This is a genomic window from Paramicrobacterium fandaimingii, assembly GCF_011751745.2.
In the GTDB taxonomy this organism is placed as follows: domain Bacteria; phylum Actinomycetota; class Actinomycetes; order Actinomycetales; family Microbacteriaceae; genus Paramicrobacterium; species Paramicrobacterium fandaimingii.
In genome coordinates this window covers 2,622,836-2,735,771 of record NZ_CP061170.1, presented here as the reverse complement: position 1 = coordinate 2,735,771, position 112,936 = coordinate 2,622,836, and the positions used below count along the sequence as shown (strand labels likewise).

At 63.9% G+C, this 112,936-nt stretch carries 109 protein-coding genes and 4 tRNA genes (1 of these 113 only partly in view); 63 read left to right on the top strand and 50 right to left on the bottom strand.

The genetic code is table 11. The annotated features are described in order from the left end of the window. The 4 genes from HCR84_RS13225 to HCR84_RS17840 all read right to left on the bottom strand — a co-directional run. Positions 1-916, bottom strand: the 5' portion of a protein-coding gene (locus tag HCR84_RS13225) for a hypothetical protein (protein ID WP_166980301.1). Its footprint begins 14 nt before the window's first position; the window shows 916 of its 930 coding nt (coding positions 1-916); its start codon is at positions 914-916; its stop codon lies off the left edge, out of view. Beyond that, positions 913-1,371 carry a lasso peptide biosynthesis B2 protein gene (locus HCR84_RS13220; protein ID WP_166980303.1) on the bottom strand — a complete coding sequence of 153 codons (459 nt, stop codon included), beginning with the start codon at positions 1,369-1,371 and terminating at the stop codon, positions 913-915. The genes HCR84_RS13225 and HCR84_RS13220 overlap by 4 nt, the downstream gene beginning before the upstream one ends. After that, positions 1,361-2,476, bottom strand: a complete 1,116-nt coding sequence (locus HCR84_RS13215; protein WP_166980304.1) for an asparagine synthase-related protein — start codon at positions 2,474-2,476, stop codon at positions 1,361-1,363. The genes HCR84_RS13220 and HCR84_RS13215 overlap by 11 nt, the downstream gene beginning before the upstream one ends. Positions 2,477-2,581: 105 nt before the next feature. Further along, positions 2,582-2,719 carry a lasso RiPP family leader peptide-containing protein gene (locus HCR84_RS17840; RefSeq protein WP_350339522.1) on the bottom strand — a complete coding sequence of 46 codons (138 nt, stop codon included), beginning with the start codon at positions 2,717-2,719 and terminating at the stop codon, positions 2,582-2,584. Between the two features lie 296 nt (positions 2,720-3,015). Between HCR84_RS17840 and HCR84_RS13205 the strand changes: the two genes are divergently transcribed. Next, positions 3,016-4,740 (top strand): ABC transporter ATP-binding protein, encoded by a 1,725-nt coding sequence (locus HCR84_RS13205; protein ID WP_244972486.1) that lies wholly within the window; start codon positions 3,016-3,018, stop codon positions 4,738-4,740. Here the strand turns inward: HCR84_RS13205 and HCR84_RS13200 are convergent. The 4 genes from HCR84_RS13200 to HCR84_RS13185 all read right to left on the bottom strand — a co-directional run bounded on the left by HCR84_RS13200 (position 4,694) and on the right by HCR84_RS13185 (position 8,947). After that, positions 4,694-5,533 carry a phosphatase PAP2 family protein gene (locus HCR84_RS13200; RefSeq protein WP_166980308.1) on the bottom strand — a complete coding sequence of 280 codons (840 nt, stop codon included), beginning with the start codon at positions 5,531-5,533 and terminating at the stop codon, positions 4,694-4,696. The genes HCR84_RS13205 and HCR84_RS13200 overlap by 47 nt on opposite strands. Then, on the bottom strand, positions 5,520-6,638 hold the full coding sequence (locus HCR84_RS13195; protein WP_166980310.1) for a glycosyltransferase: 1,119 nt from the start codon (positions 6,636-6,638) through the stop codon (positions 5,520-5,522). The genes HCR84_RS13200 and HCR84_RS13195 overlap by 14 nt, the downstream gene beginning before the upstream one ends. A gap of 189 nt (positions 6,639-6,827) precedes the next feature. After that, on the bottom strand, positions 6,828-7,727 hold the full coding sequence (locus HCR84_RS13190) for a glycosyltransferase family 2 protein (protein ID WP_166980312.1): 900 nt from the start codon (positions 7,725-7,727) through the stop codon (positions 6,828-6,830). Further along, complete coding sequence (locus HCR84_RS13185; protein WP_166980314.1) at positions 7,724-8,947, bottom strand: polysaccharide pyruvyl transferase family protein; 1,224 nt, start codon at positions 8,945-8,947, stop codon at positions 7,724-7,726. The genes HCR84_RS13190 and HCR84_RS13185 overlap by 4 nt, the downstream gene beginning before the upstream one ends. A 350-nt stretch (positions 8,948-9,297) precedes the next feature. On the opposite strand from HCR84_RS13185, the gene rfbG reads away from it, so the two are divergent. Both rfbG and rfbC read left to right on the top strand, forming a co-directional pair. After that, positions 9,298-10,362 carry a CDP-glucose 4,6-dehydratase gene (gene rfbG, locus HCR84_RS13180; protein WP_166980316.1) on the top strand — a complete coding sequence of 355 codons (1,065 nt, stop codon included), beginning with the start codon at positions 9,298-9,300 and terminating at the stop codon, positions 10,360-10,362. Between the two features lie 20 nt (positions 10,363-10,382). Then, positions 10,383-10,952, top strand: coding sequence for a dTDP-4-dehydrorhamnose 3,5-epimerase (gene rfbC, locus HCR84_RS13175; RefSeq protein ID WP_244972485.1), 570 nt, complete (start codon positions 10,383-10,385; stop codon positions 10,950-10,952). 19 nt (positions 10,953-10,971) lie between these two features. On the opposite strand, the gene HCR84_RS13170 is transcribed toward rfbC, so the two are convergent. Beyond that, the gene (locus tag HCR84_RS13170; RefSeq protein WP_166980318.1) at positions 10,972-12,132 is read right to left on the bottom strand and encodes a class I SAM-dependent methyltransferase; all 1,161 of its coding nucleotides are present in this window, start codon (positions 12,130-12,132) and stop codon (positions 10,972-10,974) included. Positions 12,133-12,310: 178 nt separating this feature from the next. Beyond that, positions 12,311-13,186: an SDR family oxidoreductase gene (locus tag HCR84_RS13165; RefSeq protein ID WP_166980320.1), complete on the bottom strand. Its 876-nt coding sequence runs from the start codon at positions 13,184-13,186 to the stop codon at positions 12,311-12,313. 63 nt (positions 13,187-13,249) lie between these two features. Between HCR84_RS13165 and HCR84_RS13160 the strand changes: the two genes are divergently transcribed. The 3 genes from HCR84_RS13160 to HCR84_RS13150 all read left to right on the top strand — a co-directional run bounded on the left by HCR84_RS13160 (position 13,250) and on the right by HCR84_RS13150 (position 15,616). Beyond that, on the top strand, positions 13,250-13,489 hold the full coding sequence (locus tag HCR84_RS13160; RefSeq protein WP_166980322.1) for a hypothetical protein: 240 nt from the start codon (positions 13,250-13,252) through the stop codon (positions 13,487-13,489). Between the two features lie 93 nt (positions 13,490-13,582). Then, positions 13,583-14,020: a hypothetical protein gene (locus HCR84_RS13155; protein ID WP_166980324.1), complete on the top strand. Its 438-nt coding sequence runs from the start codon at positions 13,583-13,585 to the stop codon at positions 14,018-14,020. A gap of 132 nt (positions 14,021-14,152) precedes the next feature. Continuing rightward, positions 14,153-15,616 (top strand): MFS transporter, encoded by a 1,464-nt coding sequence (locus HCR84_RS13150; RefSeq protein WP_166980326.1) that lies wholly within the window; start codon positions 14,153-14,155, stop codon positions 15,614-15,616. Here the strand turns inward: HCR84_RS13150 and HCR84_RS13145 are convergent, their stop codons facing one another. The 4 genes from HCR84_RS13145 to HCR84_RS13130 all read right to left on the bottom strand — a co-directional run bounded on the left by HCR84_RS13145 (position 15,617) and on the right by HCR84_RS13130 (position 16,856). Further along, positions 15,617-16,408 (bottom strand): phosphotransferase, encoded by a 792-nt coding sequence (locus HCR84_RS13145; RefSeq protein WP_166980328.1) that lies wholly within the window; start codon positions 16,406-16,408, stop codon positions 15,617-15,619. A 118-nt stretch (positions 16,409-16,526) separates the two neighbouring features. Next, a tRNA-Phe gene (locus HCR84_RS13140) sits at positions 16,527-16,599 on the bottom strand. Between the two features lie 63 nt (positions 16,600-16,662). After that, positions 16,663-16,736 (bottom strand) — tRNA-Asp (locus tag HCR84_RS13135). Between the two features lie 47 nt (positions 16,737-16,783). Beyond that, positions 16,784-16,856 (bottom strand) — tRNA-Glu (locus HCR84_RS13130). Positions 16,857-17,117: 261 nt separating this feature from the next. On the opposite strand from HCR84_RS13130, the gene HCR84_RS13125 reads away from it, so the two are divergent. Then, entirely contained in the window at positions 17,118-18,467 is a 1,350-nt protein-coding gene (locus tag HCR84_RS13125; protein ID WP_195706645.1) for a M23 family metallopeptidase, read from the top strand. A gap of 67 nt (positions 18,468-18,534) precedes the next feature. Here the strand turns inward: HCR84_RS13125 and ppa are convergent, their stop codons facing one another. Continuing rightward, positions 18,535-19,029: an inorganic diphosphatase gene (gene ppa, locus HCR84_RS13120; RefSeq protein WP_166980330.1), complete on the bottom strand. Its 495-nt coding sequence runs from the start codon at positions 19,027-19,029 to the stop codon at positions 18,535-18,537. A gap of 53 nt (positions 19,030-19,082) precedes the next feature. Here ppa and tilS point away from each other — a divergent pair, with 53 nt between their 5' ends. The 18 genes from tilS (at position 19,083) to cls (ending at position 34,241) form a co-directional block, all read left to right on the top strand. Next, positions 19,083-20,099: a tRNA lysidine(34) synthetase TilS gene (gene tilS, locus HCR84_RS13115; protein WP_235940687.1), complete on the top strand. Its 1,017-nt coding sequence runs from the start codon at positions 19,083-19,085 to the stop codon at positions 20,097-20,099. A 27-nt stretch (positions 20,100-20,126) separates the two neighbouring features. Then, positions 20,127-20,684 (top strand): hypoxanthine phosphoribosyltransferase, encoded by a 558-nt coding sequence (gene hpt, locus HCR84_RS13110; protein ID WP_166980332.1) that lies wholly within the window; start codon positions 20,127-20,129, stop codon positions 20,682-20,684. Positions 20,685-20,825: 141 nt separating this feature from the next. Continuing rightward, positions 20,826-22,949: an ATP-dependent zinc metalloprotease FtsH gene (gene ftsH / locus HCR84_RS13105; protein ID WP_166980334.1), complete on the top strand. Its 2,124-nt coding sequence runs from the start codon at positions 20,826-20,828 to the stop codon at positions 22,947-22,949. A 3-nt stretch (positions 22,950-22,952) separates the two neighbouring features. Next, complete coding sequence (gene folE, locus HCR84_RS13100) at positions 22,953-23,534, top strand: GTP cyclohydrolase I FolE (RefSeq protein WP_166980336.1); 582 nt, start codon at positions 22,953-22,955, stop codon at positions 23,532-23,534. Beyond that, positions 23,531-24,337: a dihydropteroate synthase gene (gene folP, locus HCR84_RS13095; RefSeq protein WP_166980338.1), complete on the top strand. Its 807-nt coding sequence runs from the start codon at positions 23,531-23,533 to the stop codon at positions 24,335-24,337. The genes folE and folP overlap by 4 nt, the downstream gene beginning before the upstream one ends. Positions 24,338-24,455: 118 nt before the next feature. Beyond that, on the top strand, positions 24,456-25,055 hold the full coding sequence (locus HCR84_RS13090; RefSeq protein ID WP_235940686.1) for a biotin transporter BioY: 600 nt from the start codon (positions 24,456-24,458) through the stop codon (positions 25,053-25,055). A gap of 4 nt (positions 25,056-25,059) precedes the next feature. Further along, positions 25,060-25,785: an energy-coupling factor ABC transporter ATP-binding protein gene (locus HCR84_RS13085; protein WP_166980340.1), complete on the top strand. Its 726-nt coding sequence runs from the start codon at positions 25,060-25,062 to the stop codon at positions 25,783-25,785. Next, a complete protein-coding gene (locus HCR84_RS13080) occupies positions 25,782-26,384 on the top strand; it encodes an energy-coupling factor transporter transmembrane component T family protein (protein ID WP_235940685.1) in 603 nt (200 codons plus the stop codon). The genes HCR84_RS13085 and HCR84_RS13080 overlap by 4 nt, the downstream gene beginning before the upstream one ends. A 28-nt stretch (positions 26,385-26,412) precedes the next feature. Beyond that, positions 26,413-26,793: a dihydroneopterin aldolase gene (gene folB, locus HCR84_RS13075; protein ID WP_235940684.1), complete on the top strand. Its 381-nt coding sequence runs from the start codon at positions 26,413-26,415 to the stop codon at positions 26,791-26,793. Further along, positions 26,790-27,302, top strand: a complete 513-nt coding sequence (gene folK / locus HCR84_RS13070; protein WP_166980344.1) for a 2-amino-4-hydroxy-6-hydroxymethyldihydropteridine diphosphokinase — start codon at positions 26,790-26,792, stop codon at positions 27,300-27,302. The genes folB and folK overlap by 4 nt, the downstream gene beginning before the upstream one ends. Continuing rightward, positions 27,299-27,766 carry a DUF3180 domain-containing protein gene (locus tag HCR84_RS13065; protein WP_166980346.1) on the top strand — a complete coding sequence of 156 codons (468 nt, stop codon included), beginning with the start codon at positions 27,299-27,301 and terminating at the stop codon, positions 27,764-27,766. The genes folK and HCR84_RS13065 overlap by 4 nt, the downstream gene beginning before the upstream one ends. Next, positions 27,741-28,301: a PH domain-containing protein gene (locus tag HCR84_RS13060; protein WP_166980348.1), complete on the top strand. Its 561-nt coding sequence runs from the start codon at positions 27,741-27,743 to the stop codon at positions 28,299-28,301. Before HCR84_RS13065 ends, HCR84_RS13060 begins: the two co-directional genes overlap by 26 nt. After that, the gene (locus HCR84_RS13055) at positions 28,298-29,914 is read left to right on the top strand and encodes a PH domain-containing protein (RefSeq protein ID WP_166980350.1); all 1,617 of its coding nucleotides are present in this window, start codon (positions 28,298-28,300) and stop codon (positions 29,912-29,914) included. The genes HCR84_RS13060 and HCR84_RS13055 overlap by 4 nt, the downstream gene beginning before the upstream one ends. Further along, a complete protein-coding gene (locus HCR84_RS13050; RefSeq protein WP_166980352.1) occupies positions 29,911-30,597 on the top strand; it encodes a Rossmann-like and DUF2520 domain-containing protein in 687 nt (228 codons plus the stop codon). The genes HCR84_RS13055 and HCR84_RS13050 overlap by 4 nt, the downstream gene beginning before the upstream one ends. Positions 30,598-30,685: 88 nt before the next feature. Further along, positions 30,686-32,206, top strand: a complete 1,521-nt coding sequence (gene lysS, locus HCR84_RS13045) for a lysine--tRNA ligase (RefSeq protein WP_166980354.1) — start codon at positions 30,686-30,688, stop codon at positions 32,204-32,206. Positions 32,207-32,211: 5 nt separating this feature from the next. Further along, entirely contained in the window at positions 32,212-32,358 is a 147-nt protein-coding gene (locus HCR84_RS13040) for a hypothetical protein (RefSeq protein WP_166980356.1), read from the top strand. 47 nt (positions 32,359-32,405) lie between these two features. Beyond that, on the top strand, positions 32,406-32,609 hold the full coding sequence (locus HCR84_RS13035; RefSeq protein ID WP_166980359.1) for a hypothetical protein: 204 nt from the start codon (positions 32,406-32,408) through the stop codon (positions 32,607-32,609). Between the two features lie 132 nt (positions 32,610-32,741). Beyond that, on the top strand, positions 32,742-34,241 hold the full coding sequence (gene cls, locus HCR84_RS13030) for a cardiolipin synthase (protein ID WP_166980361.1): 1,500 nt from the start codon (positions 32,742-32,744) through the stop codon (positions 34,239-34,241). A gap of 146 nt (positions 34,242-34,387) precedes the next feature. Here the strand turns inward: cls and HCR84_RS13025 are convergent, their stop codons facing one another. Beyond that, on the bottom strand, positions 34,388-34,618 hold the full coding sequence (locus HCR84_RS13025; RefSeq protein ID WP_166980363.1) for a helix-turn-helix domain-containing protein: 231 nt from the start codon (positions 34,616-34,618) through the stop codon (positions 34,388-34,390). Further along, the gene (locus HCR84_RS13020) at positions 34,618-35,280 is read right to left on the bottom strand and encodes a hypothetical protein (RefSeq protein ID WP_166980365.1); all 663 of its coding nucleotides are present in this window, start codon (positions 35,278-35,280) and stop codon (positions 34,618-34,620) included. Before HCR84_RS13020 ends, HCR84_RS13025 begins: the two co-directional genes overlap by 1 nt. A 239-nt stretch (positions 35,281-35,519) precedes the next feature. Between HCR84_RS13020 and HCR84_RS13015 the strand changes: the two genes are divergently transcribed. The 3 genes from HCR84_RS13015 to HCR84_RS13005 all read left to right on the top strand — a co-directional run bounded on the left by HCR84_RS13015 (position 35,520) and on the right by HCR84_RS13005 (position 39,419). Continuing rightward, the gene (locus tag HCR84_RS13015) at positions 35,520-38,057 is read left to right on the top strand and encodes an ATP-dependent Clp protease ATP-binding subunit (protein ID WP_166980367.1); all 2,538 of its coding nucleotides are present in this window, start codon (positions 35,520-35,522) and stop codon (positions 38,055-38,057) included. 149 nt (positions 38,058-38,206) lie between these two features. After that, a complete protein-coding gene (locus tag HCR84_RS13010; protein WP_166980369.1) occupies positions 38,207-38,821 on the top strand; it encodes a VOC family protein in 615 nt (204 codons plus the stop codon). A 145-nt stretch (positions 38,822-38,966) separates the two neighbouring features. Beyond that, a complete protein-coding gene (locus HCR84_RS13005) occupies positions 38,967-39,419 on the top strand; it encodes an iron chaperone (RefSeq protein ID WP_166980371.1) in 453 nt (150 codons plus the stop codon). A 66-nt stretch (positions 39,420-39,485) separates the two neighbouring features. Here the strand turns inward: HCR84_RS13005 and HCR84_RS13000 are convergent, their stop codons facing one another. Together HCR84_RS13000 and HCR84_RS12995 are read right to left on the bottom strand one after the other, a co-directional pair. Continuing rightward, positions 39,486-40,439: a DUF559 domain-containing protein gene (locus tag HCR84_RS13000; protein WP_166980373.1), complete on the bottom strand. Its 954-nt coding sequence runs from the start codon at positions 40,437-40,439 to the stop codon at positions 39,486-39,488. Between the two features lie 144 nt (positions 40,440-40,583). Continuing rightward, on the bottom strand, positions 40,584-41,510 hold the full coding sequence (locus HCR84_RS12995; protein ID WP_166980375.1) for a Ppx/GppA family phosphatase: 927 nt from the start codon (positions 41,508-41,510) through the stop codon (positions 40,584-40,586). 120 nt (positions 41,511-41,630) lie between these two features. On the opposite strand from HCR84_RS12995, the gene HCR84_RS12990 reads away from it, so the two are divergent. The 5 genes from HCR84_RS12990 to HCR84_RS12970 all read left to right on the top strand — a co-directional run bounded on the left by HCR84_RS12990 (position 41,631) and on the right by HCR84_RS12970 (position 49,287). Then, positions 41,631-42,134: an amino-acid N-acetyltransferase gene (locus HCR84_RS12990; RefSeq protein WP_166980377.1), complete on the top strand. Its 504-nt coding sequence runs from the start codon at positions 41,631-41,633 to the stop codon at positions 42,132-42,134. A 286-nt stretch (positions 42,135-42,420) separates the two neighbouring features. Further along, on the top strand, positions 42,421-45,477 hold the full coding sequence (locus tag HCR84_RS12985; protein WP_166980379.1) for an ExeM/NucH family extracellular endonuclease: 3,057 nt from the start codon (positions 42,421-42,423) through the stop codon (positions 45,475-45,477). 71 nt (positions 45,478-45,548) lie between these two features. Continuing rightward, complete coding sequence (locus tag HCR84_RS12980) at positions 45,549-48,044, top strand: bifunctional metallophosphatase/5'-nucleotidase (RefSeq protein WP_166980381.1); 2,496 nt, start codon at positions 45,549-45,551, stop codon at positions 48,042-48,044. 126 nt (positions 48,045-48,170) lie between these two features. After that, entirely contained in the window at positions 48,171-48,809 is a 639-nt protein-coding gene (locus tag HCR84_RS12975) for a hypothetical protein (protein WP_166980383.1), read from the top strand. 67 nt (positions 48,810-48,876) lie between these two features. Next, a complete protein-coding gene (locus tag HCR84_RS12970; RefSeq protein ID WP_166980385.1) occupies positions 48,877-49,287 on the top strand; it encodes an SseB family protein in 411 nt (136 codons plus the stop codon). A gap of 7 nt (positions 49,288-49,294) precedes the next feature. Here HCR84_RS12970 and radA read toward each other — a convergent pair whose 3' ends face one another. Continuing rightward, positions 49,295-50,653: a DNA repair protein RadA gene (gene radA, locus HCR84_RS12965; protein WP_244972484.1), complete on the bottom strand. Its 1,359-nt coding sequence runs from the start codon at positions 50,651-50,653 to the stop codon at positions 49,295-49,297. A gap of 118 nt (positions 50,654-50,771) precedes the next feature. Here radA and HCR84_RS12960 point away from each other — a divergent pair, with 118 nt between their 5' ends. From HCR84_RS12960 to HCR84_RS12945, 4 genes are all read left to right on the top strand, one after another. Beyond that, on the top strand, positions 50,772-52,019 hold the full coding sequence (locus tag HCR84_RS12960; protein ID WP_166980389.1) for an aspartate aminotransferase family protein: 1,248 nt from the start codon (positions 50,772-50,774) through the stop codon (positions 52,017-52,019). 89 nt (positions 52,020-52,108) lie between these two features. Further along, complete coding sequence (doeA, locus tag HCR84_RS12955) at positions 52,109-53,350, top strand: ectoine hydrolase (RefSeq protein WP_166980391.1); 1,242 nt, start codon at positions 52,109-52,111, stop codon at positions 53,348-53,350. 10 nt (positions 53,351-53,360) lie between these two features. Continuing rightward, positions 53,361-54,731 (top strand): NAD-dependent succinate-semialdehyde dehydrogenase, encoded by a 1,371-nt coding sequence (locus tag HCR84_RS12950; RefSeq protein ID WP_166980393.1) that lies wholly within the window; start codon positions 53,361-53,363, stop codon positions 54,729-54,731. Between the two features lie 114 nt (positions 54,732-54,845). Next, positions 54,846-54,936: transfer RNA gene (locus HCR84_RS12945), tRNA-Ser, on the top strand. Positions 54,937-55,043: 107 nt separating this feature from the next. On the opposite strand, the gene HCR84_RS12940 is transcribed toward HCR84_RS12945, so the two are convergent. Further along, the gene (locus HCR84_RS12940) at positions 55,044-55,466 is read right to left on the bottom strand and encodes a GIY-YIG nuclease family protein (protein WP_244972483.1); all 423 of its coding nucleotides are present in this window, start codon (positions 55,464-55,466) and stop codon (positions 55,044-55,046) included. Between the two features lie 18 nt (positions 55,467-55,484). On the opposite strand from HCR84_RS12940, the gene HCR84_RS12935 reads away from it, so the two are divergent. From HCR84_RS12935 to HCR84_RS12925, 3 genes are all read left to right on the top strand, one after another. Further along, positions 55,485-55,952, top strand: coding sequence for a hypothetical protein (locus HCR84_RS12935; protein WP_166980395.1), 468 nt, complete (start codon positions 55,485-55,487; stop codon positions 55,950-55,952). Positions 55,953-56,083: 131 nt separating this feature from the next. After that, positions 56,084-56,326 carry a helix-turn-helix transcriptional regulator gene (locus HCR84_RS12930; protein ID WP_166980398.1) on the top strand — a complete coding sequence of 81 codons (243 nt, stop codon included), beginning with the start codon at positions 56,084-56,086 and terminating at the stop codon, positions 56,324-56,326. Between the two features lie 102 nt (positions 56,327-56,428). Next, positions 56,429-57,346, top strand: a complete 918-nt coding sequence (locus HCR84_RS12925; protein WP_218043576.1) for an alpha/beta hydrolase — start codon at positions 56,429-56,431, stop codon at positions 57,344-57,346. A 287-nt stretch (positions 57,347-57,633) separates the two neighbouring features. On the opposite strand, the gene HCR84_RS12920 is transcribed toward HCR84_RS12925, so the two are convergent. The 3 genes from HCR84_RS12920 to HCR84_RS12910 all read right to left on the bottom strand — a co-directional run bounded on the left by HCR84_RS12920 (position 57,634) and on the right by HCR84_RS12910 (position 58,950). Then, on the bottom strand, positions 57,634-58,116 hold the full coding sequence (locus HCR84_RS12920) for a hypothetical protein (RefSeq protein WP_166980400.1): 483 nt from the start codon (positions 58,114-58,116) through the stop codon (positions 57,634-57,636). Positions 58,117-58,128: 12 nt separating this feature from the next. Next, a complete protein-coding gene (locus tag HCR84_RS12915; RefSeq protein WP_166980402.1) occupies positions 58,129-58,452 on the bottom strand; it encodes a DUF2249 domain-containing protein in 324 nt (107 codons plus the stop codon). 72 nt (positions 58,453-58,524) lie between these two features. Next, positions 58,525-58,950 carry a DUF1801 domain-containing protein gene (locus tag HCR84_RS12910; protein ID WP_166980404.1) on the bottom strand — a complete coding sequence of 142 codons (426 nt, stop codon included), beginning with the start codon at positions 58,948-58,950 and terminating at the stop codon, positions 58,525-58,527. Positions 58,951-59,002: 52 nt separating this feature from the next. Between HCR84_RS12910 and HCR84_RS12905 the strand changes: the two genes are divergently transcribed. Continuing rightward, positions 59,003-59,938: a hypothetical protein gene (locus HCR84_RS12905; RefSeq protein ID WP_166980406.1), complete on the top strand. Its 936-nt coding sequence runs from the start codon at positions 59,003-59,005 to the stop codon at positions 59,936-59,938. A gap of 13 nt (positions 59,939-59,951) precedes the next feature. Here the strand turns inward: HCR84_RS12905 and HCR84_RS12900 are convergent, their stop codons facing one another. Together HCR84_RS12900 and HCR84_RS12895 are read right to left on the bottom strand one after the other, a co-directional pair. Further along, positions 59,952-60,923, bottom strand: a complete 972-nt coding sequence (locus HCR84_RS12900; protein WP_244972482.1) for a nucleoside hydrolase — start codon at positions 60,921-60,923, stop codon at positions 59,952-59,954. 34 nt (positions 60,924-60,957) lie between these two features. Then, positions 60,958-62,175 carry an MFS transporter gene (locus tag HCR84_RS12895; protein ID WP_166980410.1) on the bottom strand — a complete coding sequence of 406 codons (1,218 nt, stop codon included), beginning with the start codon at positions 62,173-62,175 and terminating at the stop codon, positions 60,958-60,960. A 79-nt stretch (positions 62,176-62,254) separates the two neighbouring features. On the opposite strand from HCR84_RS12895, the gene HCR84_RS12890 reads away from it, so the two are divergent. Together HCR84_RS12890 and HCR84_RS12885 are read left to right on the top strand one after the other, a co-directional pair. After that, complete coding sequence (locus HCR84_RS12890) at positions 62,255-62,560, top strand: ArsR/SmtB family transcription factor (protein WP_166980412.1); 306 nt, start codon at positions 62,255-62,257, stop codon at positions 62,558-62,560. A 32-nt stretch (positions 62,561-62,592) separates the two neighbouring features. After that, entirely contained in the window at positions 62,593-63,333 is a 741-nt protein-coding gene (locus tag HCR84_RS12885) for a siderophore-interacting protein (protein WP_166980413.1), read from the top strand. Between the two features lie 97 nt (positions 63,334-63,430). Here HCR84_RS12885 and HCR84_RS12880 read toward each other — a convergent pair whose 3' ends face one another. After that, complete coding sequence (locus HCR84_RS12880; protein WP_166980415.1) at positions 63,431-64,204, bottom strand: DNA-formamidopyrimidine glycosylase family protein; 774 nt, start codon at positions 64,202-64,204, stop codon at positions 63,431-63,433. Between the two features lie 18 nt (positions 64,205-64,222). Further along, positions 64,223-69,070 (bottom strand): Lhr family ATP-dependent helicase, encoded by a 4,848-nt coding sequence (locus HCR84_RS12875; RefSeq protein ID WP_166980418.1) that lies wholly within the window; start codon positions 69,068-69,070, stop codon positions 64,223-64,225. Between the two features lie 117 nt (positions 69,071-69,187). Between HCR84_RS12875 and HCR84_RS12870 the strand changes: the two genes are divergently transcribed. Continuing rightward, positions 69,188-69,421 (top strand): FitA-like ribbon-helix-helix domain-containing protein, encoded by a 234-nt coding sequence (locus tag HCR84_RS12870; protein ID WP_166980420.1) that lies wholly within the window; start codon positions 69,188-69,190, stop codon positions 69,419-69,421. Then, positions 69,421-69,816 carry a type II toxin-antitoxin system VapC family toxin gene (locus HCR84_RS12865; RefSeq protein WP_195706644.1) on the top strand — a complete coding sequence of 132 codons (396 nt, stop codon included), beginning with the start codon at positions 69,421-69,423 and terminating at the stop codon, positions 69,814-69,816. Before HCR84_RS12870 ends, HCR84_RS12865 begins: the two co-directional genes overlap by 1 nt. A 52-nt stretch (positions 69,817-69,868) precedes the next feature. On the opposite strand, the gene HCR84_RS12860 is transcribed toward HCR84_RS12865, so the two are convergent. From HCR84_RS12860 to HCR84_RS12835, 6 genes are all read right to left on the bottom strand, one after another. Then, positions 69,869-70,873: a D-alanine--D-alanine ligase family protein gene (locus tag HCR84_RS12860; RefSeq protein ID WP_166980422.1), complete on the bottom strand. Its 1,005-nt coding sequence runs from the start codon at positions 70,871-70,873 to the stop codon at positions 69,869-69,871. A 116-nt stretch (positions 70,874-70,989) separates the two neighbouring features. Further along, entirely contained in the window at positions 70,990-71,415 is a 426-nt protein-coding gene (locus tag HCR84_RS12855) for a GIY-YIG nuclease family protein (RefSeq protein ID WP_244972481.1), read from the bottom strand. A 181-nt stretch (positions 71,416-71,596) separates the two neighbouring features. Then, the gene (locus HCR84_RS12850) at positions 71,597-73,216 is read right to left on the bottom strand and encodes a molybdopterin-dependent oxidoreductase (RefSeq protein ID WP_166980424.1); all 1,620 of its coding nucleotides are present in this window, start codon (positions 73,214-73,216) and stop codon (positions 71,597-71,599) included. Between the two features lie 620 nt (positions 73,217-73,836). Continuing rightward, a complete protein-coding gene (locus HCR84_RS12845; protein WP_166980426.1) occupies positions 73,837-75,210 on the bottom strand; it encodes an HNH endonuclease signature motif containing protein in 1,374 nt (457 codons plus the stop codon). 169 nt (positions 75,211-75,379) lie between these two features. After that, positions 75,380-75,817 carry an arsenate reductase ArsC gene (locus HCR84_RS12840; RefSeq protein WP_434063541.1) on the bottom strand — a complete coding sequence of 146 codons (438 nt, stop codon included), beginning with the start codon at positions 75,815-75,817 and terminating at the stop codon, positions 75,380-75,382. Between the two features lie 9 nt (positions 75,818-75,826). After that, positions 75,827-76,480, bottom strand: coding sequence for an alpha/beta hydrolase (locus tag HCR84_RS12835; RefSeq protein WP_166980428.1), 654 nt, complete (start codon positions 76,478-76,480; stop codon positions 75,827-75,829). 87 nt (positions 76,481-76,567) lie between these two features. Between HCR84_RS12835 and HCR84_RS12830 the strand changes: the two genes are divergently transcribed. Together HCR84_RS12830 and HCR84_RS12825 are read left to right on the top strand one after the other, a co-directional pair. Beyond that, entirely contained in the window at positions 76,568-77,146 is a 579-nt protein-coding gene (locus tag HCR84_RS12830; protein ID WP_166980430.1) for an NUDIX hydrolase family protein, read from the top strand. A gap of 38 nt (positions 77,147-77,184) precedes the next feature. Then, entirely contained in the window at positions 77,185-78,480 is a 1,296-nt protein-coding gene (locus HCR84_RS12825) for a DUF998 domain-containing protein (RefSeq protein ID WP_244972614.1), read from the top strand. A 28-nt stretch (positions 78,481-78,508) separates the two neighbouring features. Here the strand turns inward: HCR84_RS12825 and HCR84_RS12820 are convergent, their stop codons facing one another. Both HCR84_RS12820 and HCR84_RS12815 read right to left on the bottom strand, forming a co-directional pair. Next, complete coding sequence (locus tag HCR84_RS12820) at positions 78,509-81,532, bottom strand: alpha-mannosidase (protein WP_166980434.1); 3,024 nt, start codon at positions 81,530-81,532, stop codon at positions 78,509-78,511. A gap of 35 nt (positions 81,533-81,567) precedes the next feature. Next, on the bottom strand, positions 81,568-82,083 hold the full coding sequence (locus HCR84_RS12815) for a GNAT family N-acetyltransferase (protein ID WP_166980436.1): 516 nt from the start codon (positions 82,081-82,083) through the stop codon (positions 81,568-81,570). 94 nt (positions 82,084-82,177) lie between these two features. Here HCR84_RS12815 and HCR84_RS12810 point away from each other — a divergent pair, with 94 nt between their 5' ends. Continuing rightward, positions 82,178-82,705 (top strand): GNAT family N-acetyltransferase, encoded by a 528-nt coding sequence (locus tag HCR84_RS12810; RefSeq protein ID WP_166980438.1) that lies wholly within the window; start codon positions 82,178-82,180, stop codon positions 82,703-82,705. Between the two features lie 147 nt (positions 82,706-82,852). Here HCR84_RS12810 and HCR84_RS12805 read toward each other — a convergent pair whose 3' ends face one another. Then, positions 82,853-84,400, bottom strand: coding sequence for a DEAD/DEAH box helicase (locus HCR84_RS12805; protein ID WP_166980440.1), 1,548 nt, complete (start codon positions 84,398-84,400; stop codon positions 82,853-82,855). 169 nt (positions 84,401-84,569) lie between these two features. Continuing rightward, a complete protein-coding gene (locus tag HCR84_RS12800; RefSeq protein WP_166980442.1) occupies positions 84,570-85,082 on the bottom strand; it encodes a hypothetical protein in 513 nt (170 codons plus the stop codon). Between the two features lie 45 nt (positions 85,083-85,127). Here HCR84_RS12800 and HCR84_RS12795 point away from each other — a divergent pair, with 45 nt between their 5' ends. Continuing rightward, positions 85,128-85,634, top strand: a complete 507-nt coding sequence (locus HCR84_RS12795) for an EVE domain-containing protein (protein ID WP_166980444.1) — start codon at positions 85,128-85,130, stop codon at positions 85,632-85,634. 67 nt (positions 85,635-85,701) lie between these two features. Beyond that, complete coding sequence (locus tag HCR84_RS12790) at positions 85,702-86,307, top strand: 2-phosphosulfolactate phosphatase (RefSeq protein ID WP_244972480.1); 606 nt, start codon at positions 85,702-85,704, stop codon at positions 86,305-86,307. Here the strand turns inward: HCR84_RS12790 and HCR84_RS12785 are convergent. From HCR84_RS12785 to HCR84_RS12760, 6 genes are all read right to left on the bottom strand, one after another. Next, positions 86,289-86,936 carry a CGNR zinc finger domain-containing protein gene (locus tag HCR84_RS12785; protein ID WP_235940679.1) on the bottom strand — a complete coding sequence of 216 codons (648 nt, stop codon included), beginning with the start codon at positions 86,934-86,936 and terminating at the stop codon, positions 86,289-86,291. The genes HCR84_RS12790 and HCR84_RS12785 overlap by 19 nt on opposite strands. A gap of 87 nt (positions 86,937-87,023) precedes the next feature. Then, positions 87,024-88,529 (bottom strand): arabinosylfuranosidase ArfA, encoded by a 1,506-nt coding sequence (gene arfA / locus HCR84_RS12780; RefSeq protein ID WP_166980448.1) that lies wholly within the window; start codon positions 88,527-88,529, stop codon positions 87,024-87,026. Between the two features lie 55 nt (positions 88,530-88,584). Continuing rightward, positions 88,585-89,538: a carbohydrate ABC transporter permease gene (locus HCR84_RS12775; RefSeq protein WP_166980450.1), complete on the bottom strand. Its 954-nt coding sequence runs from the start codon at positions 89,536-89,538 to the stop codon at positions 88,585-88,587. Further along, positions 89,535-90,377, bottom strand: coding sequence for a carbohydrate ABC transporter permease (locus tag HCR84_RS12770; RefSeq protein WP_338040097.1), 843 nt, complete (start codon positions 90,375-90,377; stop codon positions 89,535-89,537). The genes HCR84_RS12775 and HCR84_RS12770 overlap by 4 nt, the downstream gene beginning before the upstream one ends. A gap of 160 nt (positions 90,378-90,537) precedes the next feature. Next, complete coding sequence (locus HCR84_RS12765; protein ID WP_166980454.1) at positions 90,538-91,830, bottom strand: ABC transporter substrate-binding protein; 1,293 nt, start codon at positions 91,828-91,830, stop codon at positions 90,538-90,540. Between the two features lie 305 nt (positions 91,831-92,135). After that, positions 92,136-93,155 carry a LacI family DNA-binding transcriptional regulator gene (locus HCR84_RS12760; RefSeq protein ID WP_166980456.1) on the bottom strand — a complete coding sequence of 340 codons (1,020 nt, stop codon included), beginning with the start codon at positions 93,153-93,155 and terminating at the stop codon, positions 92,136-92,138. Positions 93,156-93,297: 142 nt separating this feature from the next. Here HCR84_RS12760 and HCR84_RS12755 point away from each other — a divergent pair, with 142 nt between their 5' ends. The 4 genes from HCR84_RS12755 to HCR84_RS12740 are packed head-to-tail and all read left to right on the top strand — an operon-like array spanning position 93,298 to position 97,387. Then, positions 93,298-94,512 (top strand): Gfo/Idh/MocA family protein, encoded by a 1,215-nt coding sequence (locus HCR84_RS12755; RefSeq protein ID WP_166980458.1) that lies wholly within the window; start codon positions 93,298-93,300, stop codon positions 94,510-94,512. Positions 94,513-94,555: 43 nt separating this feature from the next. Beyond that, positions 94,556-95,566, top strand: a complete 1,011-nt coding sequence (locus HCR84_RS12750; RefSeq protein ID WP_166980460.1) for a sugar phosphate isomerase/epimerase family protein — start codon at positions 94,556-94,558, stop codon at positions 95,564-95,566. A gap of 52 nt (positions 95,567-95,618) precedes the next feature. Next, a complete protein-coding gene (locus HCR84_RS12745) occupies positions 95,619-96,323 on the top strand; it encodes a ThuA domain-containing protein (RefSeq protein ID WP_166980462.1) in 705 nt (234 codons plus the stop codon). Beyond that, positions 96,308-97,387, top strand: a complete 1,080-nt coding sequence (locus HCR84_RS12740) for a Gfo/Idh/MocA family protein (protein WP_166980464.1) — start codon at positions 96,308-96,310, stop codon at positions 97,385-97,387. Before HCR84_RS12745 ends, HCR84_RS12740 begins: the two co-directional genes overlap by 16 nt. Before the next feature lie 10 nt (positions 97,388-97,397). Here the strand turns inward: HCR84_RS12740 and HCR84_RS12735 are convergent, their stop codons facing one another. Then, positions 97,398-97,658, bottom strand: a complete 261-nt coding sequence (locus HCR84_RS12735) for a hypothetical protein (protein ID WP_166980466.1) — start codon at positions 97,656-97,658, stop codon at positions 97,398-97,400. Positions 97,659-97,864: 206 nt separating this feature from the next. Between HCR84_RS12735 and HCR84_RS12730 the strand changes: the two genes are divergently transcribed. Then, on the top strand, positions 97,865-98,146 hold the full coding sequence (locus HCR84_RS12730) for a hypothetical protein (RefSeq protein ID WP_235940678.1): 282 nt from the start codon (positions 97,865-97,867) through the stop codon (positions 98,144-98,146). Here HCR84_RS12730 and HCR84_RS12725 read toward each other — a convergent pair. Then, positions 98,127-99,179, bottom strand: a complete 1,053-nt coding sequence (locus tag HCR84_RS12725; RefSeq protein WP_166980468.1) for a cation diffusion facilitator family transporter — start codon at positions 99,177-99,179, stop codon at positions 98,127-98,129. The genes HCR84_RS12730 and HCR84_RS12725 overlap by 20 nt on opposite strands. After that, positions 99,176-99,547 (bottom strand): ArsR/SmtB family transcription factor, encoded by a 372-nt coding sequence (locus HCR84_RS12720; protein ID WP_166980470.1) that lies wholly within the window; start codon positions 99,545-99,547, stop codon positions 99,176-99,178. Before HCR84_RS12720 ends, HCR84_RS12725 begins: the two co-directional genes overlap by 4 nt. Positions 99,548-99,625: 78 nt before the next feature. On the opposite strand from HCR84_RS12720, the gene HCR84_RS12715 reads away from it, so the two are divergent. Further along, on the top strand, positions 99,626-100,294 hold the full coding sequence (locus tag HCR84_RS12715) for an LLM class flavin-dependent oxidoreductase (RefSeq protein ID WP_166980472.1): 669 nt from the start codon (positions 99,626-99,628) through the stop codon (positions 100,292-100,294). 332 nt (positions 100,295-100,626) lie between these two features. On the opposite strand, the gene HCR84_RS12710 is transcribed toward HCR84_RS12715, so the two are convergent. Beyond that, a complete protein-coding gene (locus HCR84_RS12710; protein ID WP_166980474.1) occupies positions 100,627-101,589 on the bottom strand; it encodes an acetylxylan esterase in 963 nt (320 codons plus the stop codon). A 301-nt stretch (positions 101,590-101,890) separates the two neighbouring features. Here HCR84_RS12710 and HCR84_RS12705 point away from each other — a divergent pair, with 301 nt between their 5' ends. The 7 genes from HCR84_RS12705 (at position 101,891) to HCR84_RS12675 (ending at position 110,999) form a co-directional block, all read left to right on the top strand. Then, a complete protein-coding gene (locus HCR84_RS12705; RefSeq protein ID WP_166981941.1) occupies positions 101,891-103,123 on the top strand; it encodes an ABC transporter substrate-binding protein in 1,233 nt (410 codons plus the stop codon). A 101-nt stretch (positions 103,124-103,224) separates the two neighbouring features. After that, the gene (locus HCR84_RS12700) at positions 103,225-104,193 is read left to right on the top strand and encodes a carbohydrate ABC transporter permease (RefSeq protein ID WP_166980476.1); all 969 of its coding nucleotides are present in this window, start codon (positions 103,225-103,227) and stop codon (positions 104,191-104,193) included. Further along, on the top strand, positions 104,193-105,077 hold the full coding sequence (locus HCR84_RS12695) for a carbohydrate ABC transporter permease (RefSeq protein ID WP_166980478.1): 885 nt from the start codon (positions 104,193-104,195) through the stop codon (positions 105,075-105,077). Before HCR84_RS12700 ends, HCR84_RS12695 begins: the two co-directional genes overlap by 1 nt. Further along, on the top strand, positions 105,077-107,377 hold the full coding sequence (gene yicI / locus HCR84_RS12690) for an alpha-xylosidase (protein WP_166980480.1): 2,301 nt from the start codon (positions 105,077-105,079) through the stop codon (positions 107,375-107,377). The genes HCR84_RS12695 and yicI overlap by 1 nt, the downstream gene beginning before the upstream one ends. Positions 107,378-107,471: 94 nt before the next feature. Further along, complete coding sequence (locus HCR84_RS12685; RefSeq protein WP_166980482.1) at positions 107,472-108,473, top strand: LacI family DNA-binding transcriptional regulator; 1,002 nt, start codon at positions 107,472-107,474, stop codon at positions 108,471-108,473. A gap of 22 nt (positions 108,474-108,495) precedes the next feature. Continuing rightward, positions 108,496-109,677: an ROK family protein gene (locus tag HCR84_RS12680; RefSeq protein WP_166980484.1), complete on the top strand. Its 1,182-nt coding sequence runs from the start codon at positions 108,496-108,498 to the stop codon at positions 109,675-109,677. A gap of 95 nt (positions 109,678-109,772) precedes the next feature. Further along, a complete protein-coding gene (locus tag HCR84_RS12675; RefSeq protein WP_166980486.1) occupies positions 109,773-110,999 on the top strand; it encodes a multidrug effflux MFS transporter in 1,227 nt (408 codons plus the stop codon). Positions 111,000-111,065: 66 nt separating this feature from the next. Here HCR84_RS12675 and HCR84_RS12670 read toward each other — a convergent pair whose 3' ends face one another. Both HCR84_RS12670 and HCR84_RS12665 read right to left on the bottom strand, forming a co-directional pair. After that, on the bottom strand, positions 111,066-111,935 hold the full coding sequence (locus HCR84_RS12670; RefSeq protein WP_166980488.1) for an ABC transporter permease subunit: 870 nt from the start codon (positions 111,933-111,935) through the stop codon (positions 111,066-111,068). Next, positions 111,932-112,843, bottom strand: coding sequence for an ABC transporter ATP-binding protein (locus tag HCR84_RS12665; RefSeq protein ID WP_166980490.1), 912 nt, complete (start codon positions 112,841-112,843; stop codon positions 111,932-111,934). Before HCR84_RS12665 ends, HCR84_RS12670 begins: the two co-directional genes overlap by 4 nt. Positions 112,844-112,936: the final 93 nt, after the last annotated feature.

Sequence of the window (112,936 nt, the reverse complement as noted above, 5' to 3'; positions counted from 1 at the left end):
TGGTGAGCAACGCCGTTGTTATTCCCTCGGGAAACGGGGGGCCCCAGGGAATATGACCGAGAAGTACAGGAACGCGTGCGGCAAGCACTGAGGCATCCTTGAAAACGCGTGAGAGCACGCTCTGGTCACGCCAGCCCATGAGCCGCGGAAAGCCAAGTAGGGCGAGAAGTGCGTCTTTTTCTCCGAGTCGCTCGAAGCGCATGGGCGAGCCATCTCGCGTCGGAGTCGGAACCACAATGGCGTGGAGCGGCACGTCTGCAGCGTCGGAGTGGCGCGGGGCGATCACCCGACGGGCATCTGCGCTCACGCGAAAAGCGCCACCCGCGGCTCGATCGGCGAGCTCCTCGATCCCTGAGCGGAGTCGCAGTTCGCGTGAGCCTCGACGAATGCGCGGGCGCATCTGGGCGCTGTCGACAACGAGAACGTCGTCGGTGATGACGGATGCCCCCTCAGCGCAGAACAGCGTCGCCATCGTCGTCTTGCCCTGCCCGGAGTGCCCCACGAAGGCAATGCCTCGCCCGCCTACGTCGACGGCGCTGCCGTGAAACACGGAGGTGCCCTTGAGGTATAACAGGAGCGACACTAAAGCACCCACAGTCATCACGCCGTCCATGCCACGTTCCACGCCAGCATTCATGCGAAGCTCGACGTCTCTGAAATCGGATGAGATCAGATAGTCGCAGACGCCGTGCACCCGAAAGTGCAAGTCCCCCTGTGCTGTTCTGACAAGCGTGTACCAAGGCTCGTTCGTTTCGAAATCGAGGAGTCGTTCGCCCGACGGCTGGGGCACATTCGTCTGAAGGTCTGGTCCGGTTCGCACCCGCACGTCCGTCTTCTCGAGATCGGACGCTCCGGCGTCGTGGAGGTCGAAGTCAGTTTCGATTCCTAGCCCATAGAGCATGGTCTGGCTCATCATGATCCCTTCGTCGGCGCCGTCAACACAGAAAAGCGCTCGGAGCCGTCGGGGTCGAGACTGACCCCGTCGATTTCAACCCACGCGTGAGCGGCAACGACTCCGTTTTCTTTCGATACTCCGATGCGCAGAATCGGGGTGCGGTCACGCAGAAAGTGGCCGCCGACAATCGCCCGGCGAAGACAGGTGCCATTAAACGGAGGCTGCCGAAGCAGACGCCAAGCGGTGTCGAGCTTCTCCCGTTCGCGCGGCGTGAGGTTTACCTCCGCGAGGGGCGCAGTCGGTGCCGCAATGCCGTCCATGAGTACGTGCACATGACCGACACGGGCCGCCCGGGCGACGCCGCCCCGTCGCAGGGCGGACTCGACGCGAATCGCGACGGCCACGGCCTCGACGAGATCTGCCCATCGTCGCGGAGGATACGCGAGCACCGTGCGCACGCGATATCTAAGCGACATGAGGCACGCTCGGAATGTTGTTGTCGCTGAGCCATGCCGCGTGCAGATGCACATCTGAAAGAACGGGGGGAATGTCCGAGAGCCACGCGTCACGCAACTTGTCATGATCAATGAACCGCGAATCGACTCCGTTGCCGCTCCACTCTCGGGCGAAGTCCCGTTCTCTGTGCGTCCAGCGCACGTCGTTGAATGAGGCCTTCGTCTGCCGCGACAAGACACGATCCGGCAACAGATTCCCGAACAGCGAGCGCATCATCTGAGTCCGATTTCCCGGCCCCCAGTAATGCGCCGTGGCTGAGAGCGCCGAGACGAATCTCGGGTGCTCAAGCGGATTCTCGCAATGAAAACCGGCGACATCGAAGACTCCGCGAAAGTTTGTGTTTGCCATGCGCGCGGGGCGCGATTCACTCATTGACCGAAGGCCCGCAGACCAGCTCAGCGGCTCTGGCGTCATGCGCTGAATGACATCAGTGAGCATCGTCCGGCCCTCTGGCGTCAGCCACGGCGAGGCTATCTGCAGGTTGTCGGCCGCTGTGCGGCGCCAGCGGGACACGGCAAGTGCGCCGTAGGCTGCGCGCAGAGTTTCGCGTGGACGCCGAGCACGAATGGCATCTGCGGTCCGCGAGATTCGCCGAGGGCCGATGACGAAGTCTCCCCCCTCGCCGCTGAGCACGTTGCCGAGAGGGAGATCGTCCACGTATGCGGCCTGGACATGCAAACTCGGCGGCCAGAGGAGGCCAGTGCTCCGGAGGCTCTCTTCGCTCCGCGAACTGAGCAGTGACTGCTCTCCGGTGAACCGTCGAACTATCGTCTGTGTCAGCTTCAGATGTGAGAGCACGAGATCTTGCCATTCAGTCTCGTTTGAGTCGGGAGCGTCGTTGTGCCGACCAATGAGAGGGATCGGGTCGTCTGCCCCGAGTTCTCGCGCGACGCGCGTCGCCACAGCGAGAACCGCGGATGAATCGCGACCTCCAGAGAAGAGCACGTACGTGGTTCGCCCCGACACCAGCGGACCGATAATTGCTTTCAGCGCGTCTACCGGCGATTCGGCCGATCCCTCACGCCGGGGGATCCCCGAACGCGGCGGAGTTGCCGCTTCAGGCATGCCGAGAGTTTGCTCGGAGCGAGTGAGGCGATCGAAAGTGTCCATTGTGTACCAATCACGTGCGCAGCGGACGGCAACTCTGCCGCCCGCTGCCCGCTTGCTGTGTTAGCGAGATCCCTTGGGCGGGTCGCCGAACCAGTCCCACCAGTTGCTGTTGTCCCGCTCACTACCCGGTTTCCATGAGCCGCGGGTAACACTGGAGAAACGTCCGACTTCGCTAATTCGTGGTGACTCGTATGCCATTTCAATCACTTCCTTACGGTTATCTCGACCCGCAAAGAAGTTTTCAGCGGGACTACCCTGACGGTAGCAAAGCTGAGAATCGCTCACAATAAAAAACACGACAAAAACGTGAAGAACCCTCGAATTGGGGGTGGTGAATGCGCCCTTGGCCCTCGGGTTAAGGCGCGTCACGTGGTTATGCTCGCCATGTGGCGAACGGAATACAGCAGCCAAGGGCGCGCAAAAGCGTCGGCAGACTTTATAGGCTCATCGCCTTCAGTCTTTCCCTCGTGTGGTCGGCCGCACGGGGTCCATTCGTGTGGCTGATCGTTCTTCAGCTCGCTGGTGCAGGACTCCTGGCTGCGCAGGTACTCACCGTGCAGTGGGTCCTTAGCGGCATCCTGGGTTTGGGGTCGCCGACGGCATCGATCGCCTCGCTCGTGCTCGCCGTCGTCACGCTCGCACTCCTGACGGCGGCCACTGCTGTTAATGGCTCCATTCAGGGGTCTCTGGGTCGCTACGTCGGTGAAACCGTCGCGCGGGCCATGTGGCAGCGGCTTCTTGACGTGTCAACGGGCGTGGGGCTGCGTCGCTTCGAGTCACCGGAGTTCTTCGATCGACTCGAACGTGTGCGCTCGAGCGCATTGACGCGGCCCTTTCAAGTCACGAATGGGGTCATCGGCGTCGTCGGTACGGCCGCTGCTGGAGCAGGACTCGCGATTACCCTTGCGACGTTCAACCCTCTGCTTCTGCCTCTGCTGCTGCTCAGCGGTCTTCCTATTGTGATAACGAGCCGACGTGAGAGCCGGCTTGAGTTCGCGTTCAACGTGGCGCAGACGCAGCCTCTTCGTCAGAGAACCTATACATCTATTCTGCTCACGGGCCGCGATGAGGCGAAGGAGATTCGGGCGTTCGGTCTCGCTCGCACGCTCAGGGAGCGCTTCGACCGACTCTACGGAACCTATCTCGCAGACTTGCGCTCCCACTTGCGTAAACGAGCGACGTACAGTGTGATTGGCCAGCTGACCGCGGCACTAGTGCTCGGCGCAACCTTGCTGGTGCTCGTGTGGCTCATCTCCACCGGTGGATTGGATATTGCGTCCGCTGGGGCAGCGCTTGTTGCAGTGCGCATGCTCGCGACGCAGATTCAAGGACTCTCGGGGAGCATCCAATCGATTTTCGAATCAGGACTGTTCATCGATGACCTTCGGGAGTTCATCGATCTGACCCCAAGCAACTCAGAGGCGGACGTTGTCGGTACAGAACTCGATTTCGAGGAAATCCGGGTCGACGGCGCGAGCTTCACCTATCCAGGCCGTGAAGCTGCCGCTGTCAAGGATGTCGATCTTCGAATTGAAAAAGGGGAGGTCGTCGCCATCGTCGGCGAGAACGGCTCAGGAAAGACAACCCTGGCAAAGTTGATCGCTGGCCTTTATCCGCTCGATCAGGGAGTGATCTCATGGGATGGCACGAGCACGACATTGTTGCCACCAGGCGCTGTGCGCGCCAGCACTGCTGTCATCTTTCAGGATTTTGTGCGCTATGCAATGGATGGGACGTCGAACATTGCATTCGGCCGCCCGGAAAGCGCTGCAGATGAGCAACGTGTGCGTGAGGCGGCGGAGGCTGCCGGCGCTGAGGGCTTCCTCGAGTCGCTTCCCGAGGGCTACGACACTCCGCTCACACGACTGTTCGAGGGAGGACGCGATCTCTCCGGCGGGCAATGGCAGAGGGTGGCAATTGCTCGTGCTTTCTACCGCGATGCACGACTCGTCGTGCTCGACGAACCTTCGTCGGCGCTTGACCCGAGAGCTGAGTATGAACTCTTCTCATCGCTTCGCCGCACACTTGACGGGCGCTCCGCGCTCGTGATCTCCCATCGCTTCTCTACGGTGCGCAACGCTGACCGCATCTATGTAATGGACAACGGAAGCGTGGTTGAAATGGGGACGCACGACGAACTGATGCGACGTCGCGGAACCTACGCAGAATTGTTCACGCTTCAGGCTTCTGCGTACCTCTCTGGGGACGAAGCGGCGTAGCAGGACTCGCCGTCGCGACCCAGATGACAAGCCATGTCGTGGCCAGTGTTGCCGTCGAAAACACGGCAATCGTTCCGACGTCAGCTCCGGCGAGCGGTGCCAATGCCGTAAGTGCCACTGCGATGGCGGCGACCGCGCCGCCTGGCCCATGGGCGACAGAGCCGAATCGACTCAGCGATGCAACGCGCATGCGAGCTGCCCAGGGTGCGATGACTCCGGCAAGAGCGAGACCGCCGAGCACGTCGCTCGGACGATGAGCCATGGTTGTGACAGATGCAATGCCGATCGCAGTGACAGCGGCCACGACCAGGCAGAGAACTATTGCGCGAACACGGCTGCCTGGCAGCATCCGCACGATCATGATGGCGGCAAGCGTGCTCACGGCGACATGTCCGCTCGGGTACGTATTGACGGTGTAACCGAAGTCTCCAAAGTAGGGGCGCTCGAGCAGGGAATACTTCAGGATGCTGCTGGCGGCGAACGCGCCGATGATTGCACACGTGCCGACCGCGGCTTCGAGCAGAAGTCCCCGACGGGCTCCGACCACGCCCAGAACCACGGCGGCAGCGCAGAGAACGTATGGTGTGAGAGCTCGGGTACGTAAGAGGAGAAGGTCCGCGAGTGGCGGGAGCCAGTCGAAGACTCCGAAGCTGAATGCATCCGTGTACTGTCCGACGGGCGTCAGTACGGCGGCAACGAAGACCATGACGAAGGCGACAGTTGAGGCGATGCTCCAACCGCCGGCCCTTCGCAGGTGACTGTACCTCTTGTATCGTGCGTCAGCAGTGAGCAAGCTCCTCCTCGACGATATTACGGAGGCGGGCAACGAACCGGCTCTCTGAGAATGACTCGGAGTGGTTGATGATGCTCCGAGTGGACCAGGGAAGTCGAACCATCTCCTCGACTGCGGATGCCACGGAGTCGACATCGGGATGCTCAAAGAACACGCCTGTGACGTTCTCGACGATGGTGTCGAGGTAGCCGCCGTCGCGCAACGCGGCTGTGGGGCGCCCGAAACTGGCGGCCTCGAGTGGGGTGAGTCCGAAGTCCTCGTACGACGCGGCGACGAGCCCGGAGCTGTTCTCATAAAGCCAGCGCAGTTGGCCGTCGCTGACTCTTCCGAGTAGGTGGGTGCGCCCCGTGTGTGAGATGAGCGACTCGAGGCGCCTGCGCTCGGGCCCCTCTCCCACCACAACAAGATCGAGGTCAGGAATCTGCGCTATCGCTTCGATGACGGTGTCGACGTTCTTGTACGGCAGTAGGCGCGCGACGCAGAGCACGAACGGCTGCCCAATTCGTGCGATCGGTTGAGGAGTCGCGGTCAGGGCGGACAGAGCCGGTGGCGGCGGAAGCACTTCCGCATCGATGCCATAGACCTCGGCAACGGCACGCTTGATGATCGTCGAGTTCACGATGTACCGATCAGCCGTGTGTGCGGCCTGTTGATCCCACGCGCGCAGATTGGGGCCAACGACCCCCGAGACTGCCTCGATGGCACGAGAGCGTATGCCATGACTGTTATTGGATCCCGCATACCGTTCGGTCTGGTAGAGCCAGCGCGCTGGAGCGTGACAGTACACAACCTTGCGACCCGTGGTCTGGATGCCATGAGCCCATCCGCTGGAGCTTGCGACGAGCACGTCCGCGTCGACGCGGCAGTGCGAGATGGCGCCCTTAAGAAAAGGTAACGCGAGGCGATGGTGTGCACGAAGCATTTTCCATCGATTGATCGGCATCGGCTTGACGTCAATTGCACCAAACTCGGGAAACGTTCCGCTCGGGTTGTACAAGGTGGTGTGCAGAGGAAGTTTGGGAAAAGCGCGTGTGAGTGTCAGGGCCACGCGCTCGGCGCCTCCACGTTGGGTCACGTAGTCATGGGCAAGAGCGATGTCCGCCACGGGGTTCCTCTCGAAGTCGCGAACCGAGCGAATCCTAAAAGTGAGGAAAGCTCAGGTAAGATAATTCGAGACTACGTTTGAGGAGACGACGGCGCACGCCCCAATACGAGGGTGAGGAATCCTCATCTTTGACGTGGCAGGGCAGTTTGCTCGTGATATGACTTGTCGCGCGAGTTTTGTGATGCAGCGTTAGTGCCGCGTAATCCAGCCCGCATCCCAGGGGAGTCGTGCCACGTCGCCAGCGACAGAGCGGAGCTGCGGTGCTACCCAGTTCTGGAGCACAGCCCGAAAGCAGCGGCGACGCTCTGACATGCTCAGGGGCGCGCGCGCAACGGCTGTCAGCATGAGGGTGATGCTGCGCGAGTAGGGGAACGGCACATTCGGGCGGCTTGGATCGACCCACGCGGCTTCGGAATTTCGGTGCCCCCCGCTGCGGTCGAGATGTTGCCGTATCGAGAGCCGCTTGGCGTCAGTGGAGGAAAGCAGGCAGCGGCCGCGCAGGGCAAGTGAGGCCGGCATGATGAATTCGCCGCCTGTGGACACTGAGACGCCGCCGAACTCTCTCACGACGTTCGTGCGCATTAGACCGAACTGAATCTGCGCGACCTTGCGTCGGAACAAAACGCGAATCCGCTCGTGCGCGGATGATTGACCAAGATCGAGATCGCCGTCTTCGTGTTGCCCGACAATGTTGCTGTTCTCGTCGATGAGGTTCACGCGCGGGTATGCGACAACGGCTGACGGGCCTGCGTCCGAGAGTCGATCAACAGAGTCTTTTATGAGAAGTGGATGTGGCTCGTCATCGTGGTAAGCCCACATGATGAGCGGTGCCGCGGCATCGTTGAGAAGCGCATTGGAGTTACGTGCTCCTCCGATGTTCTGCTCGTTTCGAGTCACTCGAATTCTGCTGTCTGACAGGGCGAATTCTCTCGCAATCTCCTCGGTGCCATCTGACGAAGCGTTATCCCGTATCAGCAGCTCGAAGTCGCCATACTCCTGGTTTTGAATCGCGGTAAGAGATCGGGCGATGTAATCTTCGCCGTTGTATACGGGCATCGCAATCGTGACGGGCGGTAGGGCGGAACTCATGTCAAAATCCTCCGTTGTGGCAGTGCTATCCCGGAACGGGCGAATTCGCGAAGTACATCAGTGCGAAACGCATCCGTGCGTTCGATCAATCGGCTTCTGATTTCGGATCGTGTCTCTGAGCACTGGCTCAGGTATTTGATGATCTGCTCACTTGTGATGGTGTCCGCGTGCAGCGTCAAGTCAGAGAGCCCAAGTTGCTCCATGAGCGCCACATCCTTATCCGCGTGCGCGACGGCAACAACCGGGGTTGCGGCGAGAGCTGATGCGACGAGCGCGTGATAGCGGCTCGCTATGACCACGTCGCATTCGGCAGCGGCGGCGACAAATGCGGAAAGCGGGCCGAATGGGTCCGCGTTGTCGAGTTCGTGCTTCGAAAACGCCGCCGCGTGGTCGTGTACCGTTTTCGCCGGGGCGGTATCAGCGAGGTCTCCAAGCAAAAACTTCACACGTCGGCCACTACGCACAATGTCCCGCGCGGCCTCAGCCAGTGCTGCAAGATATCGTTCCCTAGCCTGCGGGTTCTCCGGCTTATAATCGATGACGGCAAGCCCGATGATTCCGGTTTCGCGTGAGGATGAACGAGTATCAACCGAGCAACTGAAGACAATGTCGGGAACGATGCGCTCGTCGCGTGCTCGGCCCCGAAGCGAAAGCGCCGTCGCGTGGTCGCGAAATGACCTGTAATGGGGAACGCGACCTGCCGCCCGGGCAGTCAGCCGCTGCAACATCGGTAACGCTTGGCTTCCGCCGACCGCAAACCACGCCAGTGGCACTCGTCTCATCCAGCAGGCAATTGAGAGGAGAAGCATCCAGGTCTGGTCGCCGCCTGGGGCTCGCCCCTCGACGCGTTCCAATAGCCCGGTTCCAGGAACGATGACGGCATCAAAACGTGAGACGACCTTGACAAGGTTCCCCAAGTCGTGAAACTTGTTGCGCATTCTCGAGATGACGCCTGGCGAAGCATTCTGGCTGGGCGAACGAATTGGAAGAGCAGGAATCCCTAGTGACGAAGTCGTTTCGGCGGGGTTTGGTGATATAGCCGTGAGTTCGCTGTCGGGAGCGACAGAGCGCACGAGTGCGATCATCGCATGGCCCGACATATCGTTACCCATGTTGCCTATACCGAACTCCCCGAACAATGCGAGACGAACTGTTCTCTCCCGGGGGTAACGCGTGCCATCGCGCCGGTCACGAGCCTGTGGAGGAGCGATCTTGGTCACAGATTTCTCCTATCCAGTGAGTCTGTGTGCTGAGGTGCGCCTTTGGGCCCGCCGTGTAAGTTGGAGTTTGCGGTGTGCATATGGGGTGGTGATCCATGACGGAATACAGCCAGGATGACAACTTCCTTGATCCGTTCTACGTCGCTATCCGCCAGGCTTTGGAGTGACGATAACAAAACCGAGAGATCCTCAGCAATAGATTCTGCCCGCAATTCGCCTTTATGCCCTCGAAGTGGGGGCGATGGGCGCTTTCCGTCGATCTGCAGGGACGTGTCTGGCTTTGGGGCGAGTGCCCCCAGTTGCGGTGACGATGCGGGTTCAGCGTGCCGTTGATGTCGTACGGTTGCACCATGAAGTTCGCATATTGGGAGGATTCCTCAGTTTTTGTCACTGGGCACACGGGATTCAAAGGAGCATGGCTTTGCCTGCTTCTCGCCCGCCTCGGCGCGCGCGTTTACGGGTACGCGCTCCAGGCGCCCGAAAACTTTCTCTTTCAGCGGGCTAACCTCACCTCGGCAATCGAGAATGACGAGCGCGGTGACATCCGAGACGTTGAGCAGCTGGCAGCAAGCATGCAGCGTTCAGGTGCCGAAGTCGTTCTCCATCTGGCGGCGCAATCGGTCGTCCGAGAGTCGTATGCTTCGCCGCGCGAGACCTTCTCGGCAAACGTTGACGGCACGCTCGCCGTGCTCGAGGCTGCCCGCAGCGTCGGCACAGTGCGTCGAGTAGTGGTTGTGACGACTGACAAGGTCTACCGCAACGAGGAGTGGCAGTGGGGTTATAGAGAGATCGACGCTCTCGGCGGAGACGACCCATACAGCGCCAGCAAAGCCGCGGCCGAACTCGCCACGCACTCGTTTGCCGTGTCCTTCCCGCGTGACGACTTCGCGATCGCGACGGCGAGAGCCGGAAACGTCATCGGCGGAGGTGACGCTACACCTGACGCGTTGATTCCGGAACTCTTCAGCGCGTATCGCGGTGGTCGCCCCGCCAGCATCCGGCGGCCAAACGCCACCCGCCCGTGGCAGCACGTTCTCGAACCACTGACCGGATATCTGGCCTTGGCGGAGCATCTCGATGCCTCGCGACACGATTCTGCCTGGAACTTTGGGCCGTCCGCTGAGGATGGGCTTGCAGTTGGCGCCGTGGCCGATGAAATTGCTCGTCTGTGGGGCGACGACGCGCGCTGGATCGCGGATGGCAACGAAGGGCCCCACGAAGCAGGGCTTCTGATGGTCGACTCGACGAAGGCGCGCAACGAGCTCGACTGGGCACCGACGTTGCGGGTGCGGGAGACGCTCGCGTACACGGTCGACTGGGAGAAAGCTGTCGATGCTGGTGCATCGCCGCGGTCAGTTACTGAACGTCAGATCGATGACTATCTGCAGACAGCACGAGAGAGATCTGCTGGTTGACGACGCAACACCCTCACCCCATGAGAATGAAGGAAACCATGAACATCATCGCAACGGACATTGACGGTCTCATCGTGTTCGAGCCGACACCGCACAGGGACGAACGTGGGTACTTCACACGCACCCTCGATGTTTCGATCCTTGCGGACGCGGGAATCGATCCAGCGAGCTTCAAACAGGAGAATCAGTCGCGTTCGTATCAGGGCGTCGTGCGCGGGCTGCACGGCCGCACGGGCGATGGAGAGGCAAAGCTCGTGCGCTGTGCGCACGGAGCGGTTCTCGACATCGCGATCGATGCGCGAGTGGGATCTTCGACATTCGGCCAGGTGCGCACGTTCGTGCTTGACGATCAGGTGCATCGGCAGGTCTACATTCCGCGTGGATTCCTGCATGGCTATCAAGCGCTCACCTCGGTGACCGATTTCTGTTACCGAATTGACGACTTCTATGGTCCGGACGACGACATCACGATCTCCTACGACGACCCCGATCTTGCCGTTGCGTGGCCGGCCCCGATCACCATTGTCAGCGAACGTGACCGCAATGGCATCACGTGGCAGGACTACAAGAAGCTGGTCGGAGCCGTTTAGGCCGGGACGAGAATCTTCATCACGACGGATCGATCTCAGTTGGAATCGGGTCGACGACGACCCATCGTCCACCGTTCTCTTCAACACCTGGCATCGCCGCACGCACCTCCGGAAGCAGATCAGAGATGAAAAGCAGCACGCGGGCGGGCTTCGCGGCAACGAGGTCGCCTGGCGACACGATTGGAATGCGGGAGCCGGGCATCGCGCGTCCATGCTTGGCTGCTGATGCATCCGCGATCATTGTGACGTCGTCGGAGGTGATGCTGGCTGACGAGAGGAGCGCCGCGGTTCGAGAGGCGGCGCCGTAGCCCGCGACAGTGAGCCCATTCGCCGCGGCCTGGTCGAGATACTCGCGGATGGCAGCGACCGATTCGACGAGCGAGGTGTGCAGCGACGTGACAAGACGATCCGGGTCGAGCACACCGAGGGCGGTCTCTTCTGCGATGAGCGCTGTGACCGACGCGGCCTGAGTGTCTCCGCGGCTTCCGCCCTTCTTCGCGAAGGCGAGCATCGTTGTGCCGTGGTTGTAGAGCGAGTACGACCATGCTCCGATGGCGACGAGGCCGATTTCGTCGGCCATGCGGACCAAGGCGGGGGTCGTGTAATAGGCGAAATGACCGTTCTTGAGCGCGTTCCACATTCCCTCGCGTACGATCGCCGACGCATTGTGGATCATAAAGAGCATGACGCCGTCTTCGGCGAGATGTCCGAGACGTTCCAGAAACCCGGCCTTTTGATCCGCTGCGTGCATCATGCCGTGCACGTCAACAATGAGATCGGCCTTGCCCTCAGTTACCTCATCCAGTTCGAATGGCTCGAGCTGCGGCCGCCACGAGCCACCGTGGGGGCTGGGGTAGTGGAGCACGCGGGAATGAGGGCGAATCAACCCGGCAGAGATAGCGTCTGCCACGCACAGGTCGGCTTGCCGCACGAGCGCTGCGGGCTCGACCCCCATGGTCTCTTCTGGGGTCGTTGGGTCTTGCTCGAGCTGCAGCAGGCCACTGGTTGGACTGAACACCATGCGCATGCGGTATCGGGGATCGGGAGCCGCATCCGTTGGTAGAGGAAAGAGATCGGATGCCGGTTGTTCGCCGAGATCGAGCACAACCGCTCCCTCGGCATCACCGGACCAGCGATCGCGCCACGTGGGAATTGGTTCGGGATGCTGGAGAGAAGACATGGCGGGGCTCCATAACGTGAGGGCTGAGATTGTTCACAGCTTAATGAGGGCGCGGTCCGCTGTCGCTTCCCCAGTAGGGGTTACGTGAGCATCTATCAAATTCACCGGTCTTGATAGAAGCACAGGTAGACCGGTAGTTCTCAGCGGCGACGATGCGCGCTCTGCCCGATGGCAAGCATCAGCGAAGGCTGAAGCCGCCGTCGCTCGTGAGCACTTGGCCGACAATCCAGGAGCCCTCCTGCGTGCAGAGCCAGCCGATGAGTTCGGCGGGGTCTTCGGGGTGCCCGAACCGACCGAACGGTGTTTCACGCAGGTAATTCTGCAGCTCATCGAGCGGGCGATCCGTGCTGTCTGGATCCAGGTAGCCTGTGTTGACTGGCCCTGGATTCACGGTGTTGAGCACGATCCCGTGTTCGAGCAGCTCAGCGGCGACAGTCGGGGTCAGGCCAGCAAGCACCGCCTTGCTCGCCGCGTACGCAACCTCGCCGCGCATCGGACCGTGCAGTTGCCCCGACGTCATCCAGAAAACGTGACCGGTGGGGGAGTCGAACGGGCTCGTGCGCGCAGTGCTCTCACCTGGCCGGCGTGACTGATCCGCCCGTGGGCCTGCCTTGTGTCGCGCAAACTCTGCGGTGAGCGCGACAGTCGATCGCGTGTTCGTCTGCCAATGCGCGTCGAGCCGCTCAGGGGTCATATCGAGGATGCTTCCATCGCCGCCGCTCTTCGCGTGATTGCAGACGAGGATGTCGAGAGAGCCCGTGTGGGTGACTGCCGAATCGATGAGCTCGGGAATCAAGCCGCTATCGGTCAAATCGGCGTCATGGTCGGCCAGCGTCGCGTGCCCGACGAGCGAGGATCGGATCCCTGCGCGAACGGCGTCCATGTCGTCGCTGCCCCACGGCTGGTCTTCGTCGTGCCGACGATAGTGCTGAATGACGATATTCGCCCCGAGCGAGGCGAGTTTGCGAGACACAGCGTAGCCGATGCCGCGCCGCCGCGAGACGCCGGTCACCAGAGCGGTCGTGCCGGAAAGCGGCGCCGAAGTGTGGTCCATGGTCAACCTCCGTGAACAGTTTGGCCGGTGTGCGCACACGATGCGAATAGTGGCGTCACGTCAGTGCACGCTCCCTTCCCCGGTCAGTGCTCCCCGGCCGAGGCATGGCAGAGCGTCGATAGTCTGCTCGTCGACGATGTAGGCAGCCAGCTCACGGGATTTCTCATCAGCTTCGTCGTCATCGCCGCGGCGATGGTGGCGCAGTCCACCATCTGGCTTGGGCTCATCATTCTCGGGCCGCTGAGCGCACGCCTCGCGCGAGCTTCGCCGAGTGAATCCCATGTTCGTAACGATTCTGCATGACATGCCGATAGTTGACGGGGGACTCACCATGCGATGCCGGGTGTTGACCGTGTGCGGCGTCGGGCGGGTCAGACGGCGTGAAGGGGAGATCGGGTGGCTAATGGTACGCGGCGGCGCTCGCTGTGGGGCAGGCGGGCGTCGACGAGCATGCTGGCGCGCACGGCGGCGACCAGCCAGGTGGAGCAATGGGCACGAGCTCACACGAGGCCGCATTCGACGAGCGTGACGAGTCTCGATGAAGCGTGGATCTCGTATCTGGACTGGCTCAAGCATCGCCTCAAGGAGGCGCTGCGAACACGTTCCGGCGAGGGAAGTACCGCGCCGAAGCGACGGTGGGCCGCGGAGAGGGCCCGCATGACCGTCGTGGTCATCGAGCGCGCAATGAACAGGCAGCTGTTCGAAGAGCTGATGACGCGGCGGTTCGGAGAACTGCGTAATGGTGGATACCAGCACCTGATGCTGTGGGGACCAGAGCCAAGCACACACGGGCCCGCTTATCAGGCGGCCACTCGACGCAGCAGAAAGCGGTGACGCTGACACAACGCGTGGGCGGTGACAATGGTGGTACTTTAAGCAGTAGAGGGAAAAATGCCGCCGGTTGGCGGGCGCGAACACACGGTCTCAAACGAGTCGTCACTTCTTCATCTGAAGGAGTGCGTCGTCATGACCATAGATTCCCGTCCCGAACTGCCCTCGATTGCGACGAAGCCTCGTAATCTGAGGGACGCCTGGCTCGCCCTCGCTGCGCTGTCTGCGGTGTTCCTTTTCGAAATGCTCGACAATTCGATCGTGAATGTCGCCCTTCCGTCGATCGGCCGCGATCTTCACGCTTCAACCATCGATCTGCAGTGGGTTGCCGGTGCCTACTCGCTTTTCTTCGGCGGCCTGATGCTGCTGTTCGGCTCCGTTGCCGATCGCTTCGGCCGTCGCCGCGTGATGCTGTTCGGCCTGGCGCTGCTGGCACTCGCAAGCGCCACCACTGCGTTGGTGACCACTCCCGCAGAGCTCATCGCCGTGCGGGCCGTCATGGGCATCGCCGCAGCGATGACGACACCGGGTTCGATGGCTCTCGCTTTTCGGCTATTCGACGACGAGGCTCTGAGGATCCGCGCGATGACGGTCATCTCCACGGCCGGTCTCGTCGGCCTGGCAGTCGGACCAACCGCCGGCGGAATGATCCTCGCGGTCGCGCCCTGGCAGATTCTGCTGCTGATCAACGTGCCCATCGCCGTTGTCGCTTTCATCGGCATCCGGGTTGGCATCTCCGTCGAGTCACGCGACGATCTTCACGCAGACCATATCGATCTCGCCGGTGCGGTGCTGGGCACGCTGACCGTCGTCGGCGCCCTGGTGACACCGACCGTCTTCGTCCACGTCACCGGTGCCACGTGGGCGGGGTGGGTCGCCGCGGTGATGACCGTTGCGGGTGGCGTCGCATTCGTCGTGCGCGAGCGAGTCGCGTCGCAGCCCCTGCTCGATCTGCGACTCTTCCTTCGTCCGCTCGTGGCGAGCGGCCTCGCGTACAAAGCAGCATCTGGGCTCGCCGTCGCGGGCCTGTCGTACATGGCGACACTGCAGCTGCAGTTTGCCTGGGGGTGGTCGCCTGCTCTCGCCGCGGTTGGGATGCTGCCGCAGGTCGTCGTTCTCTTGGCTAGTGGCCGGCTTGTCGGCCCGTTCGTGAAGTGGGCAGGGCTCACCCGTGCCGCATGGATGAGCGCGGCCGCTGTCGTTGCCGGGCTCGCGGTCTTCGCCGCGGGGAGCCGATTCGGCTATGCCTTTGTGTTCGTCGCCCTCGTGTTGGTCGCGGCAGGCATGCGAGTTGTCGGCGTCGTCGCAGGCAACAACGTACTCACTGGGCTTCCCGCGAACCGCTCGTCGGTCGGAGCCGCGCTCGTCGACACGTCAAGCGAGCTCGCGAACGGAGTCGGAATCGCGGCGGTCGGCACGATTCTCGCCGCACGTGTCTCCGGGAGCGTCGCAACGACGAGCTGGTCCGCTGTACGACTCGCGGAGTTCCAAGACGCCATTACCATCGCCGGCGTCACCCTCACGGCAGTCGCCACGGTTCTCGTCGGCTTCGGCATCATTCGGTCGAGGCACACATCCGTCGTGCGCCACGCGCGCTGATCATTCGGCGAGGAGGCTGCGTACCGCGTCTTCGAGTGATCGGCGTTGGTCGACGAAATGGCTTTCGCGAAGGTGCCCCCAGAGATTAACCGATACGCGATCTTCGCTGGCCAACCGACGGCAGACGAACCTTTCAGCCTGCACGACGCTCAAACCGCACATCCGGAAGAAGTACTGAAGATCGTTCGTAGACGCCACCCCGTAGGTTTCGACGATGAGTCGCACCCGGGCGCGGATGCGCTGCGTCTGATCGAACGGGTCTTCCGACGCTCCCAACGGGGCCCACATTCGCGTGAGATGTGCGAGGTCGAGCAACGGCTGCGTGGGAGCTGCATGGTCGAAATCGATCAACGCGTACGCGTCACCGTTGCGGAAGACGACATTCTCGGGGCATACGTCATTGTGGCCGATGACCGGGCCGCCATCCGGATGGGCGAATTCTGTGTTCCACGGCAGTTCGGAGTCGCGAAAGTCTCGAGTTGCATCGTGAGTTCGACGGAGAAGCTCAACCGTGGATTGCAGGGCGTGGTCGGCGGTCACCCATTGCGGGAAGGGCGGCGTACCGACTTCGCCCTCGATGAAGGACAATCGCTCCCGACCTGCGTCATCGACTCCCAGGTACTGTGGCGCCGGACAACCGACCACGGCCAGGTGCGACAGCAGCGTCCAGACGGGCGGAGAATGGGCCGAGAGCGGCCGCCGGACCTCATTATCGACACGAACAACCGCGCCCGCGTTGGCGACGCCACCCGCCAACGCCTCCTCTTTCGAGTCGTTTCGGCACTCACCCATCCCGCCACGATAGCGCCGAACGGGACGGGCGCATGTGAAAATGCGGGGTTGGTGCGGAGTGACGAACCGAGGAAAATAAAAGAACCCCCACCATGTAGAAGCTAGGTGAGGGTTCCCGTGGCTCCGACCGGCATCGATCCGGTGACCTTTCGATTTTCAGTCGAACGCTCTACCAACTGAGCTACAGAGCCGATGCGACAAAACATGCCGCATTGAGGAGAAAAACCCCTCCTTTCGAAGGGGTTTTTCACCAGCGACCCTGACCGGACTTGAACCGGCGACCTCCGCCGTGACAGGGCGGCGCGCTAACCAACTGCGCCACAGGGCCAAACTTGATTTCGCTTTTCAATTGTAGAGCACGTTCAGCAGTGCTCGTGACCCCAACGGGATTCGAACCCGTGCTACCGCCGTGAAAGGGCGGCGTCCTAGGCCGCTAAACGATGGGGCCTCAAAACCACTCCGAAGAGTTGCTTTGCCTACCGACGTAAAAGCATATGGGCAACACTGCTGATTCACAAATTTCGCGGCAGCCCGGGCGCGCCGATCTGGCGACGAGCCTCAAATGTCGCGCGATTCGGCCGCTTCGCCGATTAGATTCACGGTGTGAGCGCGTGAGGGGTTCTTGATTTTCTGCGCGCTTTGATGGATTCTTGTGAATAGTGTTAACACTGTTGCGTCTGTTACATATGTGAAAAGGTCGGTGCATCGAATGTCGAAGCGAGAACGTGAGCCCCGTGCGGGCATTTTCTCGCGCCCCGTTGGCGATGACTCGCGGTCGGGGGCAACGCGCCGACAGGTGATTTCGCTTGGCGTCTTCGGTGTGGTCAGCGCCGTTGCCGGTGTGGCGGGCATCGCTCCCGCGTGGGCCGACAAGTACCCGAGCTGGGACGACGTCAAGAAGGCGAAGAACGATCAGTCGGCTAAGGCTAACCAGATCAAGGAAATCAAGAACCTGATCGCCTCCCTCCAACAGCGCGTCGCTGACACGAAGGCCGCGGAAGAGGCAGCGGGGCAGAAGCTTTATGACGCAGGCATTGCTCTCACCGAAGCGATCGAGCGTGCCGCGTCTCTTCAGAAGCAGGCAGACGACAAAGAAGTCGAAGCTGATGCCGCGATCACCAAGGCAGGGCAGCTTGCCGCGCAGCTCTATCGGTCGGGCGGAGACAACGCGAGCCTCGGGCTGATCTTCGACGCGACAGCATCCGGGCCCGACGGCCTCCTCACGGCACTGGGAAGCATGACGAAGCTCGTCGAGCACAACCAGTCGGTGTACCAGAGCGCGCTCACCGCTAAGAACACGGCTCAGTCGCTCAGCGATCAGGCGGTGGTTGCGCGTGACGAGCGTGACCGTCTGCAGAAGGAAGCAGAAGAGGCGTACGAGGCTGCCCAGGCCGCAGCAGAGGCCGCGCAGAACGCGCTGGCCGAGCAAGAGTCAAAGCAGGAGACGCTCAAGGCTCAGCTCGAGGCGCTGCAGGACAAGACGTCAAAGACCATTGAACAGTACAAGAAGGGCGTCGAAGAGCGACGCAAGGCAGCGGAGGCCGCTCGCAAGGCCCGTGAAGCAGCTGCACGCAGGGCTGCAGAACAAGCCGCCAAGAACAACGGCGGCGGTGGCGGTTCCTCTGGCGGTGGCGGCTCATCAGGCGGCGGTGGCGGCGGTGGTGGCGGCTCGTCCACCGGATGGCGTTGGCCAACCGGAAGCCACTACATTTCATCACCGTTCGGCTGGCGATACCACCCCATCTACCATGAGCAGCGATTGCACGAGGGCATCGACATCGGTGCCGGCTATGGGTCGCCGGTCTGGGCCACGCGGGGCGGCACCATCGAGTACGCGGGCTGGTACGGCGGCTACGGAAACTATGTGCTCATCAACCACGGAGGAAACATGTACTCCGGCTATGGGCACATGAGCGCGATTTATCGCCGGGGTGGCTGGGTCAATGCCGGTCAGGCAATTGGCGCGATCGGCAGCACCGGCAGCTCGACGGGAAACCACCTCCACTTTGAGATACGCGCCGGACGCTGGAACCCGGTAAACCCGCTCAACTACATCTGAGGCACGACGGAGCGGCTCGCAGAATTCTCTGCGAGCCGCTCCGCCGTCGTCACCGGCAACTGTGGGATCAGTGACCGCCCTGCTCGGAGAGCTTGGTGAAGCCGTCCTGCACGATGCGCTCGGCCTCAGCCGCGTCGCCCCAGCCGTCGACCTCAACCCACTTGTTCGGCTCGAGGTCTTTGTAGCGCTTGAAGAAGTGCTCGATCTCGTCGCGCTGGTGCTGCGGAACATCGGTGATGTCTTGAATGTGCTGCCAGCGCGGGTCTTTGTGCTGCACGCAGACGACCTTGGCATCTGAGCCGGCCTCGTCGCTCATGTTGAGCACGCCGACCGGTCGCACCTTGACGACGACGCCGGGGAAGAGGGGATACTCCAGCAGCACAAGCGCGTCGACGGGGTCGCCGTCGAGGCCGAGGGTGTTCTCGAAATAGCCGTAGTCCACCGGGTACACGAAGCCCGTGAACAGAACACGGTCAAGATACACACGACCGGTCTCGTGATCGACTTCGTATTTGTTGCGGCTGCCCTTGGGGATCTCTACGACGACGTCGTACTCGGCCATATTCTTTCTCCTTATGATCGTGATGATCCAAAAACCTGAACTAACGTTACTTGATGCCCACTACACGTTCCCACATGCCGAATGACGGTCGCCCGCGTCTCGACGCGGCGACCGCCGCCGTGCGCGTCGGAGTGCGGCGCAGTCTTGCCAGCTGCTCAGACGGGGCGACCGTCTTGGCCTGCGTGAGCGGGGGCGCCGATTCGATGGCGCTCGCGGCTGCACTCGTCTTCGAGGCGGAGTCGCGAAGCATCCAGGTGCATTCGGTCACTGTCGATCACGGGCTGCAGCCCGGTTCGGGCGACGTCGCGGAGCGCACTGCCCAGACCCTCGGCACATGGGGCATCGAGGCACACGTCGAGCAGGTGAGCGTGACGGATGCCGGTGGGCCGGAGGCCGCGGCACGGGATGCGCGCTACCGGGCGATCGATGCCATCGCAGATCGCATTGGAGCCGAGCTTGTGCTGCTCGGGCACACGCTCGATGATCAGGCGGAGAGCGTTCTGCTTGGGCTCGCGCGGGGCTCGGGGGCCGGGAGCCTGAAGGCGATGGCTTCGCTCACCGGACGGTACGCGCGCCCCCTGCTCGGTGTGCGCAGACAGCAGACTCAGGACTCGTGCCGAGAGCGCGGCATCGAGGTGTGGAGCGATCCGCAGAATGAGGATGCCGCGTTTGCTCGCGTGCGCGCGCGCACCGTCGTGCTGCCTGTCTTTGACCACGAGCTCGGCCCGGGCATCGCCGAAGCGCTCGCACGCACAGCCGAGCAGGCGCGTGAAGATGAAGAAGCCTTCGAGCAGATGATCGGGGAATTCATCGAGGAGATCTGCGAACCGGCCGAGGCGGGAATCTCGGTCGAAGCCAGCGCGCTTGCTCACAACCCGGCAGCGCTGCGCAACCGCGTGATCCGGTACGTGGCGAACGCCGAGTTCGGCGTCTCGCTCTCACGCGCCCACACTCTGGCGATCGCTGCGCTCGTCACGGCGTGGCGCGGGCAGGGGCCCATCGACGTACCGGGCATCAGCGTATCGAGACGAGATGACCGCATCGTGTTCACAGCGGCCGAAAAGGCGTGAGCTCCGTCGGGCACGTAGACTCGATCCATGCACGCGAGTGAAATTGAGAGCGACCTCACCAAGGTGCTCATCACAGAAGAGCAGATCGACGCGAAACTTGACGAACTCGCCTCGCACATCGACGCCGACTACGCGGGAAAAGACCTCCTGCTCGTCGGGGTGCTGAAGGGTGCCGTGATGGTGATGGCCGACCTGTCGCGCCATCTCGAGCACAACGTCCAGATGGACTGGATGGCCGTGTCGAGCTACGGGGCGAGCACGAAGTCGAGTGGCGTCGTTCAGATTCGCAAGGATCTCGACACCGACATCGCCGGACGGCACGTTCTCATTGTCGAGGACATCATCGACTCCGGGCTCACGCTGTCGTGGCTGCTTGACAACTTCGCGTCGCGCGGGGCGGCATCGGTCGAGGTGTGCGCGCTGCTGCGCAAGCCGGATGCCGCGAAGGTGACGATCGACTGCAAATATGTGGGATTCGACATCCCGAGCGACTTCGTCGTCGGCTACGGCCTCGACTACGCCGAGCGGTACCGCAATCTTCGAGACGTGGCTGTGCTTGCGCCACACATCTACACAGAGCACTGACCCCACACGGTCGAGGCGAACTGTACGCCCTCGGGGAACACCGAGGCCGCGCACAGCAGCCGCACGTTACGCTAATCCGACGGGGCTGGTCTGCCCCGTTCACCTCACCTGAAAGGTGCTGAGCCTCTCGCTCTTACTCCCATGAACCTGAAGCGCATCTTCAAAGGCCCAATTCCCTACATCCTCATTGCCATCCTGGCGTTCTGGATCGGGTCGAGCCTGCTGAACATCGGTGGCTACAAAGAGATCACGACGCAGCAGGGTCTTGATATTCTGAAGGGCGATACGGTCACTGAGGCCATCATTACGCAAGGCGACAACCGCGTCGACCTCACGCTCAGCAAGGACGCTGGCGACAGCGGAAAAATGGTGCAGTTCTACTTCATCGATGCTCGCGCGGATGCTGTCGTGAAGGCAGTGGACTCGGCTTCACCCAAGAACGGGTTCAACGACGAGGTTCCCCAGGGCAACTGGTGGCTGTCCATGGCCAGCATCCTGCTTCCCCTCCTGCTGATCGGGCTGTTCTTCTGGTTCATGCTCTCGAGTATGCAGGGCGGCGGCGGAAAGGTGATGCAGTTCGGCAAGTCCAAGGCGAAGCTCGTCTCGAAGGAGTCGCCGAAGGTCACGTTCACCGATGTCGCCGGGGCCGAAGAGGCGATTGAAGAACTCGATGAGATTAAGGACTTCCTGAAGGATCCGGCGAAATTCCAAGCGGTCGGCGCCCGCATTCCCAAGGGTGTGCTGCTGTATGGCCCTCCCGGAACCGGTAAGACGCTGCTCGCACGCGCTGTCGCGGGTGAGGCGGAAGTTCCGTTCTATTCGATCTCGGGTTCCGACTTCGTTGAGATGTTCGTCGGCGTCGGCGCCAGCCGCGTTCGCGACCTGTTCCAGCAGGCAAAGGAGAACTCGCCTGCGATCATCTTCGTCGACGAGATCGACGCTGTCGGCCGACACCGTGGAGCGGGCATGGGCGGTGGCCACGATGAGCGTGAGCAGACCCTCAACCAGCTGCTCGTCGAGATGGACGGCTTCGACCCTAAGACGAACGTGATTCTGATCGCGGCGACAAACCGCCCAGATATTCTCGACCCGGCGCTTCTGCGCCCGGGCCGGTTCGACAGGCAGATCGGCGTTGATGCGCCCGACATGAACGGTCGACTGCAGATTCTCGAAGTTCACGGCCGCGGCAAGCCGCTCGCCGAAGGCGTTGACCTTGAGGTCGTCGCGCGCAAGACGCCCGGCTTCACCGGCGCGGACCTCGCGAACGTGCTCAACGAGGCTGCCCTTCTGACGGCGCGCTCCAACGCGCAGCTCATCGACAACCGTGCACTTGACGAGGCGATTGACCGCGTTATTGCCGGACCACAGCGTCGCACCCGCGTGATGAACGAGAAGGAAAAGCTCATCACCGCGTACCACGAGGGTGGTCACGCTCTGGCCGCAGCGGCGATGAACAACACAGACCCGGTGACGAAGATCACCATCCTGCCACGTGGCCGTGCCCTCGGGTACACCATGGTGCTGCCGCTTGAAGACAAGTACTCCGTCACCCGCAACGAGCTTCTCGACCAGCTCACCTATGCCATGGGCGGTCGCGTCGCCGAAGAGATCGTGTTCCATGACCCGACGACGGGTGCCTCGAACGACATCGAGAAGGCGACGGGCATCGCACGCAAGATGGTGACCGAATATGGCATGACGACAGAGGTTGGGCCCATTAAACTCGGGCAGGCCTCAGGCGAGATGTTCCTCGGGCGCGACATGGGCCACCAGCGCGACTACTCTGAGGATCTCGCAGAGCAGGTCGACAAGCAGGTGCGCGAGCTCATTGAGCAGGCACATAACGAGGCGTGGAAGGTCATCAACGCCAACCGCGATGTTCTCGACACGCTCGCCAGCGAGCTGCTCGAGAAGGAGACTCTCGACCACAACCAGCTCGCCGAGATCTTCGCACCGGTGCGCAAGCTCGACCAGCGCCCTGTGTGGCTCTCCAGTGAAGGACGCCCTGTGAGTGATCTGCCCCCCGTCGCGATTCCGAAATCTGCTCCGATAGAACCGGGCGTGACGGACGGCAACGTGACCTCTCACGCGGCTGACGCGGCATCCGATTCCACTGAGTCCACCGAGTCCACTGAGTCCACTGACACTACCGACGCCACTGGCGCCACCGGCAGCACAGGCGCCTCCGACTCTGCAACGTCGGGAACCGACGCCGCAGACTCCGATTCCGATGGCGGCCAAGGCTCGAGTCCGGCAAACGCATAGATCATGACGGGCGTTGATCGGGAGCGCATCGAAGCGGCGACACGGGAGTTGCTTGCGGCTATCGGTGAGCGTACCGATCGGATCGGGCTCGAGAACACTCCGAAGCGCGTTGCCGAGTCGTACGCCGAGTTCTTTCACGGCGTTGGCGAAGATCCGCTCGAATTTCTTGGGGAGGGCATGCCCCTCGAGCCCGGCGACTCGGGCGAGATCGTGATTGTGCGCGACATCGCCTTTCGATCGATGTGCGAGCACCACCTCCTGCCGTTCATCGGCACCGCTCACGTCGCATACGCTCCGGGCGAGCGGGTTGTCGGGCTTGGGCGAATTCCGCGCGTCGTGGAGGTGCTGGCGGCGCGTCCGCAGGTGCAGGAGCGCCTCGGCGAACAGATCGCCGAGGCGCTCAGCACCGGGCTGCAGGCGGCGGGCGTACTCGTGATCATGGATGCCGCGCACTCGTGCGTCACCGCCCGCGGAACGCAGCAGACGCGATCGACGACGGTCACCCTCGCCAGCAGGGGCACGTTTGCCGACCCGGTCGGTCGAGCGGAGGTCGTCGCGTTGATCGCGCGGGGAGACGACGCATGACGCTGATCATGGGAGTTGTGAACGTCACGCCGGACTCCTTCAGCGACGGCGGACGCTTCTTCAGCCACGACGACGCGATCGAGCACGCGCGTGAGCTGTGCCGCGAGGGCGCCGATCTCATTGACGTCGGCGGCGAGTCGACACGCCCCGGTGCCGAGCTCGTCGATCCGGTCGAGGAGCAGCGCCGCGTCATTCCTGTGATCACGGCGCTCGCCGCCGAGGGAATCTCGGTGAGCGTCGACACCATGCATTCCTCGACCGCCGCCGCGAGCGTTGATGCCGGCGCCGAGATCATCAACGACGTCTCGGGCGGGCTCGTCGATCCCGATATGCCGCGGGTTGCCGCCGAGAGCGGCCGCGACTTCGTGGCGATGCACTGGCGCGGGTATCTCACCGATCCCTCGGAGCGCGTGCACTACGACGACGTCGTTTCCGACGTGCACGGTGAGCTCGAGCGGCGCCTCGAGGCGCTGGCACACGCGGGAATCGACCCGGAGCGGCTGATCATCGATCCAGGGCTGGGATTCTCGAAGAACCCCGAGCACAACTGGGCGATCCTCGCGCATCTTGACCGGTTCGAGTCGTTGGCAGGGCGGATGCTGGTCGGAGCCAGCCGCAAGCGGTTTCTGTCGACGGTGTCGCCCGTCGGCGCGCAGCCGGCCGAGCGCGACCCGGCGACGGCGGCCATCAGCATGCTCTGTGCGCAGTCCGGCATCTGGGCGGTTCGCGTGCACAACGTCACGGGAACCCGCACCGCCCTCAACGTGCTCGATGCCGTGAACGCTCATCGCGACACCGAGTGAGGGTGCCCACGTGTCACACCGTCTCACTGTCGTTGGATACCTGGTACAACAAATCTGCCAATTCGATGTGCGATACTCCACAAGAACACGCACGCTCCGCCTGACACGCTAGGTAATCGTGAAGACAACACTGAACGACATCACCCGAATTTCCACGTTCGCCGCGATCATCGCCGTTCTGGGCATCCCCGGGGCGATCAGCCCCTTCGGCATGGCGGTGCCGATTACGCTGCAGACGCTCGGCGTCATGCTCGCGGGGGCTATTCTCGGCTGGTGGCGCGGAGCAGCATCCGTTCTCGTCGTTCTCGTGCTCACGGCAGCCGGTCTTCCGCTGCTGTCGGGCGGGCGCGGAGGAATCGGCGTGTTCTTCGTTCCCTCGTCCGGATACCTGCTGGGCTGGGTGGCCGGCGCTGCCGTCGTCGGTGCGATCGTGCATATCGGGGCGACGCGGCCGGTGTGGTGGCGTGTGGCGCTCGGCGCCGTCGTCGGTGGGCTCCTTGTTGTCTATGCCGTCGGAATTCCGGTGATGGCGGCCATGCTCGGCCTCTCGCTCGCCGATGCGACAATCGCGAACCTTGTGTTCGTCCCGGGCGATGCCGTCAAGGCGGGCCTCACAGTGATGCTCACGCTTGCTGTGTGGAAGGCCTACCCTCGCGCGTTCGTCACGCCGCGTCGCGAGCCGGTGGCGGCGCCGACACCGGCGACAGCGGTTCGATAAGCGGATGCTGCCAGACCACGCGAGCACAGACCACGAGATCGCCCTCGAGCACGTCGTCGTGCGGCATCCGACGGCCGTGGGGTCAGTGACGGCGCTCGACGACGTCTCTCTCACCACGCGCGCGCACAACCTCGCCGTGATCGGGCTGAACGGCTCGGGAAAGTCGACGTTCGCTCGGATGCTCAACGGGCTGCGAACGCCGACGAGCGGGCGGGTGAGCGTCGGCGGACTTGACACGGTGAAAGATGTTCGCGCTCTGCGCACCCGCGTCGGATTCGTCTTCACGAACCCCGATGCCCAGATCGTCATGCCGACGGTCGCCGAAGATCTGGCGTTCTCACTGCGGGGGCGTGGCCTGTCGCGCGGTGAGATCGCCGACCGCGTCATGGCGGTGCTCGCCGAGAACGGTCTCGCCGCGCACGCCGACCTGCCGGCACACGACCTGTCTGGCGGGCAGAAGCAGATGCTGGCGATCCAGGCTGTGCTCGTCGCCGAGCCGTCGATGATCGTCGCGGACGAGCCGACGACGCTGCTCGACGCCCGCAACGCCCGGCGCATCGCCGACCTGCTGCTCGGGCTGCCCCAGCAGTGCGTGATCGTCACCCACGATCTCGACCTCGCCGCACGCTGCGACGAGGCGATCCTGTTCGACGAGGCGCGGCTCATTGCGCAGGGGGCACCAGCGATGGTGATCGAGCGTTACCGCAGCGAGGTGGTGGCCAGACCATGACGATGCTCGGCCAATACCGTGCTCGCGACAGCATCCTGCACCGGCTTCCCGCCGGTGCAAAGTTGATCGGGCTCGTTGTTGCTGTGCTGGTTGTGGCCGTGCCTGCCCCGTCGGCGTGGACTTTCGGCGGCGGTGCCGTGCTTGTCGTCGCCTGCTACTTTGTCGGGCGGCTTGGTCTGCGTGAACTCTGGCGCCAGGTGCTCGCGATCCGCTGGATCATCATGTTCATCGTCGTCGTTCCGCTGATCTTTCTGCCGATTCCGACGGTCGTGGCCACGGCCGCTCGCGTTGTGATCGTGCTGCTGCTCGCCGCGATCGTCAGCCTGACGACGCGCACCACGGAGATTCTCGATGCCGTCGAACACGTACTTCATCCGTTTCGGCGCTATGGCGTCAACCCGGATCGCATCGGGCTGATGCTCGCACTTACCATTCGAACGGTACCCGTCGTTGCGGGGCTCGCCGGTGAGCTGCGCGATGCGCAGAGGGCACGCATGGGACGCCTGAGCGTGAAGGCCTTCGTCGTGCCGCTGCTCGTTCAGTCGCTGCGGCACGCCGACGACACGGCAGACGCTCTCGCCGCCCGAGGGGTCGAGTGAGCGCATGGGGCGTGGCAGAGTGGTACTCGTGAACGACAGCGATCTCGATGCCATCACGCTCACGGGCATCCGTGTGCATGCACACCACGGCGTGTTCGACGTCGAGCGCGAAAGCGGGCAGGAGTTCATCGTCGATGTGACGGTGTTCGCCGACCTCAGCGCTGCCGGAGCGAGTGATGACCTCTCGCGAACCGTGCACTATGGGGAGCTCGCCGAGGCGGTTGCCGCCGCGGTGTCGACGTCGCCCGTCGACCTCATCGAGACGGTCGCCGAACGTGTCGCCCGCACCGCCCTCGACATTGCTGCCGTGCAGAAGGTGCGCGTCACGCTGCACAAGCCCCAGGCTCCCATCGCCGTGCCGTTCGACGATGTCTCGGTGACGATCACGCGAACGACGGAGCGCGCATGATCGTGCGTGATCCCAGCAGTCCACTGCGTTCGACCCCGATCGTGCTTGCTCTCGGGGCGAACCTTGGCGACCGGCGTGCCACGCTCGAGGCGGCTGTCGATGATCTGCGGCGTACGACGGGAATTCTCGTGGATGCTGTCTCCACGCCGATCGAATCGGTGGCTGTGACGCTTGACGGCGCCGACGAGACGGCACCCGGCTACCTCAACGGCGTTGTGCTCGCTCGCACGGTTCTCGACCCGAAGGCGCTCCTCGCCGCAACGAGCCGCATCGAAGACGCGCACGGTCGGGTGCGTGCCGAACGGTGGGGCAGCCGCACGCTCGACATTGACATCATCACGTTCGGAAACGTGCAGAGCGACGACCCCCAGCTCACCCTCCCGCACCCACGAGCGGCAGAGCGCGCGTTTGTGCTTGACCCGTGGCTTGAGGTCGATCCGGATGCCGTGCTGCCCGGACGCGGCCGCGTTGCCGAGCTGCGCCGCGCCCTTGCGAGCGACGCGGGATGAAGCGCACGACGGCTACTCCGCTTGTGAGCCTCTGGGCCATCGGCATCGTCGCGGGGTTTCTCACAGAAATGGCGCTGACCGCGTCGGGAAGCGCGGTGTTTGTTCCACCGCTCTCGCTTGCGCTCACGCTTGTCGTCGTCGGCGGAATCGTCGTTGGCTTCTCCATTCCCATTCGCCGCTCGGTGACGGGCACGTCGAAGCGCCGCGTCGACCCGTTTCAGGCGATGCGCATCGTGTCTCTCGCTCGCGCCTCCAGCTGGTCGGGATCGCTGTTTCTCGGCCTTGCGCTCGGCGCCGGCGCATATATGATCACCCGCACGGTGTGGCCCGGGGTAGCATCGGTGTGGCTCACCGCGGCCATGGCGCTCGGCTCGGCACTGCTCATCGCAGCGGGCTTGGTCGCCGAGCACCTGTGCAGATTGCCGAAAGATGAGGATGATGACCCAGACTCCGCCGAATCCTGAATCACCGCTCAACCCGCTCAACCCGCACGACTCGAACCTCGTCGAACCGCGCCGGGAGGAACGACTGCAGCTCGAGATCAGCGAGTGGATGCGCGTCTCACCCAAATATGTCGTTGTGCAGATCATCGGAACGGTGATCTTCTTCGTCGTGGTGCTCGCGGTGTTCGGCGTTCTCGCGTTCACGGGGCAGACGTGGGCGTGGATTCCGTTCGGTGCTGCTCTGGTCATTGCCATCATCGACCTGGTGATCACTCCACGTCAGGCCAAGGCGATCGGGTATCAGCTGCGCGAAGACGACCTCGTCTTTCGACGCGGCATCATGTGGCAGCGCATCGTCGCCGTTCCGTACGGCCGCATGCAGCTTGTCGACATCACACGGGGCCCTCTCGCACGGTGGCTTGGCCTCGCCGAGGTGAAATTGGTGACCGCGGCTGCGGCCACGGGAGTGTCAATTCCCGGCATCCCGAACGACGAGGCAGAGAAGCTGCGCGACCACCTGGTCGAGGTGGCCGAGACCCGCCGGGCCGGCATATGAGCGACGAGCACAGCGCCACCGAGCACAGCGCCGATGATCCCAGCGCCGTCCGGCAGCATCCGGAAACTGCCGTTGCCGCTGTTGCCCAATCTCTCGCTAACGACACGCTTGCGGACGGCGAGTGGCATCGGCTGCACCCCGCCACCCCATTGCTGCGCGGTGGAATCATTCTGATCGTTGTGCTTGGCTATGTGATCGCCAACATGCGTGAGCGGCTGATCGCGATGTTCGTCGGCAACGACGAGTACTCGCAGTACGGTGGGGACCCGCTCGACTGGATCTTTCGCGAGAACCTCGTTGGCTGGGCGCTCGTCGTCGTCGCCGTTGTGCTCATCGTGCTCATTCTGGGGTTTTACCTCTCGTGGCGCATGCATACCTTTCGGGTGACGCACGAGGCCGTCGAAGTGCGCAGCGGCATTCTGTTTCGCCGCCACCGCCGGGCTGCGCTCGATCGCATTCAGGGAATCAACGTGACGCGCGCGTTCATTCCGCGGCTCGTCGGTGCGGCAAAGCTACAGGTCTCCGTTGCCGGGCAGGGGGCAAGCGTCGAGCTCGCCTACCTCGGCTCGACACGCACCGACGGTCTGCGGCGCGACATTCTGCGTCTCGCATCGGGGGCGAAGGGTGACGTGGCCGCGCCGACGTCGAAGCAGTCGGGCGCCGAAGGCTTCGTCACAGAGCGCGTGAACGAGTTTCTCTCACCAGAGCTCGATCCCGACCTGGCCGAGCCCGAATCGGTTGTGCGCATTCCGCCGATGCGCATCGTCGGCTCTGTCGTGATCAGCGACACGACGGTCTTTCTCATTCTGCTTGTGATCGGGCTCGTGTTCGCCTCCATCTACGGAACCCCGTGGGTGCTCTTCAGTATCGTCCCCGCGCTCATTGGTTTTCTCACCTACTACTGGTCGCGCATCACCAAATCGTTCCGCTATTCGATCGCCGCGACTCAGCACGGCATTCGCGTGGGATTCGGGCTGCTGTCAACGTCGAACGAGACGATTCCACCCGGCCGCCTTCACGGCATCGAGGTGCGTCAACCACTGCTGTGGCGACCGTTCGGGTGGTGGGAGATTCGCATCAACACGGCGGTGCAAGATTCCCCGGGCTCCAATCAGAATCAGGCGCAGCAGCGGGCAACGCTCATGCCCGTCGGCACGATTGACGACGTCGAGCGCGTGCTCGCTCTCGTGCTGCCCGGCATCTCGCCCGAGGAATCGAGCGACCTCGTGCAGCGCGGCCTTCTCGGATCGGGACCCGATGACGATTTCACCACGGCGCCCCGCGCGTCATGGATCTTCAACCCCCTCACCTGGCGGCGAGTTGGTTACGCGCTCATGGGCGACGTGCTCATTACCCGCCAGGGCTTTGCGCACCGACGCCTCGTGATCGTTCCGCTCGCGCGCATTCAGTCGGTGAAGATCACCCAGGGCCCCTGGCAACGCCGTCGCGGGCTCGCCTCGGGTCAGGCGCATACCGTTGCGGGGCCCGTCACCGCCTCGGTGGGACAGCTCTCCCGAGACAGCGCACTCGGCTTCTTCTCGAGCGTGAACGCGGCGGCGACAAACGCGGCGAACTCCGACACGACGCAGCGTTGGGCGGCGGTTCCCGAATGAGCGACCAGCGCGCGGGACGCCTCGGCGTCGGCGTGATCGGCGCGGGGCACGTCGGCCCCGTGCTCGCCTCAGCGCTCGCCGGCGCGGGTCACGCGCTCGTCGGCATCTCTGCGGTGTCGGAGACCAGCCGTGAGCGCGCCGAGACGATGCTTCCCGGCGTTCCCGTTCTCGAGATTCCCGAGATCGTCGAGCGCAGCGAGCTTGTGCTGATCGCGATTCCGGATGCTGAGCTGCCCGCACTCGTGTCGGGCCTCGCCGCAACGGGGACGTGGCGCCCGGGGCAGATCGTCGTGCACACGGCGCCGGGCAACGGGGTGAACGTTCTCGAGCCGGCGCAGCGGGCGGGCAGCATCCCTCTTGCTATTCATCCGGCAATGTCGTTCACGGGAACATCCCTCGACCTGACACGGCTCTCCGAGACGTTCTTCGCCGTGACCGGGCCCTCCCCCGTCCTGCCGATCGGCCAGGCGCTCGTCGTCGAGATGGGCGGCGAGCCCGTCGTGATCGCCGAAGAGGACAGGGCGGCGTATGCCGAGGCGATCGAGACGGCGCGCGTCTTCTCGCGATCGATCGTCGAGCAGGCGTCGGGAATTCTGCAGGGAATCGGCGTCGAGCAGCCGGGGGCATACCTCTCGTCCCTCGTGCGCAGCGCCGTCGAAGACGCCCTGTCCGCCGAGCGCTGACGACGGGCCGCGCCCGCCCAGCATCTGCCGGGTAAACTGGGCTCGGCCTGTCCGCCGCAGCCCACCTCCGATTCGTAAAGGTTGATGCATGACCGAGCACCGCACTGTCGAGACGCCCGACGAGCCCACCGCCGACGAGATCTCCCAGCAGAAGCAGGTGCGGCTCGAGAAGCGTGAGCGGCTTATCGCCGAGGCGAGTGATCCCGGTCAGGGCGCGTACCCCGTCAGCGTTCCCGTGACGCACACGATTCCCGAGGTGCGCGCGAACTGGGGCGACATCGAAACCGATACGGCGACGGGCGTGACCGTCGGCGTCGCCGGTCGCGTGGTGCACGTGCGCAACACGGGAAAGCTCTGCTTTGCGAGCCTGCAGTCCGGTGATGGCACGCGACTTCAGGCGATGGTGAGCCTGGCCTCCGTTGGCGAAGAGAGCCTGGCCGAATGGAAGGCCCTCGTCGACCTCGGCGACCACGTCTTCGTCGAGGGCGAGGTCATTTCGAGCCGCCGAGGCGAGCTGTCGATCATGGTCGCGTCATGGCAGATTGCCTCGAAGGCCGTGCTTCCGCTTCCCAATCTGCACAACGAGCTGAACGAAGAGACGCGTGTGCGCAGCCGGTATCTCGATCTCATCGTGCGTGAGCAGGCGCGGCAGAATGTCGTCATGCGCGCGAAGGCAGTTGCGAGCCTTCGCCGCACGTTTGACGACGATGGCTTCACCGAGATTGAGACGCCCATGCTTCAGGTGATGCACGGCGGCGCCTCAGCGCGCCCCTTCGTCACCCACTCGAACGCGTTCGACACCGAGCTGTTTCTGCGCATCGCCCCCGAGCTCTACCTCAAGCGCGCTGTCGTCGGCGGCATCGACCACGTGTTCGAGATCAACCGCAACTTTCGCAACGAGGGCGCCGATTCTACGCACAGCCCCGAGTTCGCGATGCTCGAGGCCTACCAGGCGTACGGCGATTACAACTCGATCGCCGACCTCACGCAGAAGCTCATCCAGAACTCCGCAGTGGCCGTCGCCGGCTCGCACGTTGTGACCTGGGCAGACGGCGTCGAGTACGACCTTGGCGGCAACTGGGACCGCATCTCGATGTTTGAGAGCCTCTCGGATGCCTCGGGTCGCACAATTACGCCCGAGACCCCGCTCGCCGAGCTGAGGCAACTGGCGGATGCCGAGGGTGTTGAGGTTCCGCATCCGATCCACGGCAAGTACGTCGAGGAGCTGTGGGAGCACTTCGTGGGGGACAGCCTCGAACGGCCGACATTCGTTATGGACTTCCCCGTCGACACGAGTCCCCTTGTGCGACACCACCGCAGCATTCCCGGCGTCGTCGAGAAGTGGGATCTTTATGTGCGCGGCTTCGAGCTGGCAACCGGCTACTCCGAGCTCGTCGACCCGGTCATTCAGCGTGAGCGCTTCGTCGAGCAGGCGAAGCTTGCCGCGGGGGGAGACCTCGAGGCGATGCAGCTCGACGAGGAGTTCCTGCGGGCGCTCGAGTTCGGCATGCCGCCGACGGGAGGCATGGGCATGGGCATTGATCGCCTGCTCATGGCGCTGACCGGCCTCGGCATCCGTGAAACCATTCTGTTTCCGCTTGTGAAGTAGACGCCATGAACGATTACCTTCCCAAAGACGAGCTCGACCCGAAGCGCAAGAACGAGCCGTCGAAAAATCGCATCGCTCTCTGGATCATCGGGGCGGGCGTCGGTCTCTACCTCGTCGGCACGGGGGTCTGGGGAATCATCACCGGCAGCTGACAAGCGGCAACTGAGCCTCAGGCGGCCCGGGGTATGATTGGTGCATCATGATTGAGAACTTCTGGCTGAACGCGGCGTGGTCGATTACTCCGACGCTTCTGCTGTTCGCTCTGTTCTACTTTGTCTTGCGCTCGATCTTTCGTGTCGACCGCAACGAGCGGCGTGTTTATGCCGACATCGAGTCAGAAGAACGCATCCGTCGCGGTCTTCCTCCGACACCTCCCACATCGCCAACGGCCTCAGACCACTGATCGCTAGCCGCTGATTGCCGGTTACTGGGCGTGAGCACGTGACGGCACGCCGCGTCGCCGATTGAGCATCGCCCGATAGCATCGGCACTATGGGTGAGCACGGCAGCGCGCCGCGGGCAGCGAGATGATCGGATGATCGACGAACCGATCTTTCAGATCTTCGGCATCAGCATCGGGCTGTGGGCCATCGTTGTCTTCGCCATCGACCTCACCGTGCGCGTCTTCGCCGTCATCTACGTGCCGCGCAATCGCCTGCCCACCGCCGGCATGGCGTGGCTTCTCGCTATCTTCTTCATTCCGTTTCTCGGCATTCTGTTGTTTCTCCTCATCGGAAACCCCAAATTGCCGCGGCAGAGGCGCAAGCGACAAGACGACATCAACTCGTATATCGCGACGGTCGTCGCCGAGATTCCTCACGACGAGAGCCTCGTCGAGAGCCCGGCATGGCTGCCGTCGCTTGCCTACCTCAACCAGAACCTCGGTGGCTTCCCCGTTGTCGGCGGCAACAGCGCCGAACTCGACCATGGCTACGGGTCGAGTCTCGACGGAATGATCGACGATATCGAGGCAGCGACGTCGTGGGTCCACGTCGAGTTTTACATTCTCTGCCACGACGACACGACGCGCCCGTTCTTCGATGCGCTCGAGCGCGCAGTGAAGCGCGGAGTTCCCGTGCGCGTGCTCTTCGACCACGTCGCGTCTCTTCGCACGCCCGGCTATCGCGCCATGACGCGACGTCTCACCGCAATGGGCGCCGACTGGCACCGGATGCTGCCGCTCGACCCGCTGCAGTGGAAATGGCAGCGGCCCGACCTGCGCAACCACCGCAAGCTGCTCGTCGTCGACGGAAGGATCGGGTGGATCGGATCGCAGAACATCATCGACCGCAGCTACAACAAGCGCAAGAACATCGAGCGTGGGCTCAAATGGCAGGAGCTTCAAGCGCGGGTGCACGGCCCCGTCGTCGGCGCCATCAACGCGATCTTCCTCACTGACTGGTACAGCGAAACCGATGATCTGCTTGCCGACGGCAACGATCCCCGTGGCGAAGGCGATGTGACGCAAGACGAGCGTCCTGGCACGCTCGCCTGCCAGGTTGTTCCCTCGGGCCCCGGGTTCGACGGCGAGAACAACCTGCGCCTGTTCCTCGGTCTGCTCTGGGCTGCACAGAAGCGCATCGTGATCACGAGCCCCTATTTCGTACCAGACGAGTCGCTGCTGTTCGCCGTGACCAGCGCGGTGCAGCGCGGCATCCCCGTTGATCTGTTCGTGTCGGAGATCGGCGATCAGGCGATGGTCTACCATGCGCAGCGGTCGTACTACGAGGCGCTTCTGCGCGCAGGCGTGCGCATTTTCCTCTACCCCAAGCCGTACATTCTGCACGCAAAGCACTTCACCATCGATGACGAGGTGGCGGTGCTCGGCTCGAGCAACATGGACATGCGCTCGTTCGGTCTCAACATGGAGATTTCGCTGCTGGTGCGCGGCGAGACGTTCGTCAACGACATGAGGTCGATCGAAGACCACTACCGTCGCATGAGTCGGGAGCTCACACTCGACGACTGGTTGAAGCAGCCTCTGCGCTCCACGGTGCTCGACAACCTCGCGCGCCTCAGCTCGGCCCTGCAGTAGACAGACCTACTCGAGGCATTGTGCAGGCTTGCGGACATCGTGCAGAGGTGTGCCCACGCACCTTGTCTGCAGCTGTGCACAACGAGGCGCGGCAGATGCGGCAGTCGCAGCAGGTGCAAGAGTCGCAGTAACGCGGCACGCGCAACTCAGGAGCGCACGAGCACGTCGCCGGGGGAGCACCGCAGGGCGTCGCAGATGGCGATGAGCGTCGAAAACCGAATCGCCTTTGCCCGATCGTTCTTCAGCACAGAGAGGTTCACGATGCTGACGCCGACGGCTTCGCTCAACTGTGTGAGCGTCATGCCGCGTTCGGCAAGCAGCTCGTCGAGGCGACAGTGGATGCCGCTCGGCTCGTCGTCCGGCTCGCGCGGCGCCATCAGACGAGGCCTTCCGTGTCGCGCTGCATCCGCCGGCCGATCTCGAACGCCGCCGCGATGACCGCGAGGGCGATCGCCCACACCAGCGGCGTCATCGAGATGTCGAGCGACATGCTGAAGACATCGTCAGCCGAGACTCCGGATGCTGCCGAGCCACCCAGGAACGACGCAACCTCGCCGTGCGCAATCGCCTGCAGCACGCCGTGCCCCCAGTCGCCGATGAGGGCGAGTGCCGCGTACGCGACGAGGCCCCACAGCGTCATCGTGCCAAACGGGCGGCCCTTCAGCACGCCGACGATGAAGACGATGATCACGACAGACACTCCGATACCCGTGATCACCGGGAGGGCGTCTGCCGCGAGGAGCCACCAGCGCGCAGCACTCGGAAGTCCAACGACGGTGACGTCGGCGGTGACGGATGCCGCATCGGACACGGCGCCGAAGTCGGCGACGAGATCGCCGCGGTCTGTCGCTGCCATCATGTCGGTGACCCGCACGGTCGGCGAGGTGAGCAGTGAGATCGCCCGCGCGATGGCTGCCCAAGCGCCGATGACGCTGAACATCACGGCGCCGGTGGCGATCACCTGCAGAAGATAGCGCTCGATGCGCTCGGTCCGCGAGCGCTGTGTGGTCGCGGTTGGCTGCGTGCCAGCATCCGTCATGATCAGTCCTTATCGAATATCGTTATTACCGATAATCGTTAACATATCGATTGTCGTTATTGCTGTCAATCGAGCGTCGACCCGGGCGCTTCTGCCATCCGCACGAGCGCCCGCGCGAGCACCCGCACGAGCGCGCGAACTGTCACGCCGTGGGCGAACAGGGGGCAGAGAGGGGGCAAATGCTCGTTACGCTGTCTGTATCGACACCACTTAAGCCCGAGGTGTCGAAAGGAGTGAAGATGTTCGAGAGATTCACCGACCGCGCTCGTCGCGTCGTCGTTTTGGCCCAAGAAGAGGCCAAGATGCTGAACCACAACTACATCGGAACCGAGCACATTCTGCTCGGTCTCATCCACGAGGGCGAGGGCGTCGCCGCAAAGGCGCTTGAGTCTATGGGAATCTCGCTCGACGCTGTGCGCGAGCAGGTGACCGACATCATCGGAACCGGCCAGCAGCCGCCGACGGGACACATCCCGTTCACGCCGCGCGCCAAAAAGGTTCTCGAGCTCAGTTTGCGTGAAGCGCTGCAGCTCGGCCACAACTACATCGGAACCGAGCACATTCTGCTCGGCCTCATTCGCGAGGGCGAGGGCGTCGCCGCTCAGGTGCTCGTGAAGCTCGGTGCCGACCTCAACCGTGTTCGCCAGCAGGTCATCCAGCTGCTTTCGGGCTACCAGGGCAAGGAATCGGCATCCGTCGGGGCCGGTGCCAACGAGGCAGCGCCCCAGGGCGGCTCGCAGGTGCTCGACCAGTTCGGAACCAACCTCACCCAGGCTGCCCGCGACAACAAGCTCGACCCCGTGATCGGGCGCGAGAAAGAGATCGAGCGGGTCATGCAGATTCTTTCTCGCCGCTCCAAGAACAACCCCGTGCTGATCGGTGAGCCCGGCGTCGGCAAGACCGCGGTCGTCGAAGGCCTCGCGCAGTCGATCGTCAAGGGCGAGGTGCCAGAGACGCTCAAGGACAAGCAGGTCTACTCCCTCGACCTCGGATCGCTTATCGCCGGAAGCCGCTACCGCGGTGACTTCGAAGAGCGCCTCAAGAAGGTGACGAAAGAGATCCGCACGCGCGGTGACATCATCGTCTTCATCGATGAGATCCACACGCTTGTGGGGGCCGGTGCCGCTGAAGGCGCGATCGACGCCGCCAGCATCCTGAAGCCGCTGCTGGCACGAGGCGAACTGCAGACCATCGGTGCGACGACGATCGACGAGTACCGCAAGCACTTCGAGAAGGATGCTGCGCTCGAACGACGCTTCCAGCCGATTCAGGTTGACCAGCCGTCGCTGCCGCACACCATCAACATTCTGAAGGGTCTGCGCGACCGCTACGAGGCGCACCACAAGGTGTCCATCACCGACGGCGCACTCGTTGCCGCTGCGAATCTCTCGGATCGCTACGTCGCTGACCGCTTCCTTCCAGACAAGGCGATCGACCTGATCGACGAGGCCGGAGCCCGACTTCGGCTGTCGATTCTCTCGAGCCCGCCTGAGCTGCGCGAGTTCGACGAGAAGATCTCGGGTGTTCGCCACAACAAGGAAGCCGCGATCGAAGACCAGGACTTCGAGAAGGCAGCAAGCCTGCGCGACGAGGAGAAGAACCTGCTCGCCGAGCGTCTGCGCCTTGAGAAGCAGTGGAGAAGCGGCGAGGTCAAGGCGACGGCAACGGTTGATGAGGGACTCATCGCCGAGGTGCTCGCACAGGCCACCGGCATCCCCGTCTTCAAACTCACAGAAGAAGAGTCCAGCCGGCTCGTCTTCATGGAGAAGGCCCTGCACGAGCGCGTCATCGGGCAGAACGAGGCGATCAACGCTCTCGCTCGCACCATTCGCCGCACGCGTGCTGGCCTCAAGGACCCCAAGCGTCCCAGCGGTTCGTTCATCTTCGCCGGCCCGACCGGCGTCGGAAAGACCGAGCTCGCCAAGGCGCTCGCCGAGTTCTTGTTCGACGACGAAGACGCCTTGATCTCGCTCGACATGAGTGAGTACGGCGAGAAGCACACTGTCTCGCGACTGTTCGGTGCCCCTCCCGGATTCGTCGGATTCGAAGAGGGCGGCCAGCTCACCGAGAAGGTGCGTCGCAAGCCGTTCAGCGTCGTGCTCTTCGACGAGATCGAGAAGGCTCACCCCGACATCTTCAACTCGCTCCTCCAGGTTCTGGAAGAAGGGCGTCTGACAGACGGTCAGGGTCGTCTGATCGACTTCAAGAACACCGTGATCATCATGACCACGAACCTCGGTTCGAAGGGCATCGCCGGTGGGCCTGTCGGCTTCCAGGTCGAGGGCGATACCGCGTCGAACTACGAGACGATGAAGGCGAAGGTGAACGAAGAGCTCAAGAAGCACTTCAAGCCGGAGTTCCTCAACCGTGTCGATGACACCATCGTGTTCCCGCAGCTGTCGAAGCCGGAGCTTCTGCAGATCGTTGATCTGTTCACGAAGCGACTGGCCGAGCGGATGCTGGACCGCGACATGACTGTCGAACTCACCGTTCCGGCCAAGGAGCGTCTCATCGACGTCGGCTTCGACCCGGCTCTCGGTGCGCGGCCGCTGCGTCGTGCGATGCAGAGCGAGGTGGAAGACGAGCTCAGCGAGAAGATTCTGCATGGCGAGCTCAACCCGGGCGACCACGTGCATGTGGACTTTGGTGAAGGCAAGTTCATCTTCACGACCACACAGCGCGAGGAGTCCGTCGGGGCTGGCATCAATGCCAACGCCTCGCTGGGCACCGGCGGTGCAACGCCAGATCTCGCAATCACCGACAACTCGGCCGAGTAGCCACCTGAGCGCACAAAGCGGGGCCGCTGACACTGTCAGCGGCCCCGCTTTGCGCGTGTATGGGGGCCCGCCACTCGTGTGAAAATCGCGGGCGATGATCGATCAGAAATCAAGAAGTAGTGCCCGCGTTGCGTTTCTAGTGTTGAAGCATGAACACGACAACAGCAACCAACACAGTCTCATCACTCACTCTCGAGGTCCCCGATCTTGCAGCAGCCGAGAGCTTCTATGCAGAGCTCGGGCTCGGAGATCGCATCTCGCTTCAGACGTCGACGGAGCCGTCTGACGGCTTCCGAGGCTTCACGATCTCGCTCATCGTCTCGCAGCCTGCCAACGCCGAGCAGATCCTCGACGCGGCGATCGCAGCAGGGGCAACCGTTATCAAACCGGCCGCGAAATCGCTGTGGGGTTTCGGCGGCACCGTGCAGGCGCCGGACGGAACCATCGTGAAGGTGGCGACGTCGACGAAGAAGAACACGAAACCGGCCAGCCGCGACGTCGACGATGTCGTCGTGCTGCTCGCGGCATCCGACGTGCGTGCGAGTAAGCAGTTCTACGTCGACCACGGCTTCGTGCCGGGCAAGAGCTTCGGCAGCTACGTCGAGTTCGAGACGCAGCCGGGGTCCATCAAGTTTGCGCTCTATAAGCGACACGCTCTCGCGAAGGATGCAGGCGTGCCGGAAGCAGGCAGCGGATCGCACCGGATCGTGCTTGAGAACAGCCGCGGGTCATTCACCGATCCCGATGGCTTCGCCTGGTCGTGAGCAACGCGAGGACACCTCGATGTGCCACCCGCTCTGGCAGCAGGCTCTCGCGGAGTCATACGACGCCCAGCGGCTGCCCACTCACATCTCAGAATCAGGAAGCAGCGACAAGCTGTGCACCACGGAACGCAGAAGGAGAACTCTCATGACCACCGCAGAAACCGCTCCAGCCGGAGGTTTCACCGATGATGAACGCGCCGCTATCAAGACGCGCGCTGCAGAGCTTCGGGCTGAAGGCAAGAAGGGCGCGAAGAAGGCAGACGACCTGCAAGCCGTCATCGACGCTGTAGCGAAGATGCCGCCCGCGGACCGAGAGCTGGCCGAGCGTGTGCATTCGACAATCACGGCTACCGCCCCGGAGCTCGCGCCGAAGACCTGGTACGGCATGCCCGCCTATGCGAATGCCGAGGGCAAGATCGTTGTCACATTCAAGCACTCGGGCAAGTTCAAGACGCGATACTCGACAATCGAGTTTCAGGATGCCGCGATTCTCGACGAGGGCGACATCTGGCCGGTGTCGTGGGCGATTCCGGCGTGGACGCCCACTGTGGAGGCCACGATTGTGAAGGCGGTCGCCGCGGCAATTCGGTCGTCCTGATCGAGCGCGCCACACGACTGCCCGCAAAGTGAGTCGCTGGCTTGCCTGAGGCTCGCTTGGCTGTCGTCATCCGCGCCACCCGCGGGACAGGAGCGCGTCACGGACGCGGCGGGCAAGCGTTTCAGGATCGCGAATCAGCTCCGAGCTCACCTGGATGACTATCCACCCTTCGGCCCGCAGCCGTTCTACGCGCTCGATGTCTTTTGCGTACTGATGCCCGTGCGCCTGACCCTGATACTCGATGGCCACTTTCAGCTTAGGGAACGACATGTCGATGCAGCCGAGATGCACCCCGTATCTATCAAAGGCATCGACGTTGAGCTGAGGCTCAGGAAGCCCGTTCGTCACCAGGTGATAGCGAGTGAGTGACTCCATCGGCGACCACGAATCGAACCGAATCAACGGCAGTGCCTCTCGAAGCTTTGCTGCGCCGGTTCGTCGGGTAGCGCTCAGCGCATCCGCGAGTTTGTCTGGCGTCGCGAGCGGCTTTCTGCCCGCATTCGGGCGATAGTAACCTTCCCTGCGCCACACTCGGCAGAAGTAGTCGCCGACAGCGACAAGCCAGGACACATCAAGTGACTCTCCGAGCATCGCCCAGGTCGTGGCGGGCGACGATACCGGCAGTTCATCGACAGTAGTGACGGTGGCTGAGCTCGTCGTTGCGCTGTGCGATCTCACTCCTCGTGCTTTGCTTGAACGGCCGGGGCGGAAGATCGTCACGTGGAGCTCGGTCATGAGAGAAAACGGCAAGGGTGCGCCGTGGAGAAGTGCGGCGGTTTCATGACTGAAGAATTCGTTGTCGCGCAGGCGATGTGAGTACGCACCTGCAAGCCGACGAGTAGATGCGACACGATCCGCCGCTTGTTCGTCGTCTGTGTTGGGAAGCATCCGGATGCCATGAAACGGTGACTCGAGCAACGGATGCTGCAGTTGCGACTGAGCGACTCCGTGCTTCGTTGCCGCAGCCACCGAGAACGATTGCCCCAGGGCGAGGGGGATCGAGAGTTTGGATCGTGGCATAGCCGACACTTTGCCAGGCTGCGCTTCTGCGCGTGGAGACTTTCCACAGGCGGCCGTTTTCGCAGAATCTCATGCGGCCCAGATAATCGCCTCCGCGGCATCAAGCCGTTTTTTGGGACGCATGAACGGGTGAGCGCAGACGGGTCAGTCGAGGTGGTCGAGGTAGCGCAGCAGAACGCCCTCGCGCATCGCCCACGGCGAGACGTCGAGCTCTTTCACGCCGAACACGCGCATCGTCTCAGACAGCACGATGCCGCCCGCCACGATCTGGAACGTGCGGTCGAGCGTGATGCCCGGCAGTTCGGGGCGGGATGCCGCGGGCAGACGCGCGAGCCGGGGAACCCAGTCGTCGAGCTGGCTGCGCCGCAGCAGCATCCGGTCGCTGTCTCCGACGCCATCTCGCACCGATCCGGCCAGGCGCGCAAGCGAGCGAATCGTCTTTGACGACCCGACGACGTGAGAAGGCGGCGGCAGCGTCGCGAACTCCTCGCGAGCCTGCTCGAGGATGCCGCGGGCGTGCTCTCGCAATGCTGTCTGCTGTTCGAGGGTGGGCGGGTCGTCTGACAGAAACGAGATTGTCGAGCGACCGGCGCCGAGTGGCAGGCTCATGCCGACAGTCGGGTATTCGTCTTGCCCCATTGACAGCTCGAGTGAGCCGCCGCCGATGTCGAAGAGCAGAATGTTTCCTGCGGACCAGCCGTACCAGCGACGCACGGCGAGGAACGTGAGCTTCGCCTCGTCTTCGCCCGAGAGCACCTGCAGGTCGACACCGGTCTGCTCGGTCACGAGGCTGAGCACCTCGGGGCCGTTCTTCGCCTCGCGGATGGCAGAGGTCGCCATGGGGAGGAAGCTGTCGAGGTTGCTGCGGTCGGCGAGCTCGACGGCGCCCGAGACCGCCGAGACGATCGCGTCGACGCCTTCGTCGGTGATCGATCCGTCTGGTGCGAGGTAGCGCATGAGGCGCAGAACCGACTTGTGGCTCGCCATCGGCTGTGGGTGTGCGCCGGGGTGGGCGTCGACGATCAGCAGGTGAACGGTGTTGGAACCGACGTCGAGAACCCCGAGGCGCATACGAGAACGATAGCGTGACTTCGGTGCCGATGCGTGCCGCTCACGAGGCTTGCAGGGAGGCGGCGATAAGATTTCTGCCGACCGGGGTCGTTGTTCTCCGGGGAGCGGAGAGCTTATCTGATGAGCCAGATCAACGTGCGGTGGGCGACGACGGCCGATGTTCCACGTATTCAGCAGCTCATCGAACCGCTTGTGCAAGAGCGCATTCTGCTCGGCAAAGACCGCGTCGTTTTCTACGAGGCGGTTCAGGAGTTTCGCGTCGCCGAGACCAGCGACGGCGACGTGATTGGCTGCGGCGCACTGCATGTGATGTGGGAAGACCTCGGCGAGGTGCGCACGCTCGCGGTTGCCCAGCCCTGGCTCGGCACCGGCGTCGGTCATGCGCTTCTCAATCAGCTGCAAGACGATGCTCGCGCGCTCGGCTTGATTCGGCTGTTCTGCCTCACCTTCGAGGTGGATTTCTTCACACGGCACGGGTTCGCCCCGATCGGTGAAGGCATTGTTGACCCCGACGTGTATGCGGAACTTGCGCGTTCGACAGACGAAGGTGTCGCCGAATTTCTCGACCTTGCCCGGGTCAAGCCGAATACTCTCGGCAATACCCGGATGCTGCGCGTTCTCTGACGCGCGTCGGCAATTTTCTGGCGTGCACGCACATGCCATGACGCAGATGCGCTCTGCCGTGCTCAGGTGAGCAGCCCTGTCGCGATGCTCTGCGCATGTACGTGACGAGCGACCGAATGTCGGTGCAGACCCGTAGCTTGTAGTCAGTTGTTTACCAGCATGCTGTGAGAACGACACCCGCAGCTTCTACCGTGGCGATGGCGCCGCGCACGAGGTTGCGAAGTTGAGGCGCATTGGCGCGCCCGCGTGAGGGCGCGCCACAAGACTGTGGCGAGGAGAGCCTTCTGTGACAAAACCCACCCCGCGGCGACGCGTGATTCTGGCCGCATCCGCTCTTTTGGGGCTTGCCTGTGCACCGCTTGCCGCACTGCCCGCGGCGGCAGAGCCAGATAGCACGGCAACACCGGAAGCGTCTGGGGTGGTGATCAACGAGGCGTATCTCTCTGGAGGCAGCGCCGGAGCGATGTACGAGCACAAGTTCGTCGAACTGTACAACCCGACGGATGCCGCGATCGCGCTCGACGGCATGACGCTGCAGTACCGCTCCGACAATGGCGATGGCGCCATGCGTGCGGGCAAGCCGCTGACGGGCAGCATCGAACCGGGAGGCTATTACCTGATTTCGGGTGCGAGCAACGGCGACGAGGGCGATGCGCTGACGAGCGTCAATCTTGACGGAACGATCAACCCGAGCGGAACCAACGGGACGATCGTGCTCGTCGACGGCACTGACCCGATTGCTCCCCCACAAGGTGACATCGCCGGCGCCGACGATGTTGTCGATGCGCTGGGCTACGGCTCAGCGATGACTTTCGAAGGCGAAGCAGCGGTGTCGCCAGACGGCACCCACGACGTGCGCTCGAACGTTCGCACCGACGGTGTCGATACCGACAACAACAGGGATGACTTCTCGCTCACCGCAGAAATCACGCCGCAGGGAACCGGCGACATCACTGTCGGCGAAGACGATGAAGAAGAAGAGCCGCCCGAGCCCACTGGCCCAGGTGAGCAGCTCACGATCGCCGAGATTCAGGGCGCGAGCTGGAGCACGCCGTACGAGGGTGACGTCGTGACAACGACGGGCGTCGTCACGGCGGCGTACCCCCACGGCGGGATGAAGGGTTTCTACCTGCAAACGGCAGGCTCTGGTGGCGATGCAGACACGGCGTCGCGCACAGCAAGTGACGGCATCTTCGTTTATCTCGATGAGATTCCCGTGACCGTTGAGACCGGCGACACAGTAACCGTCAACGGGTACGCCGACGAGTATTACGGGCTGACGCAGATTGCCGTAGCAAGTGCGAGCGACATCGCCGTGGACGAAAACTCGGATGCTGTCGCTCCCGAGCCCGCGGCGATCGCGTTCCCCGACACCGACGCCGAGCGCGAGCTCTTTGAGGGCATGCTCGTGTCGCCGCAGAGCGACTACACGGTGACAGAGGTGTATGAGGCGAACCGCTACGGCGAGGTCGCCCTTGCGGCATCCACGACCCCTCTCGTGAACCCGACGGTGAAGGGCCTGCCCGAAACTCCCGCCTACGAAGCCGAGGTTGCACGTGCCGAGGCCGAGGCAGTCACGCTCGATGACGGGTCGACGTTTGACTTCACGAACCCCGCGAACTCCGAGACTCCGCTGCCGTACCTGTCGCTCGAGAACCCGGTGAGGGTCGGCGCTGCTGTCACATTCACCGACTCGGTCGTGCTCGACTACAGGTTCAGCACGTGGAAGTTTCAGCCGACGCACGTGGTGACGGGTGACACGGCGCAGCCAGCAACGTTTGAGAACACCCGAGAGGATGCTCCGGAGGACGTCGGGGGAGACCTGAAGCTCGGTACGTTCAACGTGCTCAATTACTTCGCGACGACAGGCGACCAGCGCTCCGGCTGCACCTCGTTTTACACAGACCGTGACGGCAACCCGATCACCGTGCGCGACTCGAGCCCAGAGAACTGCCAGGTGCGTGGTGCGGCCAATGCCGAGAATCTCGAGCGCCAGCAGGTGAAGATCGTTGCGGCGATCAACGCGCTTGACGCCGACATCGTGTCGCTTGAGGAGATCGAGAATTCGCTCGCCACGGGCAAGACCGACCGCGACTACGCGCTCAGCACGCTGGTCGATGCCCTGAATGCCGCGGTGGGCAGCGACGTATGGGCATTCGTGCCATCGCCTGAAGCTCTGCCGAAGAACGAAGACGTCATCCGCACGGCGTTCATCTACAAGCCAGCGGCTGTGGAGCTCGTCGGTGAGGCGCAGATTCTCATCGGGTCTGACGCCTTCGAGAACGCCCGCGAACCCGATGCGCAGGCCTTCAAGCCGCTCGGTGGAACAGAAGACGACACGTTCGTGGTCGTGTCGAACCACCTCAAGTCAAAGGGCAGCGCAGACGAGTGCGCGGGCGATCCCTCAGACGACGACAACTGCGACAGCGGTGAGGGAATCGGCGGGTTCAATGGAGACCGCACGCGTCAGGCTGCTGCCCTCGTTGACTTCGCTGACAGTTTCGCCGCGAAGCACAACACCGAAAAGGTGTTTCTCGTCGGCGACTTCAACTCGTATGCGGCTGAAGACCCGATCACCACGATTCTTGCCGCTGGATACGTTGATCAAGGTGCCAAGACGGGGGAGTACACCTACAACTACGGTGGTGCGGTCGGGTCGCTCGACTACATCTTCGCCTCCCCTGCGGCCGATGCCACGGTGACGGGGCAGGACATCTGGAACATCAACTCTGCGGAGTCCGTCGCCCTGGAATACTCGCGGTACAACTACAACGTCACAAATTTCTACGCGCCCGATGTCTACCGCGCGAGTGACCACGACCCGATGCTCGTCGGCATTGCCACGAGCGCTGGTGATGGCGAGGGGGAGGAGCCGGGCAACGGTGACAATCCCGGCGGTGATCAGGATGCCGGCGAGCCGACGCCCGCCGACGATGCAGACATCAGTGCGAACCTCGAGATCGATCTCGGGCTGCCCGACTCGCTTGTGCGGGGGCAGAGCTTCACAGTGACGCTGCCAGACGGCGCCTCGGGTTCTCTCGCGGTGTGGCTGCATTCCGAACCCGTGCTGCTGACCGACGGTTACGTCATGGCATCCGACGACGGGACGGTCACCGTCACCGTTCCCGCTGACGCACCGCTCGGCGAGCACCGGGTCGTGGTCGTGTCGGAGACCGGCGAGGTGCTCGGCTGGCAGGCCGTGACCGTGACGGAAGCAGGCGCGACGGCATCCGGAGACCTGCCCTGGACGGGAACAGAGGCGTTGCCGCTTCTGATCGTCGCGCTGCTGCTCATGGCTCTCGGAGGCGTTGTGCTCGTTGCGCGCCGACGTCGACTCGGCTGAATGAACTCAGGCGAGCATGCTCGCCTCTGCCCCGCCCGCTCCGGGCATCAACCCAAAAAATCAGGAGAAACATGTTGCCACTGAAACGCCGGACGAGGCGTCTGACCGCGATCGGCGCGCTGGCGGGGCTGGCCCTCGCCCCGCTCACTGCCGTCGCGGCCAACGCTGCCGAGGAACCAACGACGATCAACCTGCTCAACATCAACGACTTCCACGGTCGCATCGATGACAACACGGTGACCTTCGCGGGCACGATCGAGAAGCTGCGTGCGCAGCACCCCGACAACACCTTGCTGCTGTCGGCGGGCGACAACATTGGCGCGTCGGTCTACGCGTCATCGTCCGCTCAGGACGAGCCGACGATCGATGTGCTGAACGATTTGGGGCTCGTTGCCTCTGCCGTAGGCAACCACGAGTTCGACAAGGGGCTCGCCGATCTGACGAGCCGCGTTTCGGAGCGGGCAAACTTCCCGTACCTCGGCGCGAACGTGTACGACTCCAACGGTGACACCCCGCTTGAGGAATACACGATCGAGCACATTGGCGACGTCTCGATCGCCATCATTGGAGCGGTCACGCAGGAGGTGCCGTCGCTCGTGTCGAAGGACGGCATCGCGGGCCTCACCTTCGGTGACCCCGTCGAAGCGGTGAACCGCGTTGCCGGCGAGCTCACTGATGGCAACCCCGACAACGGGGAAGCCAACGTGATCGTGGCCGAGTATCACGAGGGAGCGTCAGCGGGTACGCCCGAGGGTGCGACGCTCGAGCAAGAGGTCGCCGCGGGCGGCGCGTTTGCCGCCATCGTGACCGAGACGGATGCTGCCGTCGACGCGATCTTCACCGGGCACACGCACAAGCAGTATGCGTGGACTGACGACAACGGTCGTGCCATCGTGCAGACGGGAAGTTACGGTGAGAACATCGGGCAGATCACTCTGAGCTACAACAGTGAGACAGACGTCGCTACGGTCGAGAAGGTCGGCAATACCGCGCGCGTCGAGGCCGAAGAGGGAGCAACGGACGACGAGACCGAAGCGAACAAGAAGGCGCTGCGCGACGAACTCGTCAACACCTACCCGCGCGTGAAAGCCGTCAACGAGACAACGCAGGATGCGCTCGCAGCGGCGGAGATCACAGGCAGCGTCGTCCTCGGTCAGGCAACAGCCGACATCACTACTGCGTACTACACGAACGACAAGGGTGAGTCGGTGCGCGACGACCGGTCGAGCGAGTCGACGCTTGGCAACTTCGTCGCCGACGCCATGCTCGACACCCTCAGTGACGAATCGCTGGGTGGCGCCGAGATCGGTGTCGTCAACCCCGGCGGTTTGCGCGCCGAAATGTTCGAGGGCGAAGTCACTGTGGCCGAGGCGAACTCGATTCTGCCGTTCGTCAACAACCTCTGGACGACAACGCTCACGGGCGAGCAGGTGAAGATCATGCTCGAACAGCAGTGGCAGCGCTCAGCCGACCCGGAGGGAGAGACACCGAGCCGCCCGTACCTGCAGCTGGGCCTGTCGAACAACGTCACGTACACGTACGACCCCGACGCCGCAAAGGACAACCACATCACCTCGGTAACGGTCAACGGTGAGCCGCTCGACATGGAACGCGACTACCGCATCGGCTCCTTCAGCTTCCTGCTCAACGGTGGAGACAACTTCCACGTGTTCACCGAGGGGAAGAACACGAAGGACTCCGGGCTCGTCGACCGCGACGCGTGGATGGACTACATCAAGACGCACGAGGTAGTCTCGCCCAGCTACGACCGCCGCGCCGTCGCTGTGACGGGATTCCCGACCGAGCCGGTCGAGGCAGGCTCGTCGTTCGAGCTTGGGCTCTCGAAGCTCAACCTGACATCGAAGAACGTCCCAGCCGAGACAGGGCTCACGATCGCTCTCGATGGCGAGACGATCGGCACAATGGCCGTGACCGACGGGGCGGCGAACGTGCAGATCGATGTTCCTGAGGGCGAAACGGGTGATCACACGCTCACTTTGACCGGTGACGTGAACGGCACCGTCGTGACGATTCCGGTGACCGTCGCAGCGGGAGATGGCGGAGAGACCCCCGGTACAGAGAAGCCAAGCGAAGACCCGGCTCCCGTCGACGACAGCGACATTCCGGATGCTGCCGCGGGCGGCATAGAGACTGTCGACGAGGCAAAGGCCGGTGAGACCATCACGATCGACGTCGGCACTGATCATGCGGGCGAGTGGGTGTCGGTGTGGCTGCATTCAACGCCGATCCAGCTCTCTGACGGCTGGGTGCAGGTGTCTGCCGAGGGAACCGTCACCGTGACGATTCCGAGCGACGTTGCCGCGGGAGACCACCGCATCGTCGTTCTCGACGCCAACGGCGACGTGATCGGCTGGCAGGACATCACGATCACGGCGGCCGAGGGCTCAGGCGATGGAACCAACGCGGCAGGGGATCTGCCGCGCACGGGCGCCGAAGCCTCGGAGCTGCTGCCGTTTGCGCTCATCGCACTGGGGCTTATGGCCCTCGGCGGTGCAGCGTTCGGCGTCAACCGTTACCACACACGGAAAGCGGCTGACCGCTCGTAAGGAACCGCAACTGTCGGCGCGCGGGGAGAATCACGGTTCTCTCCGCGCGCCGACGCCTGACTGAAAGGCTTCTCATCGCGCGCGTGGCGCGACAGCATCCGGGATTAAGACACCTACCATGAGGGCATGTCGACGAATCAGGGTCCTCGCGGTCGTCAGCCCCGCAGCGTCTACATCAAACGGCGCCTCTGGGTGCTCGCCGGGCTGATCGCGGTCATTGCAATAGTCGTTCTGCTGATTTGGCGCCCCGGCTCGTCGTCTGGCGCCGAAGACACGAAGAACGATGCCTCGCAGTCAGAGCCGACGAAACCGTCGCCGAAAGAGACCGCGGCTGAAGAGAAGGCGTCGAACGAACCCGTCGCGTGCACGAAAGACAACGTCGAAATCGTTGCGAAGACCGACAAGACGACGTACGCCTCGGGGGAGAAGCCCAAACTGTCGTTGACCATCACGAACGTCGGCGACGCTGCGTGCACGATCGACGTCGGAACGTCGCAGCAGGTGTTCACCATCACCAGCGGCAAAGACACCTACTGGACGTCGACGGATTGCCAGGTTGAGCCGACGAACGCCGAGACCACGATTGACGCGGGCAAATCGCTGACCTCTGAGCCGGCGATTGAGTGGGACCGCACGCGAAGCAATCCCGATACGTGCGACGCCGACGAGCGAGACCCGGTTCCGGGAGACGGTGCGTCCTACCACCTGACAACGTCGGTAGCGGGCATCGAGTCGAAGGACAGCGCCCAGTTCGCCCTGTATTGATGAGGGTCGGCCTCTTCTGGCGGGGCACGCGCTGATCGCGGGGAGTCCGAACTGGCACACTGGAATCATGGCCAAGCCCAACAGAAAAAACCAACAACCGGACTTTCGCTCGCAGACGCTTGCCGATGCGCTTGAGAAGCAAGACATGGCCGCCATCGCCTATGCGCTGCGCAACGATCGCATGGTGGTTCCCCTCATGAAGCCGGGGCAGTCAGACAAGCCGACGGATGCTGGCGAAGTGTGGACGTTTCGCCAGCCCGAGACGGGAAAGCTTGCCCTGCTGCTGTTCTCTGACGCAAAGAATAAGCCGGCCTCGCTTCCGCCGTTTGTCGGCCTGCAGGACGGCTTGTGGCTACACACGTTCTTGCGCACACACGGCGAGGCGATCGATACTGTCTTCTTCGACATTGCGGGGCCGCACCCGCTTCAGGCCGCTCCAGACGAGATCATGCGAGTTCTCGACATCGAGACGACGTGAGCTGAGTTCAAAACGCTGTGTCGATCTCGCGGTCGCGCAGCGAGCCTCCCGAGCGCTTCGACAGGGCGAGAGCATTTTGGATGCCGCCGGAGGCTGAATCGAGAAGGTTCGAGTAGCCGAGGCGCGTCGCCTCCGAACGGCGCTGCTTCGCGGCGACGACAGGCCGGATTTCGCCAGCGAGACTGATCTCGCCGAACGCGGCGAGCGAGTGCGAGACCGGCCAATCGCCGCGCGCTGAGGCGATGGCGACGGCGATCGCGAGGTCGGCCGACGGTTCGGTGAGGCGCACCCCGCCCACCGTCGAGACGTAGACGTCGCAATCAGAGAGCTTCACGCCCGCGCGCTTTTCGAGAACGGCGAGCAGCATGGAGACGCGGCTGGAATCGACACCGCTCGTGACCCGGCGTGCGTTCGGGGCCGGGGTGGGGACGACGAGCGCCTGAATCTCAACGGGAAGCGCTCGGCGGCCCTCCATCGCCACGGTGACGCACGTTCCCGACACCGGGGCGCCGCGGCTGAGAAACAGCTTCGACGGGTCGGGAACCTCGGCGATGCCCGTGCCGGTCATCTCGAAGCATCCGACCTCATCTGTGGGACCGAAGCGGTTCTTCAACGCGCGAATGAATCGCAACGCGGTCTGTCTATCGCCCTCGAACTGGCAAACGACATCAACGAGGTGCTCGAGCAGCCGCGGACCGGCGATCGTGCCGTCTTTCGTGACGTGGCCGACGAGCAGCAGCGGGAGCGAGCGCTCTTTCGCCACACGGATGAGCGCGGCGGCGACTTCGCGAACCTGGCTCGGCTGGCCGGGCAGTCCATCGACGGTGCCGCTGGCGACGGTCTGCACCGAGTCGACGATCAGCAGATCGGGGTTCACCGATTCGATCTGCCCGAGCACCGTCGACAGGTCGGTCTCGGCGGCGATGAACAGATTGTCGTCGAGGGCACCCGTGCGCTCGGCCCTCAGCCGCACCTGGCTCACCGACTCTTCGGCGCTCACGTAAAGCACACGAGCCTTCGCTCGGGCGGTGCGCGCGGCGACCTCGAGCAGCAGCGTCGACTTGCCGACGCCCGGTTCGCCGGAGACGAGAATCGCGGCGCCGGGGACGAGTCCGCCACCGAGCACACGGTCGAACTCCGTGACTCCGCTCGGCCACTGCGAAATCGACGACGTTGCGACGTCGGTGATGGGGCGCGCTACCCGTTCGGTCGCAACGGAAGCTGCAGTCACGCGCTTCTGAATTCCGCTCGATTGACCCGCTTCGACGACGGTGCCCCACTGCTGGCATTCACCGCAGCGTCCGACCCATTTCGCGGTCTGCCAGCCGCACTCGGTGCACGTGTATGCGGATACGGTTTTGGCCATGAATCTGAGCGTACCCGCCGGTTCTGACATCGCCGTGCTCGTTCCGCGTGGAGCCGCGGCCAAACGGGGGACATCGCATCTCTTGACACCCCTGTCTCCGAGGGGGTACAGGTTGGTTATGGAGGCATTCGAGAAGTGGGAATCTGAGATTCGCGGCTATAGCCGCACATATCCGACGGTCTTTGCTTCGGCATCGAACGCGCGGCAGGTTGATGAAGCTGGTCGCAGCTACGTTGACTTCTTCGGGGGCGCTGGCGTCCTCAACTTTGGCCATAACAATGAGCGCATGAAGCGCGCCATGATCGAGTTTCTCGAGGCAGATGGAGTCGCCCACAGTCTCGACATGGCGACGACGACGAAGCGTGACTTCCTCGAGCGCTTCGGCACGACGATTCTTGAGCCGCGGGGCATGACGCACAAGATGCAGTTCATGGGCCCGACGGGGTCGAACGCTGTGGAAGCCGCGCTCAAGCTCGCCAGGCGCGTGACAGGGCGGCGCAACGTCGTGGCGTTCTCACACGGGTTCCACGGAATGACGCTCGGCTCGCTGGCGCTCACCGCCAACGACTTCTTCCGTCAGGCGGCCGGGGTTCCGCTCGACTACGTGGAGCGCGGACCTTTCGACACGGCCCCGGGTGGCGGCGTGCAGGCTGTCGACGACTATCGGGCGCAGCTCGAAGACCCGTCGAGCGGTCGCATTCCGCCGGCGGCCTTCGTCGTCGAAGTGATTCAGGCAGAGGGCGGCGTCAACGTCGCAAGCGCAGAATGGCTTCAGGCCGTGCAGAAGCTCGCACACGACGTCGGCGCGCTGTTCATCATCGACGACATTCAGGTCGGATGCGGTCGAACCGGAAGCTACTTCGGCTTCGACGGCCTCGGTCTTGACCCCGACATCGTCTGTCTGGCGAAGGGCATCGGCGGCTACGGGACTCCGCTCGCGATGAACCTCGTGAAACCCGAGCATGATGCTCACTGGGCACCGGGGGAGCACACGGGAACGTTCCGCGGACAGGGACTGTCGTTCGTTGCCGGCACTGTCGCCCTCGGCTACTTCGACGACGACGAGCTCATGAACGAGGTTGTTCGCAAGGGCGAGGTCATGCGATCTGCGCTGCAGAGCCTCGCTGACGAGTTTCCCGACAGCGGCTTCGATGTTCGCGGCCGCGGCATGATCCAGGCACTCGACGTCGTGGACGGCGCGATTGCCAAGAAGGTCGTTGCGTACTGCTTCGAGCACGGCATGCTCATCGGAGCCTGTGGCAGCGGTGGGCGCGTGCTCAAGCTCATTCCGCCGCTCACAACACCAGACGATGATCTGCAGGAGGGTCTCGACACGCTCGTGAGCGCTGTTCGAGCATCCGTCTGATCAAGTCGACTCACCACAATTGAACAGCGAGAACGAACAACCGATACGAACCAGACATGAGGTGGTCTGACTAACAGAAGGAGCCTGACATGAGGCAGCGCGATGACATGACGTTCCCCTTTGACGAATACGAGCGCCGTCTCAGTGAGTTGCGCGCTCGCATGGCGGAGCGACTTCTCGATGCGGTGGTCATCAGTGACCCAGAGAATCTGATGTACCTGACCGACTATCAGACGACGGGGTATTCGTTCTTTCAGGCGCTTGTCGTGCCGCTCGATGCCGAGCCGTTCATGATCACGCGCAGCATGGAAGAATCCAACGTGCATGCGCGCACCTGGGTGGAGTTGACCAGACCGTATCCCGACACCGGCGACGCCATTCAGAGCCTCGTGCAGGCGCTGCGTGAGTTTGGGCTGCACACGAAAGACGTCGGGTACGAGCGGAACAGCTACTATTTTCCTGCGTACCATCAGGACTACATCCACTCGGCCATCACCGAGGGGCGCCTGCTCGACTGCTTCGGCATCGTCGAGCAGGGGCGCATCACCAAGTCTGCTGTCGAGATCGAGATCATGCGCAAAGCCGCGCATGCCACCGAGGTGGGAATGCAGGCGGGAATGGCTGCTGTCGCCGCCGGCGTGAGCGAGAACGACATCGCCGCTGAGATCAGCTCGGCAATGTTCCGCGCGGGCGGCGAGTTTCCTGCCGTGATGCCGTACGTCACCTCTGGCCCCCGCACCATGATCGGGCACGCGACGTGGGAGGGGCGCGTCGTGCAGCCGGGTGAGCATGTCTTTCTCGAGGTAGCGGGATGCTTCCGCCGCTACCACACGGCGATGATGCGCACCGTCGTTCTCGACGACCTGTCGAAGTCGATGTTCCGTGCGCAGGAGCGCATGAAGCTCGCGCTCTCTGAGGTGAAGTCGGCGATCCGCCCCGGGCTCACGGTGTCGGACGCAGATAACATCGTGCGCAGCATCATCACCGACAACGCGGTGGGCGGGCGGCTCATCACCCGCTCGGGCTACTCGATCGGCATCGCGTTTCCGCCCAGCTGGGACGAGGGCTACATCGCGAGCCTCAACCAGGGCGACCCGACGGTGCTGCGTGAGGGCATGACCTTCCACATCATCCCGTGGATGTGGGGCGTCGACGGCGACAAGACGGTGGGCATCTCCGACACCATTCGGGTGACCGACCGCGGCTGCGAATCGTTCTACACACTCGACGAGGACTTCGTCTGCAAACCGGGCGAATCGAGCGCGACGTCGGTGGACGATGCCGACGACGACGATTCCGCCCCGACACCCATCCGACCCGGCGTCGCGTAAAGGAGAAGAGATGCTTGTTGCCATCGATCCGAGAACAGGAAGCACAGTCCGAGAGGTTCCGGCCGCCGACGCCGACCAGAGAGACGGAATTCTCGCTGCGGCTGCCGACGCCCAGCCGGCCTGGCAGGCGCTGGGGTACGACGGCCGGGCTCAGGTGCTTCACGCGGTTGCCGCGCAGCTGCGTGAACATGTGAATGAGCTGGCCCCCCTCATGACTGAGGAGCTGGGCAAACCGATGAAGGAGGCGCTCGGCGAGGTGGAGAAGGCGGCGTGGTGCGCCGAGCATTACGCCGACAACGCCGAGAGCTATCTCGCTGCGGAGACGATTCACTCTGACGCCACGCACAGCTATGTGCAGCACCTGCCGCTCGGCACCGTTCTCGGCATCCTGCCTTGGAACGCGCCGTTCTGGCTCGCGCTGCGCTTTGCGGCACCCGCGCTCATGGCGGGCAACACGTGCATCATGAAACCAGACCCGCACCTGCCGGGGTGCGCCGAGGCGATCGAGAAGGTGTTCGCGCAGGCTGGGGCTCCGGCCGGGGTCTTCCAGTGCCTGCTCATCGAGACGCCAGACGTTGCCGACGTGATTCGCGACAGGCGCATCCACGCCGTGTCGTTCACCGGATCGGACAAGGGCGGTTCTGCCGTCGCGAGCGTTGCTGCGAGCGAGATCAAGCCCGCTGTGCTCGAGCTAGGCGGCTCGGACCCGAGCATCGTTCTCGCCGACGCCGACCTCGATGCGGCTGCTGACACCATCACCCTGTCGCGCATCATCAACGCGGGGCAGTCATGCATCGCCGCGAAGCGCATCATCATTGAGGATGCCGTCTACGACGAGTTCGTCGAGAAGCTGCGTGAGCGGCTTGCCGCATTGACGGTCGGTGATCCTCGCGAGATGAGTACGGACGTCGGACCGATCGCCCGTGATGATCTGCGGCAGAACCTGCACCGCCAGGTGACAGAGACCGTCGCGGCTGGCGCACGCCGTCTGCTGGGAGGCGAACTCCCCGAGGGCGACGGCTTCTTCTACCCCGTGACGCTGCTTGCCGACGTCACGAACGAGATGGTTGCCGGCTGCGAAGAGACGTTTGGGCCGATCATGGTGGTGATGAAGGCATCCGATGCCGAGCAGGCGCTCGCGATTGCGAACGACACCGACTACGGGCTCGCCGCCAGCGTATGGTCAACGCGTGAGCGCGGTGAAGCGCTGGCGCCGCGCATTCAGGCGGGCCAGGTGTCGGTGAACGGCATCGTGAAGACTGACCCGCGGCTGCCGAGCGGCGGGATCAAACGCTCGGGGTACGGGCGTGAGCTGGGGCCGCACGGCATCCATGAGTTCGTCAATGCACAGCAGGTGTGGGTGGGACCCAAGCAGGGCTGAGCTGTTGCCCCGCAGCTCGGGTCGATGAGCACTGCTGTTCGATGAGCACTGCTGTTCGACGAGCGTTGCATTTCGATTAGCGCTGCGGGGTCGGCATCCTCTACACTTGTCCGCGGTGACGTGTCCGAGCGGCCGAAGGTGCGACTCTCGAAAAGTCGTGTAGGGCAACCCCCTACCGTGGGTTCAAATCCCACCGTCACCGCCACCACGAAGGCCCTGACTCTCCAAGAAATTGCTGGGGAGCCGGGGCCGTCGCCATATCTCCGCGGACGCGTCCGACCTAGGCTTATAGGCCAGAACGTGTGGGCGGGATCACGCTAGCGCGGCACTGACCCAGTGCGCATAGGAATGCCAGGGGTCGCCTCCATCGGCGAGCCGCGCTGCATGCTCGAGCAGTCGGGGAGCCGCCGTAAACCACTCACCGCCTTCCCGCAGATCGGCGAACTGCTCGTGTCGGAGCCGCTCGAGCGTGCGTCCGCCATTCTCGAACGCGAGAACCTCGTCGTGCCACAGCGTGCTGAGGCGCTGACGGGGATTGTTCGATGTGCCGATCTTCACGCGATCGGCGAAGCGGATGTAATACACAACGTCCACGCGCGGTCGTGGCAGCTCGGGATCGGGAATGTCGCCACAGCGCCAGGAGCAGACGCCGCAGCGCCAGCCATCAGCAAGACGGATGCCGCGTCGCTCGCCGCAGAGCAGGCACGGCCCCGGCATCGCCCCGCTGAGAGTCATGTGGCAAGGCTACGTGGGGTGTCAGACATCGATCGGTCGCGGCGCCACGGTCTCAAAACCGTCAACTCGCGCTCGCTTCTTTTGCCCTACCTGCTGAGCATGATGGGCGCGATGCTCGTCGTGCAGCTCATGATCATGCTGACCGGCGGAGACATCAGCGTTCTGGCTGGAATAATGCTCACCCTTGTTGCAGCACTCGGCGCGGCGGCGTGGCTGTGGCGCTCGTATCGATCTCTGAAGCAGATCCGTTTCGGCGTTGCCATCGCTCATGCCATCACGTTCGCCGTGGTCACAACGTCGTTCAACGTGCACGCCGCCGTGCGCATGGTTGCCTTCAGCTCAAGCCCCGATGGTTTCGACGCGGCTGCTCGCAGCCTGCTCGCAACTCCGTGGTTTGGCGTGACTCTCGTGATGAGCGCGCTGTGGGGGCTCGGGCTGCTTGTTCACCTCATCGGTGCCGTGCTCGGTCGTGGCTGGGAAGACTGATCGTGGCGGCCGCTCATCCAACCGAAACTCACGAATGGTTGGACAGCCGGGTCGAGTCGTGGGTTGAGACGTACAAGAAAGCGATGCTCACGCCCGTGTTGCTGAGACTCGTGGCGATTCACACACCGGTCATGATCTCAGAGCTTTCTGGGCACATTGCCGAAGCCACGGGGTGGCGGCTCACAGAACGGGGTCTCTACCGAACGGTGAAACGCCTTCAAGATTCGGGGCTTCTGTCGAGTGAAGAGCTCGATGCACCGCGTACCGGAGCGAAGCGCAAAGTCCTTGTTCTGACAGCCCTCGGTTTCGGACTGTTGAGCGGCATCGACGCGAACCTCATCGATCTTCCTGGGCGGAACGCGCCGACTGCCTGAGCGACGACACCACGCGCCTGTGCCGTATGCGAAAACAGCGACAGGCGAAGAAGCAGTGTCGAGTGAAGGAATAGACTGCAATTTCGGCCGGAGGAGATACGCGTGAATATCAACGACGTCGACCCTCGCCTGCGCGAGGCCACGCGAAAGTCGACGACACTCAACCTCGAGAACCGGCTCATTCGCTCACTCGGCGGTGCCGCGTCGAAGCTCATCCCGGGAAAGCGTGTCGATGGCGTGGAACGTCGTCTCGTGCGAGAGGCCGATGTTCACCTCCGCGCCTACATTCCGAGCGCGCCGGCGGGCGGGGCTCTGCTGTGGATGCACGGAGGCGGCCTTCTTCTCGGCTCGGCGGCGTATGACGACGAGTACTGCAGTCAGATCGCTCGCGAGACCGATGCCGTCGTTGTCTCTGTCGACTACCGGCTTGCTCAGAGGCATCCATTCCCCGCCGCCCTCGACGACTGCGCCGCCGCATTCGCCTGGCTGCGGGCAAACGCGTCTGACCTCGGCGTCGACCTGGCTCGCGTCGTCGTCGGCGGGCAGAGCGCAGGAAGCGGGCTGGCGGCGTGCCTCGTTCAGCGGCTTTACGACGAGGGCGTTCAGCTCGCGGGGCAGTGGCTGTTCTGCCCGATGCTCGACGATCGCACGGCAGCGGACCGCTCGCGCGACGACGAGCACTACTTCATCTGGAACAACCGCGCGAATCTGGTGGGCTGGAGGTCGTACCTCGGCGACCGCGTCGGCGCGCGAGACCTGCCTGACTACGCGGCGGCGTCACGCCGCAGCGATCTCACGGGTCTTCCGCCGACGTGGCTCTATGTCTCGTCAATCGAGCTCTTTCACGACGAAGTCATCGACTACGCCCGGCGTCTGGACGCAGCGGGCGTTGATGTGACGGTGGATGTCGTGCCGGGGGCTCCCCACGGATTCGATTCGTGGATGTCGGAGAATCCGGTTGCGCAAGAGCTTCACGTGCGCGCCCGAGAATGGCTCGATCCACGGCTTTCCGCGCGCTAGGGCCGGGCGTTCACAGGCGGGACGCCCGTGACACCCTCGAACGTGGGGTTGAAAGATGCTCACATTCACGCCAATCTAAAACCGTGATGAGTTTGCCCCTTTCTTGTCACGCAGCGCGGCGTCTTGTGCGTCGTGAACGCGATGGCGGCAGTCCTGTGAGGCCACAACCCGATTCACAGCACTCTGCACACGCAGAGCTGCGCCCCTTCTCGTGAGTGCCTCGGGAAGGGGCGCAGCGTTGTCTGCGGCCCGCGTCTGGGGGCTCGTGTCTGCGGCTCGCGTCCGGCTCAGTGGCGCAGGTGCGAAAGCACGAGGCCGATCGGGATGCTGATGATCATGACGAGCAGCACGAAACGGAACACCCAGAGCGGCAGCGTCGCGCGGGTGCGGCCGCGTGTGCGCACGGCGAGGGCGAAAACGATGAGTGCGATCACGAGCACCGCTCCGCCGATGTCGACGATCGCGGGCTGGCTGACGAGCGTTCCGCCCAGCACGGCGAGGCTGCCCAGCACCCACGCGCCGATCTCGATCGCGATGGTGCGGCGAGTGGCCCGCTCGGTGAGCAGCGACTGCGTCACACCGAAGAAGATCAGCGCGATGCCGACGATGAGCACGAGGTAGGCCGATGCCCATGAACCATGTTCGAGCTTCAGCGGCGAGGTGATTGCGGCGACGAGCCCGCCCACGATGATCGCGGCAGTGCCCACCCATAAGAAGGGAATGCTGCTGCGACGAAGAGCCAGGATGCTGTCGCTGCGCTCCTGCGTCACGTCGCCCGCCCGCTATTCCGCGTCGGGGCGACGAACGATCTTGATGCGCCAGCGCTCGGGGCCCTCATCGAGATACGACGTTTCAAAGACGTCAGGATGCTTGCGCCCGAGCTGTGCAAGCAGCGGAAACGGGTTGTGGGTCGCCGAGATGATTATTCCTGAGCGAGGGGCGAGGCTCTCGAGCGCGCCGAAGATCGCCGCGTGACGCACAGCGTGGGGGATCGTCTGCACGTCGAGCTCGGGAAGCGCGTCATCCGGTTCGCCGCACGCGCATCCATCATCGTGAGAGTCCGGGCTGTGGGAATCCGTCGCGTTCAAAGAGATGGGCTGCTTCATACTCTCGAACGTAGCACTGAGGCTCGCGGGCGGCGGGCTCGGTTACCGTGATAAATCAGCTCACGCTGCTGATCAGCATCCGGAGTCGCCGTCCGCGCGAGCCCAGGCGATCGCGATGAGCTGGCGCAGCACCTGCTCGTCGATGTCGTCGAGGGACGTCACGTAGACGCATCCGGCTCCCTCGGTGTAGGTGCCGAGCGAGGGCAGAATCTCGGCGCCCTCGGGCAGGTCTTTCAGCCCATAGAGCGACAGCGATGCCTTGCGCGGCGAGAACCCGACTTTCGGCCAGTCGCCCGTCGTGCGGGCATTGGCAGGCGAGACATAGTGGTAGACGCCGTACCCCACGATCGACGGCCCCCACATCACCGGCTCTGCGCCGGTGACCTCGCGCATGATCGCGTCAAGCCGGTGCCCGTCTGTGCGGCGCCGCGCAGGAGTCGCGCTGTCGATGAACGCGGGCACCGACGCATCGGTCGGCTTGGTTTTCGGTTGGGCCATGCTTCAGGGTAGCCCGGCTGCTCAGGGAGAGGCCAGATCATAGACTGGCACTGTGACTGCATCTGCCACCCCTTCCGCCACCCAGCCCGCGTCGGGCTCCGCACCCTCGCTCGGCCTCCTTCTGGACGTCGACGGCCCGATCGCCAGCCCCGTGACCCGCTCGATCGCAATTCCGAGCATCGCGAGAGACCTCTCCGAACTCGCAAACGCCGGCGTGCCCATCGCGTTCAACACAGGCCGATCCGATGGGTTTCTGCGCGACCAGGTCGTGCCGCCGCTGCTCGACGCCGGGCTCACGGCAGATGCGCGACTCTGGGGAGTGTGTGAGAAGGGCGCCGTGTGGATGACGATCACTGCCGACGGAACGGGCGAGGTCACCGTCGACAGCGCGTTGACCGTGCCAGGTGTCGTCGCACGCGACGTTGAGATTCTCGTGACGCGCGACTACTCCGACCTGATGTTCTTCGACCACACCAAGCGCGCGATGGTCTCGATTGAGCAGAACACGTCGGTGTCGAACGAGACGTATCTCGCGCGCCAAGATGAGTTCGACGCGCAGATTGCCACAATTCTGAAGCGGCACGGCCTCGGCTTTGAGCGAAAGGGCGAGAAGACACCGGATGCCGCAGGGGCTGTCGATTTTCGCATCGACCCCACCATCATCTCCACCGACGTCGAGTCGGTGGGCGTGGGCAAAGATCTCGGGGCGAGCCGCGTGATCCAGTTTCTGAACAACGCCGACGCCGCGGTGCCGACGCGGTGGCGAACACTGGGTGACTCGCGCACCGACTATGCAATGGCCGACTGGCTGTACGAGAAGGGCTACGATGTCGCGCATGTCGATGTGCGGCCGAGCGACGGAATTCCGCAGAAGCCCTACCCGGTGCGGCACCATGACGCGCTCATTCACGATGAAGCGGGTGCCGAATACCTCGCGCGCTGGGTGCAGATGGTGCGCGGCGAGGCCTCAGACGACGCCGACGTTTAGCGGCCCCTTCGTTTCACTGTCGGCGTGCCGCGCGGCCAAGCAGCGTGTCGAGGTAGAGCTCGGCTACCGCCTTGCCGTCGACGGTCAGCGCCACGTCGCTGCGAGAGACCGGCGTCGCGAGATTGTGCTCTTCGGCCTCGCCCGCGCGACGTCGACGGTCGACCACCGTCTGACCGCGTGTGAAACCAGACGCCAGCTCCACCTCGACGGGGACGGTTTCGATGCCGAACAGCTCGGGCGCAACGAGGAAGCACGCGGTTCCCGCATCGCCGAGCTTTGCACCCGAGGCGATGTCCGCGGGCAGGTCTCCGAGGGTCTGCTGGTAGTCGAGCAGCGCAGCGGCCAACCGGGCGCGCGGTGACGCGGCATCCCTGAGCTCTGAGATCTGCTGCTCTGTGACGGCAACGCGGTTGAAGACATCGAGAGGGTAGAGCGTCGTCGGAATATCGGACGACAGAACGATCTGCGCTGCCTCCGGATCGTGCCAGACATTGAACTCGGCAACGGCACTTGCGTTGCCGCCGCTCGCCGAGCCGCCCATCACGACGATGCGGCCGATTGCGGCAGCCGTACGCGGGTGCAGGCGCAGAAAGAGGGCGATGTTCGTCATCGGGGCGAGACTGACAAGGGTGACCGGCTCGGCACTTGCCTCGATCTCGCGGCGAAGCAGCTCGACGGCGTGCAGGGTGTCCGCGCTGCGAGGAGACCGCGGCAACTTGAGGTTTCCGATGCCGCCCACGCCGTGATAGCTTCCCGCGTCGCGGGCGGGCTCGATCAGCGGCCGCTCGACGCCCGCCGCGACCGGAGCATTGCACTCGGCTGCAGCGAGAACGTCAAGCGTGTTCTGCGTTACGCGCTCAAGGCTTGCGTTGCCGGCGACGCAGGTGACGGCGCGCAGGTCGATACCGGGGTGCGTCGCGAGAAACAGGAGGGCAAGGGCATCATCGACGCCGGTGTCGACGTCGGCGATCACGGGGATGGGCATGATCTCCATTCTGCGGCATCCTCGCCTCTTGTCGTCATTCTCCGGAGCGCGCTCGCGCGATGGCGGCCACCGTCGCGAGAGCGGCGACGACGATTCCGTAGGCAGTCGAGACGATCGAGAGCGACGTCGCCGTTGCAAGCATCCCTGCTGCAACGGCCGGAAGCCCGAACGAGAGATACGAGACGACATAGACCGCAGCGAAGAGCCGTGCTCGCTTGTGCACCGGAGCCTTCGGGGCGAGGGAGCCGATGATCCCGTAGAAGCTCGAGCCGAAGCCGATGCCTGTGATCACCACGGCGACGACATAGCCGAGAACGGATCCAGCAGCCAGCATGGCGAGTGCGAGCGCTGTGCCGACCGCGAGCGAGATCGTGCCGACCAGCGAAACGGAACGCGGTGAGACGCGGCGAAGGATCACAACGGCAAGAACGCCTGACGCGGGGAGCATCGCGACGATCGCGCCCTCAAGCAGCGCATTGTCGCTGTGGAGGCGCTCGATGATGATGCTCGGCCCGAGCGAGAGGAACAGACCGCCCGTCGCCCATGTCGCCGCAAGCGCCGGCGCGCTGATGAGAAAAAGCCGACGCGCGGGCTGGGGAACCGAGACGCGGGGCAGAAGCGAGCGGAATGCGCCCGGTGTGCGCGCCGAGGTCTCAGGCAGAAGCCAGACGCCCGCGGCGACTGCCGCATAGATCACGGCGAGCGTCAGGAATGTGACGGGGAGAGCGGGCGTGACGAGCACGATGGCGATGCCGCCGATGAGGGAGCCGATGGCGAGGCCGGCGGTCGGGGTGGTTGCGTTGAGCAGCGAGCTGCGCCGCGCGTGCTCGGCTGGTGCGGAATCGATGAGCAGCGCCGAGAGAGCGGGAGTGAGCAGCCCGGTTGCCGCACCCTGAAGTGCTCGCGCGGCGAAGAGGGCCGGCGCAGAATCGATGAAGGCAACGGTGACGACGCTGAGGGCGAGGATGCCGAAGCCGATGCTCACGACAGGGCGGCGCCCGACATGGTCTGACAGTGCGCCGGTGATGAGGAGTGCGGCGAGAAGCGTGATGGCGTAGACGGCGAACACCAACGATATGCCGAGGGAGGAGATGCCGAGCTCGGACTCCAACGTCGGGTAGAAGGGCGTCAGCGCGCCGGACGACGCGAGCATCGCCCCCATGGACCCCGCGGCAAGAAGAAAGGCCGCACGTTTCCGCGGCGCCGAGGCGGCGCTCGCCGGAGGGAGGGGAAGAGCCCTTGTGGTCGTCATACACACTCCAATAGTTCCAAAAAAGTCGAACTGTTGGAGCGTACGCCCATCGTTAGGATAGTTCAAGTATTATCGAACCATGGCTTCGTCGACGGAACTCACGCATCCCGAACAGGGCGCTATTGTGCTCGAGGACGTGCTGTTCGCGCTGAGCGATCCGGTCAGGCTCGATCTTGTTCGTCAGCTCCGTGATGGACCAATGAAAGCCGCCAGCTGCACGGCACTCGATCCGAGCCTCCCGAAGTCGACGAGATCGCACACGCTCAAAGTGCTGCGGGAAGCCGGAGTGATCCACAACGCTCCCGAGGGGCGCAACCGGCGGCTGTCGCTTCGCCGTGACGACCTGGACGCTCGGTTTCCCGGCCTTCTTGACGCCGTGCTGTAAATAAGGATAGCCTTACCTCGCTTGGAGGGTCGATGGCTAATTGGCAACGAGGTGTGCTGCGCGCGATGCGCGTTGCCCATCACCCCGTGACGGTGACCGATGTCGCCGACGCGACTCCGTGGTATCGGCGCATCACCTTCTCGGCCCCCGACCTCGTTGCCGACCTCGACGTCTTTCCGACGGCCTGGCTGCGGCTGTGGGTTCCCAACCCGAAACGCGGCGCGACGCATCTGAGCCAGCGCGGCTACACCGTCGTGGCCGTTGACAAAGAGGCCGGAACGTTCGGCCTCGAATTCGTCATTCACGAGACACAGGGCCCGGCGGGAGACTGGGCGAGGGATGCCGCTATCGGCGACGAGAGGGAAGTCGCCCTCACTCCGGCCAGAATCGCACTTCCCGAGGGAACTCGCGAGATCGTGCTGGCGGGCGACATCACGGCTCTTCCCGCCATCAACAGCTGGATCGAACACCTCGGCTCATCGGTGCAGGCACGCGTGTTCATTGAGGACGAGCATGACAATGTCGACGGTCTCCCCACGACCGCACGCCCGGGCGACACATGGACATGGGTGCCGCGAGAGGGTGAGCGCGGCGTGGCGCTCGCTGCGCGGCTGCGAGACGACGTCGCGCCCTCTGCTCGTCAATACGCGTGGGCTGCGGGCGAGAAGACGCTCGTCAAGAACGTGCGCCACGTGATGAAGCACCACCTTGAGCTGGCCCGTGGCCAGCATTTCTCGCAGTTCTACTGGATCGAGGGGCACTCGCCGGCGTAGCCGCGGGGCTGCGCCGCTTCAGCCCAGAGTCGTCTCAGCCTGCGCCGCCTCAGCCCTGCGCCGCTTCAGCCCTGCGCCGCTTCAGCCCTGCGCCGCTTCAGCTTTGGCAGCGGGGGCACCAGAACGTCGTTCGTTCGCGGCCCGGCTCACCGAGCATCCGGTTCTCTATGAGCGATCCGCACCGCATGCATGGCCTGCCCGCTCGCCCGTAGACCCAACTCTGCCTTCCGCGACGGGTGTCGCCCGTTGTCGTGCGCACAACGCGGTCGCGGTTCGCCGTGATGAGACGGTGGGCAAGAGCGACGAGAGCGTCGGCGTCGGTATTGGCGACACGGGTGTCCGGGAGGATGCCGCGAAGAAAGCAGATCTCGTTGACGTACTCGTTTCCCAGCCCGGCAAGCGTGCGCTGATCGAGCAGCGCTGACGCGACGGCGCGTTCGGGCTGTGCTCGCAGCCGGTCTGCGGCCTCGGCGGCAGACCAATCGGGTGCGAGCAGATCGGGCCCGAGGTGGCCCACAACCGACTGCTCGTCTGCGCGGGGCAGCAGCTCGACGACAGCAAGATCGAACCCGACGGCAGAATGCTCGGCGGTCTCGATGATCGCTCGCGCGGTGTGCGCGGGTTTCCTCCAGCGCGCGCCCCTGGCGTAGATGTGCCAGTCGCCCTCCATGGCGAGGTGCGTGTGCAGCGTCAGATCACCGACACGAAGCAGAATGTGCTTGCCGCGGCTCACGACGTCGTCGATTGTACGACCCGCGAGGTCGCTCGTCGCATGCGCTGGCACCCGCAGCTCCCACCGCTCGATGACGTGACCGGCGAGCACCTGGTCAAGATGGCGGGCCGTGCGATAGACGGTGTCGCCCTCAGGCATGCTCGCGCGCAATCATGCTCACACCGCGCCCCTGCGCAGCCGCAGCCCGCGCGGCGTCTCGGTGAAGCCGGCCCGCCGCAGCGGATGCTCGAGCGGGCTGCCGTAGACGAACGCGCTGTTCACCGTCTCGACAGCCACCTTCTCGACATGGCCGTTGCGCACGAGACGCGAGACGGATGCCGCGGCGGCGTCGAGCCGTTGCTCATCGCTCGTGAACGCCAGCCACGTTTTGCCTCCGCGCTCGAGGTAGCAGGTGAGCTCGCCGTCGACCAGCACGACGATGCCGCCGGCTTTGCGCCCGGGGCGGTGGCGGGTTCCGGTCACGTCTGCGCTCGGCCAGGGAAGAGCCGCTCCGTACGGGTTTGCCGGGTCTGTTGCCGCGAGAGCAACTGCGTCACGCGGGCGCTTGTCGTCGGTGAAGACATGGCTGCGCAAGCGGTCGATCGTGCCTGACGTGGAGAACTGCGCGGCACCGAGCCCCTCGATGACGTAGCCGCGCCGCGCCCGGCCCTTTTCTTCGAAGCCCGACAGTACGCGGTAGGCAAGGGCGAAACCGCCCGGGTAATCCTCGGCCATCACCGAACCGCGTGTGACGACGCCGTAGCGGTCGAGCAGTGTCTCGCCGGATGCGGCCGCGCGCACGGTGGCGTCTTGCTCCGCGAGCGGAAGAAGCGACCATCTGCCTCCGAGGCGTGGCACCCCCGAGCCGCTTGGCCGAGCGTAGCCACGTCGACCATACAGCCGCGAGCGCGGTGTGGTGCGACGAGTCTTGTGCGCACCGGTCCCGCTCACCAGCATCCGCAGTGGCGTAAATGTGTCGTTGGTCACGAGACCAGCCCACACGAGGCTCCAGAGTGCTTTCGTGAGCGCGTCGTCGTCTGAGCACCCGGTCGCCTGTCCCAGTTGCGCGAAGAAATACGCGCCGCCGCTCGAGAGAGCAACGAGGATCTCGTTTTCGAGGGCGCCCATCGAGATGTCATCCGCCAGCGCGAGCGTCAACGGCGCGGCATCCGCCATGTGCAGCCCGACCCAGCCGTCGCGCCCGGTTATCGACCCTCTGCCCGACCAGATCACCTCACCGGATGCCGTCAGCTCATCGAGCATCGCGGGAGAATAGTCGCTGACTCGCTGGGGCAGAATGAGGGTCTCCCAGGCCGACGCGGGAAGGTGGCATCCCTCTAGCTGCTCGATCACCGCCGCAACGCCATCGACGCCGCGCAGGGTTCCGCCCACGTGCTGCCACGCGGGGAGAAAACGCGCGAAAGTCGCCGTGTCGACCGGTTCAACCTCGTGACGGAGTGCGGCGAGCGAACGTAGGCGCAGGCGGCGCAACACCTCTTTGTCGCACCATTCGGCGGTGTCGATGGGGCTGCCCTTGGCCTCGCCTGACGGCAGAAACTCGCCGCGCACGACGCGGCCGCCGTCGGCGAGGCGACCAAGCACCTGTGACACGACGGCAGAGCCGAGCCCCAGCCGCTCCGCCACCTCGCCCGTTCGAATCGGGCCATGCGTGCGCGCGTATCGGGCGACGAGGTCGCCGACAGGGTCGGGCACGGGCTCGATGAATGCCGCGGGCACGCCGAGCGGCAGCGGAACGCCGAGAGCATCGCGCACGCGTGGGGCATCTTCGATGGCGATCACACGTTCGACGCCAGCGACCGGAACCCGCAGTGCCCGCTTGGCGGCGACGAGGTCATCGAGAAGTGCGCTGGCCTCCTCACGAGTGGCATGCGGCGTGTCCGCCGGCGTAACTTCAGCATCAGAATCAGCAGCAGACACATCGTGCTCACCGGCATCGGGAGTTGTCGTCTTCGCCGCCCGCTCGTCAGGGTGCGCTGGCTGCAGCCGCGCGGCGACGTCGTCGGCATCGAGCGGTCCGAGCATGCGCAGGAGGTCAGCGACGCCCTCAACGCCTTTCATGCGCCTGTTCGCGGTGAGTCGCTGTAGCTCGCGCTCGGTCTGGGCGATGATGCTCGGGTCGAGAAGCTCACGAAGCTCGACCTGGCCGAGAAGCTCAGAGAGCATGCTGGGGTCGAGGGCGAGTGCGGCGGCCTTGCGCTCGGCGAGCGGAGAATCGCCCTCGTACATGAACGCGCCGACATATCCGAACAGCAGCGACTTGGCATACGGCGACGGCTCGTCCGTCGTGGTGTCAACAAGGCGAATCTTTCGGCTTGCGATGCGCCGGGCCAGATCGAGCAATGCCGGCACGTCGTAGACGTCTTGCAGGCACTCGCGCACGGTCTCGAGCAGAATCGGAAACTGCGGAAACTGGCTCGCCACCTGCAGCAGCTGCGCCGAACGCTGCCGCTGCTGCCAGAGCGGGGAGCGCTTGCCCGGCTTGTAGTTGGGCAGCAGAAGCGCACGGGCGGCGCACTCGCGAAAGCGCGAGGCGAACAGCGCAGAACCGCCGACCTCGCTTGCCACGATGGCGTCGAGTTCGTCGGCCTCGAACACGAAGAGCTCGGCGCCGGGCGGATCGTCTGTCGTGTCGGGAATGCGCACGATAATTCCGTCGTCGCTCGCGATGCTCGTGCCGTCGACGCCGAGTCTCTCGTGCACCCGCGCATTCACGGCAAGTGCCCACGGCGCGTGCACGCGCATGCCGAATGGGGAATGCAGAATGACGCGCCAGTCGCCCAGTTCATCGCGTGAGCGCTCGACGACGAGCGTGCGGTCAGTGGGCAGGTGCCCCGTCGCTTCTCGCTGTTCGCGAATATACGCACGAAGATTCCGGATGCTGCGCTCGTCGAGCCCCGCGGAGGTCAGCCTCTCGTCGGCATCCGTGTCGCCCGCTTTGTCGATCTCTCGCGTGAAGCGACCGAGTGCTTCGCCCAGTTCGAACGGGCGGCCGAGAGCATCCCCCGTCCAAAACGGAAGCCGCCCAGGCTGGCCGTATTCAGGGGTGACGAGCACCCGGTCGAAGGTGATCTCCTGAATGCGCCAGCTCGTGGTGCCGAGGGCGAACACGTCTCCAACCCGCGACTCGTAGACCATCTCTTCGTCAAGCTCGCCCACGCGCGTGCCCTTTGCGCCGTCTTCGCCGCCGACCATGTACACGGCGAACATTCCGCGGTCGGGGATGGTTCCGCCGCTGGTGACGGCGAGGCGCTGCGCACCGGGGCGGCCTTCGATGGTGCCAGCGTCGCGGTCCCAGATGATGCGTGGGCGCAGCTCTGCGAACTCGTCGGATGGGTAGCGTCCGGCAAGCAGGTCGAGTGTCGCTTCGTAGGCGGAACGGGGGAGCGCCGAGAAGGGGGCGGTGCGGCGCAGCTGGTCGAACCACTGCTCGACGTCGACAGTGTCGAGGGCGACGGCGGCGACGGTCTGCTGCGCGAGGATGTCGAGCGGGTTGGTGGGCACGGTCATTGATTCAATGGCGCCCTGAAGCATCCGCTCGCTCGTCACGGCGGTGTTCACGAGATCGGCGCGGTGCTTGGGAAAGAGCACACCATGTGAGATCTCGCCCACGTGGTGCCCAGCCCGACCCACGCGCTGCAGTGCGCTGGCGACGGAAGGCGGTGCCTCGACCTGGATGACCAGGTCGACTTCGCCCATGTCAATGCCGAGTTCAAGGCTCGACGTGGCAACGACGCAGCGCAGGTGCCCGGTCTTGAGGTCGTCTTCGATCTGGGCGCGCTGCTCTTTCGACACCGAGCCGTGGTGGGCGCGGGCAAGGAGGTTCGTGTCGTCGTGCACGCCGTTCGTCTGACCGCTGCCGCCCATCATCGCCGCGGGTGCGCGCGTGGGTGCAGCGACGCTGGATGCCGTCGGATCTGCGGGCCAGCCTTCGGGCAACGGGCCGCCAACGAGCACGGCCTCGTCGAGTCGAGCCTCGTGAATCTCGTTGAGCCGTGCGGTGAGACGTTCGGCGAGGCGCCGAGAATTCGCGAAGACGATCGTCGACGTGTGGGCGAGGATGCGGTCGACGATGGCTTCTTCGACGTGCGGCCAGATGGAGCCGCCACGTTCCCCATCTGCGCGCACCGGGCCGGCGGCCGAACCGCCTGTTGATGCGCTGCCTGGGAAGTCGCGTGAGGGCCCTCGCGCAGGGCCTCCAGCAGTCCCACCCGAATTCGGCTTCTCGGTCGCCACCGGCTGCCCGACAGACAGGTCGGTCATATCCTCGACGGGCACGACGACCTCAAGCTCGAAGGTCTTCTCTGCTTTGGGCGCGACGATCTCGACGGGGGAGGTGCCCCCGAGGAAGCGGGCGATCTCTTCGCGGGGTCGAACTGTCGCCGACAACCCGATGCGCTGGGCGGGCTTGTCGAGCACGGCATCGAGGCGTTCGAGAGAGACGGCCAAGTGGGCGCCCCGCTTGGTGGCGGCGACGGCGTGCACCTCGTCGACGATGACGGTGTCGACGCTTGTCAGGGTCTCGCGCGCCTGCGAGGTGAGCATGAGGTAGAGAGACTCGGGGGTCGTGATCAGAATGTCGGGCGGATTCTTCAGTAGGGCACGGCGGTCTTTGGCCGGGGTGTCACCCGAGCGGACTCCGACTGTCACTTCCGGGGGTTCGACGCCAAGTCGTTTCGCTGTCTGCGTGATGCCAACGAGAGGCGCGCGCAGGTTGCGCTCGACGTCGACGCCGAGTGCTTTGAGCGGTGAGATATACAGCACGCGTGTGCCGCGGCGAGGCTTCTCGATCGTCGCGGGTGTGTGCGTAGCAGCATCCATGAGCCTGTCGATCGACCAGAGAAACGCAGAGAGGGTCTTTCCCGACCCTGTTGGGGCGACGACGAGCGTGTGCCTGCCATGGGAAATGGCGTTCCACGCGCCCTCCTGGGCGCGGGTGGGAGCGGCAAAAGCCCCCGAGAACCATTCGCGAGTCGCGGGAGAAAAACGATCGAGCACGCTGCCCATTGCTTCAGCTAATCACACGCCGCTGACACGCGACTTGCACACGCGAACCCGCATTCTGGAGAAAACCCGCACAATGCATTCGTTGCAGGCATAATGCATGTTGATTATGCTGTAAGCATGTCAAGTCTGCAGATTAGAAATGTTCCGGATGAGACGGTCCGTTCGCTCAAAATACGAGCTGCCGCAGCGGGAATGAGCTTGTCGGAGTTCGCGTTGTCGGCGCTCACCGCGACTGTAGCCCGGCCAAGCCTTGAGGAGCTGAGCGAACGCATTCGCGTGCGAGGTGCTGTCGAGCCGAAGACGCGTGCATCAGATATCGTAAACGACGCCCGACGCGATGGCGCAGAATAGTGCTCGTCGTCGACGCTTCAGTTCTCGCGGAGTATCTCATCGGCTCGGCACTCGGGCTTCGCGCACGCGAGCGGATGTCTTCCCATGCGGACTCATTGCTGGTGCCTCATCTGGCGATTGCTGAGACGGTATCTGTATTTCGGTCGTGGGTGGCGCGTGGGGAGCTTATGGAAGTCCGCGCCCTCGGAGCTCTTGAAGATCTACGGGACTTTCCCGCGCAGCGGTACCCGACGGAGCCACTTCTCCCGCGCATCTGGAAATTGCGCCACAACCTGTCCTCCTATGACGCTCACTATGTTGCACTTGCAGAAGCGCTGGATGTCCCGCTTCTCACCGCTGATGCGCGAATCTCACGAGCGAGCGGGCACTCGGCCGATATTCAACTCTTATCGTGACGCGCGGGTATTGCGTAGGTCAGTCCACATGGGTGAGCAACCTACACGAATGTTACGGGCGGCTGTGCGCATGGCCATGCGCGCAGATGCGGTCGCACAGTTCGTCGTAGTCGATGCCGACGGCCGCAGCTGACTGCGGCAAGAGACTCGTCGCGGTCATGCCGGGAAGACTGTTCGCCTCGATGACCCACAGCTCGCCGTTGGCGTCGAGTCTGAAGTCGGTGCGGCTGTACGACTCGAGGCGCAGAGCGTGGTGTGTGGCGAGAGCGATGTCACGCGCGGCGTTTGCAAGACGAAGAGGAAGGTCGGCTGGGAAGATCTCGCGTACGGCGTCTGCCTGGTACTTGTCTGCGTAGGTGAACGCCTCATTGGGATCGATTATGATCTCTCCGACGGCGAGGGCTTTGTCATCGAGAACGCCGACGGTGAGCTCGCGACCCCGAATGAACGCCTCGATCATGACGGGACCGAAGGTGGATGCTGTCGCGATGGCGTCATCAAGATGGCGAGGTTCGCGCACGATAGACAGTCCAACTGTGGAGCCCTGGGCGACAGGTTTGACGATCACCGGAAAACCGAGCGTTGTGTTGACATCGTCTGCACTCGCGGGTGCCATGAGCCAGCCTGGAGTGCCGATTCCGGCGGCGCGAAGCAGCGACTTGCTGATGTCCTTGTCCATGGCAAGACCGCTTCCCAGTGGACCAGAACCCGTGTACGAGATTCCGGCGAGATCGAGGAGGGCTTGGAGCCGTCCGTCTTCCCCTGTGCCCCCGTGCAGTGCAATGAAGACCACGTCGACGTCAGCGACATCCGAGGGCAGGCGAAGCGCATCGTCTTGCCGGCCGGCGATGGCCAACTCACTGCCGGTCGGCGGCTCATCGCCAACAGTCGCTGTCAGCTGCGCCGCTTCATCAGCGGGTGTGATCGCGCCGAACGCAGTATCGACCACGATCACGTCGTGTCCTCGACGTCGAAGGGCGGGGACGATCTGTGCGGCACTTGCGATCGACACGTCTCGTTCTTCGCTTGCTCCTCCGTAGAGCACTGCAACTCGCATCCCAGCACTGTAACAGCGCTTTCGGGGTGCCTATAGATGTTTCACCGTCGCACGTGATCAGCTTCGGATCGATTCACGAATGCTCAGACGGGGAAGTGTGTCAGCGGCTCAGCGTTTCACTGACATAACGCCTCACTGACCCACCGAGCGTACGTATGCCAAGGATCGACGCCGTGGGCGATATCCGCAGCATGTTCCAGTAGTCGCGGATGGGCGGTGAACCATTCGCCGCCTTCACGTAAGTCAGCGAACTGAATGTGCCGAGCTCGTTCGAGCTTTCGTCCGCCCCGTTCGAATGCGAGGAGGTCGTGGTGCCACAGTGCTGAGAGTCGTCCTTTCGGGTTTCCCGTTGTGCCGATCTTCACGCGCTCATTCCAGCGAATGTAATAGACGACGTCCACCCGGGGCCGCGGAAGCTCAGTGTCGGGCACATCACCGACACGCCAGTCGCAGACGCGACAATGCCAACCGTCGGCACGCCTGACTCCATCTGTTGAACCGCAGAGGAGGCACGCGCCCGGCATCGTTCCGGAGGTGGACATGGAGAAACCCTACGTCGAACCTCAGACTGCGCCGAAACGTGACAGCACGTTGAAGAGCGCGGTCGACCTTCCGTGTCTGCACCAGACGGGATGCCCGTTGTCTGGGGGCTTGCGAATCCGAAGATCGGGAACGCGAAGCCGCGTAAGTGATGCTCGACTACGGCCAGCGCAGTACATCCTGTCAGGTGACGCGGACGAGAGAGCGCTGCCACCCCGAAGAGCCGTTCGGCGCGATCGGTGCGCGCTCCTCGATCTGCAGGTCACCGTTCTTGTTGACCGCGCGGACGGCGACGTAGTGCGACCCGGGAGTCGCGTCCCACTCCATGAGCCACTGCACCCAGGTGTCTTCGTTGATGGGAGTCGACAACGTGGCAGGGATCCACTCTCCATTGTCGATGCTCACCTCCACACGCTCGATACCCACTGTCTGAGCCCATGCGACTCCGGCTATCGGGATGCGACCCGCTGAAACCGCCTCGCCGATCTTCGGAGTATCGACTCGAGACGAGAACTTGATTGGCGCCTTGGCGCTGTATCCGCGCGGCGTCCAGTACGCCTCGTCGTCGGCGAATGTCGTAATTGTGAGCTCTGTGAGCCACTTGGTCGCCGAAACGTAGCCGTACAGACCGGGCACGACCATCCGCACAGGGAAGCCGTGTTCCAGCGGCAGCGGCTCGCCGTTCATAGCGACCGCGAGAATGGCGTCGAGCCCGTCGTCGGTCAGAGCCGACAGGGGAGTGCTTGCGGTATATCCGTCGACGCTGCGTGACAGAACCATGTCGGCGCCGGACGTCGGTCCTGCCTTGCGCAGCACATCGCGCAACGGCACGCCGAGCCACATCGCATTGCCCGCGAGCTCGCCACCGACTTCGTTCGATACGCACGTCAGCGTGATCGCGTACTCGTCGAGCCCCATGTCGAGGATGTCTTGAAAGCTCAGCTCGACACGTTGATCGACCATGCCGTCGATCACGAGGCGCCAGGACTCGGGGTCGATCGTGGGCACGGTGAGTGCGGTATCGACGCGGTAGAAGTCCTCGTTTGGTGTGAAGAGCGAACTCAGCCCGGGAATGTTGAGATCTGCACCAGCTGGCACGGTCACGCTCGTGCGCGGGGACGGGAGCTTGAGGGCGCTGCGGATCGACTCTACCGATGCCGCTGCCATACTCACGGTGCGTGCGGTGATGCCGACGACGATCGCGGAGGCGCCTGCGATAGCCGCCATCATAAAGAATCGCCGTCTGTCGAGCCTGGTCGGCGACGTCTCGGAGGCGGCGGGCTCGATGTCTGTCGTTCTCGCATCACTGGCCGCTCCGTCCTCGAGATTCCGTTTGAGGGCGGTCGATGCTCGCCACGCTTGCAGCCGCCGGCTGAGGAGCGCGAGCAGGAAGGATCCGACGATCGTGCCAAGGAGAGGCGGGAGAAAGGCAAGCGGCGTCGCGCCGGCGCGGGTCAGGATCGCCGCGGTCGAGAGGATGCCCGCGACGACCAGCGCGACGACTCCGAGGGGAGGACGCACCAGCTGCACGATTCCCGCGATCGCCGAGGCGATGAGCACGGCCAGAGCAAGCCCTGCGAGCAAGGCAATCTTGTCGTACTCGCCGAAGGTGGCGATCGCGAACTCCTTGAAGGGTTGCGGCACGATGTCGATCACGAACCCACCTACCGCGAGGATGGGGCTGGCTGCGCGCGCGAAGAGCAGCGCAAACAGCTCTGCGGTGGCGAGGAAAACCGCGCCGCCGATCACGCCCGAGAGCGCCGCCCATACGATGAATCGCTTACCACTTCTGCGCTTGGTCATGGTCTCCTCCAACTTCACCTGCGACGGTGTGCTCTCGAGGTATTCGGAGACAGCGCGCAATCGGATGTGATCAATGCGCGAGACGCCCCACTCAGGGAGGTACGCCTCGTCACGTCGCGACGTGCGAGCCGGTCAGTGCGTTCGCTGATCAGGGTGTTGAAGAGGTTGTCGTGACGGTTTGTGTACGTGCGCTGACGAGCTCGGTCCGTGCGTCATTGACAATGCGTTAGGAGGCCAAGCGTCTACGCTGCTCGCGCTCAGGAATCCCGGCATCACCGAGTATCTTGAGACACGGCGTCGAGGCGCTCGAGTGAGACGGCCAACTGGGAGGGCGCGCCGGTCTTTGGCAGGAGTGTCACCCGAACGGACTCCGACCGAAACTTCTGGCGGCTCGACTCATCGTGGGGCGAGATCGCGCCAGATGCAGTGTCGACCGCTACGACGTCGCGAAGGAAATCGAGGCCACCGGGATGGGGGCGCGGCTCAGACCGCTTCGACGCAGTCGAAGCGCTGTGTGTTGGCTCTGCTCCAGGCCTGCCGGTTCTTGTCGATACGTCGCGATCGGAACCAGCTGTGCGCGTTAACTCAGGTGCACGAACCCGGCCTCAGAATCGCCGAGATCAGAACGGAGGGTTGTCGGGAAAATGCTTCCTTTCCGGAGCGGCAGGAACGGTTGCCTGCTCCGATTCTTCGAATTTCACGATTCGTTTGAAGCCGGGTTCACCGTTGGGGCGAACCATGTACTGGCGTCCCAGCGGAGACGTCCACACGATCGTGCCGTCATCGGCACGGTTCACCTGCCATGTTGACTCGTGTTTCAACTGGTGATGCGCTGGGCAGAGGGCCTGCAGGTTGTCGTTGCTGGTGTGACCGCCGTATTGCCAATCCTTCCGGTGATCAATATCGCACTGCGATGCGGGCCGGTTGCAGCCGGCGAATCCGCAGGTCTCGTCTCGGATCTCGACAAGCCGACGCAGATCGGCGGGCACCGCATAGCTATCGCGCCCGACAGAGAGCACGGTGCCGGTCTCGGGGTGGGTGAGCAGCCGGGTAAAACTCGGTGCATCGGCGGCCAACTCGCGGGCGGTGTCGGCATCGATCGGACCATACCCGTCAAGTGTGCCGGTTTCGTTCGAGCGCCCGAGCAACGTCATCACTGGCACCGTCACATGCACCGTCGGCCGAATCGTCGCCGCCCGAATCTCTTCACGCGATGACACGTCAACGGTGAAGCCGGTCATCGTAGCGTCGAGAACGGCATCTGCGGTGATCTGTGACACCGTGCGATCATCGCCAGCCGCTTTCAGCGACCGTGCCGTGTTGCGGGCTGCTGCCTCGATTCCCTTGATCTTCTCAATCGGGCCGATCACCGACAGGCACCCCATGCCGTCCGGAAGCGGTGCCACTTCGATATGACGGTTCTCCATCGCCCGATGCTTGCGTTCGGCTGCGGAATCTGGATTCAACCGCTCACGAATCGCAGCGGCAGCAGAGCGGAACTGCGGAGGCGTCGTCGATAGTGCCGTCTGAATGGCTGTGGACTCGAACTCGCGCTTCTGCTGAGCATCAAGCCCTTCAGCTTGCGAGACCATGATCTCTGCGTGCTGCACCGAGATCTGCCCGTCGTGCAACGCCGACAGCGTCTCGGGCAACTCGGTGACCAGAGTCTCACTGGTCTGCACCATCGACGCGACCTTCCGCTCCGACAGGTGAAGAGCGAGAGCAAGCTCGGAGATCAGAGCACGCCGCGTCCACTCCTCACGCGACGCCAGCGACGCCGTCTCGTCGCGAACAAACACGCGATCATTGCGCAACGCGAACTGCACAGTTCGACTCACCAACATGAAAACCCGCGCCTGCATGCTCGAAAGCAGCTCCTGCTGCTCCGCAACACTGTCAACCATCACCGACAACAGATCAGCAGACGCCCCAGCCGAACCAGGAGACGGATCATCACCACCCGGCGGCTTCACAAACTCATTGAAATCAACCATGTACGAAGTACATCACGAACCACCGACATTCCTGTCGAACATATGTACGGCGGAAAGATCGCATCTGCGTAGCCGCACGGCTCCGGCGTGTGCTCGGGGTCCGTGTCTCGGGGTCCGTGTCTCGGGGTCCGTGTCTCGGGTTCCGTGTGCTCGGGTTTAGGGCTCAGGTTTAGCGCCGGCGCTCGATGCCAAGCTCGTTCATGAGCGTCAGGATGCGCGAGCGGATCTCGTCACGGATCGGTCGCACCGCATCGATGCCCTGCCCCGCCGGATCGTCCAGCTGCCAGTCTTCGTAGCGTTTGCCAGGGAAGACAGGGCAGGCGTCGCCGCAGCCCATCGTGACGACAGCATCCGCTTCTTTCACAGCATCCGTTGTGAGCACCGTGGGGGTCTCGGCCGTGATATCGATGCCAACCTCGGCCATCGCCTCGACGGCGGTCGGGTTGATCTGGTCTGCGGGCATCGACCCCGCCGAGCGCACCTCAACGGCGTTGCCGCCGAAAGCGGAGAGAAAGCCTGCGGCCATCTGCGAGCGCCCGGCATTGTGCACGCAGACAAAAAGAACGACGGGAGGATGGGATGGCGATGGCGATGCGGAGGTCATCATGAGCGCTGGTCAGAGGTTGCGCTCGATGAAGGCTCGGGCGTCGGCGACGCCCTGCGGATTGATGCCGTGCCCGAGGCCCTCGTAAATACGCCCCGAAAGTGTGGAATGCGCGGGAAGCCAATCGGTGGTGCGCACAATCGCCGAATCGGCGATGACCTCGTCGATCGTTCCGCGCCCCCAGAACACCGGCGGTTTGCTCTCTGCGAGCTCGACATCGCCGGGCTCATCGCCCGGCGTCACGAACCCCGACATGACGAGGCCGTACCCGAAGCGCTTCGGGTCGCGCCGCAGAAGCTGCAGCACCATTGCGCCGCCCTGCGAAAACCCGAGAAGCCCAACGGACGTCGGCTTCACGGTGAGACTGTCGAGCCACGCGATGACAGCATCCGCCGAGTCGTTCACTTCGTCTCGACGGGGGCCACCTTCGGCTTTTGCCGTGAACCACGACCAGCCATCGAGAGGCCACGGTGCGGCATGCGGCGCGCGCAGCGCAGCGATCACGGGCTCAAGCGGAAGGGAAGGTGCGAGACCGAAGAGGTCGCCCTCGTGTGACCCGTATCCGTGCATCAGCACAAGGAGCGGCCGGCCCTCCCGGTCGGCCTCAGATGCCGACCAGATGACGGCGTCTGGGTCGATCACTGTGCTTGTCGGCTCACTGCTCATCGCTGAAAAACCTCCCATGGTCGCTGTGAAAACCAGCTTACCGGCGCGCTCCGACACCGCCGAGGCTCGACCTTGCAACAATGGAGCATGGCCGTTCGCACTCCAGACCCCGATCAGCCCGACGAGCCGGATGAGCCGCGCGGCACTCCGGCGCCCGGCTGGCTCACTGACATCGAGCTCGAGCAGATTCGGCATCGCCTACCGCTTCTTTACGTTGAAGCGGTGCCCGCTCGCGTCGACGGCATGGGCGTCGTCACCGAAGTCGGCGTTCTGCTGCGTGCCACGGCGACCGGTCAGATGACGCGCACACTCGTCTCCGGACGCGTCATGTACGGCGAGACGCTGCGCGACGCCCTGTTCCGACACCTCGAGAAAGATCTCGGACCCATGGCATTTCCGCTGCTTCCCGCATCGCCGACGCCGTTCACCATTGCCGAGTACTTTCCCATGCCCGGGCTTTCACCGTTCAGTGACGAACGGCAGCACGCCGTCTCGCTTGCCTATGTCGTTCCGGTCACGGGGACGTGCGAACCCAGACAGGATGCGCTCGAGCTCACGTGGATGCCGCCGGAGGAGGCGCAGTCTGAAGCCGTTGCCGCCGAGATGGAGGGCGGGCGCGGCACTCTGCTGCGCATGGCGCTCGCGAGCGTCGGCCGTCTTAACTGAGCGGCGGGTCAGCGCTCTTCTCTACACTTGACACTGTGATGTCTGCCGTTCGTCGACCCGCTCGCGCCGCTTCCGCGTCGACGCGACGCGACGGCCGGCGCGGCATCAATGTTGAGGTCGAAGCGCTCCTCGCCGGGGTGAGTGCTGCCCTCATCGCCGGGGCTTTCGCGTTCATCGTCTTCGGCGGCATGTCTGTGCCGATCTGGACGGATTGGGAGTGGGGCCGCTGGTCGATCGGCATGGTCTCCGTGAGCGCCGTCGTCGTGCTCGGAACCCTAGCCGCGGGGGTGGGCTACTGGCGCTCGCGCCGACTTGACGGCCAGGAGTGGCGTCTCGAGCTGCCGTCATGGAAGTTTCTGCTCGATGCCGTTGTCGTCGCAATCGTGCACACGGCACTCGGCGCGCTCGCGACCGCTGTTCTCCTTTTCGTCGTGCAGCTTGCGTTTCGGCGTCTCACCATCGACCCGGTGAGCGCGTCGATCGGCTGCGCCGTCGTCACAGGGCTTGCGGCGTACATGCTCTATCTCGCCGTGTCGCGACTCAACACCGTGAGCCTGTCGCAGCGCATGTTTCTCTTCGTCGGTGTCGGCCTGCTCACAGCCATGGCAACGTCGACGGACCCCGTCTGGTGGCGGTATCAGATCAGCGCACTTGGCGCGTATGGCAACCGCCCGAGCATCAGCTTCAACGCGATTCTCGTCGTCGCCGGCATTCTCGTCACCACGTTCGCGCTCTACGTCGATCGCGACATCCGCAACCTGCACTCGGCCCGCGTGATTCGCTACCGCCGGGCGGCGCCCCTCGTATCGGTATTGTTCATCGCCATGGGCGTGGCTCTCGCGGGCATCGGCCTTGTGCCTGTCAACGTGAGCGTCCCTGTGCACAACGTCTTCGCCGTCGGCCTTTCGGCGATCTTCGGCCTGCTCATGCTCGTGTCACCCATCGCCTTGCGGGGAATGCCGCTGCCGTTCTTTCTGGCGACGCTCGGAAGCCTCATTCTGCTCATCGGGGCGACGTGGCTGTTCTACGGCCCAGGTATTCTGCCGCTCACGAACTACGAACTCATCGCCTTCGGGGTGCTGTTCGCGTGGATCACGATGTTCGTTCGCTTTCTCGCCGCAATGCTGGCCGCGAGACGTGCTGAGGCTGTGCCTGTTGAGAATGCCGTGCCTGTCGAGAATGCCGTGCCTGTCGAGAATGCCGCGCCGGTGAATGACTCAGTGCAGACTCCGGATGCTGTCGCCGAAGCCGAGCAGACGTTCATGCCGCTGCCCGACGACGTTCCGGCACGGCCGCCTCTTCCGAACCCCGACGACACGGGCTTGCGCCGCTGACGCTTGTCATCGTGCCGAGCTCGCCCGCTCAGCGGGCGATGCGGAACGTGCGCACCTCGAACGGTGTGAGCGAGAATTCGGTGCCCGTTCGGGCATCCGGAATCTCGTCTTCGATGAGTGAAACCTCGCGGATGCCGTTGTGCGCAAAGCCCACATTGAGCGCTCCCGTGGCGCGGCGACCGCGCGACTCGTAGACACGCACGACAACGTCGCCCGAGCGGTCATCAGCGAGCTTGACGCTCGAGACGACGATGCCGTCGCCCGAGGCTGAAGCTGAGCCGGTGACGCAGACAAGTGGCGCCACGTCGTTCGCGCCGGTGACGAGCGTTGCCGGCGCATTCAGCTCGATGCCCGCAGCCGTCGCGCTCTCGGGTGTCGCGCCGATCACGAGGCCCGTCGTGATCACGTGTGTTCCGTGGTCGGTGGCGGGGTCGGGAAAACGGGGTGCGCGCAGCAGTGAGAGCCGCACGGTCGTGGAGACTCCGGCATCCGTCGAATCTCTCGTTGTGTCGTAGCCGTAGATCGAATCGTTTACGAGGGCGACGCCGAAATCGGGTTCGCGCACAAGCACGAAGCGGTGCATTGACGTCTCGAACTTCGCCGCTTCCCAGCTCGTGTTCACGTGGGTCGGGCGCGCCTGAAAGCCAAACTGCGTCTCGGCCTCTGTGTTCGCAGCCTGCACGTCGAGCGGGAATGCAAGTTTGAGCAGCTTCTCTGTTTCGTTCCAGTCGATCTCGGTGCGCAGCATCACCGTGCGCGAGCGGGGTGCGAGCGAGATCGTCTGGCGCAGAGAGGATGCCGAGAAGCGGCGCTCGAGCGTGATCTCGGCGGTGCCGTCGACCACCTTCCCCGCGAGCGAGTCAGTGTCGCGCAGCTCGGCGACGCGGTTGCGGTAGAAGCTGTCGATGTCCCAGGCATCCCATTTGTTGGGAAAGTCCTGGTGCAGCTGAATGAGATTGGCGGCCTGACCCGGCGCGATCGCGTCGCGGCCGCTCCTCGCGTCGATGGCCGAGGTGACGAGGCCCTCCGTCGAGATCGTCACAGTGACCAGCTCGTTCTGGAGCACGAATCCGCCGTCGCGTTCGGTGAGAGAGACGAAGGGGCCGGATGCCGCGGCGGGCGCCGCCCCGAGGGAAGCTGCGCCAAGTGGAACGGGCCCCGAGATCGACGTCGGGCTGAACACCAGCTTGCGATCGCCGTCTCCGGCAAGCGTGTGTCGCGCGGCATGCGAGATGGCCTGCGCATCGGCGACGATCGCGGCAAACGTGGCCGCAGCCTCGCGGTGTACCCAGGCGATGGATGTGCCGGGCAGAATGTCGTGAAACTGCTGCAGCAGAAGAAGCTTCCACAGGCGATCCAGCTCGTCGTACGGGTAGGCAGCACCGTCGCGCACGGCTGCCGTCGCTGCCCACAGCTCGGCCTCGATGAGCGCCTGCTCTGCACGGCGATTGCCTGCCTTTGTCGCGTGCTGGCTCGTGAGGGTGCCGCGGTGCAGCTCGAGGTAGAGCTCGCCGACCCAGACCGCTGGGTCTGTGAGCTCGGCCTTCGCCGCGTCGAAGAACTCGTCCGGATGCCGCCACTGCACGCGCGCGCTTCCCTCGAGGTTCGCCAGCCGCCGTGCCGTTCCGGTCATCTCGCGCGTCGTGCCCCCGCCGCCGTCGCCCCAGCCGACTGGCGCGATGGATTGCGTTGCCACGCGGCTCTCGGTGAACTGCCGCGACGATCTCGCGACCTCTGCCCCCGAGAGCTCCGAACTGTAGGTGTCCATCGGCGGAAAGTGGGTGAACATGCGCGACCCGTCGATGCCCTCCCAGAGGAAAGAGTGATGGGGAAAGACGTTGCGCTGGTTCCACGAGATCTTCTGCGTGAAGAACCACTCGAACCCGGCGCGGCGCATGAGCTGCGGCAGCGCGGGGGAGTACCCGAAGCTGTCGGGAAGCCACACGCCCTTCGAGCGGATGCCGAACTCGGTCTCGAAGAAGCGCTGGCCGTACGCGAACTGGCGCGCGATCGATTCGCCGGTCGGCATGACGGTGTCAGACTCGACCCACATGCCGCCGAGAGGGAGGAAGCGGCCCTTCGCGACAGCATCCGTCACTCGCTCATAGACCTCGGGGCGATGCTGCTTGATCCACTCGTACTGCTGGGCGCTCGACATGCCGTATAGAAAATCGGGGTCGCTGTCGATGAGCTCGGTCATCGACGACGTGGTGCGGGACACCTTGCGGATCGTCTCGCGCACGGGCCACAGCCAGGCGGAGTCGATGTGCGCGTGCCCGATGGCTGCGATGCGGTGACTGCTCGCCTCGGCGGGTGAATCGAGAACGTCGCGCAGCTCGGCGCGCGCATCGGATGCCGTCTCGACGATGTTCTGCAGATCGAGCCGGTCAAGCGCGTTGTCGAGCGCCTGCAGAATGCGCAGGCGGCGTGGCCCGGTTGGCGGGAGCTGGGCCTGCAGGTCGAGCAGCACCGCCAGATCGAGCGAGAGCTCGAACACCTCGGGCTCGAACACGGCGAGCTCCATGCGCCGCGTGCGGTACAGCGGCTCGGGCGACGACGTCTCGATGTCGCCTTGCTGCGTCGGCAAGAAGGGGTGGTCGTCGAGAAGAACGGGGTTGGATGCTGCTTCGAGGTACAGCTCGATCGGCTCGCCGCCAGCGGCAGCATCCGAAATGGGAACCCACTGGTTGCGCGGGTTGATGCTCTTCACGGGCGTGCCGTCTGCACGATAGACGAGCGCCTCGCACTGGAACCCCGTCATGGTGATGTCGAAGCCGAGGTCGATGCGTGCCTCGACGCGGCGGGCGCTCCAGGCGTCGGGCACCTCGCCCGTGAGCCTAAACCAGGTAGTTCCCCACGCCGGGCCCCACGACGTGCCGACCTCGAACGGCGCGAAGTCGAGCGCAAGCCCATCGGCGACCGCAATCGGCTCGCCGGGCAGCGTGTGAGCACCAACGGTCAGAGGCGTCGACGCCGAGTAGATCGCCGGTCTGACGCGCTCAGTCAAGACACGCGTGCCGCGCCCGACGGTGAGTGACGTTTCATCGTGCATGTCGAATGCGCCTGTATGTCACGTGCGGCTGTGCGTCAGCGGACCAGCCGCACCTCGAGCAGCTCCTCGCCGAGAAACGGCTGCACCTGCTGCGCGCCGTCTCGCGTGAGGCCATTGCGCTTGTAGAAGGCGTGCGCGCGGGGGTTGTCGTCGGCGACCCACAGGTAGCCGGCGCGGTCTGCGCATGCGGCGTCAAAAAGCTGCTGGCCGATGCCCGTGCCGTGGAACGCCGCGAGCAGGTAGAGGTAGTAGAGCTCACGATCGCGCGGAGCATCCTCGTCGCGGGCAGGGCCCGAGCCGACAAAGCCGACGATCTCGCCGTCGACGAGCGCGACGTACTGGTGGTACTCGTCGCCCTGCTTCGTCCAGTGGGTCCAGAGCTCGGCGAGGCGCAAGGGGGAAACGCGCTCGAGCGCGGCAGTGCTGATCAGGTGGTCGTACGTCTCGTGCCAGCACTTCGCGTGCACGCGGCCGAGTGATTCGGCATCGACGTCGCGCGCGGGGCGAACGACGATGTCGACGGTAGGAGCGACAGCATCCGTGGTGTCCATATCGAGAAGGTACCCCGAGATCGCGCCGCGTCATAATCGAGCGGATGCCCGCGGGTGCCGCCGTCACCGCCCGGTTTGGTGCGAGAATGAGCCAATGCCCGGTACCGTGCGAATTCTGCGCCTTTCGGATGCCGACGAGCTCTCTCGTCTTGTCACAGCGAACGGCGATTTCCTCGCCCCGTGGCAGCCTCATCGTTCGTCGTCGTACCCGACTCCCGAGGGGCAGCGCCTCGAGATCGAGAGGGCCATCGGCGCGTTTGACAGCGGGACGGGAGTGCCGTTCGCCATTCTGGGCGGGGCGGGCGAGATCGTGGGCCGCATCACTCTGGCCGGCATCGTGCGCGGCGCTTTTCTCTCGGCGAGCATCGGCTACTGGGTCGCCGAGACTGCGAATGGGCGTGGGCTGGCGACGGATGCTGTGGGGGCGACCGTGCGGTACGCGTTCGACGAGTTGGGGCTGCACCGCGTTGAGGCGGCGACGCTCGTTCACAATGCTGCGTCGCAGCGGGTGCTCGAGAAGGCGGGGTTCACCCGGTATGGGCGTGCCCCGGAGTATCTGCGCATTGCGGGCATGTGGCAGGACCACGTGCTGTTTCAGCGCCTTGCTGGGTCACCTGCCTGACTGGCGCCCTCCCTCCTTGCTGTGCCCCGCACAGCCCGCGCAAAACGTGTGCCACTTTGTGCTGCTCAATATCAAAGAAGCAGCACAAAGTGGCACACGTGTATGAGGCGTCAGTGCCCGTTGGGCACAGGGCCGGTCAGCGCTGTACTAGCGCGACGAAACGCGGCGGTGCGTGCGCTCTCCGCCACCACGCGATGCCGACGACTCGGACGACGAGGTGCTGTAGACGCTCGGCGCACCGGCGCTGCGACCCTGACCCGACCGGGACTGACCGGAGCGACCGCCGGAGCGGCTCTGGCCGGCACCGGCCTTAGCGGCGGCGGGCCGACCGGAGCGGTCACGACGCGGTGCATCGTTGCGCTCACCGCGTGCAGAACTGCGCTGGCCAGAACTGCGCTGACCAGAACTGCGCTGGCCAGCATCCTGACCGCCACGGTTTGCACGCTTGCGACGAGCGTTGGCGCCCTGCGATGTTCCGCCGCCCTGCTGCTGAACCGGCTTCGCGACCGGCTTGACGTACGCAGCCTCTTCGCCGACGAGCTTGACGACGACGGGCGACTCGGCGGTCACGGCCTCGGGCGTCACGGTGATGGCTGCCTTGCGCAGAATCTTCTTCAGGTCATCGCGCTGCACCGGAAGGCACACCGTTGCGACGGTTCCCGCGCTGCCGGCACGCGCCGTGCGGCCCGAGCGGTGCAGGTACGCCTTGTGCTCGACGGGCGGGTCGACGTGAACGACAAGCTCGACGTTGTCGACGTGCACTCCACGCGCTGCAACGTCGGTGGCGACGAGCACGCGGGCGCTGCCGTCGCTGAACGCTGCGAGGTTGCGGTCGCGCTGCGGCTGCGACAGGTTGCCGTGCAGGTCGACGGAAGGAATTCCGGATGCTGTCAGCTGCCGCGCCAGCTTCTTTGCATGGTGCTTGGTGCGGGTGAAGAGAATGCGGCGGCCGCGCCCCGACGCGAGCTTCTCGACGAGTGACTTCTTGGCGTCGGCGTCGGCGACGAAGAACACGTGGTGTGTCATCGCTTCGACGGGGCTCGTTTCGTCGTCGACCGAGTGCGTGACGGGGTTGTGAAGGAAGCGCTTGACGATCTTGTCAACGCCGTTGTCGAGCGTTGCCGAGAACAGCATCCGCTGGCCGTTTTCCGGTGTCGCGTTGAGAATGCGCGTGACGACGGGAAGAAAGCCGAGGTCGGCCATGTGGTCTGCCTCGTCGAGCACGGTGACCTCGATGGCGTCGAGGCGCACGTGACCCTGGTTCATGAGGTCTTCGAGGCGCCCGGGGCAGGCGACGATGATGTCGACGCCTGCATTCAGCGCCTCAACCTGGCGACGCTGGTTGATGCCGCCGTAGATGGTTGTGGTCTTCATGCCGTATGCCGCGGCGAGCGGCGCGAGAACGGCGTCGATCTGCGTGGCGAGCTCACGCGTCGGGGCGAGCACAAGCCCGAGGGGGCGGCCGGGGCGGCGCTTGCCTCCGGCGAGCTCTGTGCCGAGACGCGCAACCATCGGAATGGAGAAGGCGAGCGTCTTGCCGCTGCCTGTACGGCCGCGGCCGAGCACGTCGCGCCCGCCGAGCGTGTCGGGAAGCGTGTCGATCTGAATGGGAAACGCTTCCGACTTGCCGTCCTTCGCGAGGACGCTAACAAGGGGAGCGGGCACGCCGAGCGCGCCGAATGTGTTGTCTGACATGGTGCCTTTCAGGCATCGAGATCCGCACTTCACAGAGGGCGGAAGAGTGGCGAAGGCACGGGATCGCGCATTCGTTCGCCGTATGAAAGTCATCGACCCGTTTCCGGGGAGAGGGAGCGTTCTACGACGCAAGGGGCATAACGCTGCCCGCAAGTGTGTCAACTATAACTCATGGATGCTGAGTGTCAGGCTCGTGCTGCAATTCAGGGTCGAATGCCCAACTCGGAGCCATGTCGCGCAGCCGCGAGCCGCGCCACTGCCACATCACCCACAGCGGGTACCAGTATGCCCCGGCGGAGGTCCCGTGAAAGCTCAGCCTGTCGCGAAACAGGGTGCGGCCCGGGTCGTCGGCTGTTGGTGAGACCGCCATACGGTGGTTCCATCCGCGCAGAGCACTCAGCGGCCCCGTCAGCGGGGAACCTGTATCGCGAAGAATCTTCACGCCGGGGTGGCTCGTCTCGTCGTAATCGAGTTCGATGAGCTGGCGTCCGAGGGGAACGAGCCCGGCGAGCGTGAGCGGAATCTCGTCTGCGGTGTTCTGCCAAAGCGTTCCGCTCCCGGCGCGTGCGGCGTTGACGTTGAGGAAGGGAGCGTACAGCTCGCGCATGACAGACGGTGATCTGAGGGCGCGCCACGCGGCAGACGGATCGGTGTCGAGCACGAGTTTCAGCTGCACGTACATGTCTTCAGTCTGCACCGTGTCGCCTGCATCAGGTAGAAATAGCACATGGCTATCAGGTACTGGCTCGGCGTGGTGCAGCGCGACCACGTGCGCGACGCCGTGCGCCTGGGCATCGGGCAGCTGAACCACGGCAGCCGCGAGGCGATCAGCAGGCTGAACGAGGCAGATGGACTCGTCTATTACTCGCCGAGGGAGACACTCGATGGCGAGCCGCTGCGGGCCTTCACAGCCATCGGTCGCGTCGCCGACGATGACGTGTACTCGGCAGATCGGCGTGCCGATGCATCCGCTCGCCAGTGGCGTCGCCGCATCGATTGGTACCGCCCGGCGATCGAAGCGCCGATTCGGCCCCTCAAGCCGCACCTCGATCTCACGCGGTCGAGTCGCAACTGGGGAATGAAGCTGCGGTCGGGCCTTGTCGAGCTCAGCCGCCACGATTGGGACGCCATTCGCGCCGCGATGCGCATGCCGGCCCCCGAAGATCGTCACCCCCACGACCGCGTCATCGGCGATGTGGTGTCCCGACCGCGCGAGGGCCCCACCTGGTACTGACCGGTCTCCGCCGTCATGCGGTGAAACACTCCGCGCTCTGCGTCAGCGACCCGCCTATTCTGGGGGCGTGAGCACAGCAGACAATCAGCAGGGCCGGTATGAGGTGCGTTTCGAGTGGGGGACAGCGGGATTGTCGGCCGTCGCCGACGGAGCGGGCGTCATCATCGTGGTGCAGGGCATCGCCGGCGCCCGCCAGACGTCAGCGGTCGTCGAGGCGCATGGGCGCGAGCGCGCTGACACGGCCATCGTGGATGCTGCCCTCGCCTCTGGCGCCTGCGTCTTGGCCGCCTCGCTGGGCAACCGAACGGCCGTGGCGACGTACGTGCTTCAGCATCAGGTCGACCGCGGCGAACGCGTGCGCGTTGCGATCGTTGCCGAGACTGATCCGGATGCCGTCGGCTCAGGGTTCGCCGTCGACGCACTGTTCGCGGCAGGCGCCGTCATCGATGCGCTCGCCGCCGTCGGCATCGACTACGCGTCTCCCGAAGCAGCGGCCGCGTGTGCAGCGTTCACGGGGCTTGAACGCGCGATCGGGCATCTGTACACGGCGTCGACAGCCGGTCAACGGCTCATCGCAGAGGGCAGACGCGACGCGGTCGTCGCGGCAGGAAAGATCGATGCGAGCAAGCGTGTTCCCGTGCTCGGCGACGACGGCTACTGGGTGGCCAGCTGAGAATCGGCGAGGGCCGCGCTCTTCGCCCGCTGCCTGGCACGATGCTGACGCACCTTGTGCCGATTTCCACAGCGCTGCATCGAGCACCAGCGTCGCGTTCCAGCGCGAGACGTGTCGAAGTAGAGAAGGCCGCAGTCATCGGCATCACAGGCGCGAATCGTTCCGTTGCGCTCGCCGCTGAACACGGCGACGGCATCGCGCGCAATCGTCGAGAGTGCCTGCGCTGCGCGGGGCAGCGTGCGACCGGCCTGGCGTGAGCCGCCATCGAGCCTCGGCGGCAGGTCGGGCGTGGCCGCGTACAGGTTGATCATGTCGATGTCGCGTCGCAGCGGCTGCTTATTCGCGGCGACGGCGAGGGTGACGTGAGCGATCGCCTCGCGCAGCGTGTGCGCGTCGCGCAGATCGCGGTCGGCGGATGCTGCCACGGCATTCCGATCCGCCAGCCAGTCGTCGAGGTCTGCGGTGTTCACCAGCTGCTCCCAGCTGGCCGCGTGCCCATCGCCGGTGTCGCCCATGGGCCCGGTATATGCGAAATCGAGGCACAGCGCGCCGCTGTCAAACCACCAGCGGGTTCCCTCGCGAGACTCGAGCCATTGCCCGGTCTCCGATCGTCTTTCCCCCGAAATCACGCATTCACTCTAGCCGGTCGTCATCGCGAACGAGCGGGCCGCGGTCAACGCGAGTAGGCCCGGCAGCCGGTGCCGAGCCTTCCATCGCTACGCCCGGTGAGCGGCTACGGCGCTCCACGACACCGGAGGGAGACGAAGAGCCAGGACCCCGTCGACCAGTTCTGCCCCGTGAAGCGGCTTCAGACCGACGCGCTCCTGATCATCGATCGTGTTCTTCGCGTACACGTCGTCATCGTGAAGCGTTGCCGCCTCCGCGAGAGATGTGACCTGAAACTCAGTGAGGTCGATTGTCAGATCAACTGGTTCGGTCAGGCTGCGGTTCACGAGGAAGACAGAGACCGAGTCGTCGTCGTGGGTCATCACGGAATCGATGAGAGGTGCCTCCCCGTGGACGGCGGTCGCATACGTGGGTGCATCGATGCGTGGAACAATCACGGTGCCGCGCGCGAGCCTGCTTGTCGCTGAGAACGGGAAGAACGTCGTCTGCCGCCAGGCATCACCGCCAGGCTCGGTTCTGATCGGAGCAATCACATTGACGAGCTGGGCCAATGATGCCGACCTCACTCGAGCGTGATTCTTCAGCAGCGTGATCAGCAGGCCACCGAGCACCACAGCGTCGGCGACGGAATACGTGTCTTCGAGCTGACGGGGCGCAACCTGCCATTCATCGTTGACTTCATCTGACGCGCGGTGCTCGTCGAGATACCAGATGTTCCATTCGTCAAACGACAGCTGAATCTGCTTCGAGCTGCGGAGTTTTCGGCCGACGTGATCCGCCGTCGCGACGACTGTATCGATGAAGTACTGCATGTCGAGCGATGAGGCGAGGTACGAGCCGAGGTCGCCGCCTCGCTCCTGGTAGTACGCGTGACACGAGATGAAATCGACGTGCTCGTATGTGTGCTCGAGGACCGTGCGCTCCCAGTCGCCGAACGTCGGCATTCCCGAGCCAGAAGATCCGCACACGACCAGCTCAAGATCATTGTCTGCCGCCTTCATCGCCTGGGCCGTTCGCGCGGCGAGGGTGCCGTAATCCTCGGCGCTTCGGTAGCCGGTCTGCCAGGGGCCGTCCATCTCGTTCCCGAGGCACCACATCCGGATGCCGTGAGGCTCTGTTGTGCCGTTCGCGATGCGCTGGTCGCTCAGCGCCGTTCCCGACGGATGGTTGCAGTACTCGAGCAGGTCGAGGGCCTCTTCAATCCCACGCGTGCCGAGGTTGGCGGCCATCATGAGCTCGGAGTCCGTCAGGGCAAGCCAACGAGCGAACTCGTCGACTCCCACCTGGTTCGTCTCGAGCGAGTGCCACGCGAGATCGCGGCGCACTGGTCGCTTGTCTCGAGGGCCGACGCTGTCTTCCCAGCGGAACCCCGAGACAAAGTTGCCGCCCGGATAGCGGACAGTCGTCGTTCCCAGTTCCTTGACCAGATCGACGACATCGAGACGGAAGCCGTCTGCATTCGCTGTCGAGTGCTCGGGCTCGTAGATTCCGGTGTAGACGCATCGGCCCAGGTGCTCGACGAATGTGCCGAAGATGCGCCGATCCACTGACGCTACAGCGTCATCGCGGCGGGCGAGGATGGTTGCTCTGGTCATAAAAAAACCTTTGACTGTGAATGCGAACAGACGGGGTGTCTCAACTAGCGAATTCTCACCCCTTGACAGCGCCGAGCGCCAAGCCTGATTGCCAGTATCTTTGCAGACTGAGGAAGGCGATGATCAGCGGAATGATCGTGAGCAAGGATGCCGTGAGCACCAGGTTTTGGATGAGGATGCCGTTCCCTGCGGACGAGCCCATCTTGTTCCACTGATCGATGCCGATTGTGAGCGGATACCAGTTGGGATCCTTCAGCATGATGAGCGGCAGGAAGTAGTTGTTCCAGATCGACACAAACGAGAAGAGAAGGACGGTGATTGCCGCGGGAGTGAGCATCGGCAGGGCGATCTGGGCGAATGTGCGGAACTCACCCGCTCCATCGATCTTCGCCGCTTCGAGAAGCCCGGTTGGCACCGCCTGAGCAGAGAACACCCACATCAGGTACAGCCCGAACGGGTTGATGAACGAGGGAATGAGGATCGCCCACGGCGTGTTTGTCAGCCCAAGGTTCGCGAAAAGTAGGAACTGCGGAATCGCCAAGGCGATGCCGGGAACAGAGATTGAGCCCAGAACGATGAGCAGGAAGACCTTCTTGCCCGTGAATCGCAGCTTCGCCAGCGCGTATCCGCCCAGCGCAGCCAGTGCCGTCGACACAGTGGCGCCGACGCCGACGTAGAGGAGCGTGTTCAGGAGCCACCGCGAGAAGATTCCGTCTTGGAACGTGAAGACGTCAACGATGTTCTGCCACAGAGAGAACTGCGAGCCGAAGCTGAGGCCGAACGACGATATGAAGTCGGCCTGCGATTTCGTCGCGTTGATCAGCAGCCAGACCAGCGGCAGCAGGCAGTAGACGGTGAAGAGCCCCGTCACAAACGTGAGCGTCGCGTTCTTCTTCGGATTCGCCACGGTGTAGAGCTGGCGCGGCTTCGCGGCTGCGGCATCCGCCACCCTGTCTCTTTTCGATGTGCGTTCGGACCGTGGTGCATCTGGGGTCTTCAGCGTGTTCATTCGAGTGCGTCCTTCATTCCTCTGATCTGCACGACGTAGGCGATGGCGATCGTGATCGCAGCCATGACCAGCGCGAGCGCAGCGGCATAGCCTTGCTGAGAGCCCGTGAACGCCAGGTTGTAGGCGTAGAGGTTGGGCGTGTAGTAGGTAGTGATTCCGCTGTTTGACACCATCGATGACAGGATCTGCGGTTCGTTGAACATCTGAAACGTTCCGATGATCGAGAAGATGATCGTCACGACAAGTGAACCGCGCAAGGCGGGAAGCTTGATCATTTTCACGACCTGAAACTCTGTGGCGCCGTCGATCGCCGCCGCCTCATAGAGCTCGTGCGGAACCGCTTTGAGCGCGGAGTAGAAGATGAGCATGTTGTAGCCGGTGAACGCCCACGTGATCATGATTCCGATGGAGATCATCGTGGTGTCCGGTCTGAACGGGTCGATCGATGTTCCCACTGCCTCATTGAGATTTCCGATGAGACCGTACTTCGTGCCCATCATGAAGCCCCACATCAGTGTCGACACGATGGCCGGAACGGCGTACGGCAGAAATACCGAGATGCGCATGAATTTGGTGCCGTGAAGCCGTTTGGAATCGAGGGCCATCGCCAGTGACATGGCGACGATCAGCATGACGGGCACCTGAATCGCTGTGAAGACCATGACCCGGATGACGCCGTTCCAGAACTTCGCGTCGCCGAAAAGTTGGATGTAGTTGCTGAGCCCGACGAATACCTGGCCGCCGATCAGTTTGTCCTGAAACAGGCTGAGATACGCGGCGAAGCCAATGGGAATGATGAACACGAGAGCGAACAGCACGGCAAACGGTGCGATGAACAAGAGACCGGTTTGACGGTGTCGGCGACGCTGTGGCGGCACCGGGCGCGCATTTTTCAGCCCGTGCGGAGCTGAAGTTCGAACGGTGGCACTCATCGAGAGCGACCTGCCTTTCGATCGGGCGCGTGCTGTGCCGCTCGAGGCGCGCGGCACAGCACACGGGTCATTTGACGGTGAAGCCCTGCTCGTTGCCGTAGTCGGTCATCTGCGTCTTCCACTCGTCGAGAATCTCGGCAAGTGAACCGTTCCCCGTGGAGTAGTAATCGGCCGAGATGTCTCCGTATGCCGTGCGCGCCCACTCGAAGAACGGCGGGTACTGCCATCCGGTTGCGACGTTCTCTGATGCCTGCGCCAGCACGGCGTTGTAGGTTTGGTCGCCGAAGTATTCGTTTGTCTGGTTGCGGAACTCGTCGCTCTCGAGAATCTTGGTATTGGGGACGAAAGCGCCCTCGTCAACGCGCGTCTGAACGCCGTCGCCATGCGTGAAGTACTCGAGGAACAGGAAGGCAGCTTCCTTGTTCTGTGACGCCTCAGGAATGCCCATCGCGCTGCCTCCGTTCTCTGCGCCGACCTGCGGACCTTCTTCCCACTGCGGAAGCGGGGCGACACGGAAGTCCCCTGCGGCATCCGGGGCACGTTCGGGAAGCGTCGACGTCAGCCAGCCTCCCGTGATCTGCGTGGCTAGCGTTCCGTCGTTGAGCGCACGGTTCCATTCGTCAGACCAACCGGCAATCTCGGTATTGATGAGGCCTTCGTCGAGAAGCTTCTGCCAGTACTCGACTGCCTGCGTGGTTTCGGCACCCTCGAAGTCAATCGACACGTTCGTGCCATCGACGTCGAACGGACGTCCGCCCGCCTGCCAGATGAGAGAGAGCAGCATGAAGATGTCGGCGGAGTCGTTGGTGATGTAGTACTCGTCACCGAGCGCGTGGATTTTCTTCGCAGCCTCGTAGAACTCGTCCCACGTCGTCGGCGCCTCCGTCACGCCGGCCTTCTCGAACGTCGCCTGGTTGTAGAACATCGCGGCTGGGCCGTAATCTGACGGCAGCGCGTAGACGCCGCCGTCGATGCTGACGTTATTCCACGCGGCAGGAACGTAGTCGTCTTTGAAGCCTGCGGCCTGCTCGCTGAGGTCGGTCAGCTTTCCGGGGATCGCGAAGTACGGGATCGAGAAGTACTCGAACATCACGATGTCGGGCACTCCTGAACCCGCCTGGATGGCGTTGTCCAGCGCCTTGTATTCGTCGTACGAGGAACCAGCGTTGACCACATCAACTGTGATGTTCGGGTGCTCCTCCTGAAAGCCTTCGACTGCTGCCTCGACGGTTCCATCCCAGCTCCAGACGGTGAGCTTCACATCATCTGTGCTCGCCTGCCCGGATGTGCCGCTGCAGGCTGTCAGCGTCAGGGAGAGGGCAAGCAACGACGCTGCTGCAACCCTCATACGGCCATTCATAGGTACTCCTTTGTATTGACTCTGCCCGTGGACGCGGTGACGTCCGCTAGCGAACGGCGAGGGCGCACAATTGCGCCCCTTCGGTGCTCTTCAGCATCCTTCACAGCGAAAGTATTTCGTAAATGTTTCTAGTTGTGAATTTATCCATGCTCCCGACAAATGTCAAGGGCGCGGGGGAGTCGACAAGCGTGGCGCCGCTGCGTTTGACGGCGTCGAACATGACGGATGCTCGCGCGTTATCGCTGACGAACCCCGGAACCGCGGAAGCGCGCGGATGTGAACGTGCGCATGCGGAACCCGCCGGATCAGCTGCCTGGCTTTCCCGTCGTGTCACGGATGACGAGCGAGGTGGCAAGCTGAATCTGCGACGACGCGGGGCTGCCGCCTCGGGAGAGGCTCAGCAGGGTCTCGACGGCCATAGCGCCCATGCCCGTGAGGGGCTGGTGCACCGTTGTGAGCTTCGGGCTGAGCTGCCGGGCCTGGGGAACGTCGTCGAACCCGATGATCGACACCTGGCCGGGAATCTCGAGCGACCGCTCGCGTGCGGCCTGCACGACGCCGAGAGCGATGTCGTCGTTGGCGCAGACGAAGCCGGTTGGCCGTGTCGGAAGGGCCAGCAGCGACCGTGCGCGCTCGAGCCCGCTCTCGAAAGAGAAGTCATCGGCGCTAACGTAGCGATCGTCGATCGAGAGGTCTGCCTGTTGCATGGCCGACACGAATCCAAGTCGTCGTTCGATGGACGGAGCCGAATCAGGAACTCCGCCAAGCCACGCGATCCTGCGGTGGCCGAGCTCAATGAGGTGATCCGTTGCGGTGCGCCCACCCATCCAGTTTGTCGCGCTGATGGAGACGAAGTTTGAATCGCTCGTGCCGATGGGGTCAATCGTGACGATGGGAACCTGAGCGCGGCGGATCGCGTGAACGAGTTCTGCAGACAGCGACGTGGTCAAGACGACGACGCCGAGCGCTCCCGAGATCTGGCGAACCCATGAACTGGCGCTCTCTGCGTCGCTGACCCGTGCTGCATCGTTGAGAGAGCGCACAACAAGGTCGATGTGGAAGCCGGAAGCCGCGTTCACCATTCCGCTGAGGATCGTTGACGAGTAGGGGGTGGCAAAATTCTCTGCCGAGCAGACGATGTACTGCCGGCGCGCCGTGGCATCGTCCGTCGATCGCTCGTACTTCGATGAGGCAAGTGCCTCGATCACTCTCTCCCGTGTCTCAGCGGAGACGCCCGGGCGGTCATTGAGCACCTTCGAGACAGTGGCGACGGACGTTCCCGCGGCGCGCGCAACGGTCTGCAGTGTCGGTCGGGCTTGGGCCACGGCGTTTCCAATCGAGAAATTTTTTCTATCGTAGCGCGAGCGATGATCTGCACCCAGAGGATCGCCGCGTGGTTCGCGCAGGACGATGACAGCGATTTTTGCCCCTTGGGGAGTGATTGATGTTCTGCTACTGTCTCGAACTATGGAGAAGAGTGCAACGAAACACTTTCACGAAAATGTATCAGGCACAGCCTCACTGCGCGTGGGCATGGTTGGCTACGCGTTCATGGGAGCCGCTCACTCACACGCATGGCGCACGGCACCGCGCTTCTTCGATCTGCCCCTGAAGCCAGAGCTCACGGCGATCTGCGGCCGCAATCGGGAGGCAGCCACCGAAGCTGCTGCGCGGATGGGGTGGGACTCGGTCGAGACAGACTGGCGCGAACTGATTGCCCGAGACGACATCGACCTCATTGACATCTGCACGCCGGGCAACACGCACCGCGAAATCGCGCTCGCCGCGCTGGCTGCGGGCAAACACGTGCTGTGCGAGAAGCCGCTTGCGAACACGGTCGACGAGGCGAACGAGATGGCAGAGGCTGCCGTGCGCGCTGCTGAGCAGGGCGTGCTCGCGATGTGCGGGTTCAGCTATCGGCGCACGCCCGCGCTGAGCCTCGCGCGCCGATTTGTCGAAGAGGGACGGCTCGGCAGCATCCGTCATGTTCGTGCCCAGTACCTGCAGGACTGGCTGAGTGACGAGAACGCGCCGCTCACGTGGCGGCTTGACCGCGAGAAGGCCGGAAGCGGCGCCCTCGGCGACATCGGCGCTCACAGCATCGACCTGGCGCAGTGGATCACCGGGCAGAGCATCGAGGGCGTGTCTGCGCTGACACATACGTTCGTGGGCGAACGCCCCGTCGGCGGCGACTTCGTCGGGCTCGGCGGCCACGGTGCCGCGGCGAATGCAGAGAAGGGTTCCGTGACAGTGGATGACGCGGCGATCTTCAGCGCACGGTTCTCGGGCGGCGCTCTCGGCGTCTTCGAGGCGACGCGTTTCGCGCTCGGCCGCAAGAACGCGATGCGAATCGAGGTAAACGGCAGCCTCGGATCCATCTCATTTGATTTCGAAGAGTCAAACATTTTGAACTACTACGACGGAAGAGACGACGCCGAGGCAATCGGCTTCCGGCGCATCATCGCGACCGAACCCGAGCACCCGTACGTCGGACGCTGGTGGCCCACCGGTCATGGGCTCGGCTACGAGCACAATTTCACCCACCAGGTTGTCGACCTGGTGAACAACATCGCCGAGGGCAGTCAGCCGCGACCGTCATTCTCGGATGCCGCGCAGGTGCAGCAGGTTCTGGATGCTGTCGAGCACAGTGCAGCGCACGACTCGAGATGGCAGTCGGCGTGAGAACCACCAGCGCGAAAAACGTCAGAAGAGAAGGAGTCGAGCAATGACGCGACCGATCACCTTGTTTACGGGCCAGTGGGCAGACCTTCCGTTTGAGGAGGTCGCTCGCCTTGCTGGCGAGTGGGGGTACGACGGACTGGAGATCGCCTCGTGGGGCGACCACCTCGATGTGCGCCGTGCAGCCACCGACCCCGAGTACGTGCGCGAGCGCACGCAGATTCTCGAGCGCAATGGATTGAGTGTGTTCGCGATAGCGAACCATCTCGTCGGGCAGGCCGTGTGCGACGACCCGATCGACGAGCGCCACGAAGACATTCTGCCTCCGCACGTGTGGGGAGACGGAGACCCCGAGGGTGTGCGTCAGCGCGCCGCGGAAGAGATGAAAGACACGGCACGGGCTGCTGCGGCGCTCGGCGTCGACGTGGTGACCGGCTTCAGCGGATCGGCGATCTGGAAGACCGTCGCCGGGTTTCCGCCCGTGCCCGACGGCATGATCGAGGCGGGCTACCGAGACTTCGCCGAACGGGGGAGCCCGATTCTCGACGTGTTCGACGAGGTCGGAGTGCGATTTGCCCTTGAGGTTCACCCCTCAGAGATCGCGTACGACTACTGGACGGCGAAGCGCGCCCTCGAGGCGATTGGCGATCGGGACGCGTTCGGCTTCAACTTCGACCCCAGCCACTTCGTCTGGCAGCAGGTCGACCCGGTGACGTTCCTTCTCGACTTTGCGCCGAAGATCTATCACGTGCACTGCAAGGAGTCCGTTGTGCAGCTCACGGGCGGTCGCAACGGCAGACTCGGCTCCCACCTGCCCTGGGGAGATCCTCGACGCGGGTGGGACTTCGTCTCGACGGGCCACGGCGATGTTCCCTGGGGTCCGATCTTTCGGGCGCTCAACTCCATCGGATACCACGGGCCGACAAGCGTCGAATGGGAAGACGCCGGCATGGACCGGCTCGTCGGCGGCCCCGAAGCTCTCGCCTTCGTGCGCACTCTGGCGCAGATCACGCCACCGGATGCTGCATTCGACGCGGCGTTCTCGCAGACGAAATAGCTCCCAGAAGACAACGCATTCATAGATATACAGGGAAGTAGATACAAGGACAATGAGCAGTAACCGCAGGCAGGCACTCATCGTGCGCGGAGGATGGGACGGGCACCAGCCCGTCGAGACGACGAACAGCGTGATTCCATTTTTGGAGCAGAACGGCTTCGATGTGCGCGTCGAAGAATCGACGGCTGTCTACACAGAGAGCGACTATCTCTCGACCGTCGATCTCATCGTGCAGACGAACACCATGAACACCATCGCCGACGATGAGCTGCGCGGACTGATCAGGGCGGTTCGCGCGGGCACCGGGCTCGGCGGGTGGCACGGCGGCATCGCCGATTCGTACCGCAACAGCGCTGACTATCTGCACATGGTCGGAGGGCAGTTCGCCCACCACGCCGCGAAGGCTCCGAAGGATCAGCTCGCAGGGGAACAGGCAGACAATTACGTCACGCACACGGTGAACATCGTTTCCGAGCGCTCCGATCACCCCATCGTCGCCGGGCTCGACGACTTCGAGCTCACGACCGAGCAGTACTGGGTGCTCTCTGACAGTTACAACGATGTGCTTGCCACGACGACCGTTGCCGCACGTGACTTCGATGCCTGGTCGGCGCCGGTGACGACGCCGACCGTGTGGACGCGTCAGTGGGGAGCAGGGCGCATCTTCGTCTGCACGGCAGGGCACCGCCTTGAGGTTCTCGACAACCCGAACGTTCGCACGATCGTCGAGAGGGGGCTCCTGTGGGCAGCACGGTGAACATTGGCATCATCGGCGTCGGCAACATCAGCGCGCAGTACTTCGCCGAGCTTCCGAAGCACGCGGGCGTCTCGATCGTCGCTGTCGCCGACGTCGACCAGAACCGGGCGGATTCTGTTGCAGCTGAGCGCGGCGTCAGGGCGCTCAGCGTTGACGCGCTGCTCGCCGACTCCGGCGTCGACCTCGTGCTCAACCTCACGATCCCTGCCGCGCACGCCGAGATCGCGCTGCGCGCACTCGAATCGGGAAAGCATGTGTATGGCGAGAAGCCGCTCGCGCTCACTCCGGCCGAGGCGGCGCCCGTTCTCGAGTTCGCTCGCGACACGGGCCTGCGCGTCGGATGCGCCCCCGATACCGTGCTCGGCACCGGAGTGCAGACGGCGCGGCACGCGCTCGACGCCGGCCGCATCGGGGCGCCGGTTGCGGCATCCGTTCACTGGAGCGCACCGGGACACGAACGCTGGCACCCGGCCCCCGGCTTCTACTACCAGCCGGGCGGCGGTCCGCTGTTCGACATGGGCCCGTACTACCTCACGAGTCTCGTGACGCTGTTCGGTGCGGTGACGCGAGTGTCGGGAACCGTGACGCGCTCCGATCGAGAGCGCACCGTGTCGCAAGGCCCGCTTGCCGGGCAGCCGCTGCCTGTTGCCGTCGACACGCATATCACCGCTCTGCTCGAGCATGCCTCCGGTGTCACCGCGACAGTGACCATGAGCTTTGAGGTGTGGGCAACGCGGGCGCCGCTGTTCGAGGTATACGGAACGGCGGGCACGATCGTCGTTCCCGACCCCAACAACTTTTCGCACGTCGGCGAGGTGTGGACGCAAGACACCGCCGAGTGGATGCCGCTTGACGACGCCGCGGGTTTCCGCGACGGCGGGCGTGGCATCGGCATCGTCGACCTCGCGGAGGCGCTCGACGAGGACAGACCTCATCGCGCGTCGGGCGACATGGCCTTTCATGTTCTCGAGATCATGGACGCGATTCTGCGTGCAGGCGATGAGCACCGGGTCATCGACATCACCAGCACAGTCGAGCGGCCGGAGGCAGTGCCGCTGCGCTGAACGGACGGGGTCAGCCCCGAGGCACCGTTAAGCGAAGATTGTCGGCGATGGGCCGAAGCAACGTCGTGAGTTCAGCTCGTTTGTCGGCCGGAACATCGTCGACGACCAGGCGTCTGATCTCGGCCATGTGCGTCGCGGCAGCAGAGAGAAACGCGCGACGTAGCAGTTGGCGCCGCGCCGCTCTCTGGTGACGAAGCCCTGCTCGTCCAACCGAGTGACGGTGCGACAGTCGCGAGTATGACCCCGACGTGATGACGCTGAGATCGGCCATGGTGCTGTGTTCTCCGGCGCCCGATGCAGCGTCAGCAGCACCGCGTAGTCGTAGCGGCCCAGCCCAAGGAGGAGCTGGAGGCCCTGCCGTCGACGTCGCAGCCGTCCGTCAACAGGTCGTCGCAGATAGAGAGCGTCGAGAGCAGGCTGAGTGAGATCGAGAGCACCCTCGGCGGCTGAGAAGCTCCAGGCCTCACCCTCCTGCCGGTGGCAGTGGTCATCGCCGGGGCCTGGATAGCCGTCGCCGGGCTCATCACGGGCGCTCAGTGGGCCCTGGACGTGGACGGGAGCATGTGGCTCGGTATCGGGCGCTGGCTCGTGGTCGGCGTGGGCCTCGCCGGTGCCGGCTACGCCCTCTTCTCGTCCGTCCGCTGCGTCGCCGGTCTGGTGGAGGCATGGAAGGGCTGCGGGTTGCCGAAGTGGCCCCGGTGGCAGAGGTCGCCACCAGGCATGCTCCAGATCGACAATGTCACGTCCCGGCCGTTGTGACCTTGATGGTCATCTCGTCCACGTTTGGCATGTGCTTTCTAACCGATGCCTCGGCGTCCTCCGCGAGGCGGTCTGCGTCGGCGAGGCTCGTCGCCGTGGTGCGCACGACGGCGTCGCCGTAAAGGCGGTGGCCCACCCAGCGCATCCTCACGCGCTCGACCGACTCGACCTCGGCCAGGTGCTCCAGGGCGTGTTCGGCTCGGTCGACGAGCTCAGGCTCGATGCCGTCCATCAACCGTCGGCCGACTGAGCGAACCGTGCCGACGAGCAGCACTGCGATCATGGCGGAGATGAGCAAGCCAACGATCGGATCGGCCAGCGGGAAGCCCAAGAGGACGCCGATGCCGCCGACAACGACGGCAAGTGAGGTGAACCCGTCAGTTCGGGCGTGGATGCCATCGGCGACTAGAGCCGCCGAGCCGATTTTCCTCCCGACACGAATCCTATAGACGGCGACGGCCTCGTTACCGAGAAAGCCGACGACGCCGGCAGCGATCACCCAGCCGACGTTCTCCATCGCACGCGGATGAATCATGCGGTCGATCGCCTCCCACGCTGCGATCACAGCAGACAGCGCGATCATGAGGACGATGAAGAGGCCGGCGAGGTCCTCGGCTCGGTTGAAGCCGTACGTGTACTTCCGCGTCGCAACGCGCCGCGAGAGGACGAACGCGATCCACAATGGCACCGCGGTCAGGGCGTCGGACAGGTTGTGGATCGTGTCCGCCAACAACGCGACCGACCCCGAGAAAGCGACAATCACCGCTTGCACCACGGTGGTCGCGAGCATGACCACGAGGCTAATCTTCAGCGCCCGGATCCCCTCGGAATGCGCCTCCATCGCGTCGTCGATCGAGTCGGCCGCGTCGTGCGAGTGCGGGACGAAGATCCCGTAGAGAAAGCCCTTGAACCCTGTCGGGTGTGAGTGGCCGTGCTCGCCGTGGTTGTGGGAGTGCCCATGACCGTGTTCGTGGGACTGCGCCGCATGCTCGTGATCGGCGTCGATCTGATGGGGGTGGTCGTGGGCGCTCATGCTTCTTCTCGGTCCTTGTGGTGGTGCGCCGGGACCTGCCCATTGGCGACGGAATGCTCAGCCTGGAAGATCGCGTCCGATACCAGTTGAGAGGCGTGCTCGTTCGCCAGCCGGTAGTACACGCGCTGCCCGTCTTGTCGAGTCGTGACGATCCGTGCCATGCGCAGTCTTGCTAGATGCTGCGACACCGCCGCCGGGGACTTATCCACGATCTCAGCGAGACGGTGCACCGGCAGCTCCTCGCTACCCCGTAGCGCCAAAATGATCCGCACCCGCGTCGCGTCTGCGAGAAGGCCGAACACCTCAACGGCGAGTTCCACATACTGACTATCGGGATCCAATCCGCATAACTGCGTATCTGCGTTCATGCGCATATTATTGCATAAGGAGGATGAATGTGCCGTTAGATTCGTGGCGGGACCAGCCGCCAGTGCTACAACCCCGACATGAGGTACGAGTCGCCGTTGTATCTTGCGGAGCAGGCGGCCTCGCTCGACCTGCTTTCGGGTGGACGCGTACGTCTGGGGATCGGCAGAGGGTCGCCCGAGATTGCTGATGGTGGTTATCGCCACTTCGGTAACGTCCCCGCACGGGGAACAGGACCAGGTCAGATGGGCCGAGACAATGCGCTGCGGATGCTCGCCGCACTTCGCGGGGCTGGAGTCGCTGCGCCCAATCCCGAGCAGAGCATCAGCGACGATCTGCTGCCGATCATGCCTCAGTCACCAACTCTGCATGAGCGCATCCTGTGGGGAGCGGGCAATCGCGATACCGCCATGTGGGCTGCCGAACACGGGCTGGGGCTGACGAGCTCTACGGTCGTCATTGACGACACAGCGGTGTCGTTCACCGGGCTGCAACGCCAGCAGATTGACAGCTTTCATGACGACTGGCGTCAGCACGGGTGGTCATGGCAACCGAGAGTGACCGTTGCTCGCGGCATCGAATCGCGGTCAGTGAGGGAGGTGACCGGTACGGAGAAGAATGTCGAAATCAGCGGTGAAGCGCTCGGCGTCGACTCTGCGGTTGGGCATCATCTTAATATCGCGGGTCTCGCTGGAGTGCACCTTCACCCGGGTGAAGAGTCCGGGCGTGTAGCTGATGCCGGTGATTGAGCGTGCGCTGGCTTCTCTTTTGACTCGCACTCCCTTGGGCCCGCCGGTGACCTTTGCGACAAGAAGCCGACGCACCGTCGCGATCATGACGAGCGGATAGCGCCCCGCGACGCCCGGAAGTGCGAGCAGAACCTCTTCGGCATCATCCAAGATTTTGGGAACATCACGCCGCAGTCCGGGCGAAGAGAAAAGTTCGTTGAGGGAGAGCGCGGTGCCGTAGGACATTGCGGCGGGAGTGGGAACCATGGTGACAGCGTAAAGGCGCAGTCGACGACCCGTCGATGGGGACGCGTCCCCCTTGGGGCCGCGTGGCGACAAGTGCAGGGGGCCTGTCAGCCCAGCACCTCGCGAAAGAACTCGAGCGCATACTGGCGATCGAGCGGCCCACCGCCCTCGTGTCCGTTGTACTGCCACAGTGACATGCGCTTGGCGCCCTGCCACTCGTTGAAGGCACCGTAGACCGTCGACGGCGGGCAGGTCGGGTCCATGAGGCTTGCCGAGAACAGCGTCGGCGCTGTTGCGCGACGGGCGAAGTTGACGCCGTCGAAATACGACAGCACCTCGTGCACGCTCTCCACCTTGTCGCGATGCACAGCGAGGTAGCGCCCGATCTCTTTGTATGGGTCGTTGTCTGTGATGACGGTGGCGCGACGGAAGTCGCAGAGGAACGGCACGTACGGCGCGGCGGCGGCGACGTCGGGAACGAGCCCGGCGACGGCGACGGTGATGCCGCCGCCCTGGCTTCCGCCGGTGATCACCGTGCAAGCGGCATCCGTCATCTCGAGCTCTCGGGCGGTTTCCAGCGCACGCACGCCGTCGGTGATCAGTCGGCGGTAGTAGTACGTTTCACGGCTGTCGATGCCGCGCGTCATCATGCCGGGAATCTGCGGTCCGCTGCCGTCGGGGTCTGTCGTGTCGCCCGTTGACCAGCCCGAGCCCTGCCCTCGGGTGTCCATGAGCAGGTGTGCAAACCCGGCCGACGCCCACATCAGGTTCTCGTGGACGTGCCCACGGCCTCCACCGTAACCGACGTACTCGACGACGGTCGGCAGCGGCGCACGTGCGCCGGAGGGAAGCCGCAGCCACGCCTTCACGGGCTGCCCGGCGAAGCCGGAGAACGTGACGTCGTATGTGTCGATCGTCGTGAGCCCCGTCTCGACACGGGTGAGGGTGGGGGAGGATGCCGCGTCGCGCGCCTGCTGCAGCGTCGTCGTCCAGAACGCATCGAAGTCGCCGGGGTCGGTCTGCGAACTGCGATACAAGGGGAGATCGGCTTCGGGCATGTCAACGAACATCGATGTACGTCTCTTTCTGCGCAGGGGCACACGGGGACGCAGTCCAGAGTACCGGCATCGAGAGCCGTACTGAGACCCGTACTGAGACCCGCGGCCGAGGTGTTTGTCGTTCGATTCGACAAATATCTTGCGAACTGAGTGTCGAAGCGTTTAGACTCATCGACAGCACAGCGTCGAAACGTTTAGACAAACGCGATCTCCCCCCCCGATCATCTCGGCGCTCAGGGCCTTACAAGGAGGTAATTCCGTGAAACGCCAATCGAAGGTGGCAACTGCACTCGCCGCCGTAGCAGTGGGAGCCATGGCGCTCTCAGGCTGCTCGGCCGGAGCAAGCCACGACGAAGACACACTCGTGCTCTGGCACTACGAAAGCGCAGACAGCGCCATGGGCATCGCGTGGGCTGAAGCAATCAAGATCTTCGAAGAAGAGACCGGAGCAACTGTCGAATTCGAAGAGAAGAGCTTCGAGCAGATTCGCTCGACGGCCAGCCAGGTTCTCAACTCAGACGAAGCACCAGACATTCTCGAGTACAACAAGGGAAATGCCACGGCCGGCCTGCTCTCGAGCCAGGGGCTTCTCACCAACATGGATGACGCTGTTGAGAAGTACGGCTGGGCTGACAAGCTCGCGCCGTCACTGCAGACAACGGCGAAGTACAACGAAGACGGAGTTATGGGCTCCGGCAGCTGGTACGGCGTACCCAACTACGGCGAGTACGTCGAGGTGTATTACAACAAGGACATGTTCGCCGATGCCGGGCTCGAGGTTCCCACAACTCTCGACGAGTTCGTTTCTGTGATGCAGTCTTTCGCCGATGACGGCGTCACACCGCTTGCCGAGGCTGCAGCCGAGTACCCGCTCGGGCAGCTCTGGTACCAGCTCGCGCTGACCAAGGCAGACCGCGACTGGGTCGATGCCTACCAGCTGTACACGGACGACGTCGACTTCGGCGGCCCTGAGCTCAGCTACGCCACCGAGACGATCAAGGACTGGACGGACAAGGGATACATCTCGAAGGATTCGACGGGGCTCAAGGCAGAAGATGCCGGAACCGCGTTCATCGCCGGCGACTACCCGATCTTCGTCTCGGGCAGCTGGTGGTACAACCGCTTCAACAACGAGATGGACTCCGACTGGGGCACCTTCCTCTTCCCCGGCGCAGAGATGTCACCGGGCTCGGCAGGAAACATGTGGTCTGTTCCCGAAAAGGCTCAGAACAAAGACCTCGCCTACCAGTTCATCGACATCACGATGCGCCCTGAGATTCAGGCCCTCATCGGCAACAACGGCGGCGTTCCCGTCGCCGCAGATGAGGCAGACATTAACGACGAGAGCAAAGAGCTCATCGCCAACTTCAACACGCTCACCGAGCGCGATGGCATCGCCTTTTACCCCGACTGGCCGACAGCAACGTTCTACGACGAGCTGAACGCCGGCCTGCAGGAGCTGCTGAACGGCACAAAGTCGCCAGCCGACGTGCAGAAGCAGCTGGGCGAGCAGTACCAGTCAGGCGTCGACGACATCGTCGGCTGACTCCAGCGGATGCTGCGGGGCGCCGCCCCGCAGCATCCGGGCCTGGCTGAAAACGCTCGGCATTCACACGTGCACGACCCTTCTTTCCCAAAGGATTTCTCATGGTGACAACGGCTGCGGCTCCCGACGCACGCCCGCGTGAACAGCGCAGGGTGCCCGAAGGGCTGATCCCAGGCGCGACCTCGCGAACCTACTGGTTCTACCTGATTCCCGGGCTGGCGCTGCTTGCCGTGATCATCGTGGTTCCGCTCTTCTGGAACATCTACCTGTCGTTCACCGACTACCGGGGCATCAAGCCGCCGGAGTGGACGGGACTCGACAACTGGATCAAGCTCTTCGGCGATGAGACGTTCTGGACGTCGTTCATCAATTCAATTGCGATGATTCTCGCCATGGTCGTCGTGCCGACGCTGCTCGGCCTGCTTCTCGCGGCAATGCTCTTCGACCTCATCGGGCGCAAGTTCGGCGGAAAGATCGCGAGCTTTCTCCGCGCCACGTACTACCTGCCGCAGATTATGCCGTCGGTGATCGCCGCGATCGTGATCGGCTGGATTCTGAGGCCGGAGAACGGCGCACTCAACAACGTTCTCGGGGCCATCGGCCTCGGCGGGCTGCAGCACAATTGGCTGGGCAGTCCAGACACCGCGCTCATCAGCATCATGGTGATCATGATCTGGGTGCAGCTCGGCTACCCCGTTGTCATCTTCATGGCGGCGCTGCAGCGGGTCGACCCCGAGCTGTACGAAGCAGCCGAACTCGACGGCGCAAATTGGTTTCAGCGGTTCCGCGCCATCACCGCCAGCATCATCCGCCCTGAGATCTTCGTCGTCGTGCTCACCTGCACCATCGCCGCGCTCAAGGTGTTCGGCCCGGTGTACGCGCTCACCGGAGGTGGGCCGGGAACCTCGACGATCGTTCCCGCGTACTACGCATACAGCGAATTCTTCCAGTCGCAGCAGGTGGGCTACGGCGCCACGATCGCGACAGCGCTGACCATTGTGATCGCGATTGTGAGCATCATCTTCATCACCTTCCAGAACCGGCTCGAGCGCAAAGAGGAGCAGGTCTGATGGCCACCGAACTCGTGACGACAAGCAAGCGCGCGCCGATCCGCCGCGCGGGCGGGAAGAATCGCAAGACAGCGAGCGACTGGGTTATTCTCGCCGTCGCCGTTGTGATCGGCTTCTTCATCGCCGTTCCGTTTCTGATCATTCTGATCAATTCGTTCAAATCTCCTGCCGACTACAACACCTCCGGCCCGCTCGCGCTGCCGACGGAGATCTACACAGACGGCCTCGTCGCCTTTTGGGAGCGCGTCAACTTCCCGGAGAAACTGTGGAACAGCATCTACATCTCGGGGCTTGTCGCCGTGTTCGCGGTCGTGATCTCGATGTTCAACGCGTTTGCGCTCGGAATCGGGCGCATCAAGGGGCGCACCTGGATCGTCGTGCTCATTCTGCTGGCGAACATGCTGCCGCAGGAGGTGCTGCTGTACCCGCTGTACTTCATGTTCAAGCAGGTGGGCCTCTACGACAATCAATGGGCCGTCATCATCATCTTCACGGTCATTCAGTCAGCCTTCGGCACGTACCTGCTTGCCTCGGTATACGGAACCTTTCCGAAGGAGCTGCTTGAAGCGGCATCCCTCGACGGCGCAAGCCGCTGGCGCATTCTGTGGAGCGTTGTGTTTCCCATTTCGCGCCCGACGCTCAGCGTTCTGCTGATCTTCTTCTTCATCTGGACGTGGAACGAGTTCTTGATTCCCCTCACGTTCCTCATCAGCAACGCAACTCAGACGGTTCCCGTTGCGATCACCGTGCTGCAGGGTGACCGCCTGATGGACGTGACGACGACGAGCGCCTCGGCACTGCTCGGTCTGATTCCGACCCTCATCTTCTTCCTCATCTTCCAAAGAACCCTCACACGAGGCATCACCGCAGGAGCAGTCAAGTAATGAAGTTCACCGACGGATTCTGGCAGACGCGCCCCGGCGTCACGGCGCTGTATGCCCAGGAGGCGTACGACATCGAGCGCACGGGCGACTCTGTGCGCGTGACCGCTCCGACGCGGGTGATCACGTCGCGCGGTGACACGCTCAACAGGCCGGCGCTTACGGTGACGCTGTCGAGTCCGCTTGCCGGCGTCATCAAGGTGCGCGTCGAGAACCACGTCGGCTCGGGGCACCATCGCGGCTTCGACATGCCGGGGGCGAGAGCTGCTCACCCCGACATTCGCATTGACGACGACGAAGGTGTGCTCACGAGCGGATCGCTCACCGCGCGAGTGACGGCGGGCAGCCCGTGGAACCTCACGTTCGAGTCGAACGGCAACGTGCTCGCGCGAAGCGGCGGCAAATCGATTGGCCGCATGGATCTGCATCAGGATGCCGCCATCGCTGTCGAGCCGGTGGGGGAGGTCGGCGCCTCGGCAGACGGTCGGCCGACGGCATCCCGCTATCTGCTCAGCCAGCTGTCGCTCGGCGTCGGCGAACTCGTCTACGGCCTTGGCGAGAGGTTCGGCCCGCTCGTGAAGAACGGGCAGAGCCTTGACATGTGGAATTCCGACGGTGGAACCTCGAGCGAGCAGTCCTACAAGAACGTTCCCTTCTACCTCACCAACCGCGGGTACGGCGTGCTCGTCAACCACTCGGAGCACGTGTCGTTCGAGGTGGGAAGCGAGACCGTCGAACGGGTGCAGTTCTCTGTGCCGGGCGAGGTGCTCGAATACCTCGTCTTCGACGGCCCGACGCCCGCCGATGTGCTTGAACGCTACACGGCGCTCACCGGTCGCCCCGCCGTTGTGCCCGCGTGGTCGTACGGCCTCTGGCTGTCGACGAGCTTCACGACAGACTACGACGAGAAGACCGTGTCGAGTTTCATCAACGGCATGGTCGAGCGCGACATTCCGCTGAGCGTCTTTCACTTCGACTGCTTCTGGATGCGCGAGTTCAACTGGACGGACTTCGAATGGGACACTCGCGTGTTTCCCGACCCAGACGGCATGCTCGAGCGATTGCACGGCAAAGACCTGCGCGTCAGCGTCTGGATGAACCCGTACATCGCCCAGCGCGGCTCCGCCTTCGACGAGGCCGCGGCCGGGGGCTTTCTCGTGAAGAAGCCAAACGGCGACATCTGGCAGTGGGACATGTGGCAGTCGGGAATGGGGCTCGTCGACTTCACGAACCCTGCCGCCGTCGCCTGGTATCAGGGCAAGATCCGCACGCTGCTCGAGCAGGGTGTCGACGCGATCAAGACAGACTTCGGCGAGCGAATTCCCACCGATGTTGTGTGGCACGACGGAACCGACCCCGCCGCAATGCACAACCTCTATACGCAGCTGTACAACAAGGCGGTCTTCGACGTGCTCGAAGAGCACCGCGGGCAGGGTGAGGCCGTGCTCTTCGCGCGGTCGGCGACAGCGGGCGGCCAGCAGATGCCCGTGCACTGGGGCGGAGACAACTCGTCGAGCTTCGAGTCGATGTCCGAGACCCTGCGCGGTGGTCTGTCGCTCGCCATGAGCGGCTTCGGCTACTGGAGCCACGACATCGGCGGGTTCGAGGGAATGCCCGAGACGTCCGTGTTCAAGCGGTGGGTGGCGTTCGGGCTGCTGTCGAGCCACTCGCGGCTGCATGGCTCGACGAGCTACCGGGTGCCGTGGCTGTTCGACGACGGAACGGAAGAGCCGGGGCAGAGCGCCGTCGATGTGACGCGCACGTTCGCACAGCTCAAGAACACGCTCATGCCGTACCTGCTTCAGGTGGGCAGCGAGGCAAACGAGAAGGGGCTTCCCTTCATGCGGCCGATGCAGCTGGTCTTCCCAGACGATCCGGCAGTCGCTTACCTTGATCGCCAGTACATGATCGGCTCGCAGCTGCTTGTCGCTCCGGTGTTCAGCGCGGCGGGGCACGTGCAGTACTACCTGCCGACGGGGCGCTGGACGAACTTCTTCACGAACGAGACAGTCGACGGCGGCAGCTGGCGCACCGAGACACACGGCTTTGACAGCATCCCGCTGTGGGTTCGCGAGGGTTCGGTCATTGCGCTCGGTGCCCGAACCGACCGCCCGGACTACGACTACCTCGACGGTCTGACGCTCGCCGTCTACCCGTCGCGGGAGCCGGAGCACCGCGACATCGTCGTGACGTCACCCGAGGGAGCGAGTGCGACGTTCCACGCGCGTTGGGATGGCGCGGACGTGAGCGTCGAAAGTGATGTCGAAACCTCGTGGACGTGGCGCGAGGCGGGCAAGAACTGATCCCGGCCTGCTCTAAACTCCGAGCAGGCATCGGCAGAAGTGCGGTCGTGGCAGAAATGCAGTATCGGCAGAAGTGCAGTGGAGGGGGAGGGGCATGGCGAACATTCATGACGTCGCGAAGGCGGCCGGAGTGTCGATCAGCACGGTCTCGTACGCGCTGAGCGGCAAGCGGTCGATCGGCGAAGAGACGCGCAATCGCATATCTGCCGCCGTGAGCGACCTCGGGTACCGGCCCAACGCCGGCGCACGAATGCTCGCGAGCACGAAAGCCCACATTCTGGCGCTCAGTGCTCCCCTCCGCTCCGACACCTACGCCCCAGCGCACATGGCGTTCGTTCTCGCTGTCGTGCAGGCCGCGCGCGGGCACGACTACGACGTGCTTCTGCTGACAGAAGACGAGGCGACGGGCGGGCTTGATCGCGTCGCAGCGAGCAACCTCGTCGACGGCGTCATCGTTCTCGATGTGGCGGCCAAAGACGAGCGCATCGACGTGCTTCGCAGCATCCAAACACCCTCGGTGCTGATCGGAGTTCCCGACGATACGGACGGACTGGTCTGCGTAGATCTCGACTTTCGCGCCTCGGCGAAGCTTGCCGTCGACACGCTGACGGCGGCGGGGCACACCTCGATCGGCCTGCTGGGGCAGCCGGAAGAGATCTACGCGCGAGGCTCCAATTTTCCTCTGCGATTTCGCGCCGGATTCGACGATGCGGTTGCGGCGGCCGGTGTCTCGAGCGCCTTCGCGATGCCCGGGCCGAAAGAGGCGAAGGGGGCGCTTGACGAGCTGTTCGAGGCGCTTCCCGAGATGACCGGACTCGTGCTCAACTGCGAAGAGCCCATTCAGGAGCGCGCGCTCGACATTCTTCGGGAGCAGGGGCTCTCGATTCCCGACGACATGGCCGTCATCTCTGCATGCTCGAGTTTCGACACGTCACGACTCTCGCCGGCGCTCGATGTGATTCCGCTTGTCGCCGCCGACAGCTGCGTTCGCGCGGTCGAGCTCGCTGTCGCTCAGCTCGTGGGCGAGATCACGCCGGGCGTTGAGCTTATCGAACCGCGGTACGTCGACTACGGCTCTGTCAGCCCGGTGCGCTGAATGACACGGCTAAGGTTTTCATGTGGCAGTGCGCGGAAATAACCTAGACACCGTCCGTCGGCACAATCTCTCGACGGTTGTCGGTCTCGTGCATCGCAGCGGGGGCCTCTCGCGCTCGCGCCTCACCGCCCTCACCGGGCTCAACCGATCGACGGTCGCCGCGCTTGTCGCCGAACTCGTCGACCTCGGTCTCGCCTGTGAAGAGCTTCCCGAGGGCAATCGCACGGTCGGAAGGCCGTCTCCACTCGTTCGGCCGCACAGGGATGCTGTCGCCTTCGCCGTGAACCCCGAAGTCGACGCCATCACGGTCGGCGTCGTCGGGCTCGATGCCGTTGTGCGCTCCCAGGTGCGTCGCGAGGTCGACACGCCTCCGACCGCGGAGGAGGCGGCGCGCATCACGGCAGGACTCGTCTTCGAAATGCGCAGCGAGCTGCCCGAGAGCGCCGTGATTCTCGGACTCGGCGTCGCTGTTCCCGGGCTGGTGCGCAGCGCCGATGGCGTTGTGCGCCTTGCGCCTCACCTGGGATGGGAGAACGTGGCGTTTGCGGCAATGCTCGCAGACGCGACGAACCTGCCGTGCTGGGTCGGCAACGATGCGAGCCTCGGTGCCGTTGCCGAGCGCATTTTCGGCGCGGGCGACGGGGTGTCCGATCTCGTCTACCTCAACGGGGGAGCGAGCGGCATCGGCGGCGGCATGATCGTCGGAGGCGAACTTCTCGGCGGCATCGGCGGCTTTGCCGGAGAATTCGGCCACACGCGCGTCGCGGGCGCCGCCGTTCCCGCCGCAACGCTCGAAGACGAAGTGAATCGCGCTCGACTGGGTGACGCACTGAATATCTCGGGGGCCGATTCCGAGCAGCTGGAGCAGGCGATCCTCACCGCCCTCGACGACGATGCCGTCGCCGAGATCGACAGGCAGGTCGATATGCTCTCGACGGCACTGCGCAACATCATCAACATTCTGAACCCCGCGCTCGTCGTGCTCGGCGGATTTCTCGGGTCCCTCTACGAGGCGCGCACCGACCAGATGACCCGCCTTGTCGGACTGCAGACGTTGGGGCCGGCATTCGACGACGTCGCCATCACCCGAGCGGCGCTCGGCGACCAGATTCTGCTGATCGGCGCGGCGGAGCTTGTCTTTGACACGGTGCTTGACGATCCGGCGAAACTTGCGAACGGTACCGCGCAGCATCCCGTAGAGTAGACAGTCTCGAATCGATTCGACCGCTCGGATTCTGGCGTCCAGGCCGTCGCATCCGCGCATTTCTCTGTTCGCAACTCGCTCATTCAAGGACTCGTTTGACTACTGTCGTGCACCCCGGTGACTCACTCTCGGGCCGCCAGCGCCTCGTTTACATTCTTATTCTGGGAGGGCTTGCCGCCCTCGGTCCGTTCACGATTGACCTGTACCTGCCGGCGTTTCCCGCTCTCACAGAAGACTTCGGGGTGTCAGACGCGGCAATTCAGCTCACGCTGACGGGAACGACAATCGGGTTCGGCTGCGGAATGCTCTTCATGGGCCCCTGGAGCGACAAGGTCGGTCGGCGCCTTCCCCTGATCATCGCCACGGCCGTGCACGTTGCCTCAAGCGTTGCCGCCTCTGTCGCGCCCGACGTGCTGATGCTGGGCATCTTCCGTGTGACGCAGGGGGCGGGGGCCGCAGCGGGCGGGGTCGTCGCCATGGCGATGGTGCGCGACCTGTTCGGTGGCAAGCCCCTTGTGAGGATGCTGGCGCGCCTCGCGCTCGTGCAGGGCATCGCGCCGGTGCTCGCACCCGTGCTGGGGTCGCAGCTTCTGCTGTGGCTGCCGTGGCGGGGGCTGTTCTGGTTTCTTGCCCTCTACGGCCTCGTGATCGTCCTCTGCGTCAGCCTCTTCATTGTCGAGACGCTGCCCAAGGAACGCCGCACAGGCGCGGGGCACAGCACGATCGGCGAGCGCTACAAGAACATCTTCGGCGATCGCATCTTCATCGGCGTGGCACTGGTCGGGGCGATGAACTTCTCGGGGCTGTTCTCGTATTTGTCGAGCTCATCGTTTCTCTTTCAAGAGCTCTATGCAATGGATGCACAGCAGTACGGACTGCTCTTCGGCGCGAACTCCGTCGGCGTCGTAATCGGCGTGCAGATTGCGGCGCGGATGATGCGCTGGTGGGGACCGCAGTGGGTGCTAGTGGTGACGACTGCCGTGCAGGTGATCGCGGCAGTGTCGATGTATGCGCTGTCGTTCACCGATGCGGGCCTGATCGGCGTTCTCATTCCACTGTTCTTCTTCATCATGGCGTGCGGGTTCACGTTCCCCACCATTCAGGTGCTTGGCCTTGTGAACCACGGCAACGAGGCGGGAACGGCAGCGTCGCTGCTTGGCGCGATGAACTTCGGGGTCGCCGGCATCCTCTCCCCGATCGTCGGGCTGCTTGGAGTGAGCACAGCGAACATGTCGGGCGTGATGATCGCGACATCCGTCGTCGCGACGGCATCCGTGTGGTTCATCGTGCGGCCTCGCACGGTGCCGCCGCTTGGTGATTGAGCGGTCGCGCACAGCACGACACCCCCGCCGCGAGGCTGGCGAGGGCGTCGTGTCGAACGCGACGTGTCAGGCGTCGCGACGCTTGGTGAGGACCGCTCCGACGACGAGCCCGATGACGATCCACGCTCCGAAGACGATCAGCATCCAGGGCTGGTCGAGCGCCAGCAGTCCATCGCCGTCGATTCCGGGCTCCGGCGCTGGGGCAGAGCCTTCGCCCGTGTAGGCGAAGAGTGCACTGCCCACCGAACCGGGAAGAATCGTCGCGATGTTCGCTGCCCACGCGGCGCCGGTGAAGCTGTAGACGATGTTGATGCCAACGGGCAACACGAACATCAGGCTGACCGCTGTGGCGATGCCGCCCGCCGAGTTGCGAAGGATCGCCCCGAGCGAGAACGACAGCAGCGCGATCAGCGCGAGGTAGGCCGCGGCGCCGATGAGCGGAACGGTCACTGACGGGTCGCCCAGGTCGGGCACCACACCATTGGCGGCGAAGATGGGAAGTGACGTGGCTAGCGCGGCAGCGATGGAGATGAGTCCGACGACGAACGTCACAACGGTGAGAACGACGGCTTTCGCCGTGTAGGCGCTCAACCGACCGGGCGCTGCCGTGTACGTTGTGCGGATCATGCCTGTCGTGTACTCACCACTGATCACGAGCACACCAAGCACGGCGGCGATGAGCCCCGTGAAATTGCCCCCGACGGTGAGGTACTGAACGGCCATCGCGTTCTGTGCCGCCTGCGGGAGCTCATCATTGCCGAGGTTCGACGATAGCGCCATCAGCGTGCCGAAGCCAGCGGTGGCGAGAATGATCAGAACGTAGCACCACACCGTGGAGCGCAGGCTGCGCAGCTTGATCCACTCGGAGCGGAGCAGGCCGACGAACGACAGGCGGATGCCGTCGAGCGGGCTGGGTGCGAGAGCGGTGGCGGTCATCGGACGTCCTCCGTGCGGTACTCGACCGCGTCGTTTGTGAGTTCAAGGTAAGCGTCTTCGAGCGAGGCGTTGACCGGGCTGAGCTCGTGCAGCACGATTCCGGCGGATGCCGCAGACTCGCCGATCTGGCGGGCGTCGAGTCCCGTCACTTCGAGAAGACCGTTCTCCCGCGACGTCACCGAGACGTCGGGGCCGGCGACAACGCGTGCCAACTCGGCGGGCTGAGGTGTGCGAACGTGCACGAGGTTGCCCGTCGATGCGGCGATGATGTCGGTCATGGGGGCGTCGGCGATGATCTTGCCTTTGCCGAGCACGATCACGTGATCGGCGGTCTGGGCCATCTCGCTCATGAGGTGCGATGAGAGAAAGACGGTGCGCCCCTCATTGGCGAGCTGGCGCGTCAAGCGACGCACCCACAGAACGCCCTCGGGATCGAGACCGTTCACCGGCTCGTCGAGAACCAGCGTGTGTGGGTCGCCGAGCATTGCCGCCGCGATGCCGAGGCGCTGTCCCATGCCGAGAGAGAAACCGCCGACGCGTTTTTTGGCGACGGAGGCGAGACCTGTCATCTCGATCACCTCGTGCACGCGCTTCTTCGGAATGCCGTGGGTGGCGGCGAGAGCCAGCAGGTGGTTCTGCGCCGAGCGCCCGGTGTGCACGGCCTTCGCCTCGAGGAGGGCGCCGACCTCGTGCAGGGGAGCGCTGTTGTTCTGGTAGCGGCGGCCGCCGATCGTCACCGATCCGGTCGTGGGCCTGTCGAGCCCGACCATCATGCGCATGGTTGTCGACTTGCCGGCGCCGTTCGGCCCGAGAAAGCCCGTGACCATTCCGGGGCGGATTGTCGCGCTGATGTCATCGACGGCGAGTTTGGAGCCGTATCGCTTGCTCAGGTGCTGGATTTCGATCATGGTTCAACGGTAGACACCCGGCCGCCGCTGTTGCGTCCACCTCAGGCATGACGCTGTCGTCGACAGGATGACATTTCGCCGCCCCTGAGTCGG

Coding starts and splice junctions, on each gene's coding strand:
- HCR84_RS12810 (WP_166980438.1), top strand. CDS start 82,178: ATGCCCGGTACCGTGCGAATTCTGCGCCTTTCGGATGCCGACGAGCTC.
- HCR84_RS13170 (WP_166980318.1), bottom strand. CDS start 12,132: ATGTCTTCTCTCCAGCATCCCGAACCAATTCCCACGTGGCGCGATCGC.
- HCR84_RS13125 (WP_195706645.1), top strand. CDS start 17,118: ATGTCGAAGCGAGAACGTGAGCCCCGTGCGGGCATTTTCTCGCGCCCC.
- HCR84_RS12800 (WP_166980442.1), bottom strand. CDS start 85,082: ATGTACGTGCAGCTGAAACTCGTGCTCGACACCGATCCGTCTGCCGCG.
- HCR84_RS12720 (WP_166980470.1), bottom strand. CDS start 99,547: ATGAACGCAGATACGCAGTTATGCGGATTGGATCCCGATAGTCAGTAT.
- HCR84_RS12820 (WP_166980434.1), bottom strand. CDS start 81,532: ATGCACGATGAAACGTCACTCACCGTCGGGCGCGGCACGCGTGTCTTG.
- HCR84_RS13005 (WP_166980371.1), top strand. CDS start 38,967: ATGACCACCGCAGAAACCGCTCCAGCCGGAGGTTTCACCGATGATGAA.
- HCR84_RS13015 (WP_166980367.1), top strand. CDS start 35,520: ATGTTCGAGAGATTCACCGACCGCGCTCGTCGCGTCGTCGTTTTGGCC.
- doeA (WP_166980391.1), top strand. CDS start 52,109: ATGAGGCAGCGCGATGACATGACGTTCCCCTTTGACGAATACGAGCGC.
- HCR84_RS12960 (WP_166980389.1), top strand. CDS start 50,772: ATGGAGGCATTCGAGAAGTGGGAATCTGAGATTCGCGGCTATAGCCGC.
- yicI (WP_166980480.1), top strand. CDS start 105,077: ATGAAGTTCACCGACGGATTCTGGCAGACGCGCCCCGGCGTCACGGCG.
- HCR84_RS13190 (WP_166980312.1), bottom strand. CDS start 7,727: ATGAGTTCCGCCCTACCGCCCGTCACGATTGCGATGCCCGTATACAAC.
- HCR84_RS12795 (WP_166980444.1), top strand. CDS start 85,128: ATGGCTATCAGGTACTGGCTCGGCGTGGTGCAGCGCGACCACGTGCGC.
- HCR84_RS12875 (WP_166980418.1), bottom strand. CDS start 69,070: ATGGGCAGCGTGCTCGATCGTTTTTCTCCCGCGACTCGCGAATGGTTC.
- folK (WP_166980344.1), top strand. CDS start 26,790: ATGATCGTGCGTGATCCCAGCAGTCCACTGCGTTCGACCCCGATCGTG.
- HCR84_RS13065 (WP_166980346.1), top strand. CDS start 27,299: ATGAAGCGCACGACGGCTACTCCGCTTGTGAGCCTCTGGGCCATCGGC.
- rfbC (WP_244972485.1), top strand. CDS start 10,383: ATGAGAATGAAGGAAACCATGAACATCATCGCAACGGACATTGACGGT.
- HCR84_RS13000 (WP_166980373.1), bottom strand. CDS start 40,439: ATGCCACGATCCAAACTCTCGATCCCCCTCGCCCTGGGGCAATCGTTC.
- HCR84_RS12895 (WP_166980410.1), bottom strand. CDS start 62,175: ATGACGACCACAAGGGCTCTTCCCCTCCCTCCGGCGAGCGCCGCCTCG.
- HCR84_RS13080 (WP_235940685.1), top strand. CDS start 25,782: ATGACGATGCTCGGCCAATACCGTGCTCGCGACAGCATCCTGCACCGG.
- HCR84_RS12910 (WP_166980404.1), bottom strand. CDS start 58,950: ATGGCCCAACCGAAAACCAAGCCGACCGATGCGTCGGTGCCCGCGTTC.
- HCR84_RS12755 (WP_166980458.1), top strand. CDS start 93,298: ATGGAGAAGAGTGCAACGAAACACTTTCACGAAAATGTATCAGGCACA.
- HCR84_RS12995 (WP_166980375.1), bottom strand. CDS start 41,510: ATGCGCCTCGGGGTTCTCGACGTCGGTTCCAACACCGTTCACCTGCTG.
- HCR84_RS12775 (WP_166980450.1), bottom strand. CDS start 89,538: ATGAACACGCTGAAGACCCCAGATGCACCACGGTCCGAACGCACATCG.
- HCR84_RS12855 (WP_244972481.1), bottom strand. CDS start 71,415: ATGTCCACCTCCGGAACGATGCCGGGCGCGTGCCTCCTCTGCGGTTCA.
- HCR84_RS12845 (WP_166980426.1), bottom strand. CDS start 75,210: ATGGTTGATTTCAATGAGTTTGTGAAGCCGCCGGGTGGTGATGATCCG.
- HCR84_RS13165 (WP_166980320.1), bottom strand. CDS start 13,186: ATGGACCACACTTCGGCGCCGCTTTCCGGCACGACCGCTCTGGTGACC.
- HCR84_RS12705 (WP_166981941.1), top strand. CDS start 101,891: ATGGCGCTCTCAGGCTGCTCGGCCGGAGCAAGCCACGACGAAGACACA.
- HCR84_RS12915 (WP_166980402.1), bottom strand. CDS start 58,452: ATGAAGCAGCCCATCTCTTTGAACGCGACGGATTCCCACAGCCCGGAC.
- folE (WP_166980336.1), top strand. CDS start 22,953: ATGACGGGCGTTGATCGGGAGCGCATCGAAGCGGCGACACGGGAGTTG.
- HCR84_RS13215 (WP_166980304.1), bottom strand. CDS start 2,476: ATGCCTGAAGCGGCAACTCCGCCGCGTTCGGGGATCCCCCGGCGTGAG.
- HCR84_RS12835 (WP_166980428.1), bottom strand. CDS start 76,480: ATGAGCAGTGAGCCGACAAGCACAGTGATCGACCCAGACGCCGTCATC.
- HCR84_RS12990 (WP_166980377.1), top strand. CDS start 41,631: ATGAGCCAGATCAACGTGCGGTGGGCGACGACGGCCGATGTTCCACGT.
- HCR84_RS13220 (WP_166980303.1), bottom strand. CDS start 1,371: ATGTCGCTTAGATATCGCGTGCGCACGGTGCTCGCGTATCCTCCGCGA.
- HCR84_RS13145 (WP_166980328.1), bottom strand. CDS start 16,408: ATGGGTGAGTGCCGAAACGACTCGAAAGAGGAGGCGTTGGCGGGTGGC.
- HCR84_RS12930 (WP_166980398.1), top strand. CDS start 56,084: ATGATCTCAGAGCTTTCTGGGCACATTGCCGAAGCCACGGGGTGGCGG.
- HCR84_RS13055 (WP_166980350.1), top strand. CDS start 28,298: ATGAGCGACGAGCACAGCGCCACCGAGCACAGCGCCGATGATCCCAGC.
- HCR84_RS12750 (WP_166980460.1), top strand. CDS start 94,556: ATGACGCGACCGATCACCTTGTTTACGGGCCAGTGGGCAGACCTTCCG.
- HCR84_RS12670 (WP_166980488.1), bottom strand. CDS start 111,935: ATGACCGCCACCGCTCTCGCACCCAGCCCGCTCGACGGCATCCGCCTG.
- hpt (WP_166980332.1), top strand. CDS start 20,127: ATGCACGCGAGTGAAATTGAGAGCGACCTCACCAAGGTGCTCATCACA.
- HCR84_RS12825 (WP_244972614.1), top strand. CDS start 77,185: ATGTCTGCCGTTCGTCGACCCGCTCGCGCCGCTTCCGCGTCGACGCGA.
- HCR84_RS12735 (WP_166980466.1), bottom strand. CDS start 97,658: ATGGCCGATCTCAGCGTCATCACGTCGGGGTCATACTCGCGACTGTCG.
- cls (WP_166980361.1), top strand. CDS start 32,742: ATGATCGACGAACCGATCTTTCAGATCTTCGGCATCAGCATCGGGCTG.
- folP (WP_166980338.1), top strand. CDS start 23,531: ATGACGCTGATCATGGGAGTTGTGAACGTCACGCCGGACTCCTTCAGC.
- HCR84_RS13150 (WP_166980326.1), top strand. CDS start 14,153: ATGACCATAGATTCCCGTCCCGAACTGCCCTCGATTGCGACGAAGCCT.
- HCR84_RS12970 (WP_166980385.1), top strand. CDS start 48,877: ATGGCCAAGCCCAACAGAAAAAACCAACAACCGGACTTTCGCTCGCAG.
- HCR84_RS12880 (WP_166980415.1), bottom strand. CDS start 64,204: ATGCCTGAGGGCGACACCGTCTATCGCACGGCCCGCCATCTTGACCAG.
- HCR84_RS12830 (WP_166980430.1), top strand. CDS start 76,568: ATGGCCGTTCGCACTCCAGACCCCGATCAGCCCGACGAGCCGGATGAG.
- HCR84_RS13050 (WP_166980352.1), top strand. CDS start 29,911: ATGAGCGACCAGCGCGCGGGACGCCTCGGCGTCGGCGTGATCGGCGCG.
- tilS (WP_235940687.1), top strand. CDS start 19,083: ATGCCCACTACACGTTCCCACATGCCGAATGACGGTCGCCCGCGTCTC.
- HCR84_RS12700 (WP_166980476.1), top strand. CDS start 103,225: ATGGTGACAACGGCTGCGGCTCCCGACGCACGCCCGCGTGAACAGCGC.
- HCR84_RS13040 (WP_166980356.1), top strand. CDS start 32,212: ATGAACGATTACCTTCCCAAAGACGAGCTCGACCCGAAGCGCAAGAAC.
- HCR84_RS12980 (WP_166980381.1), top strand. CDS start 45,549: ATGTTGCCACTGAAACGCCGGACGAGGCGTCTGACCGCGATCGGCGCG.
- HCR84_RS12860 (WP_166980422.1), bottom strand. CDS start 70,873: ATGCGAGTTGCAGTGCTCTACGGAGGAGCAAGCGAAGAACGAGACGTG.
- ppa (WP_166980330.1), bottom strand. CDS start 19,029: ATGGCCGAGTACGACGTCGTCGTAGAGATCCCCAAGGGCAGCCGCAAC.
- HCR84_RS12665 (WP_166980490.1), bottom strand. CDS start 112,843: ATGATCGAAATCCAGCACCTGAGCAAGCGATACGGCTCCAAACTCGCC.
- HCR84_RS13060 (WP_166980348.1), top strand. CDS start 27,741: ATGACCCAGACTCCGCCGAATCCTGAATCACCGCTCAACCCGCTCAAC.
- HCR84_RS13085 (WP_166980340.1), top strand. CDS start 25,060: ATGCTGCCAGACCACGCGAGCACAGACCACGAGATCGCCCTCGAGCAC.
- HCR84_RS13025 (WP_166980363.1), bottom strand. CDS start 34,618: ATGGCGCCGCGCGAGCCGGACGACGAGCCGAGCGGCATCCACTGTCGC.
- HCR84_RS12900 (WP_244972482.1), bottom strand. CDS start 60,923: ATGCCCATCCCCGTGATCGCCGACGTCGACACCGGCGTCGATGATGCC.
- HCR84_RS12805 (WP_166980440.1), bottom strand. CDS start 84,400: ATGTCAGACAACACATTCGGCGCGCTCGGCGTGCCCGCTCCCCTTGTT.
- HCR84_RS17840 (WP_350339522.1), bottom strand. CDS start 2,719: ATGGCATACGAGTCACCACGAATTAGCGAAGTCGGACGTTTCTCCAGT.
- HCR84_RS12885 (WP_166980413.1), top strand. CDS start 62,593: ATGGCTAATTGGCAACGAGGTGTGCTGCGCGCGATGCGCGTTGCCCAT.
- HCR84_RS12745 (WP_166980462.1), top strand. CDS start 95,619: ATGAGCAGTAACCGCAGGCAGGCACTCATCGTGCGCGGAGGATGGGAC.
- HCR84_RS13010 (WP_166980369.1), top strand. CDS start 38,207: ATGAACACGACAACAGCAACCAACACAGTCTCATCACTCACTCTCGAG.
- HCR84_RS12890 (WP_166980412.1), top strand. CDS start 62,255: ATGGCTTCGTCGACGGAACTCACGCATCCCGAACAGGGCGCTATTGTG.
- HCR84_RS12840 (WP_434063541.1), bottom strand. CDS start 75,817: ATGATGACCTCCGCATCGCCATCGCCATCCCATCCTCCCGTCGTTCTT.
- HCR84_RS12815 (WP_166980436.1), bottom strand. CDS start 82,083: ATGGACACCACGGATGCTGTCGCTCCTACCGTCGACATCGTCGTTCGC.
- HCR84_RS12725 (WP_166980468.1), bottom strand. CDS start 99,179: ATGAGCGCCCACGACCACCCCCATCAGATCGACGCCGATCACGAGCAT.
- HCR84_RS12950 (WP_166980393.1), top strand. CDS start 53,361: ATGCTTGTTGCCATCGATCCGAGAACAGGAAGCACAGTCCGAGAGGTT.
- HCR84_RS13020 (WP_166980365.1), bottom strand. CDS start 35,280: ATGACGGATGCTGGCACGCAGCCAACCGCGACCACACAGCGCTCGCGG.
- HCR84_RS12850 (WP_166980424.1), bottom strand. CDS start 73,216: ATGACCAAGCGCAGAAGTGGTAAGCGATTCATCGTATGGGCGGCGCTC.
- HCR84_RS12765 (WP_166980454.1), bottom strand. CDS start 91,830: ATGAATGGCCGTATGAGGGTTGCAGCAGCGTCGTTGCTTGCCCTCTCC.
- rfbG (WP_166980316.1), top strand. CDS start 9,298: ATGAAGTTCGCATATTGGGAGGATTCCTCAGTTTTTGTCACTGGGCAC.
- HCR84_RS12715 (WP_166980472.1), top strand. CDS start 99,626: ATGAGGTACGAGTCGCCGTTGTATCTTGCGGAGCAGGCGGCCTCGCTC.
- radA (WP_244972484.1), bottom strand. CDS start 50,653: ATGGCCAAAACCGTATCCGCATACACGTGCACCGAGTGCGGCTGGCAG.
- HCR84_RS13035 (WP_166980359.1), top strand. CDS start 32,406: ATGATTGAGAACTTCTGGCTGAACGCGGCGTGGTCGATTACTCCGACG.
- HCR84_RS12870 (WP_166980420.1), top strand. CDS start 69,188: ATGTCAAGTCTGCAGATTAGAAATGTTCCGGATGAGACGGTCCGTTCG.
- HCR84_RS12685 (WP_166980482.1), top strand. CDS start 107,472: ATGGCGAACATTCATGACGTCGCGAAGGCGGCCGGAGTGTCGATCAGC.
- ftsH (WP_166980334.1), top strand. CDS start 20,826: ATGAACCTGAAGCGCATCTTCAAAGGCCCAATTCCCTACATCCTCATT.
- HCR84_RS12695 (WP_166980478.1), top strand. CDS start 104,193: ATGGCCACCGAACTCGTGACGACAAGCAAGCGCGCGCCGATCCGCCGC.
- HCR84_RS12940 (WP_244972483.1), bottom strand. CDS start 55,466: ATGACTCTCAGCGGGGCGATGCCGGGGCCGTGCCTGCTCTGCGGCGAG.
- arfA (WP_166980448.1), bottom strand. CDS start 88,529: ATGACCAGAGCAACCATCCTCGCCCGCCGCGATGACGCTGTAGCGTCA.
- HCR84_RS12710 (WP_166980474.1), bottom strand. CDS start 101,589: ATGTTCGTTGACATGCCCGAAGCCGATCTCCCCTTGTATCGCAGTTCG.
- HCR84_RS12975 (WP_166980383.1), top strand. CDS start 48,171: ATGTCGACGAATCAGGGTCCTCGCGGTCGTCAGCCCCGCAGCGTCTAC.
- lysS (WP_166980354.1), top strand. CDS start 30,686: ATGACCGAGCACCGCACTGTCGAGACGCCCGACGAGCCCACCGCCGAC.